General features: G+C 64.8%; 84 protein-coding genes and 2 tRNA genes. 58 read left to right on the forward strand and 28 right to left on the reverse strand.

What is annotated here, in order from left to right; genetic code table 11:
* Positions 1-160: 160 nt before the first annotated feature.
* Positions 161-445 (forward strand): hypothetical protein, encoded by a 285-nt coding sequence (locus tag J8I26_RS00155; protein WP_245200001.1) that lies wholly within the window; start codon positions 161-163, stop codon positions 443-445.
* 48 nt (positions 446-493) lie between these two features.
* On the opposite strand, the gene J8I26_RS00160 is transcribed toward J8I26_RS00155, so the two are convergent.
* Both J8I26_RS00160 and J8I26_RS00165 read right to left on the reverse strand, forming a co-directional pair.
* Entirely contained in the window at positions 494-946 is a 453-nt protein-coding gene (locus J8I26_RS00160; protein ID WP_209602933.1) for a response regulator, read from the reverse strand.
* A gap of 120 nt (positions 947-1,066) precedes the next feature.
* Positions 1,067-1,330, reverse strand: a complete 264-nt coding sequence (locus tag J8I26_RS00165; protein WP_209602934.1) for a hypothetical protein — start codon at positions 1,328-1,330, stop codon at positions 1,067-1,069.
* A gap of 199 nt (positions 1,331-1,529) precedes the next feature.
* Between J8I26_RS00165 and argE the strand changes: the two genes are divergently transcribed.
* Positions 1,530-2,735 carry an acetylornithine deacetylase gene (gene argE / locus J8I26_RS00170; RefSeq protein WP_209602935.1) on the forward strand — a complete coding sequence of 402 codons (1,206 nt, stop codon included), beginning with the start codon at positions 1,530-1,532 and terminating at the stop codon, positions 2,733-2,735.
* A gap of 117 nt (positions 2,736-2,852) precedes the next feature.
* On the opposite strand, the gene J8I26_RS00175 is transcribed toward argE, so the two are convergent.
* From J8I26_RS00175 to J8I26_RS00210, 8 genes are all read right to left on the reverse strand, one after another.
* The gene (locus J8I26_RS00175; protein WP_209602937.1) at positions 2,853-4,010 is read right to left on the reverse strand and encodes an MFS transporter; all 1,158 of its coding nucleotides are present in this window, start codon (positions 4,008-4,010) and stop codon (positions 2,853-2,855) included.
* A 131-nt stretch (positions 4,011-4,141) separates the two neighbouring features.
* A complete protein-coding gene (locus tag J8I26_RS00180; protein WP_209602939.1) occupies positions 4,142-4,810 on the reverse strand; it encodes a 7-cyano-7-deazaguanine/7-aminomethyl-7-deazaguanine transporter in 669 nt (222 codons plus the stop codon).
* Between the two features lie 134 nt (positions 4,811-4,944).
* Complete coding sequence (locus tag J8I26_RS00185; protein ID WP_245200002.1) at positions 4,945-5,655, reverse strand: hypothetical protein; 711 nt, start codon at positions 5,653-5,655, stop codon at positions 4,945-4,947.
* A gap of 240 nt (positions 5,656-5,895) precedes the next feature.
* Complete coding sequence (locus J8I26_RS00190; protein ID WP_209602940.1) at positions 5,896-6,825, reverse strand: SMP-30/gluconolactonase/LRE family protein; 930 nt, start codon at positions 6,823-6,825, stop codon at positions 5,896-5,898.
* A 45-nt stretch (positions 6,826-6,870) separates the two neighbouring features.
* Complete coding sequence (locus tag J8I26_RS00195; protein ID WP_209602943.1) at positions 6,871-7,821, reverse strand: ABC transporter permease; 951 nt, start codon at positions 7,819-7,821, stop codon at positions 6,871-6,873.
* Positions 7,818-8,792, reverse strand: coding sequence for an ABC transporter permease (locus J8I26_RS00200; RefSeq protein ID WP_209602946.1), 975 nt, complete (start codon positions 8,790-8,792; stop codon positions 7,818-7,820). Before J8I26_RS00200 ends, J8I26_RS00195 begins: the two co-directional genes overlap by 4 nt.
* The gene (locus J8I26_RS00205; protein ID WP_348635280.1) at positions 8,789-10,333 is read right to left on the reverse strand and encodes a sugar ABC transporter ATP-binding protein; all 1,545 of its coding nucleotides are present in this window, start codon (positions 10,331-10,333) and stop codon (positions 8,789-8,791) included. Before J8I26_RS00205 ends, J8I26_RS00200 begins: the two co-directional genes overlap by 4 nt.
* Positions 10,334-10,487: 154 nt before the next feature.
* Positions 10,488-11,552 (reverse strand): ABC transporter substrate-binding protein, encoded by a 1,065-nt coding sequence (locus J8I26_RS00210; protein ID WP_209602948.1) that lies wholly within the window; start codon positions 11,550-11,552, stop codon positions 10,488-10,490.
* A 535-nt stretch (positions 11,553-12,087) separates the two neighbouring features.
* On the opposite strand from J8I26_RS00210, the gene hemN reads away from it, so the two are divergent.
* The 12 genes from hemN (at position 12,088) to J8I26_RS00270 (ending at position 23,596) form a co-directional block, all read left to right on the forward strand.
* Entirely contained in the window at positions 12,088-13,539 is a 1,452-nt protein-coding gene (gene hemN, locus J8I26_RS00215) for an oxygen-independent coproporphyrinogen III oxidase (protein ID WP_209602949.1), read from the forward strand.
* Positions 13,540-13,549: 10 nt separating this feature from the next.
* Positions 13,550-14,419 (forward strand): sulfite exporter TauE/SafE family protein, encoded by an 870-nt coding sequence (locus J8I26_RS00220; RefSeq protein ID WP_209602951.1) that lies wholly within the window; start codon positions 13,550-13,552, stop codon positions 14,417-14,419.
* A 1-nt stretch (position 14,420) separates the two neighbouring features.
* The gene (locus J8I26_RS00225) at positions 14,421-16,955 is read left to right on the forward strand and encodes a heavy metal translocating P-type ATPase (protein WP_209602955.1); all 2,535 of its coding nucleotides are present in this window, start codon (positions 14,421-14,423) and stop codon (positions 16,953-16,955) included.
* Positions 16,955-17,125 carry a cbb3-type cytochrome oxidase assembly protein CcoS gene (gene ccoS / locus J8I26_RS00230; RefSeq protein ID WP_209602957.1) on the forward strand — a complete coding sequence of 57 codons (171 nt, stop codon included), beginning with the start codon at positions 16,955-16,957 and terminating at the stop codon, positions 17,123-17,125. The genes J8I26_RS00225 and ccoS overlap by 1 nt, the downstream gene beginning before the upstream one ends.
* 178 nt (positions 17,126-17,303) lie before the next feature.
* Positions 17,304-17,492: a hypothetical protein gene (locus J8I26_RS00235; protein WP_209602960.1), complete on the forward strand. Its 189-nt coding sequence runs from the start codon at positions 17,304-17,306 to the stop codon at positions 17,490-17,492.
* 455 nt (positions 17,493-17,947) lie between these two features.
* Positions 17,948-19,375, forward strand: coding sequence for a cytochrome-c oxidase, cbb3-type subunit I (gene ccoN / locus J8I26_RS00240; RefSeq protein ID WP_209602962.1), 1,428 nt, complete (start codon positions 17,948-17,950; stop codon positions 19,373-19,375).
* A 12-nt stretch (positions 19,376-19,387) separates the two neighbouring features.
* The gene (gene ccoO, locus J8I26_RS00245; protein WP_209602963.1) at positions 19,388-20,002 is read left to right on the forward strand and encodes a cytochrome-c oxidase, cbb3-type subunit II; all 615 of its coding nucleotides are present in this window, start codon (positions 19,388-19,390) and stop codon (positions 20,000-20,002) included.
* Between the two features lie 4 nt (positions 20,003-20,006).
* Entirely contained in the window at positions 20,007-20,198 is a 192-nt protein-coding gene (locus J8I26_RS00250) for a CcoQ/FixQ family Cbb3-type cytochrome c oxidase assembly chaperone (protein ID WP_209602965.1), read from the forward strand.
* Positions 20,191-21,123 carry a cytochrome-c oxidase, cbb3-type subunit III gene (gene ccoP / locus J8I26_RS00255; protein ID WP_209602968.1) on the forward strand — a complete coding sequence of 311 codons (933 nt, stop codon included), beginning with the start codon at positions 20,191-20,193 and terminating at the stop codon, positions 21,121-21,123. The genes J8I26_RS00250 and ccoP overlap by 8 nt, the downstream gene beginning before the upstream one ends.
* 186 nt (positions 21,124-21,309) lie before the next feature.
* A complete protein-coding gene (gene ccoG, locus J8I26_RS00260) occupies positions 21,310-22,674 on the forward strand; it encodes a cytochrome c oxidase accessory protein CcoG (protein ID WP_245200067.1) in 1,365 nt (454 codons plus the stop codon).
* Positions 22,675-22,688: 14 nt separating this feature from the next.
* Positions 22,689-23,246, forward strand: a complete 558-nt coding sequence (locus tag J8I26_RS00265; RefSeq protein WP_209602972.1) for a FixH family protein — start codon at positions 22,689-22,691, stop codon at positions 23,244-23,246.
* A 98-nt stretch (positions 23,247-23,344) separates the two neighbouring features.
* The gene (locus tag J8I26_RS00270) at positions 23,345-23,596 is read left to right on the forward strand and encodes a hypothetical protein (RefSeq protein WP_209602973.1); all 252 of its coding nucleotides are present in this window, start codon (positions 23,345-23,347) and stop codon (positions 23,594-23,596) included.
* Between the two features lie 52 nt (positions 23,597-23,648).
* Here J8I26_RS00270 and fnr read toward each other — a convergent pair whose 3' ends face one another.
* The 5 genes from fnr to J8I26_RS00295 form a co-directional block, all read right to left on the reverse strand.
* The gene (gene fnr, locus J8I26_RS00275) at positions 23,649-24,482 is read right to left on the reverse strand and encodes a fumarate/nitrate reduction transcriptional regulator Fnr (RefSeq protein ID WP_209602975.1); all 834 of its coding nucleotides are present in this window, start codon (positions 24,480-24,482) and stop codon (positions 23,649-23,651) included.
* Between the two features lie 112 nt (positions 24,483-24,594).
* Positions 24,595-24,798, reverse strand: a complete 204-nt coding sequence (locus J8I26_RS00280) for a hypothetical protein (protein ID WP_209602977.1) — start codon at positions 24,796-24,798, stop codon at positions 24,595-24,597.
* Between the two features lie 99 nt (positions 24,799-24,897).
* Positions 24,898-26,016, reverse strand: coding sequence for a fatty acid desaturase (locus tag J8I26_RS00285; RefSeq protein ID WP_245200004.1), 1,119 nt, complete (start codon positions 26,014-26,016; stop codon positions 24,898-24,900).
* Between the two features lie 340 nt (positions 26,017-26,356).
* The gene (locus tag J8I26_RS00290; protein ID WP_209602979.1) at positions 26,357-26,980 is read right to left on the reverse strand and encodes an OmpW family protein; all 624 of its coding nucleotides are present in this window, start codon (positions 26,978-26,980) and stop codon (positions 26,357-26,359) included.
* Between the two features lie 296 nt (positions 26,981-27,276).
* Positions 27,277-28,341 carry a 1-aminocyclopropane-1-carboxylate deaminase gene (locus J8I26_RS00295; protein ID WP_209604699.1) on the reverse strand — a complete coding sequence of 355 codons (1,065 nt, stop codon included), beginning with the start codon at positions 28,339-28,341 and terminating at the stop codon, positions 27,277-27,279.
* 202 nt (positions 28,342-28,543) lie between these two features.
* Here J8I26_RS00295 and J8I26_RS00300 point away from each other — a divergent pair, with 202 nt between their 5' ends.
* Together J8I26_RS00300 and pip are read left to right on the forward strand one after the other, a co-directional pair.
* Positions 28,544-29,005 (forward strand): winged helix-turn-helix transcriptional regulator, encoded by a 462-nt coding sequence (locus J8I26_RS00300; protein ID WP_209602982.1) that lies wholly within the window; start codon positions 28,544-28,546, stop codon positions 29,003-29,005.
* A gap of 67 nt (positions 29,006-29,072) precedes the next feature.
* Positions 29,073-30,071: a prolyl aminopeptidase gene (gene pip, locus J8I26_RS00305; protein WP_209602983.1), complete on the forward strand. Its 999-nt coding sequence runs from the start codon at positions 29,073-29,075 to the stop codon at positions 30,069-30,071.
* A gap of 216 nt (positions 30,072-30,287) precedes the next feature.
* On the opposite strand, the gene J8I26_RS00310 is transcribed toward pip, so the two are convergent.
* Positions 30,288-30,794 (reverse strand): MarR family transcriptional regulator, encoded by a 507-nt coding sequence (locus tag J8I26_RS00310; protein WP_209602984.1) that lies wholly within the window; start codon positions 30,792-30,794, stop codon positions 30,288-30,290.
* A 113-nt stretch (positions 30,795-30,907) separates the two neighbouring features.
* Here J8I26_RS00310 and J8I26_RS00315 point away from each other — a divergent pair, with 113 nt between their 5' ends.
* From J8I26_RS00315 to J8I26_RS00325, 3 genes are read left to right on the forward strand one after another with little or no spacing between them, the layout of a single operon-like run.
* On the forward strand, positions 30,908-32,119 hold the full coding sequence (locus J8I26_RS00315) for an HlyD family secretion protein (RefSeq protein ID WP_209602987.1): 1,212 nt from the start codon (positions 30,908-30,910) through the stop codon (positions 32,117-32,119).
* Positions 32,116-33,681, forward strand: coding sequence for an MDR family MFS transporter (locus J8I26_RS00320; protein WP_209602988.1), 1,566 nt, complete (start codon positions 32,116-32,118; stop codon positions 33,679-33,681). Before J8I26_RS00315 ends, J8I26_RS00320 begins: the two co-directional genes overlap by 4 nt.
* 2 nt (positions 33,682-33,683) lie before the next feature.
* Complete coding sequence (locus J8I26_RS00325) at positions 33,684-35,156, forward strand: efflux transporter outer membrane subunit (RefSeq protein WP_245200005.1); 1,473 nt, start codon at positions 33,684-33,686, stop codon at positions 35,154-35,156.
* Positions 35,157-35,443: 287 nt separating this feature from the next.
* Here J8I26_RS00325 and J8I26_RS00330 read toward each other — a convergent pair whose 3' ends face one another.
* Positions 35,444-36,355, reverse strand: a complete 912-nt coding sequence (locus J8I26_RS00330; protein ID WP_209602990.1) for a LysR family transcriptional regulator — start codon at positions 36,353-36,355, stop codon at positions 35,444-35,446.
* 20 nt (positions 36,356-36,375) lie between these two features.
* Between J8I26_RS00330 and J8I26_RS00335 the strand changes: the two genes are divergently transcribed.
* From J8I26_RS00335 to J8I26_RS00380, 10 genes are all read left to right on the forward strand, one after another.
* The gene (locus J8I26_RS00335; protein ID WP_209602992.1) at positions 36,376-36,567 is read left to right on the forward strand and encodes a hypothetical protein; all 192 of its coding nucleotides are present in this window, start codon (positions 36,376-36,378) and stop codon (positions 36,565-36,567) included.
* A 95-nt stretch (positions 36,568-36,662) separates the two neighbouring features.
* On the forward strand, positions 36,663-38,201 hold the full coding sequence (locus tag J8I26_RS00340) for an ABC transporter substrate-binding protein (RefSeq protein ID WP_209602994.1): 1,539 nt from the start codon (positions 36,663-36,665) through the stop codon (positions 38,199-38,201).
* A gap of 135 nt (positions 38,202-38,336) precedes the next feature.
* Positions 38,337-39,254: an ABC transporter permease gene (locus J8I26_RS00345; protein ID WP_209602995.1), complete on the forward strand. Its 918-nt coding sequence runs from the start codon at positions 38,337-38,339 to the stop codon at positions 39,252-39,254.
* A gap of 36 nt (positions 39,255-39,290) precedes the next feature.
* Positions 39,291-40,208: an ABC transporter permease gene (locus J8I26_RS00350; RefSeq protein WP_209602997.1), complete on the forward strand. Its 918-nt coding sequence runs from the start codon at positions 39,291-39,293 to the stop codon at positions 40,206-40,208.
* Between the two features lie 24 nt (positions 40,209-40,232).
* A complete protein-coding gene (locus tag J8I26_RS00355; RefSeq protein WP_209602999.1) occupies positions 40,233-41,243 on the forward strand; it encodes an ABC transporter ATP-binding protein in 1,011 nt (336 codons plus the stop codon).
* Positions 41,244-41,254: 11 nt separating this feature from the next.
* Complete coding sequence (locus J8I26_RS00360; RefSeq protein WP_209604703.1) at positions 41,255-42,124, forward strand: ATP-binding cassette domain-containing protein; 870 nt, start codon at positions 41,255-41,257, stop codon at positions 42,122-42,124.
* 138 nt (positions 42,125-42,262) lie between these two features.
* On the forward strand, positions 42,263-43,672 hold the full coding sequence (locus J8I26_RS00365) for a M20 family metallopeptidase (RefSeq protein WP_209603002.1): 1,410 nt from the start codon (positions 42,263-42,265) through the stop codon (positions 43,670-43,672).
* Positions 43,673-43,707: 35 nt separating this feature from the next.
* Positions 43,708-44,901: a M20 aminoacylase family protein gene (locus J8I26_RS00370; protein ID WP_209603006.1), complete on the forward strand. Its 1,194-nt coding sequence runs from the start codon at positions 43,708-43,710 to the stop codon at positions 44,899-44,901.
* Between the two features lie 519 nt (positions 44,902-45,420).
* Positions 45,421-45,735, forward strand: coding sequence for a hypothetical protein (locus tag J8I26_RS00375; RefSeq protein ID WP_209603007.1), 315 nt, complete (start codon positions 45,421-45,423; stop codon positions 45,733-45,735).
* Between the two features lie 621 nt (positions 45,736-46,356).
* Entirely contained in the window at positions 46,357-47,025 is a 669-nt protein-coding gene (locus J8I26_RS00380; protein ID WP_209603008.1) for a DUF2026 family protein, read from the forward strand.
* A 1,937-nt stretch (positions 47,026-48,962) separates the two neighbouring features.
* Here the strand turns inward: J8I26_RS00380 and J8I26_RS00385 are convergent.
* The 4 genes from J8I26_RS00385 to J8I26_RS00400 all read right to left on the reverse strand — a co-directional run bounded on the left by J8I26_RS00385 (position 48,963) and on the right by J8I26_RS00400 (position 52,458).
* Positions 48,963-49,739: a DUF3299 domain-containing protein gene (locus J8I26_RS00385; RefSeq protein WP_209603010.1), complete on the reverse strand. Its 777-nt coding sequence runs from the start codon at positions 49,737-49,739 to the stop codon at positions 48,963-48,965.
* Positions 49,740-49,754: 15 nt separating this feature from the next.
* Positions 49,755-51,023 carry an ABC transporter permease gene (locus tag J8I26_RS00390; protein ID WP_209603011.1) on the reverse strand — a complete coding sequence of 423 codons (1,269 nt, stop codon included), beginning with the start codon at positions 51,021-51,023 and terminating at the stop codon, positions 49,755-49,757.
* Complete coding sequence (locus J8I26_RS00395) at positions 51,020-51,748, reverse strand: ABC transporter ATP-binding protein (RefSeq protein WP_209603013.1); 729 nt, start codon at positions 51,746-51,748, stop codon at positions 51,020-51,022. The genes J8I26_RS00390 and J8I26_RS00395 overlap by 4 nt, the downstream gene beginning before the upstream one ends.
* A gap of 110 nt (positions 51,749-51,858) precedes the next feature.
* The gene (locus tag J8I26_RS00400; RefSeq protein ID WP_209603015.1) at positions 51,859-52,458 is read right to left on the reverse strand and encodes a DUF2796 domain-containing protein; all 600 of its coding nucleotides are present in this window, start codon (positions 52,456-52,458) and stop codon (positions 51,859-51,861) included.
* A gap of 405 nt (positions 52,459-52,863) precedes the next feature.
* On the opposite strand from J8I26_RS00400, the gene J8I26_RS00405 reads away from it, so the two are divergent.
* The 4 genes from J8I26_RS00405 (at position 52,864) to J8I26_RS00420 (ending at position 56,012) form a co-directional block, all read left to right on the forward strand.
* Positions 52,864-53,727, forward strand: coding sequence for a metal ABC transporter ATP-binding protein (locus J8I26_RS00405; RefSeq protein ID WP_209604705.1), 864 nt, complete (start codon positions 52,864-52,866; stop codon positions 53,725-53,727).
* The gene (locus J8I26_RS00410) at positions 53,724-54,611 is read left to right on the forward strand and encodes a metal ABC transporter permease (protein ID WP_209603017.1); all 888 of its coding nucleotides are present in this window, start codon (positions 53,724-53,726) and stop codon (positions 54,609-54,611) included. Before J8I26_RS00405 ends, J8I26_RS00410 begins: the two co-directional genes overlap by 4 nt.
* Positions 54,612-54,652: 41 nt before the next feature.
* Positions 54,653-55,597 carry a metal ABC transporter substrate-binding protein gene (locus J8I26_RS00415; RefSeq protein WP_209603018.1) on the forward strand — a complete coding sequence of 315 codons (945 nt, stop codon included), beginning with the start codon at positions 54,653-54,655 and terminating at the stop codon, positions 55,595-55,597.
* Between the two features lie 97 nt (positions 55,598-55,694).
* Positions 55,695-56,012, forward strand: coding sequence for a putative quinol monooxygenase (locus tag J8I26_RS00420; protein ID WP_209603020.1), 318 nt, complete (start codon positions 55,695-55,697; stop codon positions 56,010-56,012).
* A 150-nt stretch (positions 56,013-56,162) separates the two neighbouring features.
* Here J8I26_RS00420 and J8I26_RS00425 read toward each other — a convergent pair whose 3' ends face one another.
* Complete coding sequence (locus tag J8I26_RS00425; RefSeq protein WP_209603021.1) at positions 56,163-57,101, reverse strand: LysR substrate-binding domain-containing protein; 939 nt, start codon at positions 57,099-57,101, stop codon at positions 56,163-56,165.
* 103 nt (positions 57,102-57,204) lie between these two features.
* Between J8I26_RS00425 and J8I26_RS00430 the strand changes: the two genes are divergently transcribed.
* Positions 57,205-57,459: a hypothetical protein gene (locus tag J8I26_RS00430; protein ID WP_209603022.1), complete on the forward strand. Its 255-nt coding sequence runs from the start codon at positions 57,205-57,207 to the stop codon at positions 57,457-57,459.
* A gap of 451 nt (positions 57,460-57,910) precedes the next feature.
* Here J8I26_RS00430 and J8I26_RS00435 read toward each other — a convergent pair whose 3' ends face one another.
* A complete protein-coding gene (locus J8I26_RS00435) occupies positions 57,911-58,714 on the reverse strand; it encodes a uracil-DNA glycosylase (RefSeq protein ID WP_209603025.1) in 804 nt (267 codons plus the stop codon).
* Between the two features lie 419 nt (positions 58,715-59,133).
* On the reverse strand, positions 59,134-61,215 hold the full coding sequence (gene uvrB, locus J8I26_RS00440) for an excinuclease ABC subunit UvrB (RefSeq protein WP_209603027.1): 2,082 nt from the start codon (positions 61,213-61,215) through the stop codon (positions 59,134-59,136).
* A gap of 348 nt (positions 61,216-61,563) precedes the next feature.
* On the opposite strand from uvrB, the gene J8I26_RS00445 reads away from it, so the two are divergent.
* The 5 genes from J8I26_RS00445 to mnmH all read left to right on the forward strand — a co-directional run bounded on the left by J8I26_RS00445 (position 61,564) and on the right by mnmH (position 65,526).
* Positions 61,564-62,781, forward strand: a complete 1,218-nt coding sequence (locus tag J8I26_RS00445) for an amino acid aminotransferase (protein WP_209603030.1) — start codon at positions 61,564-61,566, stop codon at positions 62,779-62,781.
* A 99-nt stretch (positions 62,782-62,880) separates the two neighbouring features.
* Positions 62,881-62,956, forward strand: a tRNA-Asn gene (locus J8I26_RS00450).
* A gap of 230 nt (positions 62,957-63,186) precedes the next feature.
* A tRNA-Asn gene (locus J8I26_RS00455) sits at positions 63,187-63,262 on the forward strand.
* A 135-nt stretch (positions 63,263-63,397) separates the two neighbouring features.
* Positions 63,398-64,432, forward strand: coding sequence for a selenide, water dikinase SelD (gene selD / locus J8I26_RS00460; RefSeq protein ID WP_209603034.1), 1,035 nt, complete (start codon positions 63,398-63,400; stop codon positions 64,430-64,432).
* Positions 64,432-65,526: a tRNA 2-selenouridine(34) synthase MnmH gene (gene mnmH / locus J8I26_RS00465; RefSeq protein ID WP_209603035.1), complete on the forward strand. Its 1,095-nt coding sequence runs from the start codon at positions 64,432-64,434 to the stop codon at positions 65,524-65,526. Before selD ends, mnmH begins: the two co-directional genes overlap by 1 nt.
* 22 nt (positions 65,527-65,548) lie before the next feature.
* Here the strand turns inward: mnmH and J8I26_RS00470 are convergent, their stop codons facing one another.
* Positions 65,549-66,613, reverse strand: coding sequence for a permease (locus tag J8I26_RS00470; RefSeq protein WP_209603037.1), 1,065 nt, complete (start codon positions 66,611-66,613; stop codon positions 65,549-65,551).
* Between the two features lie 137 nt (positions 66,614-66,750).
* Here J8I26_RS00470 and J8I26_RS00475 point away from each other — a divergent pair, with 137 nt between their 5' ends.
* The 10 genes from J8I26_RS00475 (at position 66,751) to J8I26_RS00520 (ending at position 80,070) form a co-directional block, all read left to right on the forward strand.
* Positions 66,751-67,779, forward strand: coding sequence for a LysR family transcriptional regulator (locus J8I26_RS00475; protein WP_209603039.1), 1,029 nt, complete (start codon positions 66,751-66,753; stop codon positions 67,777-67,779).
* 113 nt (positions 67,780-67,892) lie between these two features.
* The gene (locus tag J8I26_RS00480) at positions 67,893-68,882 is read left to right on the forward strand and encodes a 4-hydroxythreonine-4-phosphate dehydrogenase PdxA (protein WP_209603042.1); all 990 of its coding nucleotides are present in this window, start codon (positions 67,893-67,895) and stop codon (positions 68,880-68,882) included.
* 71 nt (positions 68,883-68,953) lie between these two features.
* Entirely contained in the window at positions 68,954-70,288 is a 1,335-nt protein-coding gene (locus J8I26_RS00485; protein WP_209603044.1) for an MFS transporter, read from the forward strand.
* A 30-nt stretch (positions 70,289-70,318) separates the two neighbouring features.
* Positions 70,319-71,278, forward strand: a complete 960-nt coding sequence (locus J8I26_RS00490) for an amidohydrolase family protein (RefSeq protein WP_209603046.1) — start codon at positions 70,319-70,321, stop codon at positions 71,276-71,278.
* Between the two features lie 79 nt (positions 71,279-71,357).
* Entirely contained in the window at positions 71,358-72,665 is a 1,308-nt protein-coding gene (locus J8I26_RS00495) for an MFS transporter (protein WP_209603048.1), read from the forward strand.
* Between the two features lie 546 nt (positions 72,666-73,211).
* Positions 73,212-74,558, forward strand: a complete 1,347-nt coding sequence (locus tag J8I26_RS00500; RefSeq protein ID WP_209603050.1) for an MFS transporter — start codon at positions 73,212-73,214, stop codon at positions 74,556-74,558.
* A 76-nt stretch (positions 74,559-74,634) separates the two neighbouring features.
* Positions 74,635-76,215 (forward strand): galactarate dehydratase, encoded by a 1,581-nt coding sequence (gene garD / locus J8I26_RS00505; protein ID WP_209603051.1) that lies wholly within the window; start codon positions 74,635-74,637, stop codon positions 76,213-76,215.
* A gap of 176 nt (positions 76,216-76,391) precedes the next feature.
* On the forward strand, positions 76,392-77,492 hold the full coding sequence (locus tag J8I26_RS00510) for a beta-propeller fold lactonase family protein (protein WP_209603054.1): 1,101 nt from the start codon (positions 76,392-76,394) through the stop codon (positions 77,490-77,492).
* A gap of 271 nt (positions 77,493-77,763) precedes the next feature.
* Complete coding sequence (locus J8I26_RS00515) at positions 77,764-79,518, forward strand: methyl-accepting chemotaxis protein (RefSeq protein WP_209603057.1); 1,755 nt, start codon at positions 77,764-77,766, stop codon at positions 79,516-79,518.
* A 141-nt stretch (positions 79,519-79,659) separates the two neighbouring features.
* Entirely contained in the window at positions 79,660-80,070 is a 411-nt protein-coding gene (locus tag J8I26_RS00520; RefSeq protein ID WP_209603060.1) for a hypothetical protein, read from the forward strand.
* Here the strand turns inward: J8I26_RS00520 and J8I26_RS00525 are convergent.
* The 3 genes from J8I26_RS00525 to J8I26_RS00535 form a co-directional block, all read right to left on the reverse strand.
* On the reverse strand, positions 80,034-81,470 hold the full coding sequence (locus tag J8I26_RS00525; RefSeq protein ID WP_209603063.1) for an aldehyde dehydrogenase family protein: 1,437 nt from the start codon (positions 81,468-81,470) through the stop codon (positions 80,034-80,036). The two genes, J8I26_RS00520 and J8I26_RS00525, sit on opposite strands and share 37 nt — an antisense overlap.
* A 109-nt stretch (positions 81,471-81,579) precedes the next feature.
* Positions 81,580-82,500 (reverse strand): 5-dehydro-4-deoxyglucarate dehydratase, encoded by a 921-nt coding sequence (gene kdgD / locus J8I26_RS00530; RefSeq protein WP_209603065.1) that lies wholly within the window; start codon positions 82,498-82,500, stop codon positions 81,580-81,582.
* Between the two features lie 221 nt (positions 82,501-82,721).
* Positions 82,722-83,483 (reverse strand): FadR/GntR family transcriptional regulator, encoded by a 762-nt coding sequence (locus J8I26_RS00535; protein WP_209603067.1) that lies wholly within the window; start codon positions 83,481-83,483, stop codon positions 82,722-82,724.
* A 297-nt stretch (positions 83,484-83,780) separates the two neighbouring features.
* Here J8I26_RS00535 and iscR point away from each other — a divergent pair, with 297 nt between their 5' ends.
* From iscR to iscX, 9 genes are all read left to right on the forward strand, one after another.
* Positions 83,781-84,275: a Fe-S cluster assembly transcriptional regulator IscR gene (gene iscR / locus J8I26_RS00540; RefSeq protein ID WP_209603070.1), complete on the forward strand. Its 495-nt coding sequence runs from the start codon at positions 83,781-83,783 to the stop codon at positions 84,273-84,275.
* Positions 84,276-84,294: 19 nt separating this feature from the next.
* Complete coding sequence (locus J8I26_RS00545) at positions 84,295-85,548, forward strand: IscS subfamily cysteine desulfurase (protein WP_209603072.1); 1,254 nt, start codon at positions 84,295-84,297, stop codon at positions 85,546-85,548.
* An 80-nt stretch (positions 85,549-85,628) separates the two neighbouring features.
* Positions 85,629-86,030, forward strand: coding sequence for a Fe-S cluster assembly scaffold IscU (iscU, locus tag J8I26_RS00550; protein ID WP_079215606.1), 402 nt, complete (start codon positions 85,629-85,631; stop codon positions 86,028-86,030).
* 60 nt (positions 86,031-86,090) lie between these two features.
* Entirely contained in the window at positions 86,091-86,414 is a 324-nt protein-coding gene (gene iscA, locus J8I26_RS00555; protein ID WP_209603074.1) for an iron-sulfur cluster assembly protein IscA, read from the forward strand.
* Positions 86,415-86,629: 215 nt separating this feature from the next.
* On the forward strand, positions 86,630-87,145 hold the full coding sequence (gene hscB / locus J8I26_RS00560) for a Fe-S protein assembly co-chaperone HscB (RefSeq protein ID WP_209603076.1): 516 nt from the start codon (positions 86,630-86,632) through the stop codon (positions 87,143-87,145).
* A gap of 36 nt (positions 87,146-87,181) precedes the next feature.
* Positions 87,182-87,805, forward strand: a complete 624-nt coding sequence (locus J8I26_RS00565) for a LysE family translocator (protein WP_209603077.1) — start codon at positions 87,182-87,184, stop codon at positions 87,803-87,805.
* 39 nt (positions 87,806-87,844) lie between these two features.
* Entirely contained in the window at positions 87,845-89,710 is a 1,866-nt protein-coding gene (hscA, locus tag J8I26_RS00570; RefSeq protein ID WP_209603078.1) for a Fe-S protein assembly chaperone HscA, read from the forward strand.
* A 43-nt stretch (positions 89,711-89,753) separates the two neighbouring features.
* On the forward strand, positions 89,754-90,092 hold the full coding sequence (fdx, locus tag J8I26_RS00575) for an ISC system 2Fe-2S type ferredoxin (RefSeq protein ID WP_209603081.1): 339 nt from the start codon (positions 89,754-89,756) through the stop codon (positions 90,090-90,092).
* 37 nt (positions 90,093-90,129) lie between these two features.
* On the forward strand, positions 90,130-90,324 hold the full coding sequence (gene iscX, locus J8I26_RS00580; protein ID WP_209603083.1) for a Fe-S cluster assembly protein IscX: 195 nt from the start codon (positions 90,130-90,132) through the stop codon (positions 90,322-90,324).
* Positions 90,325-90,725 lie beyond the last annotated feature (401 nt).

Raw genomic sequence — 90,725 nt, forward strand, 5'->3', positions numbered from 1 at the left:
ACCAAATCAGAAAGCCGTTGAATGTCATCATTCAGCGGCTTTTTGCATTGGTCCGCCGAATTCACGCAGCTTCGCGCGCAGGTGTAAAGCCGGCCGCCGTTGCCGCGGAGTATCGACAGACCCGTGATAGTATGGCGCGACCGATTACTGGGAGCCCACGATGGACACGCAAGAGCCGACAACGCCGCAAGAGACTTCGCAAGACATGCCGCAAGATCCCTGGATCGCGCGCGCCGAGGAACTGAAGGCCCAGATGGAAGTGCTGCTGCAGGCGCAGCTTGAAGAGTACGAGCTGATGAACGCCAAGCTGGAGCAATGGAAGCAGCAGCCGGAAGGGCAGTACCTGACCGCCGCCGACTACGAGCCGTGGCAGGCTGCGCTGAAGAACCTGGACGCCGCGCACCGCGCCTTCGATGAACACATCAGCACCCGCGTGAAGAAGTAATTCTTTCTGCCGCGATAGAAAAAGCCCGCTTGCGCGGGCTTTTTCATTTCATGGCGGCGGCGTGCGTGAGGGCGCGCTGCGCGTGCGGCGTCGTTTGCCCCAGCGCTGCGTACAGGCCAGGAAGGCCTTCATGTAATCATCGGTCGCTTCGGGCTTGAGCAGGTATTCGCTGGCGCCGGCCTCGATCAGGTCGACCATGGTCGGCGGGTAGTCCGGATCGGGGAACACGACGATGGGGACTGCGCGCGTGGCGCGGTCGGCCTTCATGGCGAGGATGAAATCCAGGCCATTGTTTTCCATCATGCCCGGGTCGAGGAAGATCATCGCCGGCAGCTCGCCGTCGGCGCGTTCGCGACGCGCGAACAGCAGCCGGTTGATGGCGGCGTCGGCTTCGTCATACCACTGCAGCACGCAATGGAAATTGCTTCGCCAGAGGGCGAAGCGCGCCAGTTCGACTGCTTCGCCGCTCGACTCAATCATCAGGATGATCGGCGGTTTCATGATGTAGATCTTTCTCTTGGTCCGACTGGATCGCTGTTCTTCCCGTCGCGCGGGAAGATTCCGCCATCCGCCGCGCTGTCGCGCCGGCGGCCCCCATGGCGGGAATCCTTGATGCCAGTCTTACAAAAATGACCGGCCGGCCATATCATGAAATTCCTGATAAGTGCGCGCCCGCCGGCCCGCTTTTTCTTCTTTGCGGTGGCTTTTTCCGCTATGGCGGCGGCGATGGCGACAGGCTTTTTTCCGGCGCGCTGGGCGCGTCACGGTGAAATGGGGTGTAATGTCGATGTGTTGTGAAAAGCGCGCAGCTTGTCGGCGAGCAAAAGTGCGCAGCTTGCCTGCGCGCAAAAGTGTGCAGCTTGTGGCGCGCATCGCTTCACGCATGAGTTTTCCAAGCAGGCGGCAGCAGACCGCCGTTCAGGAATACGCCGGGGAAACGGGCTTGGCAAGCCTGCCTGCCGCACCAGCTGTAGCGTGGCATGAGGCTTGCTGCTGAAGTTGCCGGAGCGTATCGACGCACTGCCGCGGTCAGTCAGGCCGCGCGGGCCTCGTGGTCTCCGGAATTGAACAGGCAAATATCACCATGAACGCACCCTTGAAAACAGCTGCTTCGGAACCGACGAAGCAGACGCTGGACATCCTCAATACCCTCATCGGTTTCAACACCGTCAGCCGCGAATCCAACCTCGGATTGATCGAATGGGTTCGCGATTACCTCGAGCGCTACGGCGCCGTCACCCGCCTCACCTATGACGCCGAGCGGCGCAAGGCCAACCTGTTCGCCACCATCGGCGGCGCTGCCGGCAACGGCAAGTTCGGCACCGTGTTCTCCGGCCACACCGATGTGGTGCCGGTGAAGGGACAGAACTGGGACAGCGATCCTTTCGTCGCCCGCATCGCCGACGGCAAGCTGTTCGGCCGCGGCGCCTGCGACATGAAGGGCTTCATCGCCGTGACGCTGTCGCGCCTGCCCTTCATCGACCAGAACCGCCTGCACACGCCGCTGCATTTTTCGTTCTCGTATGACGAGGAAGTCGGCTGCCTGGGCGTGCGCGAGCTGCTGGCCGATTTGAAGAAGAACGAAATCCGCCCCACCGGTGTGATCATCGGCGAGCCGACCTCGATGCAGGCGGTGATCGCGCACAAGGGCAAGCGCTCCTATCGCTGCTCGGTGCACGGCCACGCCGCGCACTCGTCCTGCCCGCACCTGGGCATCAACAGCATCGACTTCGCCGCGATGATGCAGCTGAAGATCCGCGACATCGCTAGGCGCGTGCGAGAGAACGAGGCCAACGACTACGACTTCGACGTGCCGTATTCGTCCATCGTCACCACGCTGTCCAACGGCGGCAGCGCGCCCAACATCATTCCCGACAAGGCCGAGTTCGTGTTCGAGCACCGCTTCTTGCCCGGCATCGATCCGCGCGAAGTGTTCGAGGAAGTGAAGGCCTACGCCGAACGCGAAGTCATGCCGCAGATGACCGCCGACGGCGCGCAGGGACGCATCGAGTTCGAGACCCTGACCGCCTATCCGGGCATGAACACGCCCAGCGACGACCCCATCGTCACCTCGGCGCTGCGTATCCTGGGCAGCGAACGCGCGCGCAAGGTCGGCTTCGGCACCGAAGGCGGGTTGTTCTTCGAGGCCGGCATGCCGGCCGTGATCTGCGGCCCCGGCGACATCGTGCAGGCGCACAAGCCCAACGAGTTCGTCACGCTGGAGCAACTGGCACGCTGCGAGAGCTTCTTCGACAACTTCATTGCCTCGGCCAACCTGAACCCAGCCTGATCGCACGCGGATACCTTCCCGCTTTCAATACAGCGAACTTCGGCCGCAGTTCGGCCACAAACAAAAACGGCGCTTGCCCGATAAGGCAAGCGCCGTTTTTCATTGTGCTTTCTGCGATCAGGCAGGTACGCGCGCGCGTTTGTCCAGCGACGCCGAGAAGGCCACGGTGGCCAGGCCCAGCAAGGCGAACAGAGAGCCGATCAGCGGCAGGTCGGTCAGCGGCAGGCCGGCCGAAATGGCCAGGCCGCCGACCCAGGCGCCGGTGGCGTTGCCCAGGTTGAAGGCGCCCTGGTTCAGCGTCGAGGCCAGGTTGGGCGCGCCGCGCGCGGTATCCAGCACGCGGATCTGCGCGCCCGGCACCACCGCGAAGGCGAACGCGCCCCAGGCGAACATGGTCGCCAGCGTCGGCCACTTGTAGTGGCTGGTGAAGGAGAACAGGCCCAGCACCACGGCGATGCACAGGAATACCGCGCACATCACCGGCATCAGTTTCCAGTCGGCCAGCTTGCCGCCGACCAGGCCGCCCACCGTGATGCCGGCGCCGAACAGCAGCAGCACCCAGCTTTCCTGCTGCGCGGTGAAGCCGGTGACGTCGAGCAGGATGTAGGCGATGTAGGTGATCACGCTGAACATGCTGATCGACGCCAGCGTCGAGGTCAGCAGCGAGAGCTGCACGCGCGTGTCGATGATGGAGCGGAACTCCTGGAAGATATTGCCGCCCTGCATGGGGATCTTCTTGGGCAGCATGGCCCACAGCATGGCGGCGGCCACCACGCCGATGACGGTCACCACGCCGAAGGTCGAGCGCCAGCCCGCCGTGTGGCCGAAGGCAGTGCCCAGCGGCACGCCCAGGATGTTGGCCACGGTCAGGCCGGTGAACATCAGCGCCACGGCCTGGGCACGTTTGGCCGGGGCCACCAGCTCGGCAGCGACCACCGAACCGATGCCGAAAAAGGCTGCGTGGCAGAAGGCGGTCACCACGCGCGCCACCATCAGGAAGCTGTAGCTGGGGGCGACGGCGCACAGGATGTTGCCGAGGATGAAGAGCAGCATCAAGCCCACCAGCGCCTGCTTGCGCGGCCACTTGGCGGTGAGGATGGCGAGAATGGGCGCGCCGGCGGCCACGCCCAGCGCGTAGCCTGAGACCAGCATGCCGGCCGCAGGCGCCGACACCGCGAGGTCGCGCGCGACGTCGGGCAGCAGGCCCATGATGACGAATTCGGTGGTGCCGATGCCGAAGGCGGCAACGGCAAGGGCAAACAAGGGCCAATTCATGGGCAGTCCAGGCAAGGGGAGAGAGGCGCGGCGGGGATCGCCGCGCGAAGCCGCAAGTTTACCGTTTCGCGGGAAATGTTGCTGGGCAGGATGCAGGTCTTGTGCAGACGACAAGCCAGCCCACCGGCCTGCTACAGCGCCTGCGACCTCAGCGGTCGGCCGGACGCCTGCTTGAGCCAGCCCTTGAACAAGGACATCAGCGCGCCATACGCCGGCAGGAAGAACAGCAGGCTGATGGCCAGCTTGAAGCCGTAGTCCACCAGCGCGATCTCCACCCAATGCTCCGCCATGAAGGGATCGGTGCTGCGCCAGAATGCAATCGAGAAGAAGGCCAGCGTGTCGCTGGCGTTGCCGAAGAACATCGACACCGACGGCGCCAGCCACCAGTGGCGGCTCGTGCGCAGCCGGTTGAACACGTGCACGTCCAGGATCTGGCCCAGCGCATACGCCATGAAGCTGGCCGCCGCGATGCGCGCCACGAACAGGTTGAAATGCGCGAGCGCGCCGAAGCCCTGCCATTGCCCCATATAGAACAAGGCCGAGACCGCGTACGAGATGAACAGCGCCGGCAGCATCACCGCAAAGATGATGCGACGCGCCAGCGGCGCGCCGAAGAAGCGCACGGTCAGGTCGGTCGCCAGGAAGATGAAGGGAAAGCTGAACGCGCCCCAGGTGGTGTGCAAGCCGAAGATGGAAACCGGCAGCTGCACCAGGTAGTTGCTGGAGGTGATCACCAGCAGATGGAACAGCGCAAGCCATGCCAGCACAGTCGCGTGCCGACGCAAGTCGAAGGTTGTCATATTGACCTTTTTGATGAATGGGGTAAGGGAACCCATTGAAAACGCCTTGTCCCGGAAGCCGGAACAAGGCGGAAGAGGCGCTACTCTAGCACAGCGGCGGCCGCGGCATTATGCGCGCGGCGTGATAGCGCTCATCAGAATTTGTAGCTGGCGCCCACTCGCACCACCGGGTACAGGTTGTAGCCATGCACCTTGTCGGACAGCTCGGCATTCTCGGCTGCTACGTCGCGTCCCAGCTGCGCGCACAGCGGCGCCGGTGCGCTGCAGCCGGAGTTGCTCAGCGAGGTCGAGCCGTTGCCCTGGAACATGACGCCGACATCGGCCGTGAAGCCCCAGCCCTTGTTGGGCGCGACCGCATTGCCGTAGCCCAGGCCCAGGTAGGGCGCGATACGCTTGAAATCCACCCGGCCGTCGACCTGGCCTGCCTGCGCCGAGGTGTAGGTGTTGCCGTTCAGGGTATAGGTGCCGTTGGCCTTGGGTTTGCCGGTGGCGTCGATCTTGTTGCCGTTGTAGATCACCCCGCCAGAGAGGCGGAACTCGTTATGGAACGGGAACCAGTCCAGCAGCGCATCGAAGGTGCGCAGTTTGGCCTTGGCATCGTAGTTCACGCTGTTGGTGCTGGAGTTGAAAGAGTAGTCGAAGTAGTTCACGCCGACGCGCGCGTTGAGCGTGGGCGCAAGCGGCATGCTCAGGTGGAAGCCCACGCCGGTGGTACCGACATCGCCGCTCAGGCCAAGGTCGACCGCCTGCGCCGGTTGCGCGGACAAGGCGATGACGCCGGCCAGTGCGAAGACCAAGGTGACGGATGAGGTTGCGCGGGTGATGCGGGTAGCGGTGCGCTGCATGTGGATTCCCCCTTGTAGTGGCGCTGCCGGCGCGGAAGGCGCCGGTGCAGCATGTAGGGAAAGTCTAGTGCGCAGCGCTGCGCCAGGAAAAGCGCGGCAGCGGAGAAAAAATGCAGGATCGCGCAAAAAACAACATGGAAGAGCTGCTGCTCATCAGCCGCTCTGACGGCGGATTTGCAGCTGATTCAGCTCTTCCGTGCGCGCGTTTTCGCGCGCTTCAGTGCAGCTCCCGGCGCATGTTCAGCGCGCATTGCGCGGACGCGCCGCACCGTTCACCGCCAGGTAGACCGCATACACCGAGGTGGTGGCGGTGATGAACAGGCGGTTGCCGCGCGGGCCGCCGAACACCACGTTGGAGACCACTTCCGGCACCAGGATCTTGCCCAGCAGCGCGCCGTCGGGTGCATAGCAATGCACGCCGTCGCCGGCCGAGGTCCAGATGTTGCCGCGGTCGTCCAGGCGGAAGCCGTCGGCCAGGCCCGGGCTGATGGTGGCGAAAACTTCGCCGCCGCGCAGCCTCACGCCGTCCACCACGTCGAACACGCGGATATGGTGTGGGCCGCCTTCGCGGTGGGTGAGGCCGGTGTCGGCGATGTAGAGCTTGCTTTCGTCGGGCGAGAAAGCCAGGCCGTTGGGGCGCTCCATGTCGGCGGCGACGATGCTCATCTCGCCGGTGTTGCCGTCCACGCGATAGACGTTGCAGGCGTCGATTTCGGTCTGGGCCGAATAGCCCTCATAGTCGCTGTTGATGCCGTAGTCGGGATCGGTGAACCAGATCGAGCCGTCCGACTTCACTACCACGTCATTGGGCGAATTCAGTCGTTTGCCTTGCCAGTGCGAGGCGAGGGTGGTGATGCTGCCGTCGTGTTCGGTGCGCACCACCGCGCGGCCGCCGTGCAGGCAGCCGACGATGCGTCCCTCGCGGTCCAGCGTATTGCCGTTGTTGAAGTTGGACGGCTGGCGGAACACGCCCGCGCCGGCGCCTTCGGACCAGCGCATCAGGCGGTTGTTGGGGATGTCGCTCCAGATCAGCTCTTGCGTGGCGGCCAACCATACGGGGCCTTCGGACCAGCGGTTGCCGGTATGCAGGCAATCGAGTTGGGCGGTGTCGATCACCATGCGGCGAAAGCGCGGGTCCAGGTGCTGGAAGGGGGAATCGGGCAGGGACATGCAATCTCCTCGTCAGTATGTTCTTGGTAGTAGTGGCGGCGTGATTCAGCGATATTGCCGGCGCCGGCCGGACAGCACGATCACCGCGATGATGATCAGGCCTGAGAGCACCGAGCGGCCGCCGGCCGACAGGCCCACCACGTTCAGCAGCGTGTTGGTGAAATACAGGAACAGCGCCGCGCCCCAGATGCCGGCCACGGTGGCGCGCCCGCCAGTGACGCTGGTGCCGCCGATGACCACCACCGCCACCGACATCAGCAGATATTCATTGCCCATGTCGAGCGAGGCGCCGCCGGAGAAGCCTGCGATCAGCAGCGCGCAAGCGGCGGCGAACACCGCGCACAGCACATAGCACAGGCAGCGGATGCGCTCCACGCCGATGCCGGCCAGCCAGGCCGCGCGGGCGTTCTGGCCCACCGCGGAGAGGAAGCGACCGAACAGCGTGCGCGCCAGCGTCCACGCCAGCGCCAGCGCGATGGCCAGCACCAGCCAGGCCAAGAGCGGCAGGTGCAGCAGCCAGCCGGTGGCGAAGTTGGCCAAAAGCTCGGGCGGCGTGATCTTCAGCCCCTGGCCGACGTGGATCGCCAGCGACTGCAGGATGAAGGAGGACGACATGGTGGCGATGATTGGCGGGATCTGCAGCAGCCGGATCAGCAGGTAGTTGCACACGCCGACCGCCACGCCGGTGGCCAGCGCCACGCCCAGGCCCAGCAGGATGCCGCCGTCCTCGCCGCCCATGCTGCGCACGGCGAGAGCGCCGACCAGCCCGATGGTGGAGGGAATGGACAGGTCGATGTTGCCCGGCCCGGTGGTCACCACCAGCATCTGGCCCAGGCCCACCAGCACCATCAGCGCGCCGAAGGACAGCGCCGACAGCCCGATATTGAAGGCCGCCTCGCCGCCGGCCACTCCCAGCGTGGCCAGCCACAGCAGCGCCGCGCCGATGAAGGACCAGGCCCAGCGGCGCTGCTCCAGTGCGAGCTTGAGTTGGTTCATTGATGTTCTCCCCGGCGCGAGAGCAGCATGCGCAGCGACAGCACGATGATCAGGATCGCTCCCTGCAGGCCGATCTGCCACTTCGGCGCGATGTTCAGGAACGACAGGAAGGAAGCCGCGATGCCCAGCGTGATCGCCCCCAGCGTGGCGCCGATGGGCGAGACCTTGCCGCCGATGAAGCTGCCGCCGCCCAGGATCACGGCGGCGATCGACACCAGCGTATAGCGCTGCGCGATGTTGGCGTCGGCCGAGGTGGTGATGCCCACCAGCGTCAGCGCCGACAGGATGCCGAGGATGCCGGCCAGGCCGTACATCAATGCCTTGGCGCGCACCACCGAACCGCCGCTGCGCACGATCGCCTTGGGATTGCCGCCGGCGCCGCGCAGCCGCACACCCGGCGAGGTGCGCATCAGGAACCAGTGGCCGAGGGCGGCGATGATGAAGGCATAGACGATCGGCGTGGGCACCACCGGAATGGCCAGGTTCATCAGGTCCTGCAACCATTGCGGCGTGGCGCCGCCGGGCATGGGCAGCAGGATCAGCGCCCAGCCGCCCCAGACGAAGGACAGGCCCAGCGTCACGACGATCGAGGGCAGGCTGAACAGCTCGACCAGCGCGCCGATGGCGGCGTACAGCAGCACGCAGCCGACCAGTGCGGCGATGCCCAGCGCCGGTTGCTCCGGCAGCCAGGTCACCGCGATGCAGGACACCAGGCTCACGAACGCGCCGATCGACAGGTCAAGGTCGTTGACCGCGATGATGCACAGCTGCGCCATGCTGGCCAGGATCATCGGCACCGCCAGGTTCAGCAGCAGGCCCAGGCCGAAGTAACTCATGGTGTTGGGGTTGATCCAGAAGATCGGCGCCAGCACGGCGGCCAGCGTAGCCACCGGCAGCAGCAGGGTCTGGATCTCATGACGCGGCAGCGCGCCCAGGCCGGCGCGCGCGCTTGTGTTGGCGGCGGTGCTCATGCGCGCGCTCCTTTCAGGGTGGGCTTGGTGTGCTCGGCTGCGTCGGCCTCGGCGCGCGCATTGCCGAAGGAGGCCGCGATGATGCGCTCTTCCGACAATTCATGGCGCGCCAGTTCCAGCGTGATGTGGCGCTGGTAGAAGACGTAGGTGCTGTCGCAGTAGTCCAGCTCGTCGTTCTCCGTGGTGTACCAGACGAAGCTGCGCCCGCGCGCGGCCTCGGCGCGGATCAGGCGGTACATGTCGACCTTGGTGCCGAAGTCGACTCCGCGCATCGGATCGTCCATGAGGATCAGCTCGGCGTCCGACGACAGCGCGCGGGCAAACAGCACCTTCTGCTGGTTGCCCCCGGACAGCGACAGCATGTTGTGATTCAGGTCGGGCGTGCGGATGGCCACGCGCTCATGCCATTCGCGCCCCAGCGCCTCTTCGGCGGCGCGATCGACCACGCCGCCGCGCGAGAGCGAGGGCAGCTTGCGGATGCTCAGGTTGTGCAGGATGCTCCACAGCGGGAAGTTGCCGTCGCGTCCGCGATCGCCCGCCACGAAGGCCACGCGCATGCGGCCGCGGTACTGTTCGAACAGGCGGATCAGCATGTCGGTCTGGCCCTGTCCGGCCAGGCCGGAGAGCCCCACCACCTGGCCGCGTGCAACGCGCAGGGCGCGCACCGGCGAGGCGGGCGGCATCGCGGCCTCCAGCAGTTGCTCGGCGCCGGCATGCGCGTTGACCGGGGCTGCTTCGGCCCGGCTGTTTGCTTGAGTCTCTGCCTGCGTTTCTGCCTGCTTGTCGATCTGCTTCTGGTCGGCATGGCCCATTGCCTGGACCAGCGCCTCACGGGTGAGGTTGGCCGTGGCGTCGCTCATCACCAGCCGGCCGTCGCGCATCACGGCGATGCGATTGCAGCAGTCGAAGATCTCGCCCAGCATGTGCGAGATGAACACCAGGCTCATGCCGTCCTGCAGCCGGCGGCGGATATAGGCGGTGAGGCGGGCGGCGGTCTGTGCGTCCAGGCTGGAGGTCGGCTCGTCCAGGATCAGCAGCCGCACCGGCGCATCGACCACGGTGAAGGCGCAGGCGATCTCCACCATCTGGCGTTGGGTGATGCTGAGTTCGCCTACCACGCGATCAGGGTCGACGCCGTGGCCGGGGAAGATCTCATCCAGCTTCTCCAGCACCAGCCGGCGCGCCTTGCGGCGCCAGCCCCAGCCTTTCAGGGCCGGGTGGAACACGCACAGGTTCTCGGCCACGTTCAGGTTCAGGCACAGCGACAGTTCCTGGAACACGCAGCGTACGCCCAGGCGATAGGCGCTCTGGGTCGAGTAGTGCGGCTGCGGCGCGCCGTCGATCACGATGCTGCCGTCATCGCCCGGCAGCACGCCGGCCAGCACGTTCATCAGGGTCGACTTGCCGGCGCCGTTGTGGCCGACCAGGCCCCAGCATTGGCCGGGGGCGATGTCCAGGCTGACGTCTTGCAAGGCCTTGACCTGGCCGAAGGATTTACGGATGTGCGATAGGCTGCACAAGGCTGCGCCGCCGGCGTGCACGGGCAGCGGCGGCGAAGAGGGGGATGGGATTGGGTTCACGGTGGATGATCCGTTTCCTGAAGAGGGGGCGGAAGACGCCGCGACGCCGGCGCCGCCGTCAGGGAGGGCAAGATGGCCGCGCCGGCTGCATCGGCCGGCGCGTGCGCGTGCCTGCTTACTTTTTGGGTGACGCGTCGAGCAGCTTGACGGTGTCGGCCTGCGAGAAGCCGATATCGGCCACGCCGCCCTGCGGGGTCTTGGACAGCGCGTCAGGCAGCTGATCCTGCTGCAGGTAGAGCAGCGGGGCGACGATGTCGATGTCCTTGGGCACCTTCTTGCCGGCCAGCACCTGCTGCGCCACCCAGAAGGCCACCGTCACCGCGCCCGGCGGGTTGGAGGCGGAGTAGGTCTTGTAGCCGGTGGGGATCTGCGTCTTCCACCATTGCAGCTCGTCCTCGCGGTTGCCCAGGATGATGATGGGCAGCTCGCGATTGGCCGCCTTGAAGGCTTGCGCCACGCCGAAGCCGTCGCCGCCCTGGGTCACCACGCCGTCCACCTTGGGCAGCGTCGGCAGGATGCCGGAGACCGCCTTCTGCGCCACGGTCTGGGCCCAGTCGCCGTTGACCGAGCCGACGATCTTCAGGCCCGGATGCTTCTTGATGCCGTCCATGATGCCGGCGTGGATCTCGCCGTCCACCGACACCCCGGCCAGGCCGCGGATCTCGAGGATATTGCCCTTGCCGTTCAGGCGCTCGGCCAGGTAGTCGATCTGCTTCTCGCCCATCTTGCGGAAGTCGAAGGTCACGCGGTAAGCGCAGGGCTCGGTCACCACGCCGTCGTACGAGACCACCACCACGCCGGCCGCGCAGGCCTTCTTGATGGTGCCGTTCAGGGCGGTGGGCGAAGCCGCATCCACCACGATCGCCTTGTAGCCCTGCAGGATCAGGTTCTGGATCTGCTGGGCCTGCTCGGTGGGCTGGTTCTCGGAGGTGGTGAAGGCCGGGGCGGCGGCCACCAGCTTGCGCTTGACGGCGTCGTCCGCGGTCGCGGCCCAGGTCTTGAGCATCGACTGGCGCCAGGCATTGGCGGCGTAATTGTTGGACAGGGCGATCTTGGCCGAGGAGGTGTCGCCGGTGGCGACCTGGGCGCCGGCGTGGCCGGACGCGAACAGCAGGGTGGCGGATGTTGCGGCAAGGGCGTAACCCAGCGCGGCGCGACGGCGCCGTACAGATGCGTTCATATTGTCTCCGTTGTTGTTGATCAAAGCGGGCGGTAAGACCATCCCGCATTCTTCTTATTGTTTGATGTCTTCTTGATGGACGCTTGGCGCGCGCGACTTGTGGCTGCGCGCGGTCAAGTTGTATGACTTTTTTATCATAGGGAGGGCAAAAATGGATGTCAACTGGTCAGACCAAATTTGACCGATGCAAATTTTTCAGCAGTGGAAAACGTTTGCGGGCTGCGCGCAAACAAAAGTTGCGTAACTTGAATGCAATGATGGCAACTTCGGGGGCGATCTCGCGCAAGCTCATCCGCAACACGCGGCCGTTGTTTTTTGCCGCCGGACGGGAACGGCCGGGCCCGTGCAAAGCGGCCGGCGTCGCCAAGGACCGGGCGTTTGATGCACATCAAGGCGGCGGCCCCGGCGCCCACCTATCCTGCAATCTCCAATCAATCCCTGTCCGCCCGACGTGCGGCTCACGGTGCGGTGCGCCTGCAGTGTGGCACCGACCGTTCCAGCCGCGCCCAGTCCGGCGGCCGGCCAGGAGCTCCAAATGCACGTCGCCCATCCGTCCACCCTGCACAATGCCGCCACCCTGGCGGGCATGAACAAGAGCGTGCTGCGCAAAATGGACCAGCGCGGCCCGCGCTATACCTCCTATCCGACCGCCGACCGCTTCTCCAGCGAGTTCGCCGTCAAGGATTACCTGCACGCCGTCTCCGACCGCCGCAGCATGAGCGCCTGGCGCGCGCTGTCGTTGTACCTGCACATCCCGTTCTGCGACACCATCTGCTACTACTGCGCCTGCAACAAGATCGTCACCAAGAACCGCGCCAAGGCCGCGCTCTACCTGAGCTACCTCAAGCGCGAGATCAGCATGCAGGGCTCGCTGTTCTCCGGCATGAACCATGTCGAGCAGCTGCACTTCGGCGGCGGCACGCCGACCTATCTGTCGGACGAGCAGATGGGCGACCTGATGGCGCACATCCGCAAGAGTTTCACGCTGGCGCCTGACCATGTCGGCGAATACTCCATCGAGATCGATCCGCGCACGGTGTCGATCGAGCGCGTGCGCACGCTGCGCTCGCAGGGCTTCAACCGCATCAGCCTGGGCGTGCAGGACTTCGACCCCGAGGTGCAGCGCGCGGTCAACCGCGTGCAGTCGGAAGAGCAGACGCTGGAGATCATCAACGCCGCGCGCAGCGCGGGATTTCGCTCCATCAGCATCGACCTGATCTACGGCCTGCCCAAGCAGAACGTGATGTCGATGGCGCGCACGCTGGCCAAGGTGGTGGCTGCCAGCCCGGACCGCATCGCCGTCTACAACTACGCGCACATGCCGCAGCTGTTCAAGACCCAGCGCCAGATCAACGAGGACGACCTGCCCAGCGCCGACAGCAAGCTCGACATGCTGTCGCTGTGCATCCGCCAGCTCACTGCGGCCGGCTACGTCTACATCGGCATGGACCACTTCGCCAAGCCCACCGACGACCTCGCCATCGCCCAGCAGCAGGGCCGCCTGCACCGCAACTTCCAGGGCTACTCGACGCATTCGGAAACCGACCTGGTGGCCTGCGGCGTGTCGGCCATCAGCGCGGTGGGCGGCAGCTACAGCCAGAACGAAAAGACGCTCGACGACTACTACGCGCGCCTGGAAAACTCCACGCTGCCGATTGCCCGCGGCATCCAGCTGGGCATGGACGACGTGCTGCGCCGCCTGATCATCCAGCGCCTGATGTGCAACTTCGAGTTGTCGATCAACTCCCTGGAGATCGCCTATCCCATCGTCTTCCGCGAATACTTCGCCGCCGAGATGGACAAGCTCAAGGCTCTGGAAGAGGACGGCCTGATCAAGATCGAGCCGGAGTGGATCACCGTCGAGCCCAAGGGGCGCCTCCTGATCCGCAACATCTGCATGGTGTTCGACCGTTACCTGATGGCCGACCGCGAGAAGGCGGCGCGCGAGAACAAGGACGCGCCGCAGCGCTACTCGCAGACGGTCTGAGGCAGCCGTCGTGAACCTCTTGCCGGTCTTCCTGGTGGGGCTCATGGGAAGCGTCCACTGCATCGGCATGTGCGGCGGCATCGTCGGGGCGCTCAGCTCCGCCGGTCCGCAGCGCCGGGCGTCGCCGCCGGCGTCTTCCCTCGTGCGCTATGCGCCTGCCGCCTCTGCTGCATCGACGGCCTCGGGTGCGGCGGCCCGCATCATTTCAATCCAACCCGTCCCGGCCGTATCCGGTATCGGCATCGCACTCATGCAAGACGCCACGCGCGTGCTCTGCTACAACCTCGGCCGCCTCTCCAGCTATGCGGCTGCCGGCGCGCTGGCCGGCGGCATCTCTGCCGGCGTGCTGCGCGGCGCGGATGTATTGGGCTGGCTGGCGCCGGCCCAGCAGCTCGCCTATGCCGTCGCCAATCTGCTGCTGGTGTTGTTGGGCCTCTATCTCACGCAGTGGTGGAGCGCATTGGCGCGCCTGGAGCAATGGGGCCAGGGCCTGTGGGCGCTGGTGCGTCCGCTGGCGACGCGCTTCATCCCGGTGGATACGCCGGCCAAGGCGCTGGCGCTGGGCGCCTTGTGGGGCTGGCTGCCGTGCGGGATGGTGTACAGCGCCTTGCTGAGCGCGCTGATGAGCGGCAGCGCTGCCGATGGCGCATTGACCATGCTGGCCTTCGGCGCCGGCACCTTGCCGATGCTGATGGCGGCCGGCCTGTCGGGCGCGCGCATGCGCCGGTTGGCGGCCAGGCCCATGTGGCGTCGCGCCGCCGGCATCGTGGTGCTGGCCTTCGGCGTTCTTGGATTATTGCGCGTTGCCGAAGTCGGCGGACTGGGTATCGCGCGCGGCTGGATCGACGTGTTCTGCGTCAGCCCGGCGCATGGAGTCTGACATGAGCGTTGAAACTACAACCGAAGCACTGCACGATGACCGCCTCTGCTTTCACTGCGGCCAGCCGGTGCCGCCCGGCGAGCGCCTGAGCCTGGCCATCGGCGGCGCGGCGCGCGACATGTGCTGCATCGGTTGCCACAGCGTGGCACGCTTGATCGTCGACAGCGGCTGCGAGGACTTCTACCTGCGTCGCAGTGCGCCCTCGGCGCGCGTTGATGCCGAACAACTGTTGCCGCCGGAGCTGGCGCTGGCCGATCTGCCGGCGGACGGTGGCGAGGGTGGGCACGGCGACGCTGCAGAAGAGCTGGTGCTGTCGATCGACGGCCTGCGCTGCGCGGCCTGCGTCTGGCTGATCGAGAAATACCTGGCGCGCCAGCCGGGCATCCGCATGGCGGAGCTGAACGTGGCCAACGCGCGCCTGCGCATCAGGCGCGACCCGATGCAGTGTTCCACCTCGGCCATCCTGCGCGGCCTGCGCGGCCTGGGCTATACCGCTTATCCCTTCGATCCGTTGCGCCAGGGCGAGCAGGCGCGCCGCGCCTCGCGCCGGCTGTTTCGCCAGCTGTTCATCGCCGGCCTCTCGATGATGCAGGTGATGATGTACGCCGTGCCGGTCTACATGAGCCCGGACGGCATCGAGCCCGACATGATGGCGCTGATGCGCTGGGCCAGCCTGTTCCTGACCATTCCCGCGGTGTGCTACTCGGCGCTGCCGTTCTTCTCCGGCGCCTGGGCCGGCCTGCGCGCCCGCGCGCCGGGCATGGATCTGCCGGTGGCCATCGGCATCGGCGCCGCCTTCATCGCCAGCGCGGTCGCCACCTGGCGCGGCGAGGGCGAGATCTGGTTCGACAGCGTCAGCATGTTCATCTTCCTGCTGCTGACCAGCCGTTACCTGGAAGCGGCCGCGCGGCGCAAGTCGGCGGCGGCGCTGGAGCGCATGCAGCAAGCCTTCCCGGCCTCGGCGCTGCGTGTGGCCGGCTATCCGCAACAGCGCGAGACGACGCTGGTGGCGGCCGCCGCGCTGCAACCCGGCGACGTCATCCTGGCGCGCCCCGGCGACACCATCGCGGCCGACGCGCAATTGCTGGAAAGCGGGGCGGAACTGGATCTGTCCTTGCTGTCCGGCGAAAGCCGCCCGCAAGCGTTCCATGCCGGACAGGAGGCGCCGGGCGGTGCCGTCAACCTGAGCCAGCCGGTGTTGCTGCGCGTGGTGCGCGCCACCCGTGAAAGCACGCTGGCCGCCCTGACGCGCCTGGCCGAGCAGGCCGGCACAGGCAAGCCGGCGCTGGCGCAATGGGCTGACATCGTCGCCTCGCGCTTCGTGGCGGCCTTGCTGATCCTGGCGGTGGCGACCTTCCTTGTCTGGCATTTCATCGACCCGGCGCAAGCTTGGCCGACCGCGATCGCGGTGCTGGTGGTGTCCTGCCCCTGCGCCTTGTCGCTGGCCACGCCCTCGGCGCTGGCCGCGGCCACCGACCGCCTGCTGCGCCAGGGCACCCTGGTGGTGCGCGGCAATGTGCTGGAGACGCTGCAGCGCGCCGACACCATCGTGTTCGACAAGACCGGCACGCTCACGCGCGGCAAGCCGCAGGTGACGGCGGTGTGGACCGCCGCCTTGCATACGGAAGCACAGGCCTTGGCTATTGCGGCGGCGATGGAACGCGGCAGTCTGCATCCGTTGGCCAAGGCCCTGGTGGAGGAGTCCGAACGGCGCGGCGTCGCAGCAGCGACGCCGGAGGCGCTGCAATCGTTCACTGGCGCCGGCATGCAGTGCGAGATCGCCGGCCGCCGCCACCGCATCGGTTCGCAAGCCTTCGTCGGCGAGCTGTGCGGCGCGCCGCTGCCGCCGGCATTGGGCATGCCCGCGGCCGGCGGCGTTGGTTCGGTCTATCTGGGCGATGAGCATGGCTGGCTGGCGCGCTTCGACCTGGCCGATGCCTTGCGCCCGGACGCGCTCGCCACGGTGGCGGCGTTTCGCGCGCAGGGGCGTCGTACCGTGCTGTTGAGCGGCGACCAAGCCGACGTCTGCGCCCAGGTGGCGGGCGCGGTCGGCATCGCCGAGGTGGTGGCCGGCTGTTCGCCGCAACAGAAGCTGGATTATGTGCGCGCGCTGCAGCAGGGCGGCGCGGTGGTGGCCATCGTGGGCGACGGCATCAACGACGCGGCCATGCTGCGCGCGGGCGATGTGTCGTTCGCCATGGGGCGCGGGGCGGCGCTGGCGCAGGTCAGCGCGGATGCCGTGGTGATGGGCGATCGCTTGTCCGCGGTGGCCGACTGTGCGCGCATGGCGCAACGGGCGATGCGGGTGGTGCGGCAGAACCTGGCGTGGGCTGCGACGTACAACTTGCTGGCGATTCCGGCGGCGGCGTTCGGTTTGCTCAACCCATGGATGTCGGCGGTGGGGATGTCGCTCAGTTCCTTGCTGGTGGTGGGCAATGCCTTGCGCCTGAGCCGCGCTGAGGCATTGCCTTCCGGGGTCTTTGCTGACGCCGAAGCCGGAGCGCTGGCTTCGGCGGTCTTGGCGGGGGAGGGGTGATGGAGGCGCTTTATTTGCTGATTCCCTTGAGTACCTTGTTGGTGTTTTTGGCGATCTGGGTGTTTTTTCGGGCTAGCGATAGTGGGCAGTTTGATGATCTGGAGGGGCCGGCGTTGCGGATTTTGCATGATGATGATGGGGTTGCCTCTGATGAGCGGTCTTCCGGGTAGTCTGGTCTTGCTGCCGGTCGATGTACTGGCTTGATGCCTTTCTTTCTCCGGTCGGAACGGAGCGCCGGGGGCGGCCCGGCAGCCGCTCACTTTTCTTGCTCCGCCAAGAAAAGTAAGCAAAAGAAGGCGGCCCCTAAGTGCCAGCCCCTGCGGGGTTCCCGGCGGAGCGCGCTGAAAAATGGGCAAGGCAAAGTCGCTGCGCTCCGGTTGCCTTGCTGATCCATTTTTCACCACGCTCCGCCGGCTGGCCCACAAGGGGAAATACCATCCGCCTCGCCTGCGGCATCGGGATTGGGGCTCGCCTGCGGCATCGCTTGGCTTCATCCTCGCCTGCGGCTTCGATGTGGTGGCTCGCTATCTGATTTAATCCGTCGTCCCTGCGAAAGCAGGGACCCAGCGTCGTTCGTCGCGCCTTACCGACGTCGGCATCCGTCCCCGAGTCAGCATCAGGTTCCAGCCAAGCCGGCCAAAACCACCTTCCCGATCATCAACCTCCGTCGTCCCTGCGAAAGCAGGGATCCAGCGTCGTTCGTCGCGCCTCACCGACGTCGGCATCCGCCCCCAGTCAGCATCAGGTTTCAGCCAAGCCGGTCAAAACCACATTCCCGATCACCAACCTCCGTCATCCCGGCGAAGGCCGGGATCCAGCGTCGTCCGTTGCTCACCGGAACCACCCGAAGCACCGCAATCCTTCACCTGATCACCCGAAGTTCCCCTCTGTCTCCCCGCGGCCTCTCCCCATTTTGATACACGTCAATACCCCCCAAAGCCGCTCCCCGTAAGCTCGCATTGGACAGTACTCAACACAGTGGGGAGAGTTTCGTGAGCAAAGAAAATAGCTACAACTACAAGGTAGTTCGCCAGTTTTCAGTGGCGACCATCCTGTGGGGCGTAGTCGGTATGCTGGTCGGCGTGTTCATCGCCGCCCAGCTGGCATGGCCTGAATTGAATATGGGGATTCCCTGGCTGAGCTTCGGCCGGCTGCGGCCCTTGCATACCAATGCGGTGATCTTCGCCTTCGGCGGCAGCGCGTTGATGGCGACGTCGTATTACGTCGTCCAGCGCACCTGCCAGACGCGGTTGTTCTGCGACTGGCTGGCGGCCTTTACCTTCTGGGGCTGGCAGCTGGTGATCGTGGGCGCGGCGATTTCGTTGCCGCTGGGCTTCACGCGCGGCAAGGAATACGCCGAGCTGGAGTGGCCGCTGACCATCCTGATTGCGGTGGTGTGGGTGGCTTACGCGGTGGTGTTCTTCGGCACCATCGTCAAGCGCAAGGTGCAGCACATCTATGTGGCCAACTGGTTCTACGGCGCCTTCATCCTGGCCGTGGCCCTGCTGCACATCGTCAACGGCATGACCATGCCGGCCACGCTGACCAAGTCGTACTCCATGTACAGCGGCGCGCAGGACGCGATGATCCAGTGGTGGTACGGCCACAACGCGGTGGGCTTCTTCCTGACCGCGGGCTTCCTGGGGATGATGTATTACTTCATTCCCAAGCAGGTCAACAAGCCGGTGTATTCCTACCGCTTGTCGATCGTGCACTTCTGGGCGCTGATCTTCACCTACATGTGGGCCGGCCCGCACCATCTGCACTACACCGCGCTGCCTGACTGGACCCAGTCGCTGGGCATGGTGTTCTCGCTGATCCTGCTGGCGCCGTCGTGGGGCGGCATGATCAACGGCATGATGACCCTGTCGGGCGCCTGGCACCAGCTGCGCACCGATCCCATCCTGAAGTTCCTGGTGGTGTCGCTGTCGTTCTACGGCATGGCCACCTTCGAGGGCCCGATGATGGCCATCAAGACCGTCAACGCGCTGTCCCATTACACCGACTGGACCATCGGCCACGTGCACTCCGGCGCGCTGGGCTGGGTCGGCTTCATCACCATGGGTTCGATGTACTACCTGATCCCGCGCCTGTCGGGCAAGACCCAGATGTGGAGCAAGGACTTGATCGAGATCCACTTCTGGGTGGCCACCATCGGCATCGTGCTGTACATCGCCGCGATGTGGATCGCCGGTGTGATGCAGGGCCTGATGTGGCGCGCGGTCAACAGCGACGGCACGCTGACCTATACCTTCGTGGAGAGCGTCAAGGCCACCTATCCGTACTACGTCATCCGTCTGATGGGCGGCCTGATGTACCTGGCCGGCATGATCGTGATGGCTTACAACACCTGGCGCACCATGCGCGGCACCACGCTGGCCGTGGCGCCGATCCCGGCTGTCGCCAACACCGCGCATTGATTGGGGGAAAGAATGAAGTTTTCGCATGAATGGATCGAGAAGAACCCCTGGCTGCTGATCACCCTGGTGGTGCTGGTGGTGAGCGTGGGCGGGCTGGCCGAGATCGTGCCGCTGTTCTTCCAGAAGTCGACCACCGAGCCGATCGCAGGACTCAAGCCGTATTCACCGCTGCGCCTGGCCGGTCGCGATATCTACATCCGCGAGGGCTGCTACAACTGCCACTCGCAGATGATCCGTCCGCTGCGCGCCGAGACCGAGCGCTACGGCCATTACTCGGTAGCAGGCGAGTCGGTGTATGACCACCCGTTCCAGTGGGGCTCCAAGCGTACCGGGCCCGACTTGGCGCGCGTGGGCGCCCGCTACAGCGACGAGTGGCATCGCGCCCACCTGCACAACCCGCGCGACGTGGTGCCGGAGTCCAATATGCCGGCCTATCCGTGGCTGGAGCAGGCCAAGCTGGACAACTACGACATCGTCTCGCGCATGCGCGCCCTGAAGCGCATCGGCGACCCCTACACCGAAGAAGACATCAAGAACGCGCCGGCCGAGCTGGCCGGCAAGACCGAACAGGATGCGTTGATCGCCTACCTGCAGGGCCTGGGCATATTGATCAAGGCGGAGAGATAAGACCATGAGCGAATTTTTCACCGACGCGCGCAGCATGATCACGCTGGTCAGCTTCGTCACCTTCGTCGGCATCATCTGGTGGACCTACGTCAGCCACAAGCCAGCCGACTTCTCGCAGGCGGAGATGCTGCCCTTCGCCGACGGCGACATCGGCCAGCCGGCCGATGCTTCCGGAAAGGAGGCGCGCCATGGCTGATTTCACCAGCGGTTTCTGGAACATCTGGATCATCGTCCTCACCGTGCTGGGCATCCTGGGCTGCGGCCTGCTGCTGTGGCAGCAGTCGACCTGGAAGGTGAAGAAGGGCGACCAGCCGGTCGCCGGCTCCACCACCGGCCACGTCTGGGACGAGGATCTCACCGAACTGAACAACCCGCTGCCGCGCTGGTGGATGTGGATGTTCTACCTGACCATCTTCTTCTCGGTCGGCTACCTGGTGGTGTACCCGGGCCTGGGCAACTTCGCCGGCACCTTCGGCTGGCAGTCCACCAGCGAGCACGACGAGGACGTGAAGGCGGCCAACGCCAAGTACGGCCCGCTGTTCGACGGCTTCATGAAGCAGGACCTGAAGACGGTGGCGGCCGATCCGCAGGCGCATGCCATCGGTGAACGCCTGTTCCTGACCTACTGCGCGCAGTGCCACGGTTCGGACGCGCGCGGCAACAAGGGCTTCCCCAACCTGACCGACGACGACTGGCTGCACGGCGGCGCGCCGGAGACCATCAAGGAAACCATCATGAAAGGCCGTCACGGTGTGATGCCGCCGATGGCCGCCGCGGTGGGCACCGACAAGGATGTCGACAACGTTGCCAACTACGTGCTGAGCCTGTCTGACTCGACCCATGACCCGATCAAGGCCGAGCTGGGCAAGTCGAAGTTCGGCGCCTGCATGGCCTGCCACGGCGCCGGCGGTAAGGGCACCCAGGCGCTGGGCGCGCCCAACCTGTCGGACAAGATCTGGCTGTACGGCGGCAGCATCGACACCATCAAGGAAACCATCAACAAGGGCCGCGACAACACCATGCCGGCCTTCGGCGAGTTCCTCGGCGAACCCAAGGTGCATGTGCTGGCGGCGTATGTGTGGAGCCTGTCCAACAGGCCGAGCAACGCAGCGGCGAAGTAACGACCGGATGCCGCTCCCGCTGTCGCGGGAGCGCGCCGGTTCAAATCGCAACGTGCTTGTCGTCCCTGCTTGCGCAGCAACGACGGGTTTTGAAGGCATCAGATGAATTCCAAGCAAGCCAATGGCGCGGAGCCGCCACCCAGCCAACAGCCAAGCCAGCCGCAGGAAGAATACGCGGTCATCCGCATGTACGAATCGCGCGAGCAGATCTATCCGCGCGAGATCAAGGGACGTTACGCCAGCCTGCGCTGGCTTTGTGTGTTTCTGACCCAGCTGGTGTTCTACGGCCTGCCGTGGATCAACTGGAACGGCCGCCAGGCGGTGCTGTTCGACCTGGCCGCGCGCAAGTTTTACCTGTTCGGCCTGGTGCTGTGGCCGCAGGATTTCATCTGGCTGGCGGCGCTGCTGATCATCTGCGCCTTCGGCCTGTTCCTCTTCACCGCGATGGCCGGGCGCGTGTGGTGCGGCTACGCCTGCCCGCAGACGGTCTACACCGAGATCTTCATGTGGATCGAGCGCCGCATCGAAGGCCCCCGCAGCGCGCGCATGCGCCTGGACCGCCAGCCGTGGAGCGTCGACAAGCTGTGGCGCAAGTCGGCCAAGCACCTGGCCTGGGGCGCGGTGGCGCTGTGGACCGGCATCAGCTTCGTCGGTTACTTCTCACCCATGCGCGAGCTGCTGCCGGAACTGGCGACGTTCGCCTTCGGCCCGTGGGAGATCTTCTGGATCCTGTTCTACGGCTTCGCCACTTACGGCAACGCCGGCTGGATGCGCGAGCAGGTGTGCAAGTACATGTGTCCCTACGCACGCTTCCAGAGCGCGATGTTCGACCGCGACTCGCTGATCATCACCTATGACGCCGGCCGCGGCGAGCCGCGCATGCCGCAGGCCAAAGCCGCCAAGGCCGAGGGGCGCGCCGGCGACTGCATCGACTGCACGATGTGCGTGCAGGTGTGCCCGACCGGCATCGACATCCGCCAGGGCCTGCAGTACATGTGCATCGGCTGCGCCGCCTGCGTCGACGCCTGCGACAGCGTGATGGACAAGATCAAGCGGCCGCGCGGGCTGATCCGCTACTCCACCGAGAACGCGGTGGAGCAGGGCTTGCCGGCCGCCGAAATCCGCCGCCGCCTGCTGCGTCCGCGCATCCTGATCTATACCGCCATCCTGGGCGCGGTAGCGGCGCTGTTCGCCGGCTCGCTATGGGTCCGTACGCCGGTCAAGCTGGACGTGATCCGCGACCGCGGCTCGATGGGGCGCGAGGTGGAGGACGGCATCATCGAAAACGTCTACCGCCTGCAGATCATCAATGCCAGCGAGCGCGGCCATCGCTACCGCATCAGCGCCACCGGCATCGAAGGCCTGACGGTGGCCCCGGCCGACGTCATCAGCCTGGAGGCGACCCAGACCCTGTCGGTGCCGGTGCGGGTACGCGCACCACATGGAGCCGGCGAGAGCGGCTCCAACAAAATCCGTTTCGAACTGCAGGCCGAGGACGACCCCGCGCTCCACGTGAGCGAAAAGGCGGTGTTCTTGGTGCCGCGCCGCTGACCTTGGAGGACAACATGGCAATCGCATCAACTTCGCTTTCTCCCAACGGCGCGCGCGCCAAGCCTTGGTATCGCCATCGCTGGCCGTGGCTGCTGATGTCGGGCCCGGCCGTGGTGGTGGTGGCCGGCGTGTTCACCGCCTATCTTGCGATATCGCGCAGCGATGCATTGGTGGCTGACGATTATTACAAGCAGGGCAAGGCCATCAACAAGGATCTGAGCCGCGATCGCGAGGCCTGGCGCCTGGGGGCCGAGATCAGCATGCGCTACGACCCGGCCGCGCGCGCCCTGCGCGGCAAGCTGCAGATGAAGCAGGCGCCGGCCGCCGGCGAGGAGGGACGCACCCTGTTCCTGAGCCTGGTGCATCCGACCCAGCCGGCCAAGGATCGCGCACTGGTGGTGCGAAGCGCGGCCGACGGCAGCTTCTCGCTGCCGCTGGACGAGCTGGAGCAGGCGCGCTGGCGCCTGGTGGCCGAAGACGCCAGCCACGCCTGGCGGCTGCACGGCGCCTGGTTGTGGCCGCAGCAGCGCGCGGTGGACATGAGTGCAGAGGCTTACGCGCCGGCCGAATAGCGCCGGCGCCCGACATGCTCTACACTGAACTTGCCGAGCCGGCCTGAAGACCGGCGCAAGCCCCGGCGCCCGCCGCGGGAACATTCAAGGAGACGGCAATGCGCAAGACGCACCGCAACACCGCTATCGTCGGCTGGATGGCGTTCCTGATGGCCATTGCGGCCGAAGGCCTGTTCTTTTCCGTATTCGATCCGATCGCGCTGGCGCAAGCCGCCGGCCGCGAGTGGGACGCCCTGGGCGCCTACAGCATCGGCTTCTTCTGTTTCTGGGGATGTTTTGCCGCGGCCGGCCTGCTGGCCGTGCGGCTGACGCAAGCCGTCCGTGACGGACGGCCGCGTCGCTTTGCGTGATGGGGTGATGGCGGGATGAGCGGGATGAGCGGCGTGTGAAGGCGCAGCCGCTTCAGACGGTCGCGCGGATCGGCGGCGGGGCGCAGGCTTCGGCGCCGGCGGCCAGGCGTTTCAACTCGGCCAGGTCGATCACCTCGACGTCGCGCTGCTCCACCGCCAGCAGGCCCTGCTTGCGGAACTTGGAGATCAGGCGGCTGATGCTCTCGATGGTCAGGCCCAGGTAGTTGCCCACGTCCTGGCGCGTCATGCGCAGCTGGAAGCGGGTCGACGAATAACCGCGCGCCGCATAGCGCGAGGACAGGTTGACCAGGAAGGCGGCGAAGCGCTGCTCGGCGCGCATATTTCCCAGCAACATGATCACGTTCTGCTCGGTGGTGATCTCGTGGCTCATGATGCGGTGGAAGTGGCGCAGCAGGTGCGGGATCTGGCCGAACAGCTGCTCCAGGCGCGCGAACGGGATCTCGCACACTTCGCTGTCCTGCAGCGCGACCGCGTCGCACTGGTGGGTCTCGGTGCTGATGGCGTCCATGCCCAGCAGTTCGCCGGGCATCTGGAAGCCGGTGATCTGGCGGTCGCCGTCGAGGTTTTCCTGGTAGGTCTTGAAGTGCCCCACGCGCACCGCATACAACGCGGTGAAGCGGTCGCCGATGCGGTACAGGAAGTCGTCGCGCGCAACCTTGCGGCGGCCGATGATCTTGTCCAGGCGCTTCATGTCGGATTCGTCCAGCCCCATGGGCAGGCACAGCTGGTGCATGCCGCAGGCGGTGCAGCTGCGTAATGCCGAGCTGCTGGCGGCTTCACGTGCGGCTGTCAAAGCGGACACCTGGGGCAGCGGCGAGACTGCGGGGGAGGCGGAGTGCGGTACGGAGTGGCAAGGCTGGTTCATACGATGTTCCCGGCGGACATGATGTTGCGATCTACGATGGGTCAATTTTAAGTCTGCGGGACAGGGGAAGTCCGCTGCTATTCTCGAATCAGACGGCATTTCTTGTCCCAGATCAAACATGGTTGAAGTAGTGGCCGCGGCGCAGCAACATGCTGTTGTTGCACGGGAAGAAACGCGTGAGGGTGCGCGAGAAACGGCTGGGGAAATAGGGAGGGGGCGGTCTTGATGGGGGAAAGTGGGCGGTATCGCGGGGTTTACCGGGGACCCGTGATTGCCCTTCCATGCGGCCGTCTTGTTGTTGGAAGATCAAAGCCATTCAGGCTTCTTGCTGCTGTGTTGCCGTTGTTGCTCTTGTTGCCTTTACTGCTTGCTGCTGCATGGCGGCCGACCTCGCCGTCGGCCGCCATGTTCCTGCTCAGGCCTCGCCGCCGGCTGCATTCATCTCGGGCATCGGCAACGGGGTGCTGGTCGGGCGTCCGCGGAAGTCGGTCCAGCACAGGCGCTTGAAGTCGTACAGCTTGCAGCGACGCGCGGTGTCGAAGTACCAGCTCCACGAGAACTTCTGGATCACAATGCGGCCCGGCAGCATGGTCTCCAGCTTCTTCTGCGCCTTCTTCAGGCGATACAGCGGCACGCTCATGTCGACGTGGTGCGCGGTGTGCTCCATGATGTGATGCAGCAGGGCGCCCCACCAGCGGCCGAAGGTCAGGTGCACGGTGGTCGAGACGAAGGGCTGGGCTGCGGCCCAGGTCGCCTTATCGTCGTACCAGGCCACCGAGGTGTGGGTGTGGTGCACGTAGACCACGAAGCCCATCATCGCTTTCCAGAACATGATCGGGATCAGGAAGCCGGTGGCGAACAGGCCCCAGAACGATTGCTCGGTGGCGGCGGCCGCCCAGGCCAGGCCGCCGATCCAGACTGCCGCCACGGCGGTGACCAGCACGCCGTCCCACATGAATTCGGCGCGGCGGGTCGGCATCTGCTTCTTCGAGGGGAAGTACATGCGCTTCCACCACATGTCGATCATGTAATACAGGCCGGGACCGAGACCGCTGCGGTAGACGCGTTCGAGCTGGCGGCGCCAGCGCGGCAGGGCGCGGTATTCCTCCAGCGTGCGCGGCTGCCAGACGAAGTCGAAGCCCTTCAGGTTGGTGTAACCGTGGTGCACCACGTTGTGGCCCACGGCCCAGAGGCTGTAGGGCGTCAGCGAGGGCATGAACAGCAGGCGGCCCAGCCAGGTGTTGAGCTTGCGGTTGGGCGTGAAGCTCTGGTGGCAGGCATCGTGGCCGAGGATGAACAGGCGGCCGATGATGAAGCCCGCGACCACGCCCAGCGCGATCTTGGCCAGTATCCATGGCGTCCAGATGATGGCGGCCAGGGCCAGGCCGAAGAGGCAGAAGTCGATCGCCGAGAGCAGCAGGGCGACGGCCGTGCTGCGCTGGCTGATCGGGATCACCCAGGAGCGGATGATCTTGCGGTGGGGCATCGGTGCGCCGGGGGCGACCGGGGTGGTGGTGTGCGAAGTCGTCGACATCGTATTTACCTCATCTTGCGGTGAACGGTGGGGCGGAGAAGCTGGCTGGGCTTGCCGGAACATGCGCCTGCTACCGTGGCTGCTGCCTCTGCTGATCGTGTAGGCCCCAAAAAAGAACGCGACCGGTCATCAGAGATGACGGATCGCGCCGTTTGGGTCCGGCAAGAATACATGAGAACTGCGCCACGGTCTCCCCGGGCGCAGCGCAAATGCCTGTTCTGGCGATCCGCATCCCGGGTCTGGCCAAGCCTGGCCGGGCCTGCAGCCCGGATGCGCTGTGCGTCTTGCATTTCAGCCTGAAATGACATGGCGCGGCGTCCGGGCAGCGGCGGCCGGCTTCTTAGAAGCGATAACCGACGCCGACGCCGAACAGCCACGGGTCGATCTTGACCGAGCTGATCTTGGCGCCGCCGACCTTCACGTCGCTGGAGATCTGCACCTTCTTGATGTCGAAGTTGACCAGCCAGTGCTTGTCGATCTTGATATCCAGGCCGGCCTGCAGGGCGCCGCCGACGCTGTTGCTGTCGAGGCTGGCGCCATCGTTGAGCACGTGCACGTCGGAGATGCGGGTGTAGTTGATGCCGGCGCCGACGTATGGCGAGAAGCGCGCGTCAGGCGTGAAGTGGTATTGCAGCAGCAGGGTCGGCGGCAGGTGCTTGAAGGTGCCGATCTTCTGGCCGTCCAGGCGCACGTCGTGCTTTTGCGGATAGGTCAGGATCAGCTCGGCGGCGATGTGGGGGGTGAAGAAGTAGCTGATGTCGATTTCGGGGATGGTCTTGGAGCTCACGCTCAGACGATCGGACGCACCCGTGCCGCCCACCGGGTCGGACTTGTTTTCAGGGCTGATGTTGACGGCGCGCACGCGCACCAGCCACGGGCTTTGCGCTTCCTGCGCGAAGGCGGGCGCGGCGAAGGCCGAGGAAAGGGCCGCCGCGGCGGCAGCGATGGTCACGATTTTTTTCATGGCTTTTCTACCTGTCGTTTGATTGTCGATTGATGACGAACGAAAGGTACGCGGGAAGCCGGGGAGCGGCTTTGATGCTGATCAAGCGGGGCGGAATCGAACGCGAGCGCGGGTTTGCGGCCGCCTGTGCGCGGCGATGAAAAGACGCTCCCGGATGTTGTTGCAACATCCGGGAGCGAGAAGGGAGGGACGAAACACAATCGATGCCGGGCGGATCGCGCCCGGCCTTGCAACCGCACGCAGCGGCCGGCCCGATGAGAAGCCGGCTGCGCCGCGTGCGCCAAGCGCGTTGGCGCTTATTCCTTGAAGCGGGCTTCGCGCGCCAGCTTGGTCAGGTTTTCCGGATCTTCGAAGGCCTTGTAGTAGGCGTTCAGGGCCGGCGCCCCGCCCAGGTGGGCGTACAGCACACGCTGGCCCTTGAAGTGGCCCTTCTTGGCCATGTCGATCAGGCCGTCGATGGATTTGCCTTCGTACACCGGGTCGGTCAGCATCGCTTCCATCTCGGCGGCGGTGCGGATGGCGGCGATGGTCTGCTCGCTCGGCAGGCCGTAGGCCGGGCCGCTGTAGTCGGGGATGATCTCGATGTCGGCGTCCTTGAGCACGACCTTCTTGCCGCCCTTGGAAGCGATCAGCTCGCAGGTGTCGTTGGCGATCTTGGTGACGGCGCGGCGGGTCATCGCTTCGTCGTCGGCGGTGTCGATGCCGATCACGCGGCGGCGCTTTTCCTGCGCGGCGAAGCCGACCACCATGCCGGCCTGGGTGGAGCCGGTACAGGTCGCCACCACGATGTTGTCGAAGAAGATGCCCAGTTGCTGTTCCTGCATCGCCACTTCATCGGCGAAGTTGGCGTAACCCAGCCCGCCCAGCGGGTGGTCGGAGGCGCCGGCGGGAATCGGGTAGGGCTTGCCGCCTTTCTTGCGCACGTCTTCCAGTGCCTTGGCCCAGGTGTCTTTCTCGGTGGTGGAGTAGCCGTAGCCGCCCATGATCGGGTTGCCGCCCATGATGCGGGTCAGCAGGATGTTGCCGACCTTGTCGTAGACCGGGTCATCCCATTCCAGCCAGGTTTCCTGCACGGTGTACGACTTCATGCCCACCGCTGCCGCGGCCGCGCACACCTGGCGCGTGTGGTTGGACTGGATGTTGCCGATCGAGACCAGCGTGTCGCAGCCCTTGGCCAGCGCGTCGGCCACCAGCCATTCCAGCTTGCGGATCTTGTTGCCGCCGAAGGCCAGGCCCGAGGAAACGTCGTCGCGCTTGGCCCAGATCTCGGTGCCCAGCATGGCCGACAGGCGCTCCAGCTTGTGGATCGGGGAGGGGAAGAAGCCCAGCGTCTTGCGCGGGAAGAGTTTGTCGAGTGCCAGCATGGGTTGCTCCGGTTCAGGTTCGGTTCAGGAAAATGGTTCGATTCGCATCGAGTCCGCATCGAATCGCCGGGATCAACTTTACGCTTGGCGGTTTAAATGGTGTTTCCGATTTTGTGCCATTATTCGGTTTAAAAAATCGATGATTTTTATAATGTCTGGATAAAATTCCTTAAAATTGATTAATGAAGGAATAAACATCATGTCGCTCGATCGCATGGACAAGCGCATCCTGAAGGCGCTGCAGAAGGACGGCCGCATCGGCAATGCCGAGCTGGCCAAGAAGCTCGGCATGAGCGCCACCGCCTGCTGGAACCACACCAAACGGCTGATGGACGAGGGCTACGTGAAGGAGGTGCGCGCGGTGCTCGATCCGGACAAGCTGGGGCTGCCGGTACTGGTCACCGTGGGCGTGGTGTTGGACCGCTCCACGCCGGAGAGCTTCGCCGAGTTCGAGAAGGCGGTGCGCGAGATCGCCGCCGTGCAGGAGTGCCTGCTGCTGGCCGGCGAGTTTGATTACTGGATCAAGCTGCGCGTGAAGGACCTGCAGGCCTTCAACCGGCTGCATGCGAGCACGCTGCTGCGCCTGCCGGGCGTGCGCCAGTTGCGCTCGTTCTTCGTGCTCAACGAGGTCAAGAACAACCCAGAACTTGTGGTCGAATGAACGATCTTTCTACAAGACCTATACTGTTGGCTTGCTACTTACGTTTAACCCGCACAAGGATCCGTCGATGACTTCAGCCGCACCCCAGCTTGCCGATTCCGCTTCCCAGAACGCTTCGCAACCCCGCAGCTTCTATCCGCCCATCGAGCCTTACGACAAAGGCTTGCTGGATGTGGGCGACGGCCATCGGGTGTACTGGGAAGTGTGCGGCAATCCGCGCGGCAAGCCGGTGGTGTTCCTGCACGGCGGCCCCGGCGGAGGCAGCGGGCCGTCGCACCGTCGCCTGTTCAATCCCGAGAAATACCGCATCGTGCTGTTCGACCAGCGCGGTTGCGGCCGCTCGCTGCCGCACGCCAACCTCGACGCCAACACCACCTGGGATCTGGTGGCCGACATCGAGCGCCTGCGCGAGATGTTGAAGATCGAGAAGTGGCAGGTCTTCGGCGGCTCGTGGGGCAGCACGCTGGCGCTGGCCTACGCCCAGACGCATCCCGAGCGCGTGAGCGAGCTGGTGTTGCGCGGCATCTTTCTGCTGCGCCGGTCCGAGCTGCAGTGGTACTACCAGGAAGGCGCTTCGTGGATGGCACCGGACCGTTGGGATGAATTCCTGGCGCCGATTCCGCCGGCCGAGCGCGGCGACCTGATCACCGCCTATCGCCAACGCCTGACCGGCAACGACGAGGCCGCCAAGCTGCAAGCCGCCCGTGCGTGGAGCCGCTGGGAAGCCAGCACCATCACGCTGGTGCCTGACGAGCGTTTGATCGATTCCTTCAACGATGCGCTGTTCGCGCTGGCGTTTGCGCGCATCGAGAACCACTACTTCTTCAACAAGGGGTTCATGGAGGAGGGCCAGTTGCTGGCCAATGCGTCGCGGCTGAAGGATATTCCGGGCGTGATCGTGCAGGGCCGCTATGACCTGGCGACGCCGCCGAAGTCGGCCTGGGATCTACACAAGGCCTGGCCGGGTTCGCAGCTGCACCTGGTCGACAGCGCCGGTCATGCCTATAACGAGGTGGGGATTCTGGACAAGCTGATTCGTGCGACCGACAGCTTTGCTGACCGCTGAGCGTTTGCTTCAACCTGCGGCGATGCTTCAATCGCCGTTCAACGACGCTGGGTCCCTGCTTTCGCAGGGACGACAGGAATGCGGTAACCTGGACTTGAGCAGGTTCAAGTTCATCACGCGCCTGTCGCTCCTGCGAAAGCAGGAGCCCAGTGGCGCACGTCGCGCATCGACAAATGCCGACGCGTTGATCGGCATGGACTGATCAGCCTCTCCGGTCTATTTCTTGCCGCGCTTGCCGCCGGCATCATTGCTTGCAGCCTGCGCCGGTTGCGACAACTCTTCTTCCAATTCCGCCAGCCTGCCGTTGAGCTTGTTCAACAGCAGCGCCAGCTGGTACGTCTCTTCCTGATCCAGCGCGTCGAATAGCCGCTCGCCGAAGCGTTTGCGCGCCGGCTCCGTCGAGCACAGCACTTCTTTGCCCAATTCTGTCAAAGAGATTTGTTTGACCCGGCGGTCGGCCGGATCGGCCACGCGTTCGACCAGGCCGTCGCGCTCCATGCCGTCCACCGCCTCGGTCACCGTACGCGGGGCGAAGCCGAAGGCCTCGGCCAGGTCGGTCGAGCGCACCGGCGCGTTGTTGCCGATGTAGGCCATCAGCTTGGTGCGCGAGAACGAGGCGCCTTGCGCGGCCAGGAGCTTGTCGAGCGCGCGGTGCGAGCGCAGGTAGAAGTTGCGCAGCGCGTCGGCGGCTTCGGTGTAGTCGTTTGTAAAGCTGGTGGACATGATTTTCTCGGATACCATATCATATGGTACCTCACTAATTCGCTCGATCGCTGTTTTACATGTTTCAAGAATGACCCGGCAAGCCGGGCAGAACCGATATTAGGACAAAAAAGATGACAGACGCCACAACAAGCAACGCCGGGAGCGAGCAGAACCCGGGGCAGGACAATCAAAACGGCAACAACGCCGGCAACGGCAAGCAGAAAAAGCGCATGAGCCCGCGCGCCCGCTTCATCCTGCGTTCGCTGGGCATCGTGGCGCTGGTGGTGGTGGCGGCCTGGATCCTCTACTACCAGTTCCGCGGCAAGTATCTGGAAAGCACCAACGACGCCTTCGTCTACGCCGACAGCGTGACGGTCTCGCCCAAGGTCAACGGTTATGTGGAGCAGGTATTCGTGGCCGATAACCAGGACGTGAAGGCCGGCCAGCCGCTGGTGCGCATCGACCCGCGCGACTACTCGGCGCAGGCCGCGCAGTCCAAGGCGCAGATCGACGCCGCCGCCGCCAGCGAGGATGCCGCCCGCGCGCAGCTGGCCGAGCAGAAGGCCGCCATCGACCAGGCCCGCGCGCAGCTGGCGTCGGCCGAAGAGGACGCGCGCTTCGCCGCCGCTGAAGTCGAGCGTTACACGCCGCTGGCCGCGTCCGGCGCCGAGACGCGCGAGCGCCTGACCACGCTGCGCAATCAGTCGGCCCAGGCCAAGTCCACCGTGGCCGCGCGTCGCGCCGCACTGGATGCGGCCCAGCTGCGCGTGTATTCGATCCAGGCCCAGGTGCGCCAGGCGCAGGCCCAGGGCGAAACTGCCAAGGCCCAGTACGACGCTGCCGCCGTCAACCTCGGTTCGACCGAGATCAAGGCCAGCGTCGACGGCCGCATCGGCGACAAGCAGGTGCGCGTGGGCCAGTTCGTCTCCGCCGGCACGCGCATGATGACGGTGGTGCCGAGCGACTTCTACATCACCGCCAACTTCAAGGAAACCCAGATCGGCATGATGCGCATCGGCCAGCCTGCCGTGATCAAGGTGGACGCATTGCCGGGCCTGGAATTCCAGGGCCACGTGCAAAGCATCTCGCCGGGCACCGGCGCGCAGTTCTCGCTGCTGCCGCCGCAAAACGCCACCGGCAACTTCACCAAGATCGTCCAGCGCGTGCCGGTGCGCATCGCCGTCGACGCCTCGGCGCAGGACCGCAAGGTGTTCGTGGCCGGCCTGTCGGTGACGGTGGAGGTCAATACCATCGCCGCCAAGGACGAGCTGCGCGCGCAGCGTGAGCGCAACAGCGAAGCCAACGCCGGCATCGAGCAAAAGCCGGCCAAGGAGCAGCGTTGAGCGCCGCCGCTCCCACGACCAAGCCGTCCGTCCCGCAGGGCGACAAGGCCGACGCCGCCGCCTGGCTGGCGGTGGCCGCCGGCACGCTGGGCGCACTGATGGCGACGCTGGACATTTCCATCGTCAACTCCTCGCTGCCCACCATCCAGGGCGAGATCGGCGCCTCCGGCACGGAAGGCACCTGGATCGCCACCGCTTATCTCGTGGCGGAGATTGTGATCATCCCGATGTCCGCCTGGCTGGAGCGCCTGCTCGGCCTGCGCGTGCTGTTGCTGGCGGCGGCCAGCCTGTTCACGCTGTTCTCGGTGCTGTGCGGCCTGTCGACCACGCTGACCATGATGATCATCGGCCGCGTCGGCCAGGGCTTCACCGGCGGCGCGCTGATTCCGACCGCGATGACCATCATCGCCACCCGGTTGCCGCGCGCGCAGCAGCCGGTGGGCAACGCCATGTTCGGCGCCACCGCCATCCTCGGCCCGGTGCTGGGCCCGGTGCTGGGCGGCTGGCTGACCGAGAACGTCAGCTGGCACTACGCCTTCTTCATCAACCTGCCGGTGGGCGTGGCGCTGATCACGCTGCTGCTGGTGGCGATTCCCTATGAACGTCCCAAGTTCGAGCAGCTGGCCGAGGCCGACTGGTTCGGCATCGCCGGCCTGGCGCTGGGCCTGGGCGGGCTGACCGTGGTGCTGGAGGAGGGCGAGCGCGAGCAGTGGTTCTCCTCGCCCGACATCCGCTGGCTGGCGCTGACCTCGCTGGTCGGCTTCATCCTGCTGGCGATCGGCCAGGTGCGCGCCAAACATCCGGTGATCCAGCTGCGCCTGCTGCGCGACCGCCAGTTCGGCTCGGTGGTGATGATGGCCATGATCGTGGGCGTGGCGCTGTACGGCACCGCCTACGTGATCCCGCAGTTCCTCTCCGGCATTGCCGGCTACAACTCGCTGCAGTCAGGCTGGGTAGTGTTGCTATCGGGCGTGCCGATGATCCTGATGATGCCGTTCACGCCCATGCTGATGCGCCTGGTCGACATCCGCATCGCGGTCGGCACCGGCTTCCTGTTGCTGGCGCTGTCGGCCTTCATCGAGACCGACCTGAGCCCGTTGTCCTACGGCGGCTCCTTCATCGCCTCGCAGCTGATGCGCGGCGTCGGCACCGTGCTGGCGATGCTGTTCCTGAACCAGGCGGCGATCCGCTCAGTGCCTGCCTCGCAGGCGGGCGACGCCTCCGGTTTGTACAGCGCGGCGCGCAACCTCGGCGGCTCGCTGGCGCTGGCCAGCATCGCCGTGATCCAGGACCAGCGCCTGTGGTTGCATAGCCGCCGTCTGGAAGAAAGCCTGTCCGCCAACTCCGAGCTGGTGCAATCGACCATCGCCGCCCAGGGGCATCTGCTGGGCGGCCAGGACACCGCAATCCGCCTGCTGGGCAGCACCATCCAGGCGCAGGCGCTGACCATGACCTACGCCGACCTGTTCTGGTTGCTGGGCGTGGCCATTCTGTGCGTGACCCCGCTGGTGCTGTTCCTGCGCCCCTTGCCGACCAACGCCGCGCCGGTGGCCTCTCATTAATCATGACTATGCGTAAAGACACTTACTCACTCCCCGCCGCGCGCCTGGTCGCGCTGGCCGCCGCCGCGCTGCTGGCAGGCTGCGCGCTCGGCCCCGACTACGCCGGCCCGCCGGACGCCGCGCCCAACGCCGCCAAGAGCAGCCGGTTCGTGCGCGACGGCGGCGACGCCAATGCGGCCATGCCCTCCAACCACTGGTGGGAAGGCTTGGGCGATCCTCTGTTGAACAGCCTTGTGCAGCGTGCGCTGCAAGCCAATCCCAACCTCGGCGTGGCGCGCGCCCGCCTGTTGCAGTCACGCGCGGCGCTGGGGCTGGAGCAGGCCAATGCCGCGCCCAGCGTGGGCGCCTCGGCCTTGGCGGCGCATGCGCGCCTGCCGTCGGTGAGCGGACTGACGGGATCGTCGGGCTCGTCGTCGTCCTCCTCTTCGTCATCTTCCACCAGCGTCAACCTCTACAGCCTGGGCTTCGACGCCAGCTGGGAGGTCGACCTGTTCGGCGCGCACCGGCGCGCGGTGCAGGCGGCCGGGGCCAGCGCACAAGCCGCCGAGGCCTCGCTGGCGGACGTGCAGGTGAGCCTGGCGGCCGAAGTCGCCAATGCCTACATCAACCTGCGTGACCGCCAGCAGCGCCTGGCGCTGGGCGAGCAGTCGGTGCGGGCGCAGGAAAACATGCTGAAGCTGACCGGCCAGCGCGTCGAGCGCGGCACCGCGTCCTCGCTGGACCAGATCCGCATCCAGAACCAGCTGGACGGCACCCGCGCCGACCTGGTGCCATTGCAGGCCGAGCGCGACGCCTACCTGAACCAGCTGGCCACGCTGCTGGGCCAGGAGCCGGGCGCGCTGGACGGCGAGCTCAACGCCGTCGCCCCGGTGCCGCTGCCGCCGCAGCAGGTGGCCGTGGGTGACCCGACCTCGCTGCTGCGCCGCCGTCCCGACGTGCGCGCAGCCGAACGCACGCTGGCGGCCGATACCGCCAAGATCGGCCAGGCCGAAGTGGCGCGCTATCCCAGCCTGAAGCTGTTCGGCGTGCTTGGCCTGGGCGGCACGCATCCGTCGGACCTGACCAAGCTGGATGATTTCGCCGCCATCGGCGCCCCCATGCTGAGCTGGAACTTCCTCGACTTCGGTCGCGCCAAGGCGCGCGTCACGCAAGCCGAGCGCGTGCGCGACGAGGCCGAGATGAAGTATCGCCAGGCGGTGCTGGAGGCGCTGCGCGATGCCGAGGATTCGCTCTCGCGCTTTCGCTATGGACGCGTGACGGTCGCCACCGTGGCGCGCACCAAGGCCTCGGCCGACCGCGCGTTGGCATTGGCGCAGCAACGCTATGCGGCCGGCACCGGCACGCTCATCGAGGTGCTGGATACCACGCGCCAGCAGCTCTCGGCGCAGCAGAACCTGCTGCAGGCCGAGGCCAACCTGACACGTAGTTTTGTCGGGATTCAGAAGGCACTGGGATTGGGGTGGGATGAGTCGTGATGTCGTAGGGGGGAGGCGGGTTGGATTTAAACCCATCCCCACCCCAACCCTCCCCTTGAAGGGGAGGGAGTATCGGAGTCAACGCTAGGCTTAAAGCCCCTCCCCTTGAAGAGGAGGGAGTATCGGAGTCAACGCTACGCTTGAAGCCCCTCCACCTTGAAGAGGAGGGAGTATCGGAGTCAACGTTACGCTTGAAGCTCCCTCCCCTTCAAGGGGAGGGCCGGGGTGGGGATGGGTTCAAGACAAGCAACAGCAATCTCCTGCGCGCTTTTCTGCCTGAGCGTCCTCTACAAATCCTTGCTCAGGTCCGCCACCAGATATTCGAGAAAGATCTCCACACTGCGCGGCAGCGTGCGCCCGGCCAGCGTCTGCACTTCGACGAAGCGGCCGTCGTCCGGGCAGTCGCGTATCGGCCGCATGGTCAGCTCGCCGCTGGCGATGCGGTAGCGCACGGTGACCTCGCCGGTGATGGACAGCGCGTCGTTGTCCAGCACGTAGTTGTGCAGCGACTGGATGTAGTTGCTGGTCATCACCGGTTCGATCACCACCTGCTGCCGGCTGCAGGCGATGTCGAACAGCTGGCGCAGCGTGGTGGTGGGATCGGGCAGCGCCATCGGATAGGCCCGTATCTGCGACAGCGAGACCTGGCGAAAGCGCGCCAGCGGATGTTCGTTGCGCATCACCAGCGCGATTGGACCGGGCTGGCGGTGAACCACCTTGATCTCCGGTTCCGGCAGGCGCGAGAAGGTCAGGCCGATATCGGCATTGCCCTCGCGCACCTGGCGCGACACCGCCGCCGGCGCGCCGACGAAGAGCTGGAAGACGAAGCCCGGATATTTTTTCTGGAAGGCATTGATCAGCCGCGGCAGGAAATCGATCGAAAACCCTTCCGACGCGGACAGCCGCACCCGCCCGCTACGCAATCCCTTCAAGGCCTGCAGGTCGGCCACCACACGGTCGGCCTCCAGCGCCATCTTGCGCGCATGCGCGGCCAGCATTTCACCGCCGGCCGAGAGCACCATGCCGCGCGGACGCCGTTCGAACAGCACCGTGTCCAGCGTCTCCTCCAGGCTGCTGATCTGGCGGCTGATGGCCGAGCTGGCCACGTTGAGCCGCTGCGAGGCTTCGCTGATCGATCCGCAACGAACCACTTCCAAAAAGTAGCGCAGGGCGGTGTCCTGCAGGTGCTGAGACTTCATCGCGGACCTCTTTTTGCGCCGTGGAAGAAAAAGATTTGCATGATTTATTTGGTGCGCGCTTCACGCCTTTGGTGCAGCGCTTTCAAAAAAGCCAAGAGAAAAATGCTGCATCTGCGGACATAGCCGCATCCCTGTTGAAATCTGCGTTTTCCGGGCGCCACTACATTGTGGTGCACAAATTTTGCGATCTCTTTTCGGCAACGCAGGCATAGAAATTTGCTTATTGCGGCATCGATAAATGCTGGCCTAGTATGCCCTCGACGTCGCTGTTTTTTCAAATTTCTCTTACTTGAAAGAAGGGGTTGGAATGAACGCACCAAGGAAATCCGTACTGCGCTGGGCGCGATGTGCGCTGCTGGTTGCCGGGGCAACCGCATCGCTTTCCGCGATGGCCACCAAGGCCAATGACACCCTGATCTACGCCTCCGACAGCGAGGTCGAGAACATCAGCCAGTACCACAACAACCTGCGCGAAGGCGTGATCCTGGCCCACCTGATCTGGGACACGCTGGTCTACCGCGATCCCAAGACCAACGAGTACAAGCCCCAGCTGGCCACCGCCTGGAAGTGGGAGTCGCCCACCGCGCTGGTGATGGACCTGCGCCAGGGCGTGCAATTCCAGAACGGCGACAAGTTCAGCGCCGACGATGTCGCCTTTACCTTCAACTACGCGGTGTCGCCGGAGTCCAAGGCGGTCACCCGCCAGAACACCGACTGGATCAAGAGTGTCGACAAGCTGGGCGACTACAAGGTGCGCATCAACCTGAAGGCGCCGTTCCCGGCCGCGCTGGAATACCTGGCAGGCCCGATGCCGATCTATCCCGCCGCCTACTTCAAGAAGGTCGGCCTGGAAGGCTTCGCCAAGGCGCCCATCGGCACCGGCCCCTACAAGGTCACCGGCGTGACGCCGGGGCAGGGCGTGACCCTGGTCAAGAACGCCAACTACTTCAAGGACAGCCCGCAGGGCCAGCCCTCGATCGGCAATATCAAGTTCGTGGTGATCCCCGATCCGGAGACCCGCGCCGCGCAGCTCATGACCGGCGCCATCGACTGGATCTGGCGCGTGCCGCCGGACCAGGCCGACTCGCTCAAGACCAATCCCAAGCTGGCCGTGCAAAGCGGCGAGACGATGCGCGTGGGCTTCATCACGCTGGACACCACCGGCACCTCGGCGCCCAATTCGCCGTTCAAGGATGTGCGCGTGCGCCAGGCGGTGAACCATGCGATCAACCGCAAGGGCTACGCCGACAACCTGATGCGCGGCGGCAGCCAGCCGGTCTATACCGCCTGCTTCCGCACCCAGTTCGGTTGCGATAGCAACGCCGCCATCAAGTTCGACTACAACCCGGCCAAGGCCAAGCAGCTGCTGGCCGAAGCCGGCTACCCCAACGGCTTCGACACCGACATCTACGCCTACCGCGAGCGCGAGGTGGCCGAGGCCATCATCGGCGACCTGCACAAGGTCGGCATCCGCGCGCGGCTGCACTACATGAAGTTCGCGGCCCTGCAAAACGAATACCGCGCCGGCAAGACGCCGATGAGCTTCTACTCGTGGGGCTCGTTCTCGATGAACGACACCTCGGCCTTCGCCGGCGTCTACTTCAAGGGCAGCGCCGACGATGTGACCAAGGATCCGCAGCTGCAGCAATACCTGCAGACCGCCGACTCCTCGATCGACCCGGCGGTGCGCAAGGCCAATTACACCAAGGCTCAGGAACTCATTTCCAAACAGGCTTACGTAGCGCCGATGTTCTCCTACTCGACGTTCTATGCGTTCAATTCGCAGCTGAAGTTCCAGGGCTATCCGGATGAGCTTCCGCGTTTCTACGAGGCCAGCTGGAAGTAAGACCGTGTTCATCCCTTTCGGCCCCGGCCGAAAGGGATAAGCAGGTTTGATGTCGCGTGAATCTTTGTTCGAGCAGGCTTGCAACTAGCATGCGCCTGATGCGTCGCCCCGCCAACCCATAGAGGAAAGGCCGCCATGTTGATCTACATCCTGCGCCGTCTGGCCATCGCCTTGTGCGTGGCGCTGACGGTTTCCGTGGTCAGCTTCGCGCTGTTGCACATGTCGGGCGACCTCGCCGTGTCGATCGCCGGGCCTGAGGCCACGGCCGCACAGGTCGAGGCGGTGCGCACCCAGTTCGGGCTGGATCGCCCGATGGCCACGCAATACTTCGAATGGCTGGGCAAGGCGATCCATCTCGATTTCGGCAATTCCTTTTACTTCCAGGGTTCGGTGATGGAGATGATCGCCGAGCGTCTGCCGATCACCTTCAAGCTGGGCGGCAGCGCTTTGCTGCTGGCGATCCTGACCGCCATCCCGCTGGGCGTGCTGGCCGCCATCTATCGCGACACCTGGCTCGATCGCGCCGCACTGCTGGTGGCGGTGGTGGGGCAGGCCATGCCCAGTTTCTGGTTCGGGCTGACGCTGATCCTGATCTTTGCCGTCACGCTGCACTGGCTGCCGGTGGCCGGCAACGAGAGCTGGCAGAACTTCATCCTGCCGGCCGTCGCCCTGGGTTACTACGCCATGCCGGCCATGATGCGCCTGACGCGCGCCGGCATGCTGGAGGTGTTGGGCTCGGACTACATCCGCACCGCGCGCGCCAAGGGCTTGTCCAAATCCAGGGTGGTGTTCAAGCATGCGTTGCGCAATGCGGTCATTCCGGTGGTGGCGCTGGCGGCGGTGGAGCTGGGCTTCATGCTGGGCGGCTCGGTGGTGATCGAGTCGGTCTACTCCATGCAGGGCTTGGGCCAGCTTGCCTGGGACGCCATCTCGCGCAACGACTATCCGGTGGTGCAGGCGGTGGTGCTGATCATCGCCATGTTCTACATCGGCCTGACTTTCCTGGCCGATGTCATCAATGCGCTGCTCGATCCGCGCATCCGTACCCGCTAATTCCGCCAATCCCGCCAACCAGCACAGGGAGCCGACATGACCGCCACCTCCACGACTCTGCAGCCGGGCACGCTGCTGCAGGGCGCCATCAAGCCGACGCCGCCGTGGCGCCGCAAGCTCAATCGCCTGCTCGGCCATCGCGGCCTGGTGCTGGGTTCCGCCGTGCTGGCGCTGATCATGCTGGCGGCGATCTTCGCGCCGCTGCTGGCGCCGCATGACCCGTTCAACCAGGATGTCTCGGCGCGCCTGATCCCGCCGGTGTGGAATGCGCAGGGCAGCTGGGAACACATCCTCGGCACCGATAAACTGGGGCGCGATTACCTGTCGCGCCTGATCTACGGCGCACGCGTCTCGCTGATCATCGGCATCGCCGCCGCGCTGATCTCGGGGTTGATCGGCACTACGCTGGGCGTGTTGGCCGGCTACTTCGGCGGCCGCACCGACGCCGTCATCAGCTACCTGATTACCACCCGCCTGGCCATGCCGGTGGTGCTGGTGGCGCTGGCCATGGCTTCGCTGGTGGGCGGCTCGCTCAATGTCGTGATCGTGTTGCTGGGTTTGTTGCTGTGGGACCGCTTCGCGGTGGTGACGCGTTCGGCCACGCAGCAGTTGCGCGACGCCGAGTTCATCGCGGCGGCCAAGTCCATCGGCGCTTCCACCCCCTACATTCTGGTGCGCGAGATCCTCCCCAACATCATGGGCGCGCTGATCGTGGTGGTGACGCTGGAGATGGCGCACGCGATTCTGCTGGAGGCCACGCTGTCCTTCCTCGGCCTGGGCGTGCAACCGCCGACGCCGTCATGGGGCCTGATGGTGGCCGAGGGCAAGTCCTATATGTTCTTCAAGCCGTGGGTGATTGTCATCCCGGGCCTGGCGCTGGCGATCCTGGTGCTGGCCATCAACCTGGTGGGCGACGGCATCCGTGACGTCAATGCGCCCGATGGCCGCAACTGAGCCGCTGAGCACAAGGAGAAAACCATGAGCGTATTGCTTGACGTCAAAAACCTGAAGGTCGACTTGCCGACAGAAAGGGGCATGCTGCACGCGGTGCGCGGCATCGACTTCCAGGTCAAGCGCGGCGAGATGCTGTGCCTGGTGGGGGAGTCAGGCTGCGGAAAATCGATGACCTCGCTGGCGCTGATGGGCCTGCTGCCGCGCAAGGCGCAATGCAGCGCCGACTATATCCTGTTCGACGGCAAGGATCTCAACGGCCTGCCCGAGAAGCAGCTGATGCAGCTGCGCGGCAAGCGCATGGCGATGATCTTCCAGGAGCCGATGACCTCGCTCAATCCCGCCTATACGCTGGGCAACCAGCTGTGCGAGGCGATGCTGCAGCAGCCGGGCGTGAGCCGCGCCGAGGCGCGCGAGCGGGCGATCTACCTGCTGCACCGCACCGGCATCAGCAATGCCGAGGACCGGCTGCGCCAGTATCCGCACCAGCTCTCCGGCGGCCTGCGCCAGCGCGTGATGATCGCCATGTCGCTCATGTGCAGCCCGGACCTGATCATCGCCGACGAGCCGACCACCGCGCTGGACGTCACCATCCAGGCGCAGATCCTGCGCATGATCCGCGAGCTGCAGCAGGAATTCGGCACCGCCGTCATCTTCATCACCCACGACCTGGGCGTGGTGTCGCGCATCGCCGACCGCGTGGCGGTGATGTACGCCGGGCAGGTGGTGGAGACCACCGACGTAGCCCAGCTGTACGCCGAGCCGCGCCACCCATACACGCGCGGCCTGCTCAACTGTATCCCGGTGCGCGGCAAGACCTTGCCGGGCAGCCGCCTGCAGGCCATCCCGGGCGTGGTGCCCAGCCTGGTGGGCGAGGTCTCGGGCTGCGCCTTCCGCAACCGCTGCGTGCTGGCCGACGGCGGCTGCGAGGCTGATCCGCCGATGGCCGACAAGGGTAACGCTGCCGCACCGCATTTCGCGCGTTGCCACAAGCTGGACGCATTGCCGCAAACCGAACGCGTGGAGGCGCTGGCATGAATATGGACGACATGGACAAACTGCAACCGGCGCCGTCCGACGGGCCGCGAGATGAGCCGGGGGCGCAGGGCGACATTGCGCTGGAGCTGTGCGCGCTCTCCAAGGTGTATCAGCTGAAGCGCGGCATGTTCAAGGCGCCGGGCGAGATCCGCGCGGTCAACGATGTGTCGCTGCGCCTGTATCGCGGCGAGACGCTGGGCCTGGTGGGCGAATCCGGCTGCGGCAAGAGTACGCTGGCCAAGATGCTGCTGGGCCTGCTGGAGCCGAGCTCGGGCAACGTGCTGTTCAACGGCCGCGAGGTCGATCCGGGCGAGCGCAAGGAGCATGCGCGTCATATTCAGCCAATCTTCCAGGATCCGTATTCCTCGCTCAACCCGCGCAAGACCGTGGCCGAGATCGTCGGCCTGCCGCTGAAGATCCACGGCATCGGCAACGGCGCCGAGCGTGACAAGAAAGTGCGCCAGATCCTCGACCTGGTCGGCATGCCCGAACGCACCTACGGCCAGTACCCGAACCAGCTCTCGGGCGGCCAGCGCCAGCGCGTGGCGATTGCGCGCGCGCTGATCCTGCGTCCCGACGTGCTGATCTGCGACGAGCCGACCTCGGCGCTGGATGTCTCGGTGCAGGCGCAGATCCTGAACCTGCTGCTGGACCTGAAAGCCGAGTTCGGCCTGACCTACCTCTTCATCAGCCACGACCTGGGCGTGGTGGAGCATCTGGTGGATCGGGTGGCGGTGATGAACAAGGGCAGCATCGTCGAGCTGCAGACGCGCGAGAAGATTTTCAGCGACGCCCAGCATCCCTACACCCGCATGCTGTTGGCCTCGGCGTTGACGCCGGAGCCCGGCCGGGGTTTGCCGGAACTGATCGGCGCCGCATGAGCTAGACAAACAACTCCAAGCCGCCCCGTTTCCTTTACGCGAAAGCGACACAGGATGCGTCCCGAGGACGCCGAAGCCGGCAGGGGCATTTGCATTCCGATTTTTTGAGCACACACGTTTGAACAGAGGAGAAGCAGCATGAGCAGAGCACAAGCCATCGCCGGTGTGGAAGCGTATTTCGACGACGGCCGTTTCATGGAAACGATGAAGCGCCGCGTCGCCATCCGCACCGAGAGCCAGGAGCCGGCCAGCCGTCCCATCCTGTACGACTACCTGAACCAGGAGATCGTGCCTTACCTGGCCGGCCTGGGCTTTACCAGCGAGGTGGTCGAGAACCCGCTGCCCAACGGCAGCCCCTTCCTGATTGCCGAACGCATGGAGCAGGGCGCGGCGTTCACGCTGCTGACCTACGGCCACGGCGACGTGGTGCGCGGCTATGACAAACAATGGCGCGAAGGGCTTTCGCCATGGCAAATCGTGGTCGACGGCGACCGCTGGTACGGCCGCGGCACCGCCGACAACAAGGCACAGCACACGATCAATTTCGCCGCGCTGGAAGAGGTGATGAAGGCACGCGGCGGCAAGCTGGGCTACAACGTCAAGGTGATCCTGGAGATGGGCGAAGAGACCGGCTCGCCCGGCCTGAACGCGGTGTGCAAGCAGTACGCGCAGCGCCTGAAGTCGGACGTCTTCATCGCCTCCGACGGCCCGCGCGTGAACGCGCCCACACCGACCATGTTCCTCGGCTCGCGCGGCGGCTGCAACTTCGACCTCAAGGTCAACCTGCGCGACGGCGGTCACCATTCCGGCAACTGGGGCGGGCTGCTGCGCAATCCCGGAGTGCGCCTGGCCAATGCGATCGCCTGCCTGGTCGACGGGCGCGGCCGCATCCGCGTGCCCAGCCTGCTGCCTGCGTCGCTGCCGCAAAGCGTGCGCGAGGCGCTGGCCGACGTGAAGGTCGGCGGCGGCGCCACCGATCCCGAGGTTGATGCCGAGTGGGGCGAACCCGGCATGACCCCGGCCGAGCGCGTGTTCGGCTGGAACACGCTGGAGGTGCTGGCCTTCAAGACCGGCAATCCGGAAGCGCCGGTCAACGCCATCCCGGGCCACGCCAGCGCGCACTGCCAGATCCGCTTCGTGGTCGGCAGCGACGACCGGAATTTCATCGCCAACATCCGCGCCCATCTCGACGCGCATGGCTACCATGATGTTGAGGTGACGCTGTCGGGCGTGCAGTTCTCCGCCACGCGCCTGGATCCGGATGACGAGTGGGTGCGCTGGGGGCTGGCCTCGATGCAGGAGACCAGCGGCAAGAAGCCCACGCTGTTGCCCAACCTGGGCGGCTCGCTGCCCAACGACGTGTTCTCCGAGACGCTGGGCCTGCCCACGCTGTGGGTGCCGCACTCGTACCCGGCCTGCTCGCAGCACGCGCCCAACGAGCATATACTGGCCAGCGTTTCGCGCGAGTCGCTGCAGGTTATGGCCGGGCTGTTCTGGGACCTGGCCGAGCAGGGCGCGCAGGTGATGGCGCGCCGCGCGGCGGCCTGAGCCGACGCAATCGCCGCCATCCACGGAGAACAACAATGAGCCACGCCAATGCGCTATGCCAGGTCGTCGACCTGGACGACATCAAGGACGAGATCGTCGGCATCCGCCGTCATCTCCACCAGCATCCCGAGCTGTCCTTCCAGGAGGCCGATACCGCCGCGCTGGTGGCGGCGCGGCTGGAAGAGTGGGGTTATGCAGTCACCCGCCACATCGGCGGCAACGGTCTGGTGGGCACCTTGCGGGCGGGATCGGGCGCGCGCACCATCGGCCTGCGCGCCGACATGGACGCCTTGCCCATCCACGAGGAAACCGGCCTGTCTTACGCCAGCTGCAAGCACGGCACCATGCACGCCTGCGGCCATGACGGCCACACCGCCATGCTGCTGGGCGCGGCCAAGCACCTGGCGCGCACGCGCAATTTCGACGGCACGTTGAATCTGATCTTCCAGCCGGCCGAGGAGGCCGGGTTCGACAGCGGCGCGCAGAAGATGCTGGAGGACGGCCTGTTCGAGCGTTTTCCCTGCGACGCCATCTTCGGCATCCACAACCACCCGGGCGTGGCCACCGGCACCTTCATGTTTCGCAACGGGCCGTTCATGGCCGCCTGCGACACCGTCAAGATCAAGCTGACCGGGCGCGGCAGCCACGCGGCGCGTCCGCACCTGTCGGTCGATCCGGTGGTGGCCGCTTCCAGCCTGGTGATGGCTCTGCAGACCGTGGTTTCGCGCAATGTCGATCCGATGGAGACCGCCGTGATCACGGTGGGCTCGCTGCATGCCGGTCATGCAGCCAACGTGATTCCCGAGTACGCGACGATGGAGCTGAGCGTGCGTTCGTTCAAACAGGAGGTGCGCGAGCTCTTGGAGCAGCGCATCCGCGCCCTGGTCGAGACGCACGCGGCCAGCTACGGCGCGCGCGCCGAGATTGAGTACCTGCGCGGCTATCCGGTGCTGGTCAACAGCGACGCCGAGACCGAATTCGCGCGCGGCGTGGCGCAGGAGCTGGTGGGTGAGGACAAGGTGATTCCGTCCTTCGGGCCGATCGCCGGCAGCGAGGACTTCGCCTACTACCTGCAGCAGCGCCCGGGCTGCTTCCTGCGTGTGGGCAATGGTCAGGGAAAGCCGATGCTGCACAACGCCGGTTACGACTTCAACGACGAGAACATCCCCGTTGGCGCCGCCTACTGGACCCGGTTGGTGGAGCGCTGGATGCCGGTCAAGCCTGGCTGAAAGCGTTGCCGGGCCTGCTTATGCCGTCGGTGAATAAGCGCATGACGATTGCTTCGTTCATGCCTGAGGACGGCTTCGATATAGTGGGGCCGTCTCCTCAAAACCTCCTGGAACTATTGAGTTTGAACCCGCCTCGCGCAAGCTAGGCGGGTTTTCTTTTTGCGCGTCGCCATCTGCATCTGCCTGGCGTCACTCAAGGCGCAGCGCCAAGCTCATCAGCAGCAATTCTTCTCGACGCGATGGCGGCGTCGGCGCGTGCGCCGGCCGTTCCGTATCCGCACTGTATTCGCACCGTATTTGCACCCATCTGCATCGCGTTTTTCTCGGGATTTTCCCTATGTGGCGCGAACGCCATAGCGGCTGTTCAAATTCAGGAATTCCCCGATGGTTGCCACGGGGGCAAATGCCTACCATGAGCATCAATGAAACGCGGTCTGTGTCTCCGGATTCGAAGCAGCACGACGAATTGCCGAAATGAACTATAGACCCTTGTTGATGGAACATTGATAGGAGGTCGTCATGCAATTCGTCGCCGAAACCGTACCGGGTGAGATCACGCTGATGTTCATCAGCTACCTGTTGTTCTGCACCGTGTTGATGTATCTGTTCGTGAAGACCGACAACGAATGGGGCCGTTTGGAAGTGTCGCTGGGCGATGCCAAGCGCGACCAGGAAGCCGCAGCCGCATCGGCGCTGCTGTTCTCCAGCGCCGAGATCGCCGCCGAACCGATGTTCACCGACGAGGCCGCACGCCAATTGCTGCGTCACTGCGCCGAGCATCACGATGTCGACTGCAACTGCTTCATGCAGGCGCAGCGCAAGGGCGGCGAGTGAATTGATGGAATGTGGCGCCGCTCTTCCCTGCAAGGGAGGAACGGCGCAGACGGAGCCGCAGCCGTTCACCACGGCGGCTCCGGGCAGGGCGAGGGATAGCAGGGGAAAGCGGATCGGGGGATCCGTGGCAGGGGGCAGTAGAGGGGGTAGTGGAAGGGGAGTTTTTGTAGTCTGAAGTTTGATGTTTGAAGTAAAGGCAGTACCAGGAAATCCGAGCGGGTAGTGGTGCTCAGTCCGGAAGACCGCAGTAGCAGCAAAGGCAGTACGCAGCAAAGGCAGCAAAGCAGCAAAGGAAGTGCAGTACTCAGCAATTGAAGTACGCAGTACCGAAGCATCCGTAACAGCAACACCGAAGTAGATGACCGCAGTAACAGTGCATGCAGTACCTGTAGCAGAAGTTTCCGTAGCAAAAGTATCCGCAGTAGCAGTCTTTGCAGTAGAAGCATCCGCAGTAGCAGCATCCGCATTACCTGTAGTTGCAGTAAAGCAGTCTCTTGAGGGTGGAACGGCAAGTCGTGAGGTCGCGAAGTTCCAACGCGCGTCACGCAACGGGAATGGGCATCAGCATTCCCGGAGGCGGCCAAGCGGCTTGCCCGTTCTTTTCCATGAGAAAATGGCGGCATGCAAAACTCATCACCATCCTCCCAGTCGTTGCGCCCGCTGATTGCGCTGGCCGACTATCAGCGCATTTTCCGTGTCGTGCATTCCGTGCTCCAGAGCGTCGAAGCAGACATTCCGGCCGCAAGCTTTTTCTTCAGCGTCACCGCGGCACAGATTCTGAAGAAGTTCTACAAACGCAATGCGTTTCCCGTTGCAGGCGCGGCCTTCTACCTGATCAACCAGGACGGCGGCGGCGCCCTGTCCTTCGGCGAGCTGGGCGAGGATGCCCAATCCGTCACCAGCAACCACGACGCATTCCATACCTGGGTTCAATGCGATGGTTACGCAATCGATTTCATGGCGCCGGTATTTCAGGAATTGCTCGCGGCTGCGGGCCATGCCCTGCCGGTACCCCGCAACATGTTCCAGAAGGACCTCGGTCGAATGAGCGCTTCGGTGCCGGCCCTGGCCGCACCCGGTGACTTCTTCCTGGGCCCGAACCTTGAGCTCACGCGCGAGCTGCTGCAACAGTTCATGGCCAAGAAGGCGCTGACCAATCTCTCGCAGGTCTGCATCGAGTGGTACCGCAAACCGCCCAAGACCATGCCGGACGACCTGGCGCTGCAGGGCGGCGAGGGCGAAATCTCGCGCATCAAGCTCATTCCCACCGCCATCGACGGCGTCTGGTAAAAGCAAGGCCGGTACGGCATACAAACCAGGTGCGGGAATAACCGGAAGCGAAGCGGAAGGGAATTCTTGCAGGCGGGGCCTAAGCCTCCGTAGGGAGGGTGTGCTGGACGAGTGTCCAACACACCATGCGATCATGCATATCGGTTGCATGTACCGCACTAGAGTCGCCAAGATAACCTGCCTGTATGACGCCATCGTGACACGGTGGCGTTTTTCATTGTTCATCCGGATTGCCTTTTCATTTTGTTGCGTTCCTCACGATTGCGATGGCGATCGGCAAGACCGCGCCGCGCCTTTCATCCGCAATCGTCCGCGCCCCGATCAAGAGGGCGCATTGTCATGCCGGTGTCACACGCGCGCATTAATATCCTGCCTGTCTCCTCTGTACCTGTTGCAGATGTTTCGCCTGCGATGCGAGCGCATCGCAGGCTATTTTTTTCAAGCGGGCGCCTGCCCGTCACCGCATTCCAGTCTCTCTCGTAGAGCATCACGCCAACGCCGGACAGTGGCGTCATAACCCGGCAGTACGCACACGTATTGGAAGTCGCGATCCTCCCTTCCCGGCAAGCGCAAGCGGACCCGGTCACGCGACGCGGGGTGCGTCTCCACCCGCCTGCGGTTTGTCGTGAGCTGTGGGCGGGTGACACCTGATTGCCTTCTCTTGTGTTTCTGCTTTTCCCTTTCTGCTTTTCCCTTTTTCTTCCCGCGTTTTCTTCTTTTGCCTGCAGTGCTGCCATCGGTTTGCACAAGAACGTGCGGCCAATGGAATTCCTTTTCCGATCAAGGACTTGGGTGGCTTGTTAACGCCTTTTCCACAGGCTTGCCACCAAAATATGTGGATATCCGGCGCGTCAGCCCGACGGCCGGCGCAGCAGCATGGCCTGATGCGCCGCGCCGACCGTGTTGCCCATGATGTGCCGCGCTTTGCTACGGAAGGGGAAAGTCCTTTGCGATCAAGGACTTGGTGTGCTTGCTCAGTGCTTCTCCACAGGCTTGCCACCAAAAAGTGTGGATATCTGCCCGAACCCGGCGCGCGCGGCAGGCGCTGCACCTGACGCCCGGTTTGGGGAAGTCTCTTGCTGCCACGCTTTGCTACGCAAGAGGAAAGTCCTTTGCGATCAAGGACTTGATCCACTTGTTAACGGCTTCTCCACAAGCTTGCTACCAGAATATGTGGATATGTCCGGGGTTGCGGCAGCCTGGTTTTCCGTCATTTTCACCCCCGTTGCCACGCATTGTTGCGAAAATGAAAAGTCCTTTCGAATCAATGACTTGCCTCGCTTGCTCAGGGCTTCTCCACAGGCTTGCCACCATATTGTGTGGATATTCGCGCTGCGCCACGCGCATGGGTGACGAGGAGCCGGGTTGCGCCCGCGCGCTGCCTGTTTTCTGCTTCGCGCCGCGACCGGCGTGGAAATCGTTTTCCAATCAGTGACTTAGCTGAGTTCTCAAGCTGTTCTCCACAGGCTTGCCACCAAAATGTGTGGATATCTGCGATGCATCGCGGCCGGTTTGACGCGCTTTGCTACGGAAATGAAATGTTGTTTGCGATCAATGGCTTAAGCCACTTCTCAAGGGGTTTTGCACAGGCTTGCCACCAAAAAGTGTGGATATCTGTCGGGCCGGTGCGGCGGCGCAAGGCGCGCCGGCCGAGGAAAATGCCGGGGGCGCGGCGCTTGCCGTGGACTGGTGCGTTACAGGAAAGTCCTTTCGGATCAAGGGCTTGTCTGGCTTGTTAACGCCTTTTCCACAAGCTTGCCCCCGGAAAGTGTGGATAAGCCGGCCGATGGAAATCGCAAGGACGATGGCGTCGGGGCAGGGGGGATTGGAGGGAGAGGGAGAGGGAGAGATCGCCGCCGCGGGACGCACGCAGCAAGCGCAGCGCAGGATGGGGAAGCGGAGACGACGCCGCCCCGGGCGGGGCGGCGCAAAACGGATCAGCCGTTGTTGTCGGGCGCAGTGTAAGGCTCGACCTTGACGGCGCTCATGCTGTAGCCGGAGGCGCCCATGGAAGAGTCGGAGCGCTCCACCTTGATCACGCCGCTGATCCAGACCGCGTCCATGGTGCGCACATCCTTGACTGCCTTGGCGCTCTTGACGTGGATGATCTGGTTGGCCGGCGGCGGCGGCACGTGGATGCAGGCGCCGAAGTAGGGCACCAGCAGGAATTCCTTCAAGGCCTCGCCTTCACGGTCGAGCGAGACCACAAAGCCTGGCAGGCGCACGGCCTTGCCTTCCACCGAGGCGTCGACCGGGGCCTGTTTCCAGTACTTCTTGGCCTTCCACAATGCGGCATCGGCGCGCGGGTCGTTGTCGTCCATCTGGTCCAGCTTCAGGCCCTTGAACGGCGCCATGGCGTCCCAGTCCTTCGGGATCAGGCTTTCCCAGGCGATCTCCTGGAAGCCGTTGACGGTCTTGCCCGAGGCCTTGTAAGGCTGGTCGGCGTCGGTAACGCTTTGCTTCAGATGCTCGCCCACCTGGTACTGGCCGCCGGAGGCGGCAGCCACGCCATCGACGGTGCTGCCGGCGTTGGCGCGGGCGGTGACGGCGGGAACGGCGCCAGCCAGCGGCGCGTCGGCGGTTCGGGGGGCTGCTGCGACGTCGGCCGCCGGCGCGGCAGCAGGCTCGTCGCCGGAATGCGCCAGCAGTCGCACACCGGTGCCGACCAGCAGGCCGGCAGCGACGATGCCGCCCATCCAATATACGGTTTTCATGTCAGGAGTCGGAATTCAGATGCGTGGAGTCAGGCCGTCGGACAGGCTCAGGCGGTAGGCGCGCAGCCCCGGCAGCAGGCTGGCGGCAAAACCGGCGAGAACGGTCCAAAGCAGCAATTGTAATTCGCCTGCGGCAGGCCAGGCAGGCTGCAGCGCGATGCCGAACTGCGACGCCAGCATCGGCCCCAGCGCCAGCAGCAGCGCCGTCAGCAGCAGCACGCCCAGGATCACGCCGGCCAGCATCACGCCCAGGCCTTCGATGGACAGCAGCAGGAATACGTCCCATGGCCGCGCACCCACCGAGCGCAGGATCGCCAGCTCGCGCCGGCGCTCGCCCAGGCTGGCCAGGATCGCCGCCACCAGGCCGGCCAGGCCGACCACCACCACCATGCCGGAGACCACCAGCAAGGCGTTCTCGCCGATGCCGACCACGTCCCACAGCTGGTCCAGCGCCACGCCCGGCAGCACCGCCATCAGCGGCTCCCTGAAGCCGTCGCCGTCGGCGATGTCGCGCTGCAGGGCGAACACGCGCGCGCGGCTCTTCAGGCCCACCAGCACGGCGGTGATGCTTTTGGGCGTGAGATCGAACTTCTTCACCAGGTTGGCGGCGATGTGCACGCCGGGCAGCGGCGCGCCGCCTTCCCAGTCGAGGTGGATGGCTTCCATGCCGGCCAGGCCGATGTGCACGGTGCGGTCCACCGGGGTGCCGGTGCGCGCCAGGATGCCGGTGACGACGAAGGGTTTGTCGGCATGCTGGGTCAAGCCCAGGCCGCCCATGCCATGGGCCAGCACGATGTGGTCGCCCAGTTTGTAATGCAGCTTGTCGGCCACCTCGGCGCCGAGCACGGCTTCGAACACGTCGGCGAAGGCGCGGCCCTGCGCCAGCTGCAGCGCGCGGCCGTCGCCGTAGTGGAAGTGGCGGAAGTAGTCCTCGTTGGTGGCCAGCACCGGGAAGCCGCGGTGCGAGTCGCCCAGCGAGAGCGGGATGGTCCAGGCCACCGCCGGGTTGCGCGCCAGGCTCTGGGCGCTGTCCCAGCCCATGTTGTTGGTGGCGCCGCCAATGCGGAAGATCGAATAGAGCATCAGCTGGATCGGGCTGGTGCGCGCGCCGACCACCAGATCGGTGCCTGACACCGATTGCGAGAAGCCGGCGCGCACTTCGTGGCGCACCCGCTCGATGCCCAGCAGCATGGTGGTGGACAGGGCGATGGCCAACAACATCAGCCCCAGCGTGAACCGGCGGTTCCAGGCGCTTTTCGCGGCCAGGCGCAGCAGCAGCTTCATGCCGACTCCTCGGGCGCGGCGGTGCGGTTGATCTGTTCCAGCGCGATGCGGCGGTGGAAGCGTTCGGCCAGGCGCAGGTCGTGGCTGACGAACACCAGCGCCGAATCGCCATGGCCGCATTCCCGTTGCAGCAGGTCGAGGAAGGCTTGCTGGCGATCGCTGTCGAGCGCCGAGGTCGGCTCGTCGGCGACGATGATCTCGGGCCGGCCGATCAGCGCGCGGGCAGCAGCCACGCGCTGTTGCTGGCCGATCGAGAGCTGCGTCACCGGCCGCGTCCACAGCGCCGGCGCCAGGTCCAGCGCGGCCAGCAGCGACTGCGCCGCCTGTTTGAGGTCGGCGCCCTGCTGCAGGGCGCGTTGCTTGCGATAGGCGGAGAACTGGCAAGGCAGCAGCACGTTGTCGATGATCGAAAGATAAGGCAGCAGGTTGAACTGCTGGAAGATGAAGCCGATGTGGTCGACCCGGAACTGGTCGCGGCGCGCTGCCGGCAGGCGTTGCAGCGCCTGTCCCAGCACTTCCGTGCTGCCCGACTGCGGGGCGATGATGCCGCCGATGGCGGCCAGCAGGGTGCTCTTGCCGCTGCCGCTGGGGCCGCTGATGAAGACATGCTCGCGCGCCTCCACCCGTAGTTCGTCGAGCGCCAGCGCGGGATGCGGCTGGCCGGGCCAGGTAAAACTGAGGTCGCGCAGATGGATTGCGGCGGGGACGGGCTGTGGCTGGTTCATGTCAGGCGGACGGCGGGAAGCGAGGGAAGCAAACGAGGCGGCAGGCGCATGATACGCCCGCAAGCTGTCGGCGGCATGACTCCCCGGTCACGCCGCAGGGAGCAGTAGCATCAGTTGACCGGAATCACGCTGTTGCCTGGTGTCAGCTGGAAGGCGGCCTGCTTCTTGGGCGTGGCCAGTTGCACGTCGATGCGCTGGAAGCCGGGGAAGGCGCGCAGCAGGCCGCCGACATCCACCGTGTTCAGCGCGCCGGGGCTGGCGCAGACCAGGGTGAAGTCGCCATCGAGGTCGGCATGACCGTCGGTGGGCGCCTGTTGCGTGTTGGGCGTCTTCTCGCCCAGCAGGGCCGGCGGCAGCACGGCGGACTCCAGCTGCACTTCAGCCGGCTTGCACTGCGCGGCCGGGTCGGTCACGAAGATGCGGGTGACGTCGCGCAGCATCTTGGCGGCGGCTTCCACGGTGTCCTTGTCCTTTGTGCTGGTGGCGGCGTGCTCGAAGCCGACCAGGTTGATCAGCGGGGAGTCCAGGTGCAGCGTCAGCGTGTTGCCTTCCAGCGCCACGTCCAGCTTGCCCACGCCATGCACGTGGGCCGGGTGGTTGCCTTGATGATCGTGGGCGTCGGCCGCGTGGACCGTCTGGGCCGCGGCGGCGCACAGGATCAGAGGCAGGGCAAGGGCGGCAGGGGAGAGGCGGGACGTGAAGCGGGGCATGAGCGGCTTTCTGGTCTGAAATGAACGGTGTTGCTGCGAACGGATGCAGGTCAAGCTCGGCATTTTGAACCTGCCTGCCGGAAAAATTCAGTCTTGTTACATTCTGCAACAGGGTTGCATTATAATTCGGTCTTTCCCGATTTTTGCAACAGGGTTGCGGTACGTGCCGGCAGATTCCGGATCGCCGCCGTCGCTCGCCTTGTTTTCTCAGCTTTTGCGCGTGCGCTGTGCATGCGCATCCTTCTTAGTCAGGTTGTCCGTGGTGTCGGTTCTCTCTCGTTTATTGATGAAGCAAGGCGTGCTCGCCAGCCCCTGGTGGGTGCGCGTGCTGGCTGTCGTGCCGGTATGCCTGCTGCTGTGGCTGGGCGTGATGTGGGCGTTGGGGGAGGCCGGGCAATGAATACCCTGACCGCCGCCATTTCCCTGGAGAACCTGACCGTCAGCTATCGCCGGCATCCGGCGCTGCACCACGTCAACGGCGCATTTGCGCGCGGTTCTCTGACCGCCGTGGTCGGCCCCAACGGCGCCGGCAAGAGCACCTTGCTCAAGAGCATGTTGGGGCTGGTGCGCTGTAATGACGGTCGCGTGATCACCCATGTCGACGTCAAGCGCATCGCTTATTTGCCGCAGCAGGCCGAGATCGATCGCAGCTTCCCGATCTCGGTGCAGGACTGCGTGTTGCTGGGTTACTGGCAGGCGCAGGGCAACTGGGGCGGCATCGACGCCGGCATGGCCGAACGCGCGCGCCGCGCGCTGGCGGCGGTGGGGCTGGAGGGCTTCTCCGACCGGCCGGTGTCGAGCCTGTCGGTGGGCCAGTTCCAGCGCGTGCTGTTCGCCCGCATCCTGCTGCAGGATGCCGAGGTGATTCTGCTGGACGAGCCCTTCAACGCCATCGATTCCCGCACCACCGGCGACCTGCTGCGCATCATCGCTGCCTGGCATGCCGAGCGCCGTACCGTGATCGCGGTGCTGCACGACCATGATCAGGTGCGCCGCGCCTTCCCCCAGACGCTGCTGCTGGCGCGTAACGTGGTGGCCTGGGGCGAGACCGCCGACGTCATGTGCGAAGACAACCTGCTGCGCGCGCGCGCCATGGCCGAGGCGGTGGACGAGCATGCCGACATCTGCGAGGTCAGCGAGGCCGAGGTGCTGGCGCTGTCGCGCCTGCATGACGACCATACCGGCCATGCGCACGCGGGCGCGCATCACCACCACCATCATCATCACGACGGCGGCGCGCAAGCCGGCACGAAAGGCGGCCTGCAATGACGTGGTTGTCCGCCTTCCATCAATTCGCCCTCGAACCCTTCCAGGAATTTTCTTTCATGCGCCGCGCACTGGTAGCGGCGTTCGCGCTGGCCCTGGGCAGCGCGCCGCTGGGCGTGCTGCTCACGCTGCGCCGCATGAGCCTGTTCGGCGAGGCCTTGAGCCACGCGGTGTTGCCGGGCGTGGCGGTGGGCTTCATCTTTTTCGGCCTGTCGCTGCCGGCGCTGTCTATCGGCGGCTTTGCCGCCGGCGTGCTGGTGGTGGCGGTGGCCGGCTGGATCAGTCGCCACACCGAGCTCAAGGAAGACGCCAGCATGGCCGCCATCTATGTGGTGGCGCTGGCGCTGGGCGTGATCCTGATTTCGCGCCACGGCACCCAGCTTGACCTGCTGCACATCCTGTTCGGCAACGTGCTGGGCGTGGACAGCGAAGGCCTGGTGCTGATCGCCGGCGTCGCCAGCGCCAGCGTATTGCTGATCGCCGCGCTGTACCGCGGCCTGCTGCTGGAAAGCTTCGACCCGGCCTACATGGCCGTGGGCGGCGGACGCAGCGGCGGGGCGATCTACCAGCAGGTGTTCCTGATGCTGGTGGTGATGAACCTGGTGGCCTCGTTCCAGACCCTGGGCACCTTGATGGCGGTCGGCCTGATGATGCTGCCGGCGGTGTCGGCGCGACTGTGGCACGACACGCTGCCGGCCCAGCTGTGCAACAGCGTGCTGCAGGCGGCCATCGCCGGCTATGCGGGGCTGCTGATTTCCTACTACGCCTCGGTGCCGTCGGGCCCGGTGATCATCGTCTGCGCCGGCGTGCTGTACGCCGCCTCGCTGCTGCTGGCGCCGCGCGGCTGGTTGCCGCGCCTGCTGCGCCGGCCGCACCTGCGGGGCTGAATTCCTTTCGCGTCCTTTCCCGTCTTTTCTTCGGAGTCTGCATGAACCTGCTGCGTCCCATTTCCTTCCTGCTGGCCGGCCTGTCGCTGGCGGCCGGCGTATCCGCCACGGCTGCCGAGCGCATCCCGGTGGTAGCCAGCTTCAGCATCCTGGGCGACATTGTCGCCAATGTCGGCGGCGAGCGTATCGCCGTGACCACGCTGGTCGGCCCCGATGAGGACGCCCACGTGTTCCAGCCGGCGCCGGACGACATCAAGTCCGTCTCGCGCGCCAAGCTGGTGGTGGTCAACGGCCTCGGTTTCGAAGGCTGGATGGAGCGCCTGGCGCAGTCGGCCAATTACCGCGGCGCCATCGTGACCGCCTCGGCCGGCATCAAGGCCCGCGAGCGCGCCGATGACGAGCATGAGGGGCACGACGATCACGACCATGCCGGTCACGATCACCATCATCACGGCAAGGACGATCCGCACGCCTGGCAGGATCCACAGAACGTGGTGGTCTACGCGCGCAACATCGCCGCCGCGCTGGCCAAGCTGGACCCGGCCGGCGCCGAGGTCTACAAGAAGAACGGCGAGGCCTATGTCGCCAAGGTGCAGGAGCTGGATCAGTGGGCCGCGCAGCAGTTTGCGCAGATCCCCGAAGCCAAGCGTCGCGTGATCACCTCGCACGACGCCTTCGAATACTTCGGCGCGCGCTACAAGGTGCGCTTCCTGGCGGCGCAGGGCGTGTCCACCGACAGCGAGCCCAGCGCCAAGCAGGTGGCCTCGCTGATTCGCCAGATCAAGAGCGAGAAGATCAAGGCGCTGTTCTTCGAGAACATGGCCAACCCCAAGCTGCTGCAGCAGATCGGCCGCGAAGCGGGCGTGAGCGCCGGCGGCAAGCTGTATGCCGACGCGCTGTCTAAGGTCGGCGGCCCGGCGCCGGACTATCTCTCGCTGATGCGCTACAACGTCAGCCAGCTGCTGGAGAAGATCCGCCTCAACTGAGCGCGGACGCGCCGCGACCAAATCGCGTATGCTTGTGGCCTTCGCGCCGGGCTGGTGCCCGGCGTGTTCCATTGCACCCTATAAGGAGAAGACAAGCATGAGCACCATTACCGTCGTGGCCATCATCACCGCCAAGCCCGGCAAGCGCGAAGAGCTGCTCAACTTTGCCCGCGCCAACCTCGCCGCCGTGCGCGCGGAAGAGGGCTGTATCGAATACGGCCTGGTCATTGACGTCGACGGCTTCGGCCCCAACCAGGCGCCGATGGGCCCGGACACCTTCGCCTTCGTCGAGAAGTGGGTCAGTGAAGAAGCGTTGAAGCTGCACTTCACGCTGCCGCATATGGCCGACTACCGCGAAAAATCCAAGGACCTGATCGCCGATCGCGCAGTGCATGTGCTGAAGTCGGCGGACTGAGCCGGCAGACGCAAGCCTCCTTCCGAGGCGCACAAAATGCCACTGGGCCCCTGCTTTCGCAGGAACGACAAATACCGAATCTCTATTTTCGTCGCCCCTGCAAAAGCAGGGGCCCAGCGGCGTTGGCGGTGTTCCGGATCCGCTGCGGCTTCAATGCTCCCCGGGAAAGTCCGCCGGATGCGTCCGCGCCGGATCATAGGCGGATGCCTGCCCCATCTGCATCAGCCATGTGATGAAGGTCTTCAGCGCCGGGTTGGAGTCGGCCGCGCTGCGGTACATCATGTGGAATCCCTCCCCATGCAGCACGACTTCCGGAAATAGCTGGATCAATCGTCCGTGGGACAGGTCGTCGTCCACCAGGGCCAGCGTGCCCATGGCCACGCCGAGATCGGTCGCAGCCGCCTGCAGGCTGAGGAAGAAGTGCTCGTAGACCGTGCCCGGCATCTTGCGTCGCACCGCCACGCCGGCCTTGCTCAGCCATTGTGACCAGGCCGCCGAGCGGCTGGAGAGGTGGATCAGCGGTACCTCGACCAGGTCGCGCGGCACCTTGATCGGGTGGGTGGCCAGGAAGTGCGGCGACACCAGCGGCACCGAAACATCGTCCAGAAAGCGCACGCATTCATAGCCGTTACGCTCCAGCGGGCTGCGCCACAGGATCACGTCAAACGGATCCTTCACATCCTCGAAATACTCCGACATGGTGGTGGTGACGCGCACCTCGATGCGCGGATTGTCGATCTGGAACTGCGACAGGCGCGGGATCAGCCAGCGCATCGCCACCGACGGCGCGGCGATCAGGCGCACCACGCGGCCCTTGCCGGCCAGGGTCAGTTGCTCGGCGGCAAGGGCGATGCGATCCAGGCTGGCTTTTACCTCGGCGTAGAAGGCCAGCGCCGCTTCTGTTGGCTCCACGCCACGCGACTGGCGCAAAAACAACGGCTGTTCAAAGTATTCCTCCAGCGATTTGATCTGCTGGCTGACCGCGCTGTGGGTGATGAAAAGCTCGCTGGCCGCCAGCGTCAGACTCCGCGTCCGGACTGCCGCTTCGAACACCTTGAGGGCTTTGAGCGGGGGCAGGGATGAGGACATGATGTAAGAAAAACTTATATTGGTGTCGGAAAATGTTGCTTTGCAAAAGACAGGGTCGACCTTATTCTTCAATCACCGAAACGTTTAACAGTGAGTGAAGATCATGTCTACCGTTAGTATATTTGTAAAAGATGCCGGTTTTTCTAACAATCTGCGCGCCCTGGTCGAGCTGGCCAAGTTCGCCGTCCAGCAAATCATCGCCGCCCACGCCCTGAAGCCGGTGCGTAACGACGCTGCCGAGCTGCACGATGCAGCCTACTTCGAAGGCGTTGCAGACCACGTCGAGATGGAAAGCCGCCTGCGTCAGCTGGAAAACAGCCACCTGCAAGCCGTCTGGAAGCTGCAATCGCAGATCTGAGCATCGGCAAGGCAAAAGCAGCAACAGCAATACCAGCAGCACCAGGTTCCGTGAGCCTGAAGAAAATGACGAGACCGGTTCCGTATTGTCGGAACCGCAGGCCGGACAGGCAAAGCAGCAATACCCGGGCCCCAGGCCGGGGCCGCATGGCCCGCACGGCGCCGCCGCAATGGCGCGCACCACACAAGTTCCTCGCAGAACGCACCCATCCCCGCCATGGCGGGGATTTGTCGTTTACAGCCCTCCGATTGTTATCGCCATGGCAGAGCGTCCCGTCGAACCGGCGGCGGTGACGCCGCAGTCGATCGCGCTCAAGGCAAGCCGGCCAAGCCGGCGGCTGCTGCGGTGACAGCGCCCAAGACCGCCGCCGGCGCGGCGACAGCGGGGAGTAATTCTGATCGGCGGCGCTGCGCCACCCATATAAAAAAGCCCGGCATCGACCGGGCTTTTTTCATGCGGTTTTGCGCTTCAACAGTTGCATCCTGCCGAACAGCTGCTGCATGCCGCCGTGCTCGATGAAGCTGAGGTTGTAGGGGTGCTCGGCCACTGCGCGAGGGAAGGCTTCCAGTTGCGGCAGGCTGTGCAGCTGTTCGGCGATCTTGCCCCACAGCACCAGCGTCGGCAGCGGCGTGCCGCGCGCCTGCGCGTGGTCGGCCAGCGCGCGCAGCACGGTGTCGAAGAAGGGTTTCCAGGCGCGCGCATCCTTGACCGGCGCCACGTGCTCTCGAAACACCAGGCTGGCGTTGAGCAGCAGAAAACCGTGGCCCTCCAGGTTGGCCTGCAGGTCGGCCAGGGTCTGGATCGTGCCGGCGGTGTCCTGCTGCGCCTGCGCGGAGATGCCGGCCAGCGCGTCGCCGCTGGTGTTGCCGGCCTGCAGGGCGCCGTCGGCCACCAGCAGCATCTTCATGAAGTTGCGCAACGAGGTGGCGCGGTTGACCTGCTTGGACAAGCCCTTGTCCGACCACAACGAGCCGACCGCGCCATCCATGAAGCACACGCCGGTGGCGCTGGCCGCGCGCGGGTAGGGGCCTTCGCCGACCAGCACGTAGCGCACCGCATCAATGGGTTGCTTGAAGGCAGCGAACAGGCGACCTTCGGTGGGCAGGTAGTTGTCCTGCGCCAGCACGCCCAGATAAGCCGGGTCGGCTTGGGCGACCGCTTCCAGGCCGGCGCGCAGGGTGGCGTGCCAGGAAGGATCGGCAGTCTGGATCAAGCCCAGCAGGTCGGCGGGCAGGGAGGTGGCGGGCGTGGTCATGAGGGGGAGTGCGGATGGCCGTCATCGGAAAGGCGGCATTGTATAACGGCGCGCCGGTCGGCTTGCATCGGCATGTGACGGACGACGCTGGGGGCCTGCTTTCGCAGGAACGACAGGGCGTTGAAAGCTGCAACTGCCGTTGCTTTTGCCGGCGCAGCTGTCAGGCAAATTTTGTTTGATCAAGGATTATCAGTTGCCGGGCGTGATGCGACGAACGACGCTGGGTTCTTGCTTTCGCAGGAACGACAGGTAATTGAAAAATTTACCACCGTCGCCCCTGCGAAAGCAGGGGCCCAGTGTCGTTTTGCTTGCCTGCGCTTTTGCGCCACCGCTCGCGCCATCAGAAAACGCCTTCAGAAAGAAGGCATCAGAGCGGCAGCATCAGAACGACGGCGTCAGAAAGAAGGCGCCGGCCGCAATCAAGCCGCCGCCGTATCGCTCCCCGGTGCGCCGAACAGTTGCTGTTTCAGCACATGCAGCTGGTCGCGCGCCGCAGCCGCCTTTTCGAACTCGAGGTTCTTGGCGTGCTCCTGCATCTGCTTCTCGAGACGCTTGATCTCCTTGCTGATCTGCTTTTCGCTCATCGATTCGTAGTTCTTCTGCTCCTGCGCCACCATCAGCTCGGCGCGCGCCTCCGACGGGTTGAACACGCCGTCGATCAGTTCGCGGATCTCCTTCTTGATGCCGGTCGGGACGATGCCGTTGGCTTCGTTGAAGGCCATCTGCTTGGCGCGGCGGCGCTCGGTCTCGCCGATTGCCTTGTGCATGGAATCGGTCACCACGTCGCCGTACAGGATGGCCATGCCGTTCAGGTTACGGGCGGCGCGGCCGATGGTCTGGATCAGCGAACGTTCGGAACGCAGGAAGCCTTCCTTGTCGGCATCCAGGATCGCCACCAGCGAGACTTCGGGGATGTCCAGGCCCTCGCGCAGCAGGTTGATGCCGACCACCACGTCGAAGGTACCCAGGCGCAGGTCGCGGATGATTTCAACGCGCTCCACGGTGTCGATGTCGCTGTGCAGGTAGCGCACCTTGATGCCGTTGTCGGACAGGAACTCGGTCAGCTGTTCGGCCATGCGCTTGGTCAGCGTGGTCACCAGCACGCGCTCGTCGCGGGCGACGCGGTCGGTGATTTCCTGCATCAGGTCGTCCACCTGGGTAGTGGCGGGGCGCACCGAGATGATCGGGTCCACCAGGCCTGTGGGGCGCACCACCTGCTCGACTACCTGGTCGGAGTGCTGCTTCTCGTAGTCGGCCGGGGTGGCCGAGACGAACACCGTCTGGCGCATCTTCTTCTCGAACTCGTCGAACTTCAGCGGCCGGTTGTCCAGCGCCGAGGGCAGGCGGAAGCCGTAGTCCACCAGGTTCACCTTGCGCGCGCGGTCGCCGTTGTACATGCCGTTCAACTGGCCGATCAGCACGTGCGACTCGTCCAGGAACATCACCGCGTCCGGCGGCAGGTAGTCCACCAGCGTCGGCGGCGGGTCGCCCGGCTTGCCGCCGGAGAGGTGACGCGAATAGTTCTCGATGCCTTTGGTGAAGCCGATCTCGGCCATCATTTCCAGATCGAAGCGGGTGCGCTGCTCCAGCCGCTGTTCTTCGATCAGCTTGTTTTCCTTGCGGAAGAATTCCAGCCGCTCGCGCAGCTCTTCCTTGATGGTCTCCACTGCGCGCAGCACGGTCGAGCGCGGCGTCACGTAGTGCGAGCCGGGGTAGATGGTGAAGCGCGGGATCTTCTGGCGCACGCGGCCGGTCAGCGGGTCGAACAGTTGCAGGCTGTCGATCTCGTCGTCGAACATCTCGATGCGCACCGCCAGCTCGGCGTGCTCTGCCGGGAAGATGTCGATGGTGTCGCCGCGCACGCGGAAGGTGCCGCGGCCGAAGTCGGTCTCGTTGCGGCTGTACTGCATCTGGATCAGGCGCGCGATGATGTCGCGCTGGGCCACCTTGTCCTTGGCGCGCAGCGTCAGGATCATCTGGTGGTATTCGTTGGGATTGCCGATACCGTAGATGGCCGAGACGGTCGCCACGATCACCACGTCGCGCCGCTCCATCAGCGACTTGGTGCACGACAGGCGCATCTGCTCGATGTGCTCGTTGATCGAGGAGTCCTTCTCGATGAACAGGTCGCGCTGCGGCACGTAGGCTTCCGGCTGGTAATAGTCGTAGTAGCTGACGAAGTATTCCACCGCGTTGTGCGGGAAGAACTCGCGGAATTCGCTGTAGAGCTGTGCCGCCAGTGTCTTGTTGGGGGCGAACACGATGGCCGGGCGCCCCAGGCGGGCGATGGTGTTGGCCATGGTGTAGGTCTTGCCCGAGCCGGTCACGCCCAGCAGGGTCTGGAAGAACAGGCCATCGTTGACGCCTTCCACCAGCTTGTCGATCGCGGCCGGCTGGTCGCCGGCGGGCGGGAAGACCTGGTAGAGCTTGTAGGGCGAGTCGGGGAAGGTGACGAACTTGCTGTCGTCGAGCTCTGGATTGATCGTTGTCAGTTCAGCCATGGTGATCGGTAACCTGTGCGGTTGAGGTTTGCCTGCCGGCGGTGCGGCCCGCGCCTCATCACGGGGCGCGGGCGTTGCGGCCGGGAAATGCAGTCGGCGCCGTCGGGCGCCAATACGCGTCAGATGCAGCCGAATCGCCCAACTTCAAGCGCGGCGCGGCTGCGCATATGTCGAATCTGCATGGGTTGATGCAGATTCGGCCTGCTTTTACACCCGCCTGTATCTGTGATTGGGCATCGACATTTGCTAGAATGCGGTGTTGCAAAACGGTGCATGGCAATCCACTGCGGCCATGCTCCCATCCCTTTCTGCAGCGCTTTGTTGCAGCTAACTTTTCATGTTATCACGATGAACGCACCTGTCTCCGCCTCCCTGTTCTCCGCCATCGAAATGGCGCCCCGCGACCCTATCCTGGGCGTGACCGAAGCCTACAACGCCGACAAGAACCCGGCCAAAACCAACTTGGGCGTGGGCGTGTACTACGACGACAACGGCAAGGTGCCGCTGCTGCAGTGCGTGCAGAAGGCAGAGGCGGAACTGATCGCCAAGCTGGCCCCGCGTACCTACCTGCCCATCGACGGCCTGGCGACCTATGACCGCGCCGTGCAGGAGCTGGTGTTCGGAGTCGGCAGCGCCGTGGTGACCGAGAAGCGTGCGATCACCGTGCAGGCCGTGGGCGGCACCGGTGCGCTGAAGCTGGGCGCCGACTTCCTGAAGCACTTCTCCGCCGCCGGCACTGAAGTGTGGATCAGCGATCCGAGCTGGGAAAACCACCGCGCGCTGTTCGAGATGGCCGGTTTCAAGGTCAATGCCTATCCTTACTACGATGCCGCCACCCGCGGCGTGAACTTCACCGGCATGCTGGATGCCCTGAAGACCATGAAGTCCGGCTCCGTGGTGCTGCTGCACGCGTGCTGCCACAACCCGACCGGCGCCGACCTCTCCGACGACCAGTGGACGCAAGTCATCGACGTGGTGACCTCGCGCGGCCTGGTCCCGTTCCTGGACATGGCTTACCAGGGCTTCGGCGACGGCATCGAAGAAGACGGCCAGGTGGTGCGCCGCTTCGCTGAAGCCGGCGGCCCGCTGTTCGTGTCGAACTCCTTCTCCAAGTCCTTCTCGCTGTACGGCGAGCGCGTCGGTGCGCTGTCGATCGCCGCTGCCAGCGCCGAAGAAGCTGCCCGCGTGCTGTCGCAATTGAAGCGCGTGGTCCGCACCAACTACTCCAACCCGCCGATCCACGGCGGCCAGGTCGTCGCGACTGCGCTGGCCTCGCCGGAACTGCGCAAGCTGTGGGAAGACGAGCTGGCCGAGATGCGCGTGCGCATCCGCGAAATGCGCCAGCTGCTGGTGGCCAAGCTGAAGGAAAAGGCGCCGGGCCACGACTTCGACTTCGTGATCAAGCAGCGCGGCATGTTCTCGTACTCCGGCCTGACCAAGGCCCAGGTCGAGCGCCTGCGCAACGAGTTCTCGATCTACGCGGTGGACACCGGTCGCATCTGCGTGGCTGCATTGAACTCGAAGAACATCGACACCGTCGTCGACGCCATCGCCAAGGTTCTGTAAGAGCGGAATCGGCCATTTTCCTGTCCCCGGGAAGATGGCCTGAGAGAAAAAAGTTTTGACAGAACGCAAAATCCGGGTCATAATCTTTTTCTCAGCTGTTCCCTGATAGCTCAGTCGGTAGAGCGACGGACTGTTAATCCGCAGGTCCCTGGTTCGAGTCCAGGTCGGGGAGCCAAAGAACATGAGAGGCCTCGCAGAAGTTGCGGGGCCTTTTCAATTGAACCCGGTTGGTAATCGTCGGCAGTGCATTCCGATGCAGACGCGACGATGATCGACGGGTTGAATCAGAGCTCAAGTTTGCGCATGGGATGAGAAGCGCAACGGCGATGATGAATGGTGTAAAAAATTTCTTCCGGCCTACTGGCAACGAAAGAAATTTTCCTTCATAATCGCGCCCTCAGCTGTTCCCTGATAGCTCAGTCGGTAGAGCGACGGACTGTTAATCCGCAGGTCCCTGGTTCGAGTCCAGGTCGGGGAGCCAAAGAATCGAAAGCCTCGCAAGTTTCTTGCGGGGCTTTTTTGTTTTCCGGGCCCGCGCAGGCCCGCTCGCAGCCGGCGGCCCGCTGTCGCAAACGCTGCTAGAATCGGCATCCCTCCGATCTTTCAGGACATTCCCATGAGCGAACCCATCCGCCTGACACAGTACAGCCACGGCGCCGGATGCGGCTGCAAGATCTCGCCGCAGGTGCTGGACGTCATCCTGGCCGGCAGCGGCGCACAGAATCTCGATCCCAAGCTGTGGGTCGGCAATGCCTCGCGCGACGATGCCGCCGTGTACGCGCTGGACGACGAGCGCGGCGTCGTGTCCACCACCGATTTCTTCATGCCCATCGTCGACGATCCGTTTGACTTCGGGCGCATCGCCGCCACCAACGCCATCAGCGACATCTATGCCATGGGCGGCGACCCGCTGATGGCGATCGCCATCCTCGGCTGGCCGGTCAACGTGCTGCCGCCGGAAGTCGCGCGCGAAGTGGTGCGCGGCGGCCGTGCGGCGTGCGACGCCGCCGGCATCCCGCTGGCCGGCGGTCACTCGATCGACGCGCCCGAGCCGATCTTCGGCCTGGCCGTGACCGGCGTGGTCGACAAGCGCCACATGAAGCGCAACGACACCGCCAGCGCCGGTTGCCTGCTGTACCTGACCAAGCCGCTGGGCATCGGCATCCTCACCACCGCAGAGAAGAAGGGCAAGTTGCGTCCCGAGGACATCGGCGCGGCGCGCGACTGGATGTGCATGCTCAACAAGGCGGGCAGCCGCTTCGGCAAGCTGCCCGGCGTGGTGGCGATGACCGACGTGACCGGGTTCGGCCTGCTGGGCCATCTGGTCGAGATGTGCGAAGGCAGCGGCGTGTCAGCTCTTATCCACCACGCACGCGTGCCCAGCCTGCCGGGCGTGGCGCATTACCTGGCCGAAGGCTGCGTGCCGGGCGGCACCGGCCGCAACCACGAGAGCTACGGCGCCAAGATCAGTCCCCTGAGCGACGCGCAGCGCAATTTGCTGTGCGATCCGCAAACCAGCGGCGGCCTGCTGGTGGCCGTGAAGCCCGACGCCAATCCTGAATTCCTGGCTACCGCCGCGGCGCTGGGCCTGGAGCTGGCGCCTATTGGTGAGTTGGTCGAGCGACAGCGTTACGCAGTCGAGGTCGTCTGATGGCGGATATCCAGCCCAGCCGCGAACTGTTCATCGGCGACACGCCGATGCTGGACGCGCGGGCGCCGGTGGAGTTCGGCAAGGGCGCGTTCCCGATGGCGGTCAACCTGCCGTTGATGAACGATGACGAACGTCACCAGGTCGGCATCCGCTACAAGGAGCAGGGCCAGCAGTCCGCCATCGAGCTGGGCCACCAGCTGGTCGGCGGTGCACTGAAGGAGGCGCGGATCCAGGCCTGGGCCGACTTCGCGCGCGCCCATCCCGAGGGCTGCCTGTATTGCTTCCGCGGTGGGCTGCGTTCGGGCATCACCCAGCAGTGGCTGAAGTCGGAGGCCGGCATCGCCTACCCGCGCGTGGCCGGCGGCTACAAGGCGATGCGCCATTTCCTGATGGATGCGATCGAGCATGCCGTGGCCGGGGCCGGCTTTGTCGTGGTGGGCGGCATGACCGGCTGCGGCAAGACCGACGTGCTGGCGCAGCTGGACAACGCGCTCGACCTGGAGGCCTACGCCAACCATCGCGGCTCCAGCTTCGGCCGGCATGCCACGCCGCAGCCGGCGCCCATCGATTTTGAGCACCGCCTGGCGATTGCGCTGCTCAAGCAACAGGCGCGCGGCCATCACTGGTTCGCGCTGGAGGACGAGAGTCGCCTGATCGGCGCCTGCGCCTTGCCGCTGTCGTTGCACCAGGGCATGCAAAAGTTTCCCATGGTGTGGCTGGAAGACAGCCGGGCGGGGCGCGTCGAGCGCATCCTGCGTGACTACGTGGTGGGATTGTGCGCCGAATATCTGGCGCTGGATGCGGAACATGGTTTCGCGCGTTATCGCGAGCATCTGCTGGCGGCGCTGGGCAAACTGCAAAAGCGCCTGGGCGATGAGCGCTACCGCAGGCTGAACAAGCTGATGGAAGACGCGCTGGCGCGCCAGGAGAAAGACGGCGCGGTCGACCTGCACCGCGCCTGGATCGAGACGTTGCTGTCCGAGTACTACGATCCGATGTATGAATACCAGCGGGAGTCCAGGCGCTCCCGCCTGCTGTTCGCCGGCAACCAGTCCGAGGTGGTGGACTTCCTGCGCAACTATCAGCCCGCCTGATCGGCCTGCCTGGTCGGTCCGCTCAGAGCACCAGCACGCCGACCAGGCCGCTGATCACACCGACCAGCATCGTCAGCGCGGTCACCGTCACCAGCACCTTGGGCGTGAACGACTTGCGCAGCATCAGCAGCGAAGGCAGGCTGATGCTGGGCAGGGTCATCAGCAGCGCCACTGCCGGGCCTACGCCCAGGCCCAGCGCCAGCATCGATTGCACAATGGGAATCTCGGCCGCGGTCGGGATCACGAACAACGTACCGATCACCGCCAGCGCCACGATCCAGAATAGCCCGTTGCCGATGGAGGCGTCCACCTGAGGGAATAGCCACACGCGCGCCGCGCCCAGCGCCAGCACGGCGACGATGTAGACCGGCACGGTGCTCCAGAACAGTTGCCACATCTTTTGCAACCAGCGGGCCACAAAGCCGCGCTGATCGTCCGTCTCTTCGGCTTGCGACACCGCATCCAGCGCCGCCTGCGGCAGCGCGTCCGGTTGCGAGATGCGTTGCGCGATCAGCGACACGCCGAGCACCAGTAACACGCCGGCCACCAGGCGCAGCGCCGCAAAATTCCAGCCCAGCACAAAGCCCATGAACACCAGCGTGGCCGGGTTCAGCACCGGGTTGGCGATCCAGAACGCCAGCGCGGCGCCCACCGATACCTGCTGGCGGCGCATGCCCGCCACCACCGGCGCGGCGCAGCAGCTGCACATCATGCCCGGCAGCGCAAACAGGCCGCCGCGCACGGTCGAGCCTAGCCCGGCGCGGCCGAACACGCGCAGCAGCCAGTTGCGCGGGATCAGCACCTGCACCAGCGAACCCAGCAGCACCCCCAGCACGGCTGCTTTCCAGATGGCGAGGAAGTACACCCCGGCGTATTCCAGCGCCGCCGACCACGGCGCGGTCGGCGCGTTGGCCAGGATGGAGCCGCCGATGCTGTGCTTGTCGGCGGCGACGAAGGATTTCAGGTAGTAGGGCGACCACTTGACGTAGTACAGGCCGACCACCGCCACCAGCAGGAACAGGGCGGGTTTGAGCCAGGCCGCGCGGGTCGGGGAGCCGCGCGGCGGCAGGGAAGGGGAGCTATTCATGATGTATTGCGATTTGGCGGATGTGAGAATGCGCGCATGATACCGCAAGCCGGCGCGCGGCCCGGCGCAGCCCTGCACGGACGGCGCGTAGAATATCCCCACTTATAGCCGCAACTTCCTGTCCCGCTCCTGCCGCCATGCCAGCCCGCCAAGACCCCGCCGTTTCCGCCATCGCTTCCGCGCTCGATCGCATCCATTTCGACCTGACCACGCTGCGCCTGTTCGAGGCCACTGCCGAGCTGGGCGCGGTGACCAAGGCGGCTGAGCGCATCTTCCTGGCGCCGGCGGCGGCGTCGCGGCGCATTCAGGAGTTCGAGGCGCAGTTCGGCATTGCGCTGTTCCAGCGTCTGCCGCATGGCATGGCGCTGACCGATGCCGGTCGCGCGCTGCTGGCGCACGTGCGCAGCATGATGCACTCGGTGGCGCGCATGCAGGACGACGCCACCGCCTTTCGCCAGGGGAACATGGGCGTGGTGCGGCTGGCCGCTTGCACCTCGGCCGTGCTGCAATTTTTGGCGCAGGATATCCGGCGCTGCCAGGAGCAATATCCCGGCATCAAGATCGACCTGCTGGAGGCCAACAGCCAGGGCGTGGTGGAAGCCGTCACGCGCGGCGTGGCCGACATCGGCATCTACGAGAGCACGCTGGGCGGCATCGAGCTGCCGACCCAGCCCTACCATGAAGATCGCCTGGTGCTGGCGGTGCCGCACGGCCACGCGCTGGCCGGCAAGAAGCGCGTGACGCTGGGCGATATCTTGCCGCATGAGGTGATCGGCCTGTCCGAAGGCGCGGCGCTGTCCTTGTCGCTGGGAAGGCTGGCGGCGCAGAGCGGGCAGGTGCTGCACATGCGCATCATGGTGCGCAGCTTCCACAGCATGGCGGCGATGATTGCCGAGGGCATCGGCATCGGCCTGATGCCAGAGAAAGTGGCGCAGCTGCTGGCCGGCGGCGATCGCTTCGCCACCGTCACGGTGGAAGGGGAATGGGCCACGCGCCGCTTCGTGCTGTGCCATCAGCCGGCGCATGCGATGTCGGGATCCGGCATGGCGGTGGCCGCCATGCTGGCCGCTTCGGCTTGCGCCGCCCCCGTGTCGGCCAAGCAGGCCCGTCCCCGCAAGCCTTCCCGCCCGGTTTCGCAAAACGCGAAACCAGCCTCAGCGAAATAGCGATGGAGTCGCCGCGCCTGCCGCTCGTATAGTGCGTCCATCAGTCCGCCGCCGCCTGCACTGTGCATGCGCGTTTGCCGACTTCCGACAGCACACGAGACACAGGAGCAGCAATGTCCACAGCAGCAATTTCTTCCCGCAAGCCACGCATCGCGCTGACCATCGGCGATCCGGCGGGCATCGGCCCCGAGCTGGTGCTGCGCCTGTTGGCCGATCCCGCCACCGGCGCGCGCGCCGACATCATCCTGATCGGCAACACCCCCGCGCTCGAGCGCGCCGCCAAGGTCGCCGATCTGCCCTTACCGCAGGCGTCCGACTGGCTGCAGATCGTCGACTGGGCGCAGCAGGGCGCACAATACGAAGCCTCGGTCGCGGCCGAAGCCAACGGCAAGTTCATCCTGGAGTCGCTGACACTGGGCGCGCGCATGGTCACGGAGGGCCGCGCCGATGCGCTGTGTTTTGCACCGCTGAACAAGGGCGCGATGCGCCTGGGCGGCATGCACGAGGAAGACGAAATGCGCTGGTTCGCCAAGCTGCTGGATTACAGCGGGCTGTGCGGCGAGCTCAACATCCTGGACGACCTGTGGACCGGCCGCGTGACCTCGCACATGCCGTTGAAGGATGTCTCCGCCCACCTCACGCCGCAGGGCGTGGCGGCGGCGATCCGCATGCTGACCGAATCCTTCCGCGCTGCCGGCAATCCCCATCCGCGTATCGGCGTGTGCGGCTTCAACCCGCATAACGGCGACAACGGCAACTACGGCCGCGAAGAGATCGACGTCATCGAACCCGGCATCAAGCTGGCGGCCGACGGCGGCTGCCCGTCCGAAGGCCCGTTCCCGGCTGACACCATCTTCCTGCGCGCCAAGGCCGGCAAGCTGGACGGCATCGTCACCATGTACCACGACCAGGGTCAGATCGCTACCAAGCTGCTGGGCTTCGACGTCGGTGTGACGGTGGAGGGCGGCCTGCCCATTCCCATCACCACGCCGGCGCACGGCACCGCCTACGACATCGTCGACCAGGGTATCGCCAAGCCCACGGCCATGGCCAATGCCTTCGAGCTGGCCTGCCGCATGGGGGAGAACCGCAGCCGGCGCTGAGCGCGGACGGTCATCACGCCGGCCGGCGGCGAGCACCGGCGAACATCATAAGAAGACAAACGGAGACAAGCATGAACCGATATGCCATGGAGGTCGGCGCCGACGCCCCGGCTGCCGATCACAGCGAAGTAGGGCGGCTCTATGCGCGCCTGACCTGGCGCTTCATTCCCTTCCTGATGCTGTGCTTCCTGGCGGCTTACCTGGACCGCATCAACGTCGGTTTCGCCAAGCTGCAGATGATGTCGGACCTGGCGCTGAGCGACGCCGTGTACGGTTTCGGCGCCGGCGTGTTCTTCCTCGGCTATTTCATCTTCGAGGTGCCCAGCAATCTGCTGATGGCGCGCTTCGGCGCGCGCCGCTGGATCAGCCGCATCATGATCTCGTGGGGCATCATCTCGTGCGGCATGGTGTTCGTGACGGATCCGATCAGCTTTTATGTGATGCGTTTCCTGCTCGGGCTGGCCGAGGCCGGCTTCCTGCCGGGCGTGATCCTGTACTTGACTTACTGGTTTCCCGCAGCGCGCCGCGGGCGCACCATGGGCTTCTTCTATACCGCGCTGGCGCTGGCCGGCGTGATCGGCGGTCCGCTGTCGGGCGCCATCATGCATTACATGGCCGACGTCGGCATGATGAAGGCGTGGCAGTGGCTGTTCGTGCTCGAGTCCTTGCCGTCCATCCTGCTGGGCGTGATCGCGCTGTTCTATCTGGATGACGGCATCGACCAGGCCAAGTGGCTGAGCGCGCGCGAGAAGGGATTACTGAAGGCCGAAATCGCCGCCGACGAGCGCGCCAAGAGCCATATCCCGATGGGCCGCCTGCTGCTGCATCCGCGCCTGTGGCAGTTCACCCTGATTTTCTTCGCGCTGAACCTGGCCAACTACGGGCTGAGTTTCTGGCTGCCGTCCATCATCCGCAACCTCGGCGTGGCCGATACGTTCTACATCGGCTTGATCACCACCTTGCCCAATATCTGCGCCATCGCGCTGATGCTGGTGCTGACCGCGAGCGCCGACCGCACCCGGAAGCGCAGGCTGCATATCGGCATCGCCTTCGTGCTGGGCGCACTCGGCCTGACGTTGTCGGTGCTGATGCAGGATACCGCCAGCCTCTCCATCGTCGGCCTGTGCCTGGCGACGGCCGGTATCCTCTCGGTGTATCCGCTGTTCTGGAGCCTGCCGACCTCGGTGCTGGGCGGCATGGCGGCGGTGGCGGGCATCGCCCTGATCAACTCGCTGGCCAACCTGGCGGGTTTCTTCGGCCCCTGGATCGTCGGCCTGATCAAGGACTGGACCGGCTCCACCAACTACGCCATGTTGTCGCTGGCCGGGGTGCTGGTGGCCGCGGCCATGCTGGTGTCGCTGGTGCCGGCGCCGCCGGCGACCGACTCTTCCGAGTCCGATGTCTGATTGAGCGCACTGAGCCGCGACGAAGGCAACATGCACACCCTCCATGACAAGCACACTAGCGCCGCCGGCCCCTGGGCTGCGGATGCCTTGCCCATCATCGATGCCCATCATCACCTGTGGGCGCTGGCGAGCGGGCACTATCCGTGGCTGCAGGACGAGTACATCGGCGACCAATTCTTCCTCGGCCCCTACCGGAGCTTCTGCGTCGACTTCCAGGCCCCGGATTATCTGCAGCGCAGCCGGCGTCATCCGCTGGTGGGGACCGTCCACATCGAGGCCGAACGCGACCGCGCCGAGGCGCTGGCCGAGACCGAGTGGCTGCACCAGGTGCATGCGCAGTACGGCTTTCCCAATGCAGTGGTGGCGTACGCCGACTTCGGCGCCGCCGACATCGACGATCAGTTGCGCAGGCAGGCCGCCTTTGCGCTGGTGCGCGGTATCCGCTGCAAGCCCACCACCGCGGCGCGGCCCGACGCCCCGCGACCGCAGGCCGGGAGCATGGGCGATCCGCGCTGGCTGGATGGCTTGCAGCAACTGGAGCGCTACGGCTTGTCATGGGATGTGCGTGTGCCGGTCTGGCATCTGGAAGAGGCGGCGGCGGTGGCGGGAGAGTTTCCCGGCATCGCCATCGTCGTCAACCATACCGGCCTGCCGTGGGATCGCAGCGCCGACGGCTTGGGCAAGTGGCGGCGTGGCCTGGAGCGGCTGGCCGCCCATCCCCACGTCTGTCTCAAACTGTCCGAGTTCGGCGTGCGCGACGCTGACTGGAACCCGTCCGAGGTCAGGCAGATCATCCGCCAGGCCATCGCGATTTTCGGCGCCTCGCGCTGCATGTTCGGCTCCAACTTTCCGGTCTCGTCGCTCAAGGTGGATTACGACCTGCTGGTCGCCACCTTCACCGAGGCGCTGTCGGACTTGCCGCGGGAACAGGCCGAAGCCGTGATGGCGGGCACCGCCGCACGCTTTTACCGGATCGAGCCGGCGTCCTGAGGCCCGGCTCATCCATAGCCGGCCCGGCACCGGCGCATATAACAACCCTATAACGACCATCCAAAGAGATGAGGAGACCATGAACGCCAAACTCAATCACGGGCAGCAGACCCACGTCCAGAAATACATGCTGGCGATCTTCTGCGCCATGTCTTTCATCCTGTATCTCGATCGCGTCAACCTGGCCGCGGCTGCCGGGCCGATCAAGGATGAACTCGGCCTGTCCAACACCACGCTGGGCGTGGCCTTTTCCGCGTTCGGCTATACCTATGCGGTGTTCCAGATCATCGGCGGCTGGTTCGCCGACAAGCTGGGCGCCAAGAAGACGCTGATCGTCTGCGGCTCCATCTGGGTGGTGGCCACCATCGCCACCGGTTTCGTCAGCGGGCTGGCGTCGCTGGTGCTGGCGCGGCTGCTGCTGGGCATCGGTGAGGGCGCGGCGCTGCCGGCCCAGGCGCGCGCCATCGCCAACTGGTTCACGCGCAAGGATCGCGGCTTCGTGCAAGGCATCACGCACTCGTTCTCGCGGCTGGGCAACGCCGTGGCGCCGCCGATCGTGGCGGTGCTGGTGGCGCTGCATTCGTGGCGCGCGGCCTTCATCATCGTCGGCGTGCTGACGGCGGTGTGGATCGTGGTCTGGGCGCTCTACTACAAGGACGACCCGCGCGAGCATCGCAGCATCAACGAGGCCGAGCTGGCCAAGCTGCCCGAGCATGCCAGGGCGGCTGCGGCCAGCGGCGACGCCACGCCGTGGAAGAAGATCCTGCGCCGCATGTCGCCGACCATCTTCGTCTACTTCTGCCAGGTGTGGACCAACACGCTGTTCTTCAGCTGGGTGCCGATCTTCTTCATGAATGCCTATCACCTGGATCTGAAAAAATCGGCGATCTTTGCCTCCGGCGTGTTCTTCGCCGGCGTGGTGGGCGACGTCACCGGGGGCCTGATCAGCGACCGCGTACTGAAGCGCACCGGCAACCTGCGCCTGGCGCGCCAGGGCGTGATCGCCGCCAGCCTGGTGGGCACCTTCGGTTTCCTGATCCCGGTGATGACCAGCAGCGACGTCAACGTCGTGGTGTGGTGCCTGTCCGGCGCATTTTTCATGCTGGAGCTGACCATCGGGCCGATCTGGGCCGTGCCCATGGACGTGGCGCCCAAGTTCGCGGGCACTGCCAGCGGCATGTTGAATACCGGCGCGGCGCTGGCCACCATCATCTCGCCGCTGGTGTTCGGCGCCGTCGTCGATCTGTCGGGCAACTGGAAGCTGCCGTTCGTCGGCTCAGGCGTGTTCCTGCTGATCGGGGCGTTGGCCACGCTGGCCATGCGTCCGGACCGCGACATTGATCACGCGGACAGCGGCGCGGTGAAAAAGGAATACGCGCACGGCTGATGGCGTTCGCATCGCGGTAACTGGTTGCGGCCCTTGCGGCCGCGCCGCTTGGTTGGGGAAGGGGCTTGCGCTCCTTCCCTTTTTTGTCCGCTTGATGGACAAACGGTATTCAGATGGCCATTGTTGTCATAGGTCATGTCATACAACTTGTCTCTGTCGGGCCGACAATGACCGGCATGCGATGGACCGGGCAAGCCGGGAAGCTCACCTGCCGGCGCGCTGTTCCCGCCTTATAAAGCGAGTCCGGTATGCTGCTCAAAGCACCGCCCCTATTGCCATAGCGGGCAGCGGGGCAGTTTGTCGAAAACGATCTTCCACCCCTATTGCCAAAGCGCTTACTCCTGTTATACTTTGTCTCATCGTTGTACGATGTCTTATAACAATTAATATTCAATCACTAAAAACAATACGCTAAGAGAGACGCCCGCCCCATCCTCGGTCTGTTCCCATGCGTTGCCCACCGGCGCCACCAGGCGGCGAGGGGAGAGCGCATGACGACGTGGAGCTCAGGTTTCTTGACGGCGAGTCGAGATCTGGAGAAAACAATTGGCAAATAGCAATACCACCGCGACGGCGGCCGGCGCAGTCAAGCCCAGCCACGTCCGCTATCTGATCCTGTTCATGCTGTTCGTGGTGACCACGGTGAACTACGCCGACCGCGCCACGCTCTCGATCGCCGGTTCGGCGATGAAGACCGAACTGAGCCTGGATCCGGTCACCATGGGTTATATCTTCTCGGCCTTCAGCTGGGCCTACGTGCTGGCGCAGTTGCCGGGCGGCTGGCTGCTGGACCGCTTCGGCTCCAAGAAGATCTACATGTGGAGTATCGGCCTGTGGTCCTTCTTCACCGTCCTGCAAGCCGGCGTGACCTGGATGAGCACCGCTGCGGCGGTGGTGACGCTGTTCCTGCTGCGCTTCATGGTGGGCCTGGCCGAAGCGCCGTCCTTCCCGGCCAACGGCCGCATCGTGGCGGCCTGGTTCCCGACCAAGGAGCGCGGCACTGCCTCGGCCATCTTCAACTCGGCGCAATACTTTGCCGCCGTGCTGTTCACGCCGCTGATGGCCTGGATCGTGCACGCCTACAGCTGGCACCATGTGTTCACCGTGATGGGCGTAGTCGGCATCGTGCTGGCCATGATCTGGGGCAAGATCATCTACAGCCCGAAGGATCATCCGATGATCAACAAGGCCGAGCTGACCCACATTGAAGAGGGCGGCGGCCTGGTCGACATGGACAACCGCAAGGCGGCGCCGGCGGCCTCGACCAAGGGCAAGGGCTATATCAAGCAACTGCTGTCCAACCGCATGCTGCTGGGCGTGTACATCGGCCAGTACTGCATCAACGTGATCACCTACTTCTTCCTGACCTGGTTCCCGGTGTACCTGGTGCAGGAGCGCGGCATGTCGATCCTGAAGGCCGGCTTCGTGGCCTCGATCCCGGCGGTGTGCGGTTTCATCGGCGGTGTGGTCGGCGGCATCATTTCGGACCGCCTGATCAAGCGTGGCGTGTCGGTGACCTGGGCGCGCAAGATCCCCATCGTCGGCGGCATGCTGTTGTCGATGACCATGATCCTGTGCAACTACGTCGACGCGCAGTGGATGGTGGTGGGCATCATGGCGCTGGCCTTCTTCGGCAAGGGCGTCGGCGCGCTGGGCTGGGCCGTGGTGGCCGACACCGCGCCCAAGCAGATCGTCGGTCTCTCGGGCGGCCTGTTCAACATGTTCGGCAACGTCGCCGGCATCACCACCCCGATCGTGATCGGCTACATCGTCAAGGAAACTGGTTCCTTCGCCGGCGCCCTGGTGTTCGTCGGCGTGAATGCGCTGATCACCGTGATCAGCTATCTTGTCATCGTCAAGGAAATCAAGCGCGTTGAACTGAAAGACGCCTGATCCGGCAGTATCGGCGGCCCTGCAAGCGGGCCGCCATTTTCGTTTTTGTGAAGCATTCAGTTGCATGGGAACCAGCATGAGCACCGACACCACCGCCAGCGCAGCCGCCAGCCAGGCATCCACTCCGCGCTACATCATGATGAACGACACGGACAACGTGGCCATCGTCGTCAACGACGGCGGCTTGCCGGCCGGCACCGTGTTCCCCGACGGCCTGACCCTGGTCGACCGTGTCCCGCAGGGCCACAAGATCGCGCTGCGCGACCTGAAGCAGGGCGACGCCATCGTGCGTTACGACGTGGCCATCGGCTACGCCGTGCGCGACATTCCCAAGGGCAGCTGGATCGAGGAGTCCCTGGTGCAGATGCCGCCGGCGCGCGAGCTGGACAACCTGCCCATCGCCACCAAAAAACCGGCGCCGCTGCCGCCGCTGGAAGGCTATACCTTCGAGGGTTACCGCAACGCCGACGGTTCGGTCGGCACGCGCAACCTGCTGGCCATCACCACCACCGTACAGTGCGTGGCCGGCGTGGTGGAGCACGCGGTCAAGCGCATCCGTGCCGAGCTGCTGCCGAAATATCCCAACGTGGAAGACGTGGTGGCGCTGGAGCACACCTACGGCTGCGGCGTGGCGATCGACGCGCCTAATGCCGGCATCCCGATCCGCACGCTGCGCAATATCAGCCTGAACCCGAACTTCGGCGGCCAGGCCATGGTGGTCAGCCTGGGCTGCGAAAAGCTGCAGCCCAACCGCCTGCTGCCGGAAAACATGATCCCCATCCACAAGGCCGGCGAGCCTTACGTGGTGTGCCTGCAGGATTCAGAGCACGTCGGCTTCAACTCCATGATCGACTCGATCCTGCAGATGGCCGAAGCGCGCTTGACCGAGCTCAACAAGCGTCGCCGCGAAACCTGCCCGGCCTCGGACCTGGTGGTCGGCGTGCAGTGCGGCGGCAGCGACGCCTTCTCGGGCGTGACCGCCAACCCGGCCGTGGGCTTTGCCACCGACCTGCTGGTGCGCGCCGGCGCCTCGGTGATGTTCTCGGAAGTGACCGAAGTGCGTGACGGCATCGACCAGCTGACCTCGCGCGCCGTCAACGAGGACGTGGCCCAGGCCATGATCCGCGAGATGGACTGGTACGACAATTACCTCAAGCAAGGCGGCGTCGACCGCAGCGCCAACACCACCCCGGGCAACAAAAAGGGCGGCCTGGCCAACATCGTCGAGAAGGCCATGGGCTCGATCGTCAAGTCGGGCAGCAGCCCGATCTCGGGCGTGCTGGCGCCGGGCGACAAGCTGCAGCAGAAGGGCCTGATCTACGCCGCCACGCCAGCCTCGGACTTCATCTGCGGCACGCTGCAGCTGGCTGCCGGCATGAACGTGCACATCTTCACCACCGGCCGCGGCACGCCCTACGGCCTGGCTGCGGTGCCGGTGATCAAGGTCGCCACCCGCAACGACCTGGCGCGACGCTGGCACGACCTGATGGACGTCAACGCCGGCCGTATCGCCAGCGGCGAAGCCACCATCGAAGACGTCGGCTGGGAGCTGTTCCAGCTGATGCTGGACGTGGCCAGCGGCAAGAAGCGCACCTGGGCCGAACAATGGAAGCTGCACAACGCGCTGACGCTGTTCAACCCGGCGCCGGTGACCTGATCATCCCTGAGGGATCCGCTTGCGGGTCCCTTTTTTCATCCTGCCTGATGCCGACAATGCGCCGTATGCACGGCCGCAGGGCAGGGTGTATCCGGTAACGAGAACGCGGCAAGCAACATCCATAAGATCCACACCATCAGCAGTACCTCAACAACAATCATCCGCAAGGAGACGCCATGAACCAGAAAACCACATCCATTCCCGCGCGCATCGCCACCCTGGCCGTCGCCTCGGCCCTGACGCTGGGCTCCGCCCAAGCGGGCGCCGTGACCATTGCCTACGTCTCCAACGCCGACAGCCAGGACATCTACGTGCTGCAGATCAACGCCGACGGCAGGGTCAACCTGGTCGACAAGGTCGACACCGGCAGCACCGTGATGCCGCTGGCAGTGAGCCCCGATCGCAAGTACCTGTACGCGTCGCTGCGCGGCCAGCCCTACTCGGTGGTGAGCTACGCCATCGACCAGCGCAGCGGCAAGCTGACGGCCTTGTCCAAGGCGCCGCTAGCCGACAACATGGCCAACATCGCCACCGACAAGACCGGCCGCTACCTGTTCGGCGCGTCCTACACCGGACACAAGATTTCGGTCAACGCCATCGGCGCCGACGGCGCCGTGCAGGCGCCGCCGCTGGCGGTCATCGCCACCGGCAAGAACGCGCACTCGGCCCAGGTGTCGCCGGACAACGCCTTCCTGTTCGCCTCCAACCTGGGCAGCGACGTGATCCTGCAGTTCCGCTTTGACGCCGCCACCGGCAAGGTAGCGCCCAACGCGCCGGCATCGGTGGCCACCAAGGCCGGCGCGGGGCCGCGTCACTTCGTGTTCTCCAACGATAGCCGCTTCGTCTACTCGACCAACGAGCTGGACGGCACCGTCAACACCTACGGCTATGACGCCAAGGCCGGCACGCTGAGCCTGCAGGCCACCGACAGCGCGCTGCCGGACGGTTTCAAGACCAGCGAGCAGCTGGCCACGGCCGATTTGCACCTGACCCCGGACGGCCGCTATCTCTACGCCAGCGAGCGCACTTCCAACACGCTCTCGGGCTACCGCGTCGATGCCGCCAGCGGCAAGCTCACGCGGGTGCTCAACATTCCTACCGAAACCCAGCCGCGCGGGTTCAACATCGATCCGCAGGGACGCTTCCTGCTGGCCGTGGGCCAGAAGGCGGGGCTGACCAGCTACGCCATCGACCGCGACAGCGGCGCGCTCAAGCCGCTGTTCCGCTACACCCTGGGTCGCAATCCCAACTGGGTGGAGATCATCGACTTGCCGTAATGGCAAGCTGCGTCGGGCATGTTGAGGGACATGCCCCGGCGCAATGTTTGCCGCGCAGATTCGCCTTGGCTTGATCCAACGCAGGGACGGCGCACGTCTCCTTGTTGCAAAATTGATATGGGGAGATTGCGTCCCCATGGGGCCTAACGGGGAAATAGGGCTGCTTTCGTCGATTTGCTGGCATCTTGGACGAGAGGTTTCTTGCTGTATCTTCTGCGGCAAAGTTTTGGGGTTTGTCTTTTGTTTTACAAAAATTGAGCGGAGAGAGGGAATGCGGAATCTGACGGTTCGCTTCAGCCTGATGAGCGCAGTGGCGCTGTTTTCATGCATGATCGTGGTCGGCGCTGGCGTCGGCATCTATGCCCTGGGACGGGCCAACCAGGCGACCGAATATGTGCACCAGCTGGGCCAGCGCGCGCTGGTGATCAACGACGCCTACAAGGACACCACGCGTACGCGTTCGGCGCAGACGCGTATCTACGCGACCCTGATGGAAAAGGGCGACCAGGCCGTGGCGGATGCGGCCGCCAAGAGCGCCCGGACGACCTATGATCGCGGCCTGAAGTACGCCGAGGACTTCGCCAAGTTGCCCGATCTGGCAGGCCAGGATGCGGCGGTCAGGACCGAGTTGATCGAGTCGGCCAAGGCCCTCAACGATCAGCTCAAGCAAGCTGAAACCTTGCTCGCCGCCGGCAACGTCACCGCCTATTCGGAACTCAACACCAAGCAGATCAGCCCGAGCGGCACGCGCTTCTCGGTCGCGCTGGAGAAGTACCAGAAGCGCGCCATGGAACTGAGCGACCAGGTCGCCGACGAGCGTGATCGCGAATACAGCATGGTGGTCTGGATGGTGGTGGCCGGCCTGATCGGCGCCATGATCCTGGTGCTGGCGGTGCTGATGCTGCTGCGTAGCATCGTGCTGGCGCCGCTGAACCGCGCGGTGAACTTGCTGGACCAGGTGGCCAATGGCGACCTGACCGCCAAGGTTGAAGTCGACAGCACCAACGAGATCGGCCGCCTGTTCGGCGCCATCCGCAGCATGCAGCAAAGCCTGCTCAACACCGTCTCGCGCGTGCACACCAGCTCCGAGAGCATCGACACCAGCGCCAAGGAAATCGCGGCCGGCAACATGGACCTGTCCTCGCGCACCGAGCAGCAGGCCAGCTCGCTGGAAGAGACTGCTGCGTCGATGGAGCAACTCACCGGCACCGTGCGCCAGAACGCCGAGAACGCCATGCAGGCCAACCAGCTGGCGCATTCGGCCTCGTCCACCGCCAGCAAGGGCGGCGAGGTGGTGTCGCAGGTGGTCGATACCATGCAGGCCATCAATGATTCTTCGCGCAAGATCGTCGACATCATCAGTGTGATCGACGGCATTGCGTTCCAGACCAACATCCTGGCGCTGAACGCCGCGGTGGAGGCGGCGCGCGCCGGCGAGCAGGGCCGCGGCTTTGCCGTGGTGGCCTCCGAAGTGCGTTCGCTGGCCCAGCGTTCGGCCGCCGCCGCCAAGGAAATCAAGTCGCTCATCGACGATTCGGTGGAGAAGGTCAGTACCGGAAGCCAGTTGGTGGAGCAGGCCGGCATGACCATGGCCGATGTGGTCGACAGCGTGCAGCGCGTGACCGACATCGTCGGCGAGATCGCCGAGGCCAGCCGCGAGCAAAGCACCGGCATCGAGCAGGTCAATCAGGCCATCACGCAAATGGATGAGGTGACCCAGCAGAACGCCGCCCTGGTCGAGCAGGCTGCGGCCGCCGCCCAGTCGCTGCAGGCGCAGGCCACCAACCTGGTGAGCGCGGTCAGCATCTTCAAGATCGATGCGCGCGCGGCGGCCGCCGCTGCTGCGCGTCCGGCGCCTACCGCCAAGCGGGCCGCACCGGTGGCAGCGCCCGCTCCCGTGGCGGCTGCTCCCAAGGAAGCCGCGCCGGCGCCGAAGAGCGCGCCCAAGCTGCCTGCGGCATCGGTCAAGCCGGCGGCGGGCAGCGCCCGCGCCAAGGACGATAGCCAGGATTGGGAAGAGTTTTGACTGGCTGGCCCGGTGGATTGTCCGGCTGCAAAATAAAAAACCTCCGTCGCAAGACGGAGGTTTTTTTTCGTGCCGGCATTCTTTTCGATGATGCGCTGAACGACGCTGGGTTCCTGCTTTCGCAGGAACGACACGGAGGAGGTGAATGTCACCTTCACCCGTTTTCGCAGGAACGACGCGGAGGAGGTGAACTTCGCCTTCATCCGTTTTCGCAGGAACGACGCGGAGGAGGTGAACTTCACCTTCATCCGTTTTCGCAGGAACGACACGGAGGAGGTGAACTTCACCTTCATCCGTTTTCGCAGGAACGACACGGAGGAGGTGAACTTCGCCTTCATCCGTTTTCGCAGGAACGACACGAAGGAGGTAAATGCCACCTTCATCCGTTTGAACCAGATACCACGTCGTCCCTGCGAAAGCAGGGACCCAGCGACTTTCGCTGCGATACTGCGGCCAGTGGACGACACCGCACCCCTGCGCAAGCAGGGGCCCGGTGACGCTCGCTATGGATTGCCTCAGGCTTGCGTGTACGAAGTCTTCACCGTGGTGTAGAACTCCGCCGCATACGTGCCTTGCTCACGCGCGCCGTAGCTGGAACCCTTGCGGCCGCCGAAGGGCACGTGATAGTCCACGCCCGCGGTGGCGGTGTTGACCATCACCATGCCGGCCTGCGCGTGGCGCTTGAAGTGGGTGGCGTACTTCAGAGAGGTGGTGCAGATGCCGGAGGACAGGCCGAACTCGGTGTCGTTGGCCAGCTGCAGCGCATGCTCGTAGTTGTCGGCGGGGATCACGGCGGCCACCGGGCCGAAGATTTCCTCGCGCGAGATGCGCATGTCGTTGTGGGCATCGGCGAACAGGGCCGGGGCCATGTAGAAGCCGTCGGTGTCGCGCGCCACGCGCTCGCCGCCGGACACCAGCTTGGCGCCTTCGTCGCGGCCGATGGCGACATAGGACATGTCCTGGTCCAGCTGCGACTGGTCGACCACGGGGCCGATCTGACTTTCCTTTTGCAGCGCGTGGCCGACCTTGACCTTGGCCAACTGTTCGCGTGCCGCTTCGATGAAGCGCGGGTAGATGCCCTTTTCGACGATCAGGCGGCTGGAGGCGGTGCAGCGCTGGCCGGTGGAGAAGAAGGCGCCTTGCACGGCGGCGGTCACGGCCACATCCAGGTCGGCGTCGTTCAAGACCACCATCGGGTTTTTGCCGCCCATTTCCAGCTGGAACTTGGCCATGCGCGCAATCGCGCCTTGCGCCACGCGCTGGCCGGTGGCGACCGAGCCGGTGAAGGAGATGCCGGCCACGCGGCGGTCATCGATGAAGCGCTGGCCGACCACCGAGCCGCGGCCCATCACCAGGTTGAACACGCCGGCCGGAATGCCGGAACGGCTGATGATTTCGGCGATGGCCCAGCCCGAACCCGGCACCAGTTCGGCCGGCTTGAACACCACGGTGTTGCCGTAGGCCAGCGCCGGCGCGATCTTCCAGGCGGGGATGGCGAGCGGGAAATTCCACGGCGCGATGATGCCGATCACGCCCAGCGGCTCGCGGGTGATTTCCACGTCCATGCCGGGGCGCACCGAGGCCAGCTTGTCGCCGCGCATGCGCAGCACTTCGGCGGCGAAGAACTTGAAGATGTTGCCGGCGCGGGTGGCCTCGCCGATGCCTTCGGGCAGGGTCTTGCCTTCTTCGCGCGAGAGCAGGGTGCCCAGCTCTTCGCGGCGCGCCAGGATCTCGGTGCCGATCTTGTCCAGCGCGTCCGAGCGCGCCTGGATGTTGCCCACGCTCCAGGCCGGGAAGGCTGCATGGGCGGCGGCGATTGCGATCTCGGTCTGGGCCGCGTCGGCCTGGGCGTACTCGCCGATCACGTCCGACAGGTCGGAGGGATTGACGTTCTTGTTGACGCTGGGGCCTTGCAGCCATTCGCCGTTGATCAGGTTGGCAAACTGGGACATTCGGTTCTCCTTGGGTTGTTATGGGGGCGCGCATGCTGGCGAAGCCGCACGTGCTGAAACAAAAAAGGGGCCGCAGTTTCCTGTGGCCCCTCGAGGGATAGCTGGAAGCTTATTGCGGACCCAGCTTCTTGATCAGTGCGGCCAGTTCTTCGTGCTCGGCCGGGGTGCAGTCGGTCAGCGGAGTGCGCACCGGACCTGCATCATGACCCACGATCTTGGCGCCGGCCTTGACGATGGACACCGCGTAGCCGGCCTTGCGGTTACGGATTTCCAGGTAGGGCAGGAAGAAGTCATCGATCAGGCGGCCGACGGTGGCGTGGTCGTCCTTGGCGATCGCTTCGTAGAACTGCACGGCGGTCTTGGGGATGAAGTTGAACACGGCCGAGGAGTACACCGGCACGCCCAGCGCCTTGTAGGCTGCAGCGTAGACTTCCGCGGTCGGCAGGCCGCCCAGGTAGGTGAAGCGGTCGCCCAGCTTGCGGCGGATGTGGACCATCGGTTCGATCTCGCCGATGCCGTCCTTGAAGCCGATCAGGTTGGGGCAACGGTCGGCCAGCTTTTGCAGGGTCTCGGCGTTGAGCTTGCACACTGCGCGGTTGTAGATGATGACGCCGAAGTTGACCGATTTGCAGACCGCTTCAACGTGGGCGGCGATGCCGTCCTGGCTGGCTTCGGTCAGGTAGTGCGGCATCAGCAGGATGCCGTGCGCGCCCAGGCGCTCGGCTTCCTGTGCGTAAGCGATGGCGGCGCGGGTGGAGCCGCCAGCGCCGGCGATGATGGGGACCTTGCCGCGGCAGGTATCGACGGCGGTGCGGATGATGTCGGAGTACTCGCCCGGGACCAGCGAGAAGAACTCACCGGTGCCGCCGGCGGCGAACAGGGCGCTGGCGCCGTACGGTGCCAGCCATTCCAGGCGCTCGATGTAGGTCTTCGGGCGGAAGTCGCCTTGTTCATCGAAGTCGGTCAGCGGGAACGACAGCAGGCCGGAAGAGAGGATCGTTTTGAGGTCTTGGGGTGTGTACTTGGACATGGTTTCGCTCAACGCCGTTAAGAATTGGATATTGGAATAGATGGATCTGTGTTTTTTGTTTTGTGTACATATCCTAATAGGATATCAGTCATCGTACAACATGAATTTGCAGAAATCCAGCAGTTTTTGTGCGGGCGATGACGGGAGCGGGGTGCTGTGGGATTTTTGCCGCCGGACGAACAGGCGCGCTGTTCGTCCGGGGAGGGGAGGCAGGCGTGGGGTCAGGCGGCGGCGCCGGACTCCGCTTCCTGCTGCGCGCGGCGCAGGCGCTCGCGGCTGTTGGTGAGGTGGTTGCGCATGGCGGCGCGCGCGGCCTCGGTGTCGCTGCGAGCGATGGCTTCGTAGATGTCTTCGTGTTCGCGCTGCACGCGGTCCAGGTAGACCGCCTGCTGGTCGTGCGCCAGTTCGGCGGTGTTGAGGCGCTTGCGCGGGATCACGCCCATGCCGAGGTGGCTGATGATCTCGATGAAGTAGCGGTTGCCGGTGGCGTTGGCGATGGCGAAGTGGAAGCGGAAGTCCGGGCCCACGGTATCGCCGCCGGCCAGCTGGTTCTCGCGGAAGGCGTCCAGCGCCTCGCGAATCTCGCGCAGTTGCTCGTCGGTGCGGCGCGCGGCGGCCAGGCCTGCGGTCTCGGTTTCCAGGCTGATGCGCAGCTCCAGCAGCGCCAGCAGGTCGCGCATGGTGGTGATGGTGGCCGGGTCGATGTTGATGTTGGAACCCTTCTTGACCTCCAGCACGAAGGTGCCGATGCCGTGACGGGTCTCCACCAGGCCGGCGGCCTGCAGGCGCGAGATGGCTTCGCGCACCACGGTGCGGGAAACGCCCTGGTTCTGCATGATCTCGGACTCGGTGGGCAGCTTGTCTCCGGGCTGCAGGCTGCCGCTGTTGATCATCTCGGTCAGCGCGGCCACCACTTCCTGCGACAGGCTTTGGGTCTTGCGGCGCGGGCGCAGCAGCGGGTTGGGGGTGTCGCTTACATCCATGTCGTTGTAATTGAAATGCGGATACGGGCCGGATTGTCGTTTTTAGGAAGGCCCGCAGCCGTTAGATGAAAAAAGTGTTGGGACATCTTACCAGATCGATAAGGGGCAATCGAACGGAAATGCCCGCCGGAAGCAGGAAAATGGCGCGAATTCGAACCGGCGCCCGGGATGGGCGTCTTGATTTCGGCGATTCGCTCCAATTTGTTACCTGACAGATTTACTCGGGTTTGATATACTTGACTCAAATATTCGGGAATTCAGGGAATCACAGATCCACTGTTTCTGGAGCAGGAATCCATGCGTCTCACCACCAAAGGCCGTTTTGCCGTGACAGCGATGATCGACTTGGCTTTGCGCCAAGGCAACGGTCCCGTCACGCTGTCCGCGATCAGCGAGCGCCAGGAAATTTCTTTATCATATCTGGAGCAGTTGTTCGGCAAACTGCGGCGCCACCAGATCGTCGAGTCCGTGCGCGGACCCGGCGGCGGCTACAACCTGGCCCGCAAGGCGGCTGATGTGTCGGTGGCCGACATCATCATCGCCGTGGATGAACCCCTCGATGCGACCCAGTGCGGCGGCAAGGAAAATTGCCACAGCGCGTCCCACCCTGGTGGCACACGCTGCATGACGCACGACCTGTGGTCGACCCTGAACGAAAAAATGGTCGAGTACCTAGATTCGGTCTCATTGCAGGACCTGGTCGACCAGCAGAAGGAACACAAGACGGCGGAACATCGTCCCGCCGACAAGCAGAGCGTGGTGGTAATGCACCGCCCGCAAGCCGCAGCCTGATTTGGAGCAAGAACAGATTATGAACGCACCTCTCGAAAAAAGCCTGCTGGAGACCATCAAGGCTCCGCACTTCCCGATCTACATGGACTACTCGGCGACCACCCCGGTCGATCCGCGCGTGGCCGACAAGATGATTCCCTACCTGCGTGAGCAGTTCGGCAATCCGGCGTCGCGCAGTCACATGTACGGTTGGTCGGCGGAGAAGGCGGTCGAAGAGGCGCGCGAGGAAGTCGCCAAGCTGGTCAACGCCGATTCGCGCGAGATCATCTGGACCTCCGGCGCCACCGAGAGCAACAACCTCGCCATCAAGGGGGCGGCGCAGTTCTACAAAACCAAAGGCAAACACATCATCACGGTCAAGACCGAGCACAAGGCTGTGCTGGACACCTTCCGTGAGCTGGAGCGCATCGGTTTCGAAGCGACCTACCTGCAACCGCAGGACAACGGCCTGGTGACCGTCGAGCAGATCGCCGAAGCGGTGCGCCCGGACACCATCCTGGTGTCGGTCATGCTGGTCAACAATGAAATCGGTGTGATCCAGCCGGTTCCGGAAATCGGCGAGTTCTGCCGCTCCAAGGGCATCATCTTCCACAGCGACGCCGCCCAGGCGACCGGCAAGGTCAAGATCGACCTGGAAAACTGGAAGGTCGACCTGATGAGCTTCTCGGCCCACAAGTCCTACGGTCCCAAGGGCATCGGCGCGCTGTATGTGCGTCGCAAGCCGCGCGTGCGCATCGAAGCGCAGATGCACGGCGGCGGTCACGAGCGCGGTCTGCGCTCGGGCACTTTGGCCACGCACCAGATCGTCGGTATGGGCGAAGCCTTCCGCCTGGCCCGTGAAGAGATGGACAGCGAGCTCAGCCACATCCGCGCCATGCGCGACCGCCTGGCCAAGGGTCTGCAGGAAATCGAAGAAACCTATATCAACGGCGACATGGAGCACCGTGTGCCGCACAACCTGAACGTGAGCTTCAACTACGTCGAAGGCGAGTCGCTGATCATGGCGATCAAGGACATCGCCGTGTCGTCCGGCTCGGCCTGCACCTCGGCCAGCCTGGAGCCGTCCTACGTGCTGCGCGCCCTGGGCCGCAGCGACGAACTGGCGCACAGCTCCATCCGTTTCACCATCGGTCGCTTCACCACCGAGGAAGATATCGATTTCACCGTCAACCTGATCAAGAGCAAGGTCGGCAAGCTGCGTGAACTGTCCCCGCTGTGGGACATGTACAAGGACGGCGTCGACCTCTCCACGATCCAGTGGGCGGCACACTAAACCAGAACTCTGCCAGCCGCCGCTAGCAAGCATCAGGAACAGAAGCTGGTTGCGGTGAAACATCTTCAAGGAGCAAGAACATGTCTTATTCGGAAAAAGTACTCGACCACTACGAGAACCCGCGCAACGTCGGCGCCTTTGAAAAGGGCGACGAGACCGTCGGCACCGGCATGGTCGGCGCGCCGGCCTGCGGCGACGTGATGAAGCTGCAGATCAAGGTCGGCGCCGACGGCGTGATCCAGGACGCCAAGTTCAAGACCTACGGCTGCGGTTCGGCCATTGCCTCCTCGTCGCTGGTGACGGAATGGGTCAAGGGCAAGACGCTGGACGAAGCGCTGTCCATCAAGAACACCCAGATCGCCGAAGAACTGGCGCTGCCGCCGGTGAAGATCCACTGCTCGATCCTGGCCGAAGACGCCATCAAGGCCGCGGTGCAGGACTACAAGGCCAAGCACGGCGCAGAGCAGAAGGCAGCTGCCTGATTTCGAGTCAGGTATAGGCATCAGGCGCAAGCCGTTTTTGACAGCAGCAAGGCAGGCATCATGGCAATCACATTGACAGAGAAGGCAGCAAAACACATCAGCCGGTACATGGAGCGCCGCGGCAAGGGCATCGGCCTGCGCCTGGGCGTGCGCACCACCGGTTGCTCGGGCCTGGCGTACAAGCTCGAGTATGTGGATGAGCAGATCGCCGAAGACACCGTCTTCGAGTCGCACGGCGTGCGCGTCTTTGTCGATCCCAAGAGCTTGCCTTACATCGACGGCACCGAGCTGGATTTTGCGCGCGAAGGCCTGAACGAAGGCTTCAAGTTCCAGAACCCGAACGTCAAGGACGAGTGCGGCTGCGGCGAAAGCTTCCGCATCTGATCCATCGCATCTTGTCCGTGTTCCCGCCGTGCGGCATGTGTGTCGCCGGCGGCAGTGCTTAGCCGAATCCTGTGACAGCCCTGCGATCGCCGCGTTGCCCTCCCGATGAGGGGCCGCCCAAGCGGGGCGGCAGGCGGCGCAAGTGAGTGTCTCCCATTCGCAGTCGTTGATGAGCCAAGCCTGTTGATGTCCGACAGGCTTTTTATTTTTCAGCCATGCAAAACCATTTCGACCTGTTCCAGCTGCCGCAACGCTTCGCCGTCGACACCAAGGCGCTGGAGCAGGCCTACCACCGCGTGCAGGCGCAGGCGCATCCGGACAAGTTTGCCCACGCCAGCGACGCTGAAAAGCGTGTGGCGATGCAATGGGCCACGCGCGCCAACGAGGCTTACCAGACGCTGAAGAGCCCGTTGCGCCGCGCGCGCTATCTGTGCGAGCTCAACGGCGTGGATCTGCAGACCGAGTCGAACACGGCGATGGCACCGGCGTTCCTGATGCAGCAGATGGAATGGCGCGAGACGCTGGACGACGCCAAGGCCGGGCGTGACCTGGATGCGCTGGAGCAGCTCAACGCCGAACTGCTGGCCGGGAAAAAGGCCGAGGTCGCGCGCATCGAGGTGGCGCTGGACGGCGGCGATTACACCCAGGCCGGCCAGTTGGTGCGCCAGCTGATGTTCCTCGACAAATTCGGCGCCGAGATCGGCGACGCCTTCACCCTGATCGAAGGCTGACCCCAACCCCGGTACAACCCAAGGACGCGCGACGACATGCCCGATATCTTCCTGTTCCTGCTGGCCGCCATGACGCTCACGCTTGCGCCGGGGCCCGACAATATCTACGTGCTCACGCGCGGCATCGCCCAGGGCAAGAAGGCCGGACTGGTGGCAGCCGCCGGTTTTTCCTCCGGGCTGATCTTCCATACGCTGCTGGCGGTGCTGGGCTTCGCCGCGCTGATCAAGGCCTATCCTCCCGCTTACCACGCGCTGCAATACGCTGGCGCGGCTTACCTGGCCTACCTCGGCTACCGCACGCTGCGCTCGGCCTCGGCCGGCATCGCACTGGCCGCCGATGAAGGCAATCCCGGCGTGCCCTTGCAGCGCATCTACTGGCAAAGCGTGCTGGCCAATATGCTCAACCCCAAGGTGACGCTGTTCTTCATCGCCTTCCTGCCGCAGTTCGTGCATCCCGATGCCGGCCACGTGCCGCTGCAGATGCTGATCCTGGCGCTGGTGTTCATCCTGCAGGCGTTCGCCATCTTCAGCGCGATCGCCTTGTTTTCCGGCGCCGTCGGCGCGTACTTCCGCCGCCGCGCTTCCGCCTCCGTCCATTTGAACCGCCTCGCAGGCTGCGCCTTCATCGGCCTCGGCATCCGGATGGCGCTTCCCGAATAATGCGCGAGCGATCGCACGAATAACGACGACAGACTCACTATGGCCTTACTCCAGATCTCCGAACCCGGCATGTCCACCGCGCCGCACCAGCGCCGCCTGGCGGTGGGCATCGACCTTGGCACCACCAACTCGCTGGTGGCCACCGTGCGCAACAGCATTCCCGAAGTGCTGGCCGACGACGACGGCCGCGTGCTGCTGCCCTCGGTGGTGCGCTACCTGCCCAACGGCCATGCCAACATCGGCTACAAGGCCCAGGCCGCGCAGACCACCGATCCGCGCAACACCATCGTCTCGGTCAAGCGCTTCATGGGCCGCAGCCTGAAGGACATCGCGCATGCCGAAAACATGCCGTACGACTTCCAGGACCAGCCCGGCATGGTGCAGATCAAGACCGTGGCCGGCGTGAAGAGCCCGGTGGAAGTCTCGGCCCAGATCCTGGCCACGCTGCGCCAGACCGCTGAAGACGCGCTGGGCGACGACCTGGTGGGCGCGGTGATCACCGTGCCGGCCTATTTTGACGATGCCCAGCGCCAGGCCACCAAGGACGCCGCGCAGCTGGCCGGCCTGAACGTGCTGCGCCTGTTGAACGAGCCGACTGCCGCCGCCATCGCCTACGGCCTGGACAACGAATCCGAAGGCGTTTTCGCCGTCTACGACTTGGGCGGCGGCACCTTCGATATTTCCATCCTCAAGCTGACCCGCGGCGTGTTCGAAGTGCTGGCCACCGGCGGCGATTCCGCGCTGGGCGGCGACGATTTCGACCATCGCCTGTTCTGCTGGATCAGCCAGGAGTCGCAGCTGCAGCCGCTGTCGGACGAAGACACGCGTCTGCTGATGGTGAAGGCGCGCGAGGTCAAGGAACTGCTGTCGACCAAGGACGAAGTGCACATCGACGCTTCCCTGAAGTCAGGCGAGGAAGTGCATCTGACGATCACCGCCGCCCAGTTCAACGAGATTACCCAGCACCTGGTGGCCAAGACCATTACCCCCATGCGCCGCGCCCTGCGCGACGCTGCACTGAGCGTGGAAGACGTCGACGGCGTGGTGCTGGTCGGCGGCGCCACCCGCATGCCGCACATCCGTCGCGCGGTGGGCGAGTTCTTCAAGACCAATCCGCTGTCCAACATCGATCCCGACAAGGTGGTGGCTTTGGGCGCCGCGGTGCAGGCCAACCTGCTGGCCGGCAATCGTGCGCCGGGCGACGACTGGCTGCTGCTGGACGTGATTCCGCTGTCGCTGGGCATCGAAACCATGGGCGGCCTGGCCGAGAAGGTCATCCCGCGCAACTCCACCATCCCGTGCGCGCGCGCCCAGGAGTTCACCACCTTCAAGGATGGCCAGACCGCGATGGCGGTCCATGTGGTGCAGGGCGAGCGCGAGCTGGTCGCCGACTGCCGTTCGCTGGCGCGCTTTGAGCTACGAGGCATCCCGCCGATGGCCGCCGGCGCCGCGCGTATCCGCGTGACTTATCAGGTCGATGCCGACGGCCTGCTGGCCGTCTCGGCGCGCGAGATGACCTCCGGCGTGGAGGCCTCGATCAGCGTCAAGCCGTCCTACGGTTTGGGCGACGACGAGATCGCACGCATGCTGCAGGAGTCCTTCACCTCGGCCGACGAAGACATGCAACGCCGCGCCCTGCGCGAAGAGCAGGTCGAAGCAGAGCGCATCGTGCTGGCCACCCGCTCGGCACTCAATGCCGACGCCGCGCTGCTCTCGGCCGACGAGCACGCCGCCATCGAAGCGCAATTGATCGCGGTGGAAGCCGCCGCCAAGGGTGACGACCACCACGCCATCAAGGCCGCAGTCGACGCGCTGGCGCACGGCACTGAAGAGTTCGCCGCACGCCGCATGGACCGCAGCGTGCATGCCGCGCTGGCCGGCAAGAAGCTCGACGAAGTGTCCTAATCCGCCGCATCCAACGAATCAACAGAATCACCGAAAGCAACCTATGCCTCAGATCGTCATTCTCCCCCATCCGGTACTGTGCCCGCAGGGCACCGTGATCGACGCGCCCGCCGGCAAGACCCTGTGCGACGCCATGCTCGACAGCGACGTCGACATCGAGCACGCCTGCGAAAAATCCTGTGCCTGCACCACCTGCCACGTGGTGATCCGCGAAGGCTTCAATACGCTCAACGAACCGACCGACAAGGAAGAGGACCTGCTGGACATGGCCTGGGGCCTGGAAGCGACCTCGCGCCTGTCGTGCCAGGTGGTGCTGGGCGAAGACGACCTGACCGTCGAAATCCCGAAGTACACGATCAACCACGCTTCCGAAAACCACTGACCCCGCGCGGACGCCGCGGGATAGCGAGGAGACGACCATGAAATGGACCGACACCCAGCAGATCGCCGAGGAACTGTACGACAAGTTTCCCAACATCGATCCCACGACCATCCGCTTCACCGACCTGCATCGTTGGGTGCTGGAGTTGGACGGTTTCGATGATGACCCGAACCGCTCGGGCGAACGCATCCTGGAAGCGATCCAGGCCGCGTGGATCGTCGAGGCTGAGTGAGTCTGATGCCAATAAAAAAGCCGTTCTGTGCAAGCAGAACGGCTTTTTTGTTTCTGGCGTGGCAGGTCGGGACGACACAGAAGAGGGCAACTCGAACCCTCGGTTATCTGAGGCTTCCCTGACTTGTCGTCCCGCCGCAGGCCGGGACCCAGCGTCGTTCGTTGCGTTCCACCAGTGGCAGTTGTCTGCGGCAAACGCCACTGGGTCCTGACCTCCGTCAGGACGACACGGAGGAGGTAACTGGACCCCTCGGTTATCTGAGCCATCCCTGACTTGTCGTCCCGGCGAAAGCCGGGACCCAGTGTCGTTCGTTGCGTTTCACCGGTGGCAGTTGTCTGCGGCAAACGCCACTGGGTCCTGACCTCCGTCAGGACGACACGGAGGAGGTAACTGGACCCCTC

The sequence above is a fragment of the Herbaspirillum sp. LeCh32-8 genome (genome assembly GCF_017814915.1).
Taxonomy (GTDB): Bacteria; Pseudomonadota; Gammaproteobacteria; order Burkholderiales; family Burkholderiaceae_D; genus Herbaspirillum.

Coding starts and splice junctions, on each gene's coding strand:
- iscA (WP_209603074.1), top strand. CDS start 86,091: ATGGCAATCACATTGACAGAGAAGGCAGCAAAACACATCAGCCGGTAC.
- ccoP (WP_209602968.1), top strand. CDS start 20,191: ATGGCTGATTTCACCAGCGGTTTCTGGAACATCTGGATCATCGTCCTC.
- J8I26_RS00325 (WP_245200005.1), top strand. CDS start 33,684: ATGACTATGCGTAAAGACACTTACTCACTCCCCGCCGCGCGCCTGGTC.
- J8I26_RS00495 (WP_209603048.1), top strand. CDS start 71,358: ATGAACGCCAAACTCAATCACGGGCAGCAGACCCACGTCCAGAAATAC.
- J8I26_RS00185 (WP_245200002.1), bottom strand. CDS start 5,655: ATGCAGCGCACCGCTACCCGCATCACCCGCGCAACCTCATCCGTCACC.
- J8I26_RS00435 (WP_209603025.1), bottom strand. CDS start 58,714: ATGACCACGCCCGCCACCTCCCTGCCCGCCGACCTGCTGGGCTTGATC.
- argE (WP_209602935.1), top strand. CDS start 1,530: ATGAACGCACCCTTGAAAACAGCTGCTTCGGAACCGACGAAGCAGACG.
- hemN (WP_209602949.1), top strand. CDS start 12,088: ATGCACGTCGCCCATCCGTCCACCCTGCACAATGCCGCCACCCTGGCG.
- J8I26_RS00345 (WP_209602995.1), top strand. CDS start 38,337: ATGTTGATCTACATCCTGCGCCGTCTGGCCATCGCCTTGTGCGTGGCG.
- J8I26_RS00385 (WP_209603010.1), bottom strand. CDS start 49,739: ATGAAAACCGTATATTGGATGGGCGGCATCGTCGCTGCCGGCCTGCTG.
- J8I26_RS00340 (WP_209602994.1), top strand. CDS start 36,663: ATGAACGCACCAAGGAAATCCGTACTGCGCTGGGCGCGATGTGCGCTG.
- J8I26_RS00535 (WP_209603067.1), bottom strand. CDS start 83,483: ATGGATGTAAGCGACACCCCCAACCCGCTGCTGCGCCCGCGCCGCAAG.
- J8I26_RS00510 (WP_209603054.1), top strand. CDS start 76,392: ATGAACCAGAAAACCACATCCATTCCCGCGCGCATCGCCACCCTGGCC.
- J8I26_RS00330 (WP_209602990.1), bottom strand. CDS start 36,355: ATGAAGTCTCAGCACCTGCAGGACACCGCCCTGCGCTACTTTTTGGAA.
- J8I26_RS00190 (WP_209602940.1), bottom strand. CDS start 6,825: ATGTCCCTGCCCGATTCCCCCTTCCAGCACCTGGACCCGCGCTTTCGC.
- J8I26_RS00425 (WP_209603021.1), bottom strand. CDS start 57,101: ATGTCCTCATCCCTGCCCCCGCTCAAAGCCCTCAAGGTGTTCGAAGCG.
- iscU (WP_079215606.1), top strand. CDS start 85,629: ATGTCTTATTCGGAAAAAGTACTCGACCACTACGAGAACCCGCGCAAC.
- J8I26_RS00395 (WP_209603013.1), bottom strand. CDS start 51,748: ATGAACCAGCCACAGCCCGTCCCCGCCGCAATCCATCTGCGCGACCTC.
- J8I26_RS00265 (WP_209602972.1), top strand. CDS start 22,689: ATGGCAATCGCATCAACTTCGCTTTCTCCCAACGGCGCGCGCGCCAAG.
- J8I26_RS00280 (WP_209602977.1), bottom strand. CDS start 24,798: ATGGCTTTGATCTTCCAACAACAAGACGGCCGCATGGAAGGGCAATCA.
- pip (WP_209602983.1), top strand. CDS start 29,073: ATGACTTCAGCCGCACCCCAGCTTGCCGATTCCGCTTCCCAGAACGCT.
- ccoO (WP_209602963.1), top strand. CDS start 19,388: ATGAAGTTTTCGCATGAATGGATCGAGAAGAACCCCTGGCTGCTGATC.
- iscX (WP_209603083.1), top strand. CDS start 90,130: ATGAAATGGACCGACACCCAGCAGATCGCCGAGGAACTGTACGACAAG.
- J8I26_RS00300 (WP_209602982.1), top strand. CDS start 28,544: ATGTCGCTCGATCGCATGGACAAGCGCATCCTGAAGGCGCTGCAGAAG.
- iscR (WP_209603070.1), top strand. CDS start 83,781: ATGCGTCTCACCACCAAAGGCCGTTTTGCCGTGACAGCGATGATCGAC.
- hscB (WP_209603076.1), top strand. CDS start 86,630: ATGCAAAACCATTTCGACCTGTTCCAGCTGCCGCAACGCTTCGCCGTC.
- J8I26_RS00200 (WP_209602946.1), bottom strand. CDS start 8,792: ATGAGCACCGCCGCCAACACAAGCGCGCGCGCCGGCCTGGGCGCGCTG.
- selD (WP_209603034.1), top strand. CDS start 63,398: ATGAGCGAACCCATCCGCCTGACACAGTACAGCCACGGCGCCGGATGC.
- J8I26_RS00480 (WP_209603042.1), top strand. CDS start 67,893: ATGTCCACAGCAGCAATTTCTTCCCGCAAGCCACGCATCGCGCTGACC.
- J8I26_RS00290 (WP_209602979.1), bottom strand. CDS start 26,980: ATGAAAAAAATCGTGACCATCGCTGCCGCCGCGGCGGCCCTTTCCTCG.
- mnmH (WP_209603035.1), top strand. CDS start 64,432: ATGGCGGATATCCAGCCCAGCCGCGAACTGTTCATCGGCGACACGCCG.
- J8I26_RS00390 (WP_209603011.1), bottom strand. CDS start 51,023: ATGAAGCTGCTGCTGCGCCTGGCCGCGAAAAGCGCCTGGAACCGCCGG.
- J8I26_RS00350 (WP_209602997.1), top strand. CDS start 39,291: ATGACCGCCACCTCCACGACTCTGCAGCCGGGCACGCTGCTGCAGGGC.
- J8I26_RS00180 (WP_209602939.1), bottom strand. CDS start 4,810: ATGACAACCTTCGACTTGCGTCGGCACGCGACTGTGCTGGCATGGCTT.
- J8I26_RS00360 (WP_209604703.1), top strand. CDS start 41,255: ATGGACAAACTGCAACCGGCGCCGTCCGACGGGCCGCGAGATGAGCCG.
- J8I26_RS00400 (WP_209603015.1), bottom strand. CDS start 52,458: ATGCCCCGCTTCACGTCCCGCCTCTCCCCTGCCGCCCTTGCCCTGCCT.
- J8I26_RS00380 (WP_209603008.1), top strand. CDS start 46,357: ATGCAAAACTCATCACCATCCTCCCAGTCGTTGCGCCCGCTGATTGCG.
- J8I26_RS00490 (WP_209603046.1), top strand. CDS start 70,319: ATGCACACCCTCCATGACAAGCACACTAGCGCCGCCGGCCCCTGGGCT.
- J8I26_RS00525 (WP_209603063.1), bottom strand. CDS start 81,470: ATGTCCCAGTTTGCCAACCTGATCAACGGCGAATGGCTGCAAGGCCCC.
- J8I26_RS00420 (WP_209603020.1), top strand. CDS start 55,695: ATGAGCACCATTACCGTCGTGGCCATCATCACCGCCAAGCCCGGCAAG.
- J8I26_RS00470 (WP_209603037.1), bottom strand. CDS start 66,613: ATGAATAGCTCCCCTTCCCTGCCGCCGCGCGGCTCCCCGACCCGCGCG.
- uvrB (WP_209603027.1), bottom strand. CDS start 61,215: ATGGCTGAACTGACAACGATCAATCCAGAGCTCGACGACAGCAAGTTC.
- J8I26_RS00475 (WP_209603039.1), top strand. CDS start 66,751: ATGCCAGCCCGCCAAGACCCCGCCGTTTCCGCCATCGCTTCCGCGCTC.
- J8I26_RS00310 (WP_209602984.1), bottom strand. CDS start 30,794: ATGTCCACCAGCTTTACAAACGACTACACCGAAGCCGCCGACGCGCTG.
- J8I26_RS00250 (WP_209602965.1), top strand. CDS start 20,007: ATGAGCGAATTTTTCACCGACGCGCGCAGCATGATCACGCTGGTCAGC.
- J8I26_RS00235 (WP_209602960.1), top strand. CDS start 17,304: ATGGGCAAGGCAAAGTCGCTGCGCTCCGGTTGCCTTGCTGATCCATTT.
- J8I26_RS00565 (WP_209603077.1), top strand. CDS start 87,182: ATGCCCGATATCTTCCTGTTCCTGCTGGCCGCCATGACGCTCACGCTT.
- J8I26_RS00270 (WP_209602973.1), top strand. CDS start 23,345: ATGCGCAAGACGCACCGCAACACCGCTATCGTCGGCTGGATGGCGTTC.
- J8I26_RS00370 (WP_209603006.1), top strand. CDS start 43,708: ATGAGCCACGCCAATGCGCTATGCCAGGTCGTCGACCTGGACGACATC.
- kdgD (WP_209603065.1), bottom strand. CDS start 82,500: ATGTCCAAGTACACACCCCAAGACCTCAAAACGATCCTCTCTTCCGGC.
- J8I26_RS00485 (WP_209603044.1), top strand. CDS start 68,954: ATGAACCGATATGCCATGGAGGTCGGCGCCGACGCCCCGGCTGCCGAT.
- J8I26_RS00155 (WP_245200001.1), top strand. CDS start 161: ATGGACACGCAAGAGCCGACAACGCCGCAAGAGACTTCGCAAGACATG.
- J8I26_RS00365 (WP_209603002.1), top strand. CDS start 42,263: ATGAGCAGAGCACAAGCCATCGCCGGTGTGGAAGCGTATTTCGACGAC.
- J8I26_RS00415 (WP_209603018.1), top strand. CDS start 54,653: ATGAACCTGCTGCGTCCCATTTCCTTCCTGCTGGCCGGCCTGTCGCTG.
- J8I26_RS00225 (WP_209602955.1), top strand. CDS start 14,421: ATGAGCGTTGAAACTACAACCGAAGCACTGCACGATGACCGCCTCTGC.
- J8I26_RS00165 (WP_209602934.1), bottom strand. CDS start 1,330: ATGCGTGAAGCGATGCGCGCCACAAGCTGCACACTTTTGCGCGCAGGC.
- J8I26_RS00410 (WP_209603017.1), top strand. CDS start 53,724: ATGACGTGGTTGTCCGCCTTCCATCAATTCGCCCTCGAACCCTTCCAG.
- J8I26_RS00515 (WP_209603057.1), top strand. CDS start 77,764: ATGCGGAATCTGACGGTTCGCTTCAGCCTGATGAGCGCAGTGGCGCTG.
- J8I26_RS00210 (WP_209602948.1), bottom strand. CDS start 11,552: ATGAACGCATCTGTACGGCGCCGTCGCGCCGCGCTGGGTTACGCCCTT.
- J8I26_RS00285 (WP_245200004.1), bottom strand. CDS start 26,016: ATGTCGACGACTTCGCACACCACCACCCCGGTCGCCCCCGGCGCACCG.
- J8I26_RS00430 (WP_209603022.1), top strand. CDS start 57,205: ATGTCTACCGTTAGTATATTTGTAAAAGATGCCGGTTTTTCTAACAAT.
- J8I26_RS00545 (WP_209603072.1), top strand. CDS start 84,295: ATGAACGCACCTCTCGAAAAAAGCCTGCTGGAGACCATCAAGGCTCCG.
- ccoS (WP_209602957.1), top strand. CDS start 16,955: ATGGAGGCGCTTTATTTGCTGATTCCCTTGAGTACCTTGTTGGTGTTT.
- J8I26_RS00175 (WP_209602937.1), bottom strand. CDS start 4,010: ATGAATTGGCCCTTGTTTGCCCTTGCCGTTGCCGCCTTCGGCATCGGC.
- J8I26_RS00355 (WP_209602999.1), top strand. CDS start 40,233: ATGAGCGTATTGCTTGACGTCAAAAACCTGAAGGTCGACTTGCCGACA.
- fdx (WP_209603081.1), top strand. CDS start 89,754: ATGCCTCAGATCGTCATTCTCCCCCATCCGGTACTGTGCCCGCAGGGC.
- J8I26_RS00375 (WP_209603007.1), top strand. CDS start 45,421: ATGCAATTCGTCGCCGAAACCGTACCGGGTGAGATCACGCTGATGTTC.
- J8I26_RS00195 (WP_209602943.1), bottom strand. CDS start 7,821: ATGAACCAACTCAAGCTCGCACTGGAGCAGCGCCGCTGGGCCTGGTCC.
- J8I26_RS00160 (WP_209602933.1), bottom strand. CDS start 946: ATGAAACCGCCGATCATCCTGATGATTGAGTCGAGCGGCGAAGCAGTC.
- garD (WP_209603051.1), top strand. CDS start 74,635: ATGAGCACCGACACCACCGCCAGCGCAGCCGCCAGCCAGGCATCCACT.
- J8I26_RS00445 (WP_209603030.1), top strand. CDS start 61,564: ATGAACGCACCTGTCTCCGCCTCCCTGTTCTCCGCCATCGAAATGGCG.
- hscA (WP_209603078.1), top strand. CDS start 87,845: ATGGCCTTACTCCAGATCTCCGAACCCGGCATGTCCACCGCGCCGCAC.
- ccoG (WP_245200067.1), top strand. CDS start 21,310: ATGTACGAATCGCGCGAGCAGATCTATCCGCGCGAGATCAAGGGACGT.
- fnr (WP_209602975.1), bottom strand. CDS start 24,482: ATGAACCAGCCTTGCCACTCCGTACCGCACTCCGCCTCCCCCGCAGTC.
- J8I26_RS00315 (WP_209602987.1), top strand. CDS start 30,908: ATGACAGACGCCACAACAAGCAACGCCGGGAGCGAGCAGAACCCGGGG.